Annotated in this window: 109 protein-coding genes and 4 pseudogenes (1 of these 113 only partly in view); 47 read left to right on the plus strand and 66 right to left on the minus strand. The window is 45.2% G+C overall.

What is annotated here, in order from left to right; translation table 11 throughout:
• Together uhpT and AB6E54_RS04855 are read right to left on the minus strand one after the other, a co-directional pair.
• Positions 1–277, minus strand: partial view of a hexose-6-phosphate:phosphate antiporter gene (uhpT, locus tag AB6E54_RS04850; protein WP_102398465.1) — the 5' end (the start) only. Its footprint begins 1118 nt before the window's first position; 277 of the gene's 1395 nt are visible here — the first part of the coding sequence; the start codon lies at positions 275–277; its stop codon lies off the left edge, out of view.
• Between the two features lie 406 nt (positions 278–683).
• Positions 684–1022, minus strand: coding sequence for a DUF1840 domain-containing protein (locus tag AB6E54_RS04855; protein WP_017061543.1), 339 nt, complete (start codon positions 1020–1022; stop codon positions 684–686).
• Positions 1023–1337: 315 nt separating this feature from the next.
• On the opposite strand from AB6E54_RS04855, the gene AB6E54_RS04860 reads away from it, so the two are divergent.
• Entirely contained in the window at positions 1338–2528 is a 1191-nt protein-coding gene (locus AB6E54_RS04860) for a GGDEF domain-containing protein (protein WP_017065061.1), read from the plus strand.
• A gap of 25 nt (positions 2529–2553) precedes the next feature.
• On the opposite strand, the gene AB6E54_RS04865 is transcribed toward AB6E54_RS04860, so the two are convergent.
• Positions 2554–2838, minus strand: coding sequence for a hypothetical protein (locus tag AB6E54_RS04865; protein ID WP_048614058.1), 285 nt, complete (start codon positions 2836–2838; stop codon positions 2554–2556).
• A 158-nt stretch (positions 2839–2996) separates the two neighbouring features.
• Here AB6E54_RS04865 and AB6E54_RS04870 point away from each other — a divergent pair, with 158 nt between their 5' ends.
• A complete protein-coding gene (locus tag AB6E54_RS04870; RefSeq protein ID WP_372106726.1) occupies positions 2997–3869 on the plus strand; it encodes a pirin family protein in 873 nt (290 codons plus the stop codon).
• A gap of 215 nt (positions 3870–4084) precedes the next feature.
• Here the strand turns inward: AB6E54_RS04870 and AB6E54_RS04875 are convergent, their stop codons facing one another.
• Positions 4085–4366, minus strand: coding sequence for a pyrimidine/purine nucleoside phosphorylase (locus AB6E54_RS04875; RefSeq protein ID WP_017057600.1), 282 nt, complete (start codon positions 4364–4366; stop codon positions 4085–4087).
• A gap of 307 nt (positions 4367–4673) precedes the next feature.
• On the opposite strand from AB6E54_RS04875, the gene AB6E54_RS04880 reads away from it, so the two are divergent.
• Positions 4674–5138 carry a DUF2850 domain-containing protein gene (locus AB6E54_RS04880; RefSeq protein ID WP_017065063.1) on the plus strand — a complete coding sequence of 155 codons (465 nt, stop codon included), beginning with the start codon at positions 4674–4676 and terminating at the stop codon, positions 5136–5138.
• Between the two features lie 398 nt (positions 5139–5536).
• Complete coding sequence (locus tag AB6E54_RS04885; RefSeq protein WP_372106724.1) at positions 5537–8071, plus strand: glycosyl hydrolase family 18 protein; 2535 nt, start codon at positions 5537–5539, stop codon at positions 8069–8071.
• A gap of 136 nt (positions 8072–8207) precedes the next feature.
• Here AB6E54_RS04885 and AB6E54_RS04890 read toward each other — a convergent pair whose 3' ends face one another.
• Entirely contained in the window at positions 8208–9056 is an 849-nt protein-coding gene (locus AB6E54_RS04890) for an alpha/beta hydrolase (protein ID WP_017067239.1), read from the minus strand.
• A 193-nt stretch (positions 9057–9249) separates the two neighbouring features.
• Positions 9250–9843 carry a TetR/AcrR family transcriptional regulator gene (locus AB6E54_RS04895; protein WP_004732750.1) on the minus strand — a complete coding sequence of 198 codons (594 nt, stop codon included), beginning with the start codon at positions 9841–9843 and terminating at the stop codon, positions 9250–9252.
• Positions 9844–10003: 160 nt separating this feature from the next.
• Here AB6E54_RS04895 and AB6E54_RS04900 point away from each other — a divergent pair, with 160 nt between their 5' ends.
• Both AB6E54_RS04900 and AB6E54_RS04905 read left to right on the plus strand, forming a co-directional pair.
• Positions 10004–10960, plus strand: coding sequence for an AEC family transporter (locus tag AB6E54_RS04900; RefSeq protein ID WP_048610304.1), 957 nt, complete (start codon positions 10004–10006; stop codon positions 10958–10960).
• Between the two features lie 122 nt (positions 10961–11082).
• A complete protein-coding gene (locus AB6E54_RS04905) occupies positions 11083–12123 on the plus strand; it encodes an acyltransferase (protein WP_372106723.1) in 1041 nt (346 codons plus the stop codon).
• Positions 12124–12248: 125 nt separating this feature from the next.
• On the opposite strand, the gene AB6E54_RS04910 is transcribed toward AB6E54_RS04905, so the two are convergent.
• Both AB6E54_RS04910 and AB6E54_RS04915 read right to left on the minus strand, forming a co-directional pair.
• Positions 12249–13127 carry a 6-carboxytetrahydropterin synthase gene (locus AB6E54_RS04910; protein ID WP_104216219.1) on the minus strand — a complete coding sequence of 293 codons (879 nt, stop codon included), beginning with the start codon at positions 13125–13127 and terminating at the stop codon, positions 12249–12251.
• 230 nt (positions 13128–13357) lie between these two features.
• Positions 13358–13812, minus strand: a pseudogene (locus AB6E54_RS04915) (AraC family transcriptional regulator).
• A 110-nt stretch (positions 13813–13922) separates the two neighbouring features.
• Between AB6E54_RS04915 and AB6E54_RS04920 the strand changes: the two are divergent.
• Together AB6E54_RS04920 and AB6E54_RS04925 are read left to right on the plus strand one after the other, a co-directional pair.
• A complete protein-coding gene (locus AB6E54_RS04920; RefSeq protein ID WP_017077045.1) occupies positions 13923–14399 on the plus strand; it encodes a YHS domain-containing (seleno)protein in 477 nt (158 codons plus the stop codon).
• Between the two features lie 259 nt (positions 14400–14658).
• A complete protein-coding gene (locus tag AB6E54_RS04925; RefSeq protein WP_108202315.1) occupies positions 14659–15294 on the plus strand; it encodes an START domain-containing protein in 636 nt (211 codons plus the stop codon).
• Between the two features lie 33 nt (positions 15295–15327).
• Here the strand turns inward: AB6E54_RS04925 and AB6E54_RS04930 are convergent, their stop codons facing one another.
• The 3 genes and pseudogenes from AB6E54_RS04930 to AB6E54_RS04940 form a co-directional block, all read right to left on the minus strand.
• Complete coding sequence (locus AB6E54_RS04930; protein ID WP_054541961.1) at positions 15328–15858, minus strand: hypothetical protein; 531 nt, start codon at positions 15856–15858, stop codon at positions 15328–15330.
• 8 nt (positions 15859–15866) lie between these two features.
• Entirely contained in the window at positions 15867–16253 is a 387-nt protein-coding gene (locus tag AB6E54_RS04935) for an MAPEG family protein (protein ID WP_004732742.1), read from the minus strand.
• 744 nt (positions 16254–16997) lie between these two features.
• A pseudogene (locus tag AB6E54_RS04940) lies at positions 16998–17224 on the minus strand (YjiH family protein); the annotation flags it as partial.
• A gap of 109 nt (positions 17225–17333) precedes the next feature.
• On the opposite strand from AB6E54_RS04940, the gene nhaD reads away from it, so the two are divergent.
• The gene (gene nhaD / locus AB6E54_RS04945) at positions 17334–18773 is read left to right on the plus strand and encodes a sodium:proton antiporter NhaD (protein WP_372106720.1); all 1440 of its coding nucleotides are present in this window, start codon (positions 17334–17336) and stop codon (positions 18771–18773) included.
• A 14-nt stretch (positions 18774–18787) separates the two neighbouring features.
• Here nhaD and AB6E54_RS04950 read toward each other — a convergent pair whose 3' ends face one another.
• The 3 genes from AB6E54_RS04950 to AB6E54_RS04960 form a co-directional block, all read right to left on the minus strand.
• A complete protein-coding gene (locus tag AB6E54_RS04950) occupies positions 18788–19174 on the minus strand; it encodes a hypothetical protein (protein WP_017061522.1) in 387 nt (128 codons plus the stop codon).
• Between the two features lie 171 nt (positions 19175–19345).
• The gene (locus tag AB6E54_RS04955; RefSeq protein ID WP_017061521.1) at positions 19346–19828 is read right to left on the minus strand and encodes a methylated-DNA--[protein]-cysteine S-methyltransferase; all 483 of its coding nucleotides are present in this window, start codon (positions 19826–19828) and stop codon (positions 19346–19348) included.
• Between the two features lie 25 nt (positions 19829–19853).
• Positions 19854–21302 (minus strand): DNA-3-methyladenine glycosylase 2 family protein, encoded by a 1449-nt coding sequence (locus tag AB6E54_RS04960; RefSeq protein WP_372106719.1) that lies wholly within the window; start codon positions 21300–21302, stop codon positions 19854–19856.
• 236 nt (positions 21303–21538) lie between these two features.
• Between AB6E54_RS04960 and AB6E54_RS04965 the strand changes: the two genes are divergently transcribed.
• A complete protein-coding gene (locus AB6E54_RS04965) occupies positions 21539–21742 on the plus strand; it encodes a hypothetical protein (RefSeq protein WP_017061519.1) in 204 nt (67 codons plus the stop codon).
• Positions 21743–21925: 183 nt separating this feature from the next.
• Here AB6E54_RS04965 and AB6E54_RS04970 read toward each other — a convergent pair whose 3' ends face one another.
• Positions 21926–22816: a LysR family transcriptional regulator gene (locus tag AB6E54_RS04970; RefSeq protein WP_017061518.1), complete on the minus strand. Its 891-nt coding sequence runs from the start codon at positions 22814–22816 to the stop codon at positions 21926–21928.
• A gap of 154 nt (positions 22817–22970) precedes the next feature.
• Here AB6E54_RS04970 and AB6E54_RS04975 point away from each other — a divergent pair, with 154 nt between their 5' ends.
• Both AB6E54_RS04975 and nagB read left to right on the plus strand, forming a co-directional pair.
• On the plus strand, positions 22971–23324 hold the full coding sequence (locus AB6E54_RS04975; RefSeq protein ID WP_017061517.1) for a DUF413 domain-containing protein: 354 nt from the start codon (positions 22971–22973) through the stop codon (positions 23322–23324).
• Positions 23325–23930: 606 nt separating this feature from the next.
• The gene (gene nagB / locus AB6E54_RS04980; RefSeq protein ID WP_017057618.1) at positions 23931–24731 is read left to right on the plus strand and encodes a glucosamine-6-phosphate deaminase; all 801 of its coding nucleotides are present in this window, start codon (positions 23931–23933) and stop codon (positions 24729–24731) included.
• 286 nt (positions 24732–25017) lie between these two features.
• Here the strand turns inward: nagB and AB6E54_RS04985 are convergent, their stop codons facing one another.
• From AB6E54_RS04985 to AB6E54_RS04995, 3 genes are all read right to left on the minus strand, one after another.
• On the minus strand, positions 25018–25554 hold the full coding sequence (locus tag AB6E54_RS04985; protein WP_022571110.1) for an MltR family transcriptional regulator: 537 nt from the start codon (positions 25552–25554) through the stop codon (positions 25018–25020).
• Positions 25555–25604: 50 nt separating this feature from the next.
• A complete protein-coding gene (locus tag AB6E54_RS04990; RefSeq protein WP_372057717.1) occupies positions 25605–26753 on the minus strand; it encodes a mannitol-1-phosphate 5-dehydrogenase in 1149 nt (382 codons plus the stop codon).
• A 183-nt stretch (positions 26754–26936) separates the two neighbouring features.
• On the minus strand, positions 26937–28829 hold the full coding sequence (locus AB6E54_RS04995) for a PTS mannitol transporter subunit IICBA (RefSeq protein ID WP_017066361.1): 1893 nt from the start codon (positions 28827–28829) through the stop codon (positions 26937–26939).
• Between the two features lie 571 nt (positions 28830–29400).
• On the opposite strand from AB6E54_RS04995, the gene AB6E54_RS05000 reads away from it, so the two are divergent.
• Positions 29401–30267, plus strand: a complete 867-nt coding sequence (locus AB6E54_RS05000) for a hypothetical protein (protein ID WP_017070219.1) — start codon at positions 29401–29403, stop codon at positions 30265–30267.
• 291 nt (positions 30268–30558) lie between these two features.
• Positions 30559–31215, plus strand: a complete 657-nt coding sequence (locus AB6E54_RS05005; protein ID WP_017061511.1) for an NAD(P)H-dependent oxidoreductase — start codon at positions 30559–30561, stop codon at positions 31213–31215.
• A 437-nt stretch (positions 31216–31652) separates the two neighbouring features.
• On the opposite strand, the gene gltS is transcribed toward AB6E54_RS05005, so the two are convergent.
• Positions 31653–32879 carry a sodium/glutamate symporter gene (gene gltS / locus AB6E54_RS05010; protein WP_017060972.1) on the minus strand — a complete coding sequence of 409 codons (1227 nt, stop codon included), beginning with the start codon at positions 32877–32879 and terminating at the stop codon, positions 31653–31655.
• Positions 32880–33195: 316 nt separating this feature from the next.
• Positions 33196–33552: a YibL family ribosome-associated protein gene (locus AB6E54_RS05015; RefSeq protein ID WP_017060971.1), complete on the minus strand. Its 357-nt coding sequence runs from the start codon at positions 33550–33552 to the stop codon at positions 33196–33198.
• Between the two features lie 326 nt (positions 33553–33878).
• Here AB6E54_RS05015 and AB6E54_RS05020 point away from each other — a divergent pair, with 326 nt between their 5' ends.
• A complete protein-coding gene (locus AB6E54_RS05020) occupies positions 33879–34676 on the plus strand; it encodes a DUF4344 domain-containing metallopeptidase (RefSeq protein ID WP_017060970.1) in 798 nt (265 codons plus the stop codon).
• Between the two features lie 126 nt (positions 34677–34802).
• Here the strand turns inward: AB6E54_RS05020 and AB6E54_RS05025 are convergent, their stop codons facing one another.
• A complete protein-coding gene (locus AB6E54_RS05025) occupies positions 34803–35189 on the minus strand; it encodes a tautomerase family protein (RefSeq protein WP_017072356.1) in 387 nt (128 codons plus the stop codon).
• Between the two features lie 252 nt (positions 35190–35441).
• Between AB6E54_RS05025 and AB6E54_RS05030 the strand changes: the two genes are divergently transcribed.
• The 16 genes from AB6E54_RS05030 (at position 35442) to AB6E54_RS05105 (ending at position 48097) form a co-directional block, all read left to right on the plus strand.
• Positions 35442–36062, plus strand: a complete 621-nt coding sequence (locus AB6E54_RS05030; RefSeq protein WP_017065084.1) for an LON peptidase substrate-binding domain-containing protein — start codon at positions 35442–35444, stop codon at positions 36060–36062.
• A 110-nt stretch (positions 36063–36172) separates the two neighbouring features.
• Complete coding sequence (locus AB6E54_RS05035; protein ID WP_017060967.1) at positions 36173–36820, plus strand: sigma-70 family RNA polymerase sigma factor; 648 nt, start codon at positions 36173–36175, stop codon at positions 36818–36820.
• Positions 36813–37493 (plus strand): ChrR family anti-sigma-E factor, encoded by a 681-nt coding sequence (locus AB6E54_RS05040; protein ID WP_017060966.1) that lies wholly within the window; start codon positions 36813–36815, stop codon positions 37491–37493. Before AB6E54_RS05035 ends, AB6E54_RS05040 begins: the two co-directional genes overlap by 8 nt.
• A gap of 174 nt (positions 37494–37667) precedes the next feature.
• The gene (locus AB6E54_RS05045; RefSeq protein ID WP_017060965.1) at positions 37668–38615 is read left to right on the plus strand and encodes a DUF523 and DUF1722 domain-containing protein; all 948 of its coding nucleotides are present in this window, start codon (positions 37668–37670) and stop codon (positions 38613–38615) included.
• The gene (gene phrB / locus AB6E54_RS05050; RefSeq protein ID WP_065583940.1) at positions 38612–40027 is read left to right on the plus strand and encodes a deoxyribodipyrimidine photo-lyase; all 1416 of its coding nucleotides are present in this window, start codon (positions 38612–38614) and stop codon (positions 40025–40027) included. Before AB6E54_RS05045 ends, phrB begins: the two co-directional genes overlap by 4 nt.
• 14 nt (positions 40028–40041) lie before the next feature.
• Positions 40042–40473 carry a nuclear transport factor 2 family protein gene (locus AB6E54_RS05055; protein ID WP_017061283.1) on the plus strand — a complete coding sequence of 144 codons (432 nt, stop codon included), beginning with the start codon at positions 40042–40044 and terminating at the stop codon, positions 40471–40473.
• Positions 40473–41204: an SDR family NAD(P)-dependent oxidoreductase gene (locus tag AB6E54_RS05060; protein WP_017061282.1), complete on the plus strand. Its 732-nt coding sequence runs from the start codon at positions 40473–40475 to the stop codon at positions 41202–41204. Before AB6E54_RS05055 ends, AB6E54_RS05060 begins: the two co-directional genes overlap by 1 nt.
• A 2-nt stretch (positions 41205–41206) precedes the next feature.
• A complete protein-coding gene (locus AB6E54_RS05065) occupies positions 41207–42478 on the plus strand; it encodes an NAD(P)/FAD-dependent oxidoreductase (protein WP_102428126.1) in 1272 nt (423 codons plus the stop codon).
• A complete protein-coding gene (locus tag AB6E54_RS05070) occupies positions 42475–43281 on the plus strand; it encodes a DUF1365 domain-containing protein (RefSeq protein WP_017061280.1) in 807 nt (268 codons plus the stop codon). Before AB6E54_RS05065 ends, AB6E54_RS05070 begins: the two co-directional genes overlap by 4 nt.
• A 105-nt stretch (positions 43282–43386) precedes the next feature.
• Entirely contained in the window at positions 43387–44667 is a 1281-nt protein-coding gene (locus AB6E54_RS05075) for a cyclopropane-fatty-acyl-phospholipid synthase family protein (protein WP_017061279.1), read from the plus strand.
• Positions 44645–45166 (plus strand): DUF2878 domain-containing protein, encoded by a 522-nt coding sequence (locus tag AB6E54_RS05080; RefSeq protein ID WP_017061278.1) that lies wholly within the window; start codon positions 44645–44647, stop codon positions 45164–45166. The genes AB6E54_RS05075 and AB6E54_RS05080 overlap by 23 nt, the downstream gene beginning before the upstream one ends.
• Before the next feature lie 3 nt (positions 45167–45169).
• Entirely contained in the window at positions 45170–45745 is a 576-nt protein-coding gene (locus AB6E54_RS05085; protein WP_017061277.1) for a chalcone isomerase family protein, read from the plus strand.
• A complete protein-coding gene (locus tag AB6E54_RS05090; protein WP_017061276.1) occupies positions 45742–46284 on the plus strand; it encodes a DUF3833 domain-containing protein in 543 nt (180 codons plus the stop codon). The genes AB6E54_RS05085 and AB6E54_RS05090 overlap by 4 nt, the downstream gene beginning before the upstream one ends.
• Before the next feature lie 246 nt (positions 46285–46530).
• A complete protein-coding gene (locus AB6E54_RS05095; protein WP_017061275.1) occupies positions 46531–46794 on the plus strand; it encodes a hypothetical protein in 264 nt (87 codons plus the stop codon).
• A 263-nt stretch (positions 46795–47057) separates the two neighbouring features.
• On the plus strand, positions 47058–47726 hold the full coding sequence (locus AB6E54_RS05100) for an SDR family NAD(P)-dependent oxidoreductase (protein WP_372106717.1): 669 nt from the start codon (positions 47058–47060) through the stop codon (positions 47724–47726).
• A gap of 131 nt (positions 47727–47857) precedes the next feature.
• Complete coding sequence (locus AB6E54_RS05105; RefSeq protein ID WP_017061273.1) at positions 47858–48097, plus strand: RNA-binding protein; 240 nt, start codon at positions 47858–47860, stop codon at positions 48095–48097.
• A 144-nt stretch (positions 48098–48241) separates the two neighbouring features.
• Here the strand turns inward: AB6E54_RS05105 and AB6E54_RS05110 are convergent, their stop codons facing one another.
• The 4 genes from AB6E54_RS05110 to AB6E54_RS05125 all read right to left on the minus strand — a co-directional run bounded on the left by AB6E54_RS05110 (position 48242) and on the right by AB6E54_RS05125 (position 50687).
• On the minus strand, positions 48242–48586 hold the full coding sequence (locus tag AB6E54_RS05110; RefSeq protein ID WP_017061272.1) for a ribosome recycling factor family protein: 345 nt from the start codon (positions 48584–48586) through the stop codon (positions 48242–48244).
• Between the two features lie 169 nt (positions 48587–48755).
• Positions 48756–49223, minus strand: a complete 468-nt coding sequence (locus AB6E54_RS05115; RefSeq protein WP_017065091.1) for an OsmC family protein — start codon at positions 49221–49223, stop codon at positions 48756–48758.
• 28 nt (positions 49224–49251) lie between these two features.
• Positions 49252–49644 (minus strand): GFA family protein, encoded by a 393-nt coding sequence (locus AB6E54_RS05120; protein WP_102320400.1) that lies wholly within the window; start codon positions 49642–49644, stop codon positions 49252–49254.
• 113 nt (positions 49645–49757) lie between these two features.
• On the minus strand, positions 49758–50687 hold the full coding sequence (locus AB6E54_RS05125; protein ID WP_372103032.1) for a LysR family transcriptional regulator: 930 nt from the start codon (positions 50685–50687) through the stop codon (positions 49758–49760).
• Between the two features lie 173 nt (positions 50688–50860).
• Here AB6E54_RS05125 and AB6E54_RS05130 point away from each other — a divergent pair, with 173 nt between their 5' ends.
• The 3 genes from AB6E54_RS05130 to AB6E54_RS05140 all read left to right on the plus strand — a co-directional run bounded on the left by AB6E54_RS05130 (position 50861) and on the right by AB6E54_RS05140 (position 54032).
• Entirely contained in the window at positions 50861–51544 is a 684-nt protein-coding gene (locus AB6E54_RS05130) for an SDR family oxidoreductase (RefSeq protein WP_065583949.1), read from the plus strand.
• Positions 51545–51650: 106 nt separating this feature from the next.
• Positions 51651–52859: an MFS transporter gene (locus AB6E54_RS05135; RefSeq protein WP_372106715.1), complete on the plus strand. Its 1209-nt coding sequence runs from the start codon at positions 51651–51653 to the stop codon at positions 52857–52859.
• 84 nt (positions 52860–52943) lie between these two features.
• Positions 52944–54032 carry an alkene reductase gene (locus AB6E54_RS05140; RefSeq protein ID WP_136974008.1) on the plus strand — a complete coding sequence of 363 codons (1089 nt, stop codon included), beginning with the start codon at positions 52944–52946 and terminating at the stop codon, positions 54030–54032.
• A gap of 298 nt (positions 54033–54330) precedes the next feature.
• Here the strand turns inward: AB6E54_RS05140 and rlmJ are convergent, their stop codons facing one another.
• From rlmJ to phhA, 21 genes and pseudogenes are all read right to left on the minus strand, one after another.
• Positions 54331–55197 (minus strand): 23S rRNA (adenine(2030)-N(6))-methyltransferase RlmJ, encoded by an 867-nt coding sequence (rlmJ, locus tag AB6E54_RS05145; RefSeq protein WP_372106713.1) that lies wholly within the window; start codon positions 55195–55197, stop codon positions 54331–54333.
• Positions 55198–55433: 236 nt separating this feature from the next.
• Entirely contained in the window at positions 55434–56387 is a 954-nt protein-coding gene (gene secF / locus AB6E54_RS05150; RefSeq protein WP_372106711.1) for a protein translocase subunit SecF, read from the minus strand.
• A gap of 2 nt (positions 56388–56389) precedes the next feature.
• Entirely contained in the window at positions 56390–58189 is a 1800-nt protein-coding gene (gene secD / locus AB6E54_RS05155; RefSeq protein ID WP_372106710.1) for a protein translocase subunit SecD, read from the minus strand.
• Positions 58190–58464: 275 nt separating this feature from the next.
• Positions 58465–58947, minus strand: a complete 483-nt coding sequence (locus AB6E54_RS05160; RefSeq protein WP_372106805.1) for a hypothetical protein — start codon at positions 58945–58947, stop codon at positions 58465–58467.
• A 313-nt stretch (positions 58948–59260) separates the two neighbouring features.
• Complete coding sequence (locus tag AB6E54_RS05165; protein ID WP_372106708.1) at positions 59261–62029, minus strand: M16 family metallopeptidase; 2769 nt, start codon at positions 62027–62029, stop codon at positions 59261–59263.
• A gap of 297 nt (positions 62030–62326) precedes the next feature.
• Entirely contained in the window at positions 62327–65089 is a 2763-nt protein-coding gene (locus tag AB6E54_RS05170) for a pitrilysin family protein (protein WP_017066906.1), read from the minus strand.
• A gap of 175 nt (positions 65090–65264) precedes the next feature.
• Positions 65265–66113: a LytTR family DNA-binding domain-containing protein gene (locus AB6E54_RS05175; RefSeq protein ID WP_017066907.1), complete on the minus strand. Its 849-nt coding sequence runs from the start codon at positions 66111–66113 to the stop codon at positions 65265–65267.
• A gap of 72 nt (positions 66114–66185) precedes the next feature.
• Positions 66186–67220: a sensor histidine kinase gene (locus AB6E54_RS05180; RefSeq protein WP_372106706.1), complete on the minus strand. Its 1035-nt coding sequence runs from the start codon at positions 67218–67220 to the stop codon at positions 66186–66188.
• Positions 67220–68512, minus strand: coding sequence for a hypothetical protein (locus AB6E54_RS05185; RefSeq protein WP_372106705.1), 1293 nt, complete (start codon positions 68510–68512; stop codon positions 67220–67222). Before AB6E54_RS05185 ends, AB6E54_RS05180 begins: the two co-directional genes overlap by 1 nt.
• Before the next feature lie 9 nt (positions 68513–68521).
• Complete coding sequence (locus tag AB6E54_RS05190) at positions 68522–69304, minus strand: outer membrane lipoprotein-sorting protein (protein ID WP_017065102.1); 783 nt, start codon at positions 69302–69304, stop codon at positions 68522–68524.
• Complete coding sequence (locus AB6E54_RS05195) at positions 69297–70595, minus strand: ABC transporter permease (RefSeq protein ID WP_372106704.1); 1299 nt, start codon at positions 70593–70595, stop codon at positions 69297–69299. Before AB6E54_RS05195 ends, AB6E54_RS05190 begins: the two co-directional genes overlap by 8 nt.
• The gene (locus AB6E54_RS05200) at positions 70583–71281 is read right to left on the minus strand and encodes an ABC transporter ATP-binding protein (protein ID WP_372106702.1); all 699 of its coding nucleotides are present in this window, start codon (positions 71279–71281) and stop codon (positions 70583–70585) included. The genes AB6E54_RS05195 and AB6E54_RS05200 overlap by 13 nt, the downstream gene beginning before the upstream one ends.
• A 66-nt stretch (positions 71282–71347) precedes the next feature.
• Positions 71348–72028 (minus strand): hypothetical protein, encoded by a 681-nt coding sequence (locus tag AB6E54_RS05205; RefSeq protein WP_372106701.1) that lies wholly within the window; start codon positions 72026–72028, stop codon positions 71348–71350.
• Positions 72029–72488: 460 nt separating this feature from the next.
• Positions 72489–73364, minus strand: coding sequence for an NAD(P)-dependent oxidoreductase (locus AB6E54_RS05210; RefSeq protein ID WP_102428112.1), 876 nt, complete (start codon positions 73362–73364; stop codon positions 72489–72491).
• Positions 73365–73376: 12 nt separating this feature from the next.
• Positions 73377–73541, minus strand: a pseudogene (locus AB6E54_RS05215) (LysR family transcriptional regulator); the annotation flags it as partial.
• A gap of 187 nt (positions 73542–73728) precedes the next feature.
• Complete coding sequence (locus AB6E54_RS05220) at positions 73729–74445, minus strand: YebC/PmpR family DNA-binding transcriptional regulator (protein WP_010432326.1); 717 nt, start codon at positions 74443–74445, stop codon at positions 73729–73731.
• Positions 74446–74541: 96 nt separating this feature from the next.
• The gene (locus AB6E54_RS05225) at positions 74542–74751 is read right to left on the minus strand and encodes a DUF3283 family protein (protein ID WP_004732615.1); all 210 of its coding nucleotides are present in this window, start codon (positions 74749–74751) and stop codon (positions 74542–74544) included.
• Between the two features lie 216 nt (positions 74752–74967).
• Positions 74968–75474 (minus strand): hypothetical protein, encoded by a 507-nt coding sequence (locus AB6E54_RS05230; protein WP_017066729.1) that lies wholly within the window; start codon positions 75472–75474, stop codon positions 74968–74970.
• A 135-nt stretch (positions 75475–75609) separates the two neighbouring features.
• Positions 75610–76710, minus strand: a complete 1101-nt coding sequence (locus AB6E54_RS05235) for a Fic family protein (RefSeq protein WP_372106699.1) — start codon at positions 76708–76710, stop codon at positions 75610–75612.
• A 141-nt stretch (positions 76711–76851) separates the two neighbouring features.
• Positions 76852–77190: a 4a-hydroxytetrahydrobiopterin dehydratase gene (locus AB6E54_RS05240; RefSeq protein ID WP_017065112.1), complete on the minus strand. Its 339-nt coding sequence runs from the start codon at positions 77188–77190 to the stop codon at positions 76852–76854.
• Positions 77180–77974, minus strand: coding sequence for a phenylalanine 4-monooxygenase (phhA, locus tag AB6E54_RS05245; protein WP_372106698.1), 795 nt, complete (start codon positions 77972–77974; stop codon positions 77180–77182). The genes AB6E54_RS05240 and phhA overlap by 11 nt, the downstream gene beginning before the upstream one ends.
• Positions 77975–78172: 198 nt before the next feature.
• Here phhA and AB6E54_RS05250 point away from each other — a divergent pair, with 198 nt between their 5' ends.
• Together AB6E54_RS05250 and AB6E54_RS05255 are read left to right on the plus strand one after the other, a co-directional pair.
• A complete protein-coding gene (locus tag AB6E54_RS05250; RefSeq protein ID WP_372106696.1) occupies positions 78173–80212 on the plus strand; it encodes an acetoacetate--CoA ligase in 2040 nt (679 codons plus the stop codon).
• 529 nt (positions 80213–80741) lie between these two features.
• Positions 80742–81668, plus strand: a complete 927-nt coding sequence (locus AB6E54_RS05255; protein WP_372106695.1) for a carbamate kinase — start codon at positions 80742–80744, stop codon at positions 81666–81668.
• A 211-nt stretch (positions 81669–81879) separates the two neighbouring features.
• On the opposite strand, the gene maiA is transcribed toward AB6E54_RS05255, so the two are convergent.
• The 4 genes from maiA to hppD are packed head-to-tail and all read right to left on the minus strand — an operon-like array spanning position 81880 to position 85852.
• Positions 81880–82584, minus strand: a complete 705-nt coding sequence (maiA, locus tag AB6E54_RS05260; RefSeq protein ID WP_372106694.1) for a maleylacetoacetate isomerase — start codon at positions 82582–82584, stop codon at positions 81880–81882.
• 21 nt (positions 82585–82605) lie between these two features.
• The gene (locus tag AB6E54_RS05265; protein WP_372168775.1) at positions 82606–83643 is read right to left on the minus strand and encodes a fumarylacetoacetate hydrolase family protein; all 1038 of its coding nucleotides are present in this window, start codon (positions 83641–83643) and stop codon (positions 82606–82608) included.
• A gap of 12 nt (positions 83644–83655) precedes the next feature.
• A complete protein-coding gene (locus AB6E54_RS05270; RefSeq protein WP_372168777.1) occupies positions 83656–84786 on the minus strand; it encodes a homogentisate 1,2-dioxygenase in 1131 nt (376 codons plus the stop codon).
• On the minus strand, positions 84779–85852 hold the full coding sequence (gene hppD / locus AB6E54_RS05275; protein ID WP_372168779.1) for a 4-hydroxyphenylpyruvate dioxygenase: 1074 nt from the start codon (positions 85850–85852) through the stop codon (positions 84779–84781). The genes AB6E54_RS05270 and hppD overlap by 8 nt, the downstream gene beginning before the upstream one ends.
• Positions 85853–85935: 83 nt before the next feature.
• On the opposite strand from hppD, the gene AB6E54_RS05280 reads away from it, so the two are divergent.
• Complete coding sequence (locus tag AB6E54_RS05280) at positions 85936–86166, plus strand: hypothetical protein (protein ID WP_229647578.1); 231 nt, start codon at positions 85936–85938, stop codon at positions 86164–86166.
• A 123-nt stretch (positions 86167–86289) separates the two neighbouring features.
• Here AB6E54_RS05280 and AB6E54_RS05285 read toward each other — a convergent pair whose 3' ends face one another.
• Entirely contained in the window at positions 86290–88338 is a 2049-nt protein-coding gene (locus AB6E54_RS05285) for a DUF3466 family protein (protein WP_065584491.1), read from the minus strand.
• Between the two features lie 301 nt (positions 88339–88639).
• Between AB6E54_RS05285 and AB6E54_RS05290 the strand changes: the two genes are divergently transcribed.
• The 3 genes from AB6E54_RS05290 (at position 88640) to AB6E54_RS05300 (ending at position 91206) form a co-directional block, all read left to right on the plus strand.
• On the plus strand, positions 88640–88885 hold the full coding sequence (locus AB6E54_RS05290; RefSeq protein WP_017072318.1) for a hypothetical protein: 246 nt from the start codon (positions 88640–88642) through the stop codon (positions 88883–88885).
• Positions 88886–89173: 288 nt separating this feature from the next.
• Entirely contained in the window at positions 89174–90544 is a 1371-nt protein-coding gene (locus tag AB6E54_RS05295) for an ATP-binding protein (protein WP_372168797.1), read from the plus strand.
• Positions 90541–91206, plus strand: coding sequence for a response regulator (locus AB6E54_RS05300; RefSeq protein WP_136974564.1), 666 nt, complete (start codon positions 90541–90543; stop codon positions 91204–91206). Before AB6E54_RS05295 ends, AB6E54_RS05300 begins: the two co-directional genes overlap by 4 nt.
• 75 nt (positions 91207–91281) lie before the next feature.
• On the opposite strand, the gene AB6E54_RS05305 is transcribed toward AB6E54_RS05300, so the two are convergent.
• From AB6E54_RS05305 to AB6E54_RS05330, 6 genes are all read right to left on the minus strand, one after another.
• Positions 91282–91941 carry an HAD family hydrolase gene (locus AB6E54_RS05305; RefSeq protein WP_372168781.1) on the minus strand — a complete coding sequence of 220 codons (660 nt, stop codon included), beginning with the start codon at positions 91939–91941 and terminating at the stop codon, positions 91282–91284.
• 1 nt (position 91942) lies between these two features.
• Entirely contained in the window at positions 91943–92962 is a 1020-nt protein-coding gene (locus tag AB6E54_RS05310; RefSeq protein ID WP_372168782.1) for an ABC transporter ATP-binding protein, read from the minus strand.
• Positions 92962–93747 carry an ABC transporter permease gene (locus AB6E54_RS05315; RefSeq protein ID WP_004732591.1) on the minus strand — a complete coding sequence of 262 codons (786 nt, stop codon included), beginning with the start codon at positions 93745–93747 and terminating at the stop codon, positions 92962–92964. The genes AB6E54_RS05310 and AB6E54_RS05315 overlap by 1 nt, the downstream gene beginning before the upstream one ends.
• Positions 93747–94640, minus strand: coding sequence for an ABC transporter permease (locus tag AB6E54_RS05320; RefSeq protein WP_372168784.1), 894 nt, complete (start codon positions 94638–94640; stop codon positions 93747–93749). Before AB6E54_RS05320 ends, AB6E54_RS05315 begins: the two co-directional genes overlap by 1 nt.
• Positions 94637–95515 (minus strand): alkaline phosphatase family protein, encoded by an 879-nt coding sequence (locus AB6E54_RS05325; RefSeq protein WP_372168786.1) that lies wholly within the window; start codon positions 95513–95515, stop codon positions 94637–94639. The genes AB6E54_RS05320 and AB6E54_RS05325 overlap by 4 nt, the downstream gene beginning before the upstream one ends.
• Before the next feature lie 61 nt (positions 95516–95576).
• On the minus strand, positions 95577–96701 hold the full coding sequence (locus AB6E54_RS05330; protein ID WP_372168788.1) for an ABC transporter substrate-binding protein: 1125 nt from the start codon (positions 96699–96701) through the stop codon (positions 95577–95579).
• Between the two features lie 211 nt (positions 96702–96912).
• On the opposite strand from AB6E54_RS05330, the gene AB6E54_RS05335 reads away from it, so the two are divergent.
• On the plus strand, positions 96913–97641 hold the full coding sequence (locus tag AB6E54_RS05335) for a UTRA domain-containing protein (RefSeq protein ID WP_004732583.1): 729 nt from the start codon (positions 96913–96915) through the stop codon (positions 97639–97641).
• 103 nt (positions 97642–97744) lie between these two features.
• Here the strand turns inward: AB6E54_RS05335 and AB6E54_RS05340 are convergent, their stop codons facing one another.
• From AB6E54_RS05340 to AB6E54_RS05355, 4 genes are all read right to left on the minus strand, one after another.
• Complete coding sequence (locus tag AB6E54_RS05340) at positions 97745–98599, minus strand: amino acid ABC transporter ATP-binding protein (protein WP_372168790.1); 855 nt, start codon at positions 98597–98599, stop codon at positions 97745–97747.
• Entirely contained in the window at positions 98592–99257 is a 666-nt protein-coding gene (locus AB6E54_RS05345; RefSeq protein ID WP_017071256.1) for an amino acid ABC transporter permease, read from the minus strand. The genes AB6E54_RS05340 and AB6E54_RS05345 overlap by 8 nt, the downstream gene beginning before the upstream one ends.
• 115 nt (positions 99258–99372) lie before the next feature.
• A complete protein-coding gene (locus AB6E54_RS05350; RefSeq protein WP_372157887.1) occupies positions 99373–100014 on the minus strand; it encodes an amino acid ABC transporter permease in 642 nt (213 codons plus the stop codon).
• 131 nt (positions 100015–100145) lie between these two features.
• Positions 100146–101012 (minus strand): transporter substrate-binding domain-containing protein, encoded by an 867-nt coding sequence (locus AB6E54_RS05355; RefSeq protein WP_102332332.1) that lies wholly within the window; start codon positions 101010–101012, stop codon positions 100146–100148.
• 239 nt (positions 101013–101251) lie between these two features.
• On the opposite strand from AB6E54_RS05355, the gene AB6E54_RS05360 reads away from it, so the two are divergent.
• Positions 101252–102766, plus strand: a complete 1515-nt coding sequence (locus tag AB6E54_RS05360) for a PLP-dependent aminotransferase family protein (protein ID WP_372051396.1) — start codon at positions 101252–101254, stop codon at positions 102764–102766.
• A 204-nt stretch (positions 102767–102970) separates the two neighbouring features.
• On the opposite strand, the gene AB6E54_RS05365 is transcribed toward AB6E54_RS05360, so the two are convergent.
• Positions 102971–104287 carry an aspartate aminotransferase family protein gene (locus tag AB6E54_RS05365; protein ID WP_017065135.1) on the minus strand — a complete coding sequence of 439 codons (1317 nt, stop codon included), beginning with the start codon at positions 104285–104287 and terminating at the stop codon, positions 102971–102973.
• A 362-nt stretch (positions 104288–104649) separates the two neighbouring features.
• Between AB6E54_RS05365 and AB6E54_RS05370 the strand changes: the two genes are divergently transcribed.
• Complete coding sequence (locus tag AB6E54_RS05370) at positions 104650–105345, plus strand: sulfite exporter TauE/SafE family protein (RefSeq protein WP_017066352.1); 696 nt, start codon at positions 104650–104652, stop codon at positions 105343–105345.
• A 12-nt stretch (positions 105346–105357) separates the two neighbouring features.
• Entirely contained in the window at positions 105358–106110 is a 753-nt protein-coding gene (locus tag AB6E54_RS05375) for an SDR family NAD(P)-dependent oxidoreductase (RefSeq protein ID WP_017061222.1), read from the plus strand.
• Positions 106111–106261: 151 nt separating this feature from the next.
• Here AB6E54_RS05375 and AB6E54_RS05380 read toward each other — a convergent pair whose 3' ends face one another.
• Positions 106262–108694, minus strand: coding sequence for a response regulator (locus AB6E54_RS05380; RefSeq protein WP_372106686.1), 2433 nt, complete (start codon positions 108692–108694; stop codon positions 106262–106264).
• A gap of 88 nt (positions 108695–108782) precedes the next feature.
• On the opposite strand from AB6E54_RS05380, the gene AB6E54_RS05385 reads away from it, so the two are divergent.
• Entirely contained in the window at positions 108783–109541 is a 759-nt protein-coding gene (locus AB6E54_RS05385; RefSeq protein WP_065584480.1) for an ABC transporter substrate-binding protein, read from the plus strand.
• A 174-nt stretch (positions 109542–109715) separates the two neighbouring features.
• Here AB6E54_RS05385 and AB6E54_RS05390 read toward each other — a convergent pair whose 3' ends face one another.
• Complete coding sequence (locus AB6E54_RS05390) at positions 109716–110276, minus strand: NADAR family protein (RefSeq protein ID WP_050643559.1); 561 nt, start codon at positions 110274–110276, stop codon at positions 109716–109718.
• Positions 110277–110465: 189 nt separating this feature from the next.
• Positions 110466–110660, minus strand: coding sequence for a hypothetical protein (locus AB6E54_RS05395; protein ID WP_017061218.1), 195 nt, complete (start codon positions 110658–110660; stop codon positions 110466–110468).
• Positions 110661–110944: 284 nt separating this feature from the next.
• On the opposite strand from AB6E54_RS05395, the pseudogene AB6E54_RS05400 reads away from it, so the two are divergent.
• Positions 110945–111733: pseudogene (locus AB6E54_RS05400) on the plus strand (ABC transporter ATP-binding protein); the annotation flags it as partial.
• Entirely contained in the window at positions 111730–112248 is a 519-nt protein-coding gene (locus AB6E54_RS05405) for a transcriptional regulator (RefSeq protein ID WP_102320933.1), read from the plus strand. The pseudogene AB6E54_RS05400 and the gene AB6E54_RS05405, both read left to right, overlap by 4 nt.
• 380 nt (positions 112249–112628) lie before the next feature.
• On the opposite strand, the gene AB6E54_RS05410 is transcribed toward AB6E54_RS05405, so the two are convergent.
• A complete protein-coding gene (locus AB6E54_RS05410; RefSeq protein ID WP_017061215.1) occupies positions 112629–114608 on the minus strand; it encodes a replication initiator protein RctB domain-containing protein in 1980 nt (659 codons plus the stop codon).
• Positions 114609–115013: the final 405 nt, after the last annotated feature.

Consider the following 115013-nt stretch of genomic DNA (forward strand, 5'->3'; position numbering starts at 1 on the left):
TTTTACCATCGGCATAATAGGAAACGACGGTTTTACCGATACCGTAAGTGATAGAGAAACCCAGACCGATAAGACCTAGATCCGTCATCGATAATCCATAAGTAGAAATCATGTCGTTTTGCGCGACATTGAAGTTCTTACGGATCAAATACATGGTTAGATAACCAATGAACACGACGAGGTAAGATTGTAGGAATGGTTTAAACCACATTTTTCTTCTAGTTTCGACCGGAAGATCCAGCGTCGGTTTTCGAACCTGATCTAGGAACTTTAACATTGTGAACTCTCTTATTTTTTGTGAGGTCTGCACGGCATAATTGCGGCCATACATTGTTTGTTAGTTGACCGTGAAATAATAAGGAGTCTAAAAATCGACCGCATGAGAGAGGGTCTTAGAATAACTAGGAAAAATTCTTAGTTCAGAATTGGGAGTCAAGAAAGCGTGAACAGCATCACTTTGTTTACGGTCTGTTATGGATTGATATTACGATAACAAAAGTCACTCATTTCAGGGCTGACGAACCTTGTAAATAAACAGAAACGAGTGGATTACTTCACTAAAAAAACACCAGTATCGGTTCATCACCATAAAACTCCATGGTCATGGTGTGTCCGATACTGGTTCAGCATTCATTCTGATTAAAATAGATTCAATAGGCTTGTTACGTTTCGCGTGAATCGTACTACAGTCGCTTGCCGCTACCGTCTTCCCACATTACTTCACATTCATCTTTGATGGCAGCTTTTAATAATTCAACCAGTGGGAACGCTCGACTACCGATATTAACAGGCGCTTCAACCACCTCTTCTTCATTGTCGTCATCAGTATTTTCATGCTCTACGGACTTGCTCTGCTCTGCTGCAATAGCAGCACGTAGATTATCCAGAGCTTGAGGAACCTCTGAAGCATCCATAGCACCTGGGATGGAGCCGCTATGCCCAAGCATCTTGATGAACTGGAGGCCGACTTCACCAAACATCGTGACACTAGCATGAGCTTTACAACTAAAGGTAATTAACATAATGAGCCTTTCTTAATTTTGGTCGTTTACAAACTATGTGGAGTAACTCTCTGGAAAGCAAGTAGATAAACATCAAACAACGGTTACAAGTTTGATGCTTAAATCTAATCTTCTAGAGATGACCAGCACCATCGGTGATATACATCACTATTTGGAATTGATTGAACAGCCTTTCATATGAAACCTTGATAGTAGTCACACTAAATAGACATCTAAGCCTCTGCATAGCTTGTTATTTAATCTACTATTAACACCATTATCAAAAACTTTGGCACAGATCACATGAAAAGGCTCGTCGGCAGGCACCTAGAAGAAATGGCGGACATACGATCCACCCGCAAGCAAAAAATTGTCCACTCCTTTTCACTGACTGCCGCTGCGTTATTCATTTTCTACACTTGGGCTTACTTCCAAGGCCAACATTACACACTGTCGGTTTTCGAATTGTGTTTTGCACTGATCGCTATCTCCAATGCATTTTACGTAAGAAAAGTCATTAACCCTGAATATTCCGAATTGATCCTGAGCGGTGTTTTACTGGTTCAAGGGGTCATCCTATTTTTGTACAGTCACGCCATTCCTGACCGAATTCTTTGGCTCTACCCTATTCTGGCGGCGGTGATTTTTATCAATGACTTCAGAATTGGAATCATCTTTAGCACCTCATTTTGTTTGTTTATCAGCACCTTGATTACGGCAATGCCCAATAACTTTTCTCTGCCATTTAACAGCACACATCGGTTTATTCTTAGCCTGTTTACTATGAGCTTGGTGTGTCACACATCCGCTTATTACTACACAAAAGCCGTCAGTTATATCCAACGCCTTTATAAAGAAGGCATTGAAGATCTCGCCTACAGAGACCAACTTACCGGATTGGCCAACCGTTGGAGCTTTGAGCGCTGGGCTGTAGAAAAGCTTGCGACAGTGGATAGTGAGCGATCACTTACGGCATTGGTCTTTTTGGATATAGATGACTTTAAAGGCATTAACGACAGCTACGGGCACGATGTGGGAGACAGTGTCTTACAGCATTTTGCCAATCGCTTGAGCAACAACATTCGAACCAGAGACAGAAAAAGCCATGAATACGATTATTCCATCGCGCGCTTTGCTGGAGACGAGTTTGTTCTGATGCTCTACGATGTGCCAACTCGTAAAGATCTAGACGGCATTCTAGATAGGATCTGCGGGCTGTTCGAAAGCGGCTGCCAAACAAACGAGAGAATCAAGGAATTGACGTTAAGTGTTGGGGTTGCTTTGTATCCGCAAGATGCCCAAGAATTACATGAGCTGACGAGATGTGCTGATAAAGCGATGTATGTTGCCAAGCATTCAGGAAAAAACCGATATGCTTATTATCACGACAACCCAGTATCGACCCTGATAGAAGAACTACCAACGAGCCTTGTTAGCTCAGCACCGGATTCATCTGAACTTGAAGATTGCTTTGAAGCGAAGATCGAAGGGAACAATGTTACGCTATTAAAAACGCGCCAACGCTAGCCATTCCTATAACGGAGCGGCGCTGCTAACCTGCAAGGTACATAAGCCAAAGACTCACTAACCCGATCATAATAATCCATATGACTTGACGTGTTCGGTTTGGGTTATTCCCTTTAGGTCGCCTCACCACGGTTTTAAAAGCGGCTTGCTTAGCTGACTGAATAAACGGTGCTTCAATCTCACGTTTTTTGACGCGGCGTTTAACCGCGCTGTTTGCAACTTCTGTAAAACGCTGACTTTGCTCCGTTGTAAAGTCGTTATCAAAACCCATCCGACCATGCCTTTCGCCATGTTTTTGCTGAACTGCCATAGCGGCCTCCTTGGCGGTCTACTCTCTATTCAAGTATAGACATAATTTCATATTGTTACCTGTTCAAGATTTTCGAATAAGTCACTCAACGCTGTGCCATCTTCTTTTTCAATCAAATTACATAAACTACAGCTATTCAAGTATATGAGGGTTTCAAAATGACGAATGTAAGAGCAGTAGATCATGTGATTGCAGCGCATGCCACCTCAGACGGTGATGGTGTCAAAATCCAACGACTCACGGGTTTTAATAACACGCGCTTCTCTCCATTTTTGATGATTGATGAACTTAAATCGGATGAAAGCAAAGACTATGTTGGCGGCTTTCCTCCACATCCTCACCGTGGGATAGAAACGCTCACTTACATGCTCCAAGGTCACTTCCAACACAAAGACCATATGGGGAATGTTGGAGAGCTACGCAGCGGTGGCGCTCAATGGATGGCCGCAGGCCGTGGTGTCATTCACAGCGAAATGCCAATGATGGAAGAAGGTGCGCTGCATGGTTTTCAGATTTGGATAAACCAACCTGCGACACACAAAATGCAGCCAGCTCAGTATCACGATTTCCAAAGTGAAAGCATCGCGGAGCATCAAAGTGAACAAAGTGGTTTGTTAAGAGTGATTGCCGGAGGGTTTGAACTGCACAACCAAACTGACAAGGATTCAGAGGCTTTACGAGCGCAGGGTCCATTACAGAAAACAGGTGTGCCATTAAGCGTTGCGGATTGGCGCTCTCATTCTGGGCAAAAAGTCACGTTAGGGACTAATGTTAATCACAATGCCATGACTTACGTGTACCGAGGCAGTATTAAGATCGGCGACAAAGTCATCAACCAAGGTCAACTTGCCCAACTCACCAAAGCTGACTTGCTGTCTTTGGGTAGCTTAGAAGATTCAGGGGTACTGATTTTTTCTGGTGAACCGATTAATGAACCTGTTGTGCACTATGGTCCGTTTGTCATGAACTCGATGGAAGAGATTGAACAAACAATTCAAGACTACAACAACGGTGTGTTTGAGACTTACTGATGTCTTGGCTTTGAGTTGAGCTTTGAAGATTGAAGATTGAAGATTGAAGATACTTTGCAACGAACAACGATTTGGTCATCCATTTGATGACTACAAAAACAAGTGACACTATCCACTGCCGGTTACTATCACTTATTTAACCACGCTCCTAGAGCGTGGTTTTTTTCTATTAAATCAGAGACAAACGATGCCTGATTGAACAAATTTAGACCTGATTACAAGTACTCACATAGGTAAGCAGTCGCTTCTTTTACCTGTAGGTCGAATGAAGAGTCACCCGCAACGTCAAAAGACTCACCAGATTGGTATGTCGTCCAGTCATCATCACCAACACGCTTTACAATCAAAGCACCTTTAACAACGGTCATCTTTTCTGGAGCCGCAGTACCGAACGTGTACTCACCAGCCGCCATTACACCAACACTCACATCAGCACCAGACTGGTTAAACGCTAACGACTTAACGCCGCCTTCAAAGTATGTGTTTTCTTTAATCATTGTACTTCCTTGTTATCTTCAAATTGCAATTATTGAGCTCACCGAGTAAGCCTATGCGTAAATTTAGGTGATAATTGTTTTAACCAATTCGAGACTTTCCTACAAGAAATAAATACGCATAGCTTAAGCATTTCTGGAGTTCGCTTTCATTGATAGCGTAAATACTGAGGAGCAAGGCTAAAAACCACTAACGCAACCACATTTATTAGAACATTCGATCCTGCTTCTAACTCTTAGAACAATTTTTGCAAACTAAGGTTTTAATTAATAGAATCTAAAACAATATCAGTCGAAAAATGAAGAGATAATGGCAAAAAAGCCGACTAAAAGCAGAGATCTATTTGCCAACTCGTTACTCTACGGCTTCCTATTAGCTGGCTTTATGGTTGCCCTCACCGCCGGCTATTTTGCTTACCAAGCCCACCAGCAATCTGTCAGCCCAAGCAACGTCTATGGCACATGGATAGAGATTGCGGCGCCACCTTACAACACCGACATCCTGACACTTTCAGAAAACGGTGTGATGATGAATCATCGTCTTATCACTACCTCATTCGATTTTGACGGGAAGATCGTCACGATCAACACTGGCTCTGGAACCACCGTTTACACCATCAGTGGTACTTACGATTCGCCTCGCTTAAAGCGATTAGAGCCAAGCGTACCATCTCAGCAATTTATTAAAGAAGGCTACGAAGATACTGCGACTGGTGATACCCATAGTGTCATGCAACAACGACGCGCTTCCTTAGCTGAGCAATTCAAAAGATAACCCTCTTATCCATACTGCCATAAGCATTCGTCTTCAAGTTTACCCGTCGATCGCCCCCGCTCGCTCAACATACTTCACTTTGTGATTCAGCTTCAATCCACAGTATTTTCTTATAGTTTGTCGCACCTTTTCATAACTTCATGTCGTGAATTTTCACTTGTGAGATTTTCCTACTGAAGTATGTTTTATTTTATAAAACATGGACTCAGCCTCTCATTCATTAAGCAACAGAATTGTAACAAGATACAATTTTTTAGTTGTCCATCGAAAACGGATTTATTTTCAGTTATGAAATTAAAACTCCCTCGAATACTGACTGGGAAGCTCCTTCAAAACTGATTGGAGCCGTTTATGGGGCCATTGGGTTCTCGTAATCTTCAAGGAATGAGAGAAATAGTATGATTCGTATAAATACCTGTGCTGCAAGCATTGCTCTAGCGCTATCTGGTACAGCATTAGCTGCTCCAACAGCACCTAGCATCGACATGTACGGTTCCAACAACCTGCAATTTTCTAAAATTGAACTCGCGATGGAAACCACCTCTGGCTACAACCAGATGGTGAAATATCACGACCAAGCGAAGGTCGACGTTAAGTTCAACCAATGGAGCGGAACGTCAGGAAACACGTACAACATCTACTTTGATGGCGTTAAAGTGGCCACCGGCCCAATCACTGGCAGCCAAACCACAGCTTCATTCGAATATGGCCAAGGCGGCTTATTTGAGATGGAAATCGAAGCGTGTGATGAAACAGGTTGTAGCAAGAGCGCACCTGCTCAAATCACGATCGCTGATACCGATGGCTCACACTTAGCGCCACTTGCGATGAATGTGGATCCGAACAACAAGTCATACAACACAGATCCAAATACGGTAGTCGGTACTTACTTTGTAGAGTGGGGTATTTACGGCCGTGATTACACCGTTGATAACCTACCCGCTGACAACTTAACCCATATCCTTTATGGCTTCATCCCAATTTGTGGTCCGAACGAATCAGTTAAATCAGTAGGCGGTAACAGCTACAACGCACTCATGACAGCTTGTCAGGGTGTTAACGATTACGAAGTGGTGATTCATGACCCTTGGGCGGCTTTCCAGAAAAGCTTCCCTCAAGCGGGACACGAATACAGCTCACCGATCAAGGGTAACTACGCAATGATGATGGCGCTCAAACAGCGTAATCCTGATTTGAAGATCATCCCATCGATTGGTGGCTGGACGCTGTCTGACCCGTTCTTTGATTTCACAACTAAAGCCAACCGTGACACCTTTGTAGCGTCTGTTAAGAAATTCCTTAACACATGGAAATTCTACGACGGTGTGGATATCGATTGGGAATTCCCTGGTGGTGGCGGTGCTGCTCCAGACCTTGGTGATCCTGTAAATGACGGCCCAGCTTACATTGCACTGATGGCAGAACTTCGCGTGATGCTAGATGAGCTAGAAGCGGAAAACGGTCGTACTTACGAGCTCACTTCTGCGATCGGTGTTGGTCACGATAAGATTGAAGACGTGAACTACGGCGATGCTATCCAATACATGGATTACATCTTCGCAATGACTTACGACTTCTACGGCGGTTGGAACAACGTGTTAGGTCACCAAACAGCACTAAACTGCGGTAACTTCATGCGTCCTGGTCAATGTGATGGCACAGGCCTTGATGAAAATGGCGAACAATACACAGGCCCAGCTTACACCACAGACAACGGCATCCAACTGTTGCTTGAGCAAGGTGTTCCAGCGAACAAGCTTGTGGTTGGTACAGCGATGTACGGTCGTGGTTGGGAAGGCGTATTACCATCATCACTCACCGATCCGAGCGACCCTATGACAGGCGTTGGTAACGGCAAACTGAAAGGCAGCTCTGCGCAAGGCGTATGGGAAGATGGCGTTATTGATTACAAAGGCATTAAAGCAAACATGCTTGGCGCGAATAACCAAGGCATCAACGGCTTCGAATATGGCTATGACGAAATGGCAGAAGCGCCTTACGTTTGGAACCGCACTTCAGGTCAGCTAATCACATTTGATGATGATCGCTCTGTAAAAGCAAAAGGCGCGTACGTTCGTAGCCTTGGCCTTGCGGGTCTATTCTCTTGGGAAATTGATGCAGATAACGGCGACATCCTGAATGCAATGCATGAAGGCCTAGCGGGCGGTACAACTGATCCTGTCAACCGCAAACCAACGGCAGCTGCAGGTACAGACCAATCGGTTGAAGGCCCAGCTTCTGTTTCTCTAGATGGCAGCGCTTCAAAAGACAGCGACGGTACAATCGCGAGCTACGCTTGGTCTCAAGTCGGCGGTACAGCAGTAACACTGGCGAACGCTAATGCTGCGGTTGCGAGCTTCGATGTTGTTGAAGTCGCTCAGCAAGAAACACTAACCTTCAGCCTAACGGTAACGGACAACGAAGGTGCTACTTCTACTGACACCGTTGTTGTAACAGTAAGCCCTAAAGATACAGGCCCAGTAAACACAGCACCAGTAGCAGTGGTTACGGCTCCGGCTGAAGTGAATGCAGGTGATGTAGTCGTGGTTGATGCTTCGGCTTCAAGCGATTCAGACCAAGACACATTGACCTTCACGTGGGATGTACCTGCTGGTATCGATGCAACGGTTCAAGGTGCTTCAGTGAGCTTTGTCGCGGCGGAATACACGCAAGATACAACGCTGAACTTCTCTGTAACGGTCAGCGATGGCACAGAGACATCGGTAGCAGCTACTTCAGTGAAAGTTCTTAAGAAAACCACAGGCGGCGGTACGTGTACTAACGCTTGGGATTCAAGCGCGGTTTACACTGGTGGCGACCAAGTGACTCAAGGCGGTAAGATTTGGGAAGCGAAATGGTGGACAACCGGTGAAGATCCAACAACGACAGGCCAATGGGGCGTGTGGAAAGAGATTGGTCCTGCAAGCTGTTAACTAAAAATAGGGTTGAGCTAAACACCAACTAAGCATCAACTAAATCCCTAAAACAAAGGCCAACCAGATAATGTCTGGTTGGCCTTTTTAGTGTTTGTTTTCTTAACCTGCGTTTTACTGGCTTGATTAGTTAAAGTTAACCAATCAAGTTATCAAAGCTCTCAAATACTTGTGGGCACTTCATTACTCGCCCGTGGCCCTGTCCTTGAGTCGCAATTAAAGTAACGCGACCCATTTCATTAGCAGCACGCTGAGACACATCAAACTTAGTAAACTTGTCTTGCTCATCATGAACGATGATCGTTTGAGACTCACGAAGCGCTAACTTTCCATAGGGATCAACAGACTGAATTGGATAGTTAAACTGCTCTTCTACTTCTCCGACTACCGCTTCAAACAGTTTCATTGAGTAACCAGAACGTGCGACGCTGCCAAATAGGTTTTCTAGATAATCCAGTACAGGTGCAATCAGCAATAGTGGCTTGTTTTCCAATTTAACGTGCTTACATTCCAACGCAGAAGCGGTACCCATACTGTGACCGACCAAACCTGCCACTTCCCCCACCGAATCTAGAACAGCTTCCAAACCATTCACAAACGCTGGGATATGACCATGTACGCCATCACTGCCACCATGAGCAGGATGATCGTAAGCCAAGGCCGTAAAACCATTAGCAGCAATATGCTCCATCAGAGGGAAAAACTGACTCGCGGTGCCAGACCAACCATGGGTCAGCACCCAAACGGGGCCCGTACCCAGAGAGTATGTCTTCAATACACCGTCACGACCTTTGATTTCACTTTTAATCAAACCTTTTGGATCGGCATTCTTTTGCTCGGTACGCATCGGAGTGAGCAGCAGTTTACGTGCCGTTTTCTTTGCGTGGCTCGGCGCTAAAATGTAGTGCAGATTGGTTGTAGCGCCAATCAAGCTACGCTTGAAGCTGAATTTGTTCGATGTATTGAAATAGATTTTGTCACTCATGACCGTTCCTTGTATCGCCATCATTCTTGGCGGATCGAGCTCGGCCCTAAAAATCGAACGACCGTGCTATTTGTTGATATAAAAAATGGCGCTACTGCGATTTATCATCGCTTACCACCACTTCTCTAAAATTTTGTTGTAAACCTTACCTCAGCAAGACTCACATGATTTGCGAGTTAACCTGCTGTATGTATTAAACCGCTTTCCAACTGGCTACCAAGCGCTCTACACCACTCCAAAAATGAGTGTGGCTGGCTTGTTGGCCTCGTAATGAGTAGAACAAGTTCGCACTTAAGTAGAGACCGTACAACTCGAAGGTTGCCTGTTTCGGGTCTAAATCGGCTCTGAATTGTTTACTCTCAACCGCTTTTGCTACCTGAATCGTCAAGTAGTCAATCCACACTGAAATGGTTTTCTGCAGTGCCTTCTGAATCACAGAGGTTTCGCTGCCTGCATCTTTCCAAGCGTCAATAAACATGCAGCTGCCTTGGAACGAATGGTTCCAGCCCAGCCAGTTATCGAGCAGTTGTTTCAGCTTGGCTTCAATATCACCGTCGCCCAACTCTCTCGCCGGAATGATGACTCTTTCAGTGAATATGGCGTTGGAATATTCGAGTACAGAGAGTTGCAGGTTCTCTTTAGAGTTGAAGTGCGCAAACAATCCACTCTTAGACATACCACACTGCTTGGCTAATTCGCCAATCGTCAAACTCTCAAGACCATTCTCACTCGCAAGTGCAAATGCATGGCTCAAAATATACTCTTTGGTTATCTTTCCTTTGCTCATTATTCACCAATAATAAATCTGATGCTTTATTTTTAGCACGTTCGTACTTTTTTTCAACTTTTTTACTTAACCCTTGGTATTCATTTTGTATTATCAAAGAATTGTGGAAAAATGCGACAGTATTCAAAGGAAATTGAAATCGACTAACAAAGGAAAAAGAATGAACACACTTTGGGAACAGTTTGCGTTTTCGGCGTCAGTAACAGGCCCTATCTGTTTAATGCTGTTTCTTGGTGTGATGCTCAAGCGAATCGGCTTAATCAATGACAATTTCATTGATGTCGCATCTAAGGTGGTATTTCAAGTCACCCTGCCCGCGATGCTATTTCTGAGTATTGTTCAATCGAATCACAACTTTTCAGCCAGTAGCGCGTTAGTTGCGTTTGGCGTCATCGCTAACTTTGTCTTTTTCTTGTTCACGATTTTCTCAACCAAATTAGTATTTAAAGGTTCGAAAGATCAAGGTGTGATTGTCCAAGGTGGATTCCGCGCCAATACCGCGATCATCGGCCTCGCCTATGTGGCTAATATCTATGGCAACCAAGGCGTGGCATTGGCGGCTATCTATGTCGCATCTCTAACCGTGTTGTATAACATTCAAGCCGTGATTGCACTGACACCCAAAGGCGAAGACACTGGTGCGAAAGCGATTAAAGTGATCGCTAAGTCGATTACCAAGAACCCATTGATCATCGCTATTTTCTTAGCGGTCGTCTTCTATGCGCTTTCGATTCCTATCCCAAAAATGGTCACTGATGCTGGTCAGTACTTTGCCAACATGACGTTACCTTTGGCACTGCTGTGTACCGGTGGGTCGCTGGACATCAGCTCGCTCAAACAAGAAAAGTTATCGACGTGGTTCGCCTCTAGCTACAAGTTAATTGCCTCACCGTTACTGATTACACTGGCGGCTGGGTACTTAGGATTTGAAGGGCTCGATCTCGGGCTTATCTTCTTGATGAGCGCAGCACCAACAGCAGCGGCAAGCTACGTTATGGCTCGTGCGATGGGAGGAAACTCAACACTGGCGGCTAACATCATCGCGCTTACTACTGTTGTTTCTCTTATCACTTGTACTCTCGGTATTTTTGTACTTACTGCAATGGATTTAATATAGCTGCGACAGGCTTCAAATAATCAATACAAGCCTTAAAACAAAGGTCGCAACCCTTGATTTAGCGCTAACTGATTCAATAAAAAGGCTGTTAGATTCTACGAAAATTTTCTTAGAGATCTGATATGTCTTCCGTTCAACATACGCCTTCACAACACATCGTCAGTATTGAGTTGGGTCGAGTGATTGCTATCTTGGCGATCATTGGCTTACATGGCCAAGTGGCACTTACTTATTGGCAAATCGATGAAGTGCCTTGGATTGGCTATGTGCTTAACCAAGCCGCTCGCTTCGCTGTGCCTCTTTTCTTCCTTATCTCAGGTTATCTGATTCAACCTAAGCTCACTGCCTTACCTTGGACAACCGTGGTCAACTACTCGAAACCACTGCTTAAGGTTTGGGTGGTTTGGAGCATCATTTGCCTAGTCATGCCATTCAACCTCGCGAAGGTGGAAGAGTTCGGTTACTTAGGCGAACGCCAAGACTATTGGGGCTTTTTAATGAACACCCCGCTCAACTCTTTCTTAGAGGGTGGATTGGTTCATTTATGGTTTATTCCCGCTCTGGTTTGTGCCGTTTTGATCATCGCTTTGATAGTCGAAATGAAACTCGAAAAACTACTATTACCAACGGCAATTGCACTTTACGTCTATGGTGTTTTAGCGGGCAGCTACGCGAACTTGACCGAACTCTGCGCACCTTTCTTTACTCGTAACGGCCCGTTCTTTAGCACGTTAATGGTGACCTTAGGTTTCCTCATTCGTCAGAATCAATGGAAGGTGTCATCCGCTAAAGCGCTGGCGTTATTAGCGTTAGGCATGTTGATTCACTTTGCTGAGGCGGCGTGGCTCACCACGTTCGACGTCGGATTCAACATGAATGATTTCTTGTTTGGTACGGCACTATGGGGAATGGGCGTATTTATGTGGCTTTTGGCTAATCCAAACATCGGCGACTATGCGTGGGTTCGCGCGATCTCGAATCGTATGTTAGGCATCTACGTTTGCCATTTGCTGATCATTATCGTGCTGTTCAATGTCTGTGGAGTCTTAGGCATTACGGAATTGACAAAAGACGTTACGGTATTTTTTGGCACCGTATTGTTGAGCTTCGGGTTGGTTGTTGGAATCGAAAAAACACCACTGCGACGTGTGCTGCTTCGTTAGTGTTTGTGCCTAACATCATCAGCTAAATCAGTTTTAAAGAGTCACAAAAAATAAAGGCAAGATAACGGATTATCTTGCCTTTATTTCATCATGTCAGTAATGAGACTGTGTCACTCGCTGGAGTGTTATCGGAACGCCATTGCGCCCTTGCCAACACCTTCATAAGCGACGATTTGTAGTGATTGGTTCTCTGCTAGGCTCGGTTCAACTTGATCCGCGATATAGCCAGCAAGTAATTCCACCGTGGTATCTGTCGGTAAAATTTCCGTCTCACTCTTAGCAATCGCTAGCTCAAATTCGCCTTGTGGCGCGGTGTAGCGGAAGCCATAGTGACTTTCATCATTAACACTGTTCGCGTTTTCACTCAGGTTAAGTGATGAAACTGAAACTTGGTCTTCTTTAGAACCTAAATAAATGTCTTCCCAACGCTGAGCAAATGCTTGTTCACGTTGCCCGTCACGCTGACCATCGACCACGATTTCTACTGGAGAACGGTGACCATGCGCGATGCGTTGGCAGTTGCCATCATGCTTTTTTAAACCATGGGTGTAGTGGTAGAACGCGCCATTAATGTTCTCATGACGTAGGGTGATCTCTAACCCTGTGACGTTACTTGGTAGGTTATCGCGAAGAATATTGTAAACGTGTGCGGTCACACTCTCGATGGTGATCGCTTCTGCATCAATGAGGCAATATGCTTCATCAGGGCAATGTAGATGAAGACTCTTGTCACCACGCAACACATCAACCTTAGAGTAGCCCGCTTTGCTCGCTTGAAGAACAATTGCAGCGCTCTGCATTGGCAGCAGCAAACGGTGATCAACATGCTCATCGACAAGCTGTTTGATCTGCTTTTTGACCTTGCTAAAATCCAGCACCATGCTCATTTCATTAAGTTCACCAGACATGGTGACATCTAAAATCCAACTATCTCCTACGACCCCTCTGTGTTCACAGATGTATGAAGAATCGATAACGGTAAGGTCTCTTACAAATAGGTTCAAGTTGAACTCCTTAATACTTTAATGAGATACGGGAGGCTGAATAATGCTCAGCAGGCACTTCGTCTCATTGATGTCTGATAAAATAGGACGGGCAGGATGTTACAACGAGCTAATAAAGTCCACCTTTTTACACCGTCATTCGAGAAATGAACAAACTACGCTCAATTTCCGCTAAAACATAGGCCAGCCTGATGCCAATAGCCATATCTTGGGTAAGGTTGCCGAGCGTTTCACGATACATTTTGCTTTAGCCAAAGGCGCGGTGACACCCCAGCAACATGCTGAAAAGCGCGCGAAAATCCCGAATAGCTGCTGTAACCCACTTCATCAGCGACCCAATTGATCGGCTTATTTTGCAATAACAGAGATTGAGCAACAGAGACTCGCCACTTTTGCACATAATCTCCCGGCGTTTCACCCACTTCCCGTTTGAACGCTTCAATAAACTGAGTACGAGACATCGCGGCCAGTGACGCCATTTCGGCAAATAAACAATGCAGGGCTGTGACAGTTGCCTGTACTCCGTGTGCGCACTAGACAAGGTCAACTCACCCGCGCTCAATACATGAAGATGCCCTTCTTTACCCTGCTGCGGCTTAAATGACGACACTCCGCACAAATTGCCAGAATAGAAAACACCGGTACGTATCGAGAAGTGTTCCATTAGTTGTGAAAGCAGATCCATGCATCCTCCGAACGATTCGCTTACTTTTAAGTTCTTTTGTCCCTCTATAGACCGGACGAGTGGGCTAAATTACTTCAAACAAGATAACCAACACTGACAAGGAACTTGATATGTCACACATGAAATCGACCAGTCAAAAAATCACTCTATTGGCCGCGTTACTAGGAACCAGCTTTTCACTGATGGCAGCAGACATCGACATGAGCGTTGATAGCAATGACATCGCGATCAAAGGCTATGACCCAGTGGCTTACTTTACTGATGCTGGTGCCGTTCAAGGTTCATCAGAATTCACTGCTACTTATAAGAACGCTATTTATCAGTTCGCAAACAGTGACAACCGAGATCAGTTCCGCACCAATCCTGAAGCTTATGCGCCTCAATACGGTGGCTATTGTGCCTTTGGTGTGGCTATGGGTAAGAAATTTGAGACCGACCCTAACGCATGGAAAGTCGAAGATGGAAAGCTGTATCTGAACTTAGACAAATCAGTACAAAAACGATGGTTGGAAGATACGCAAGAGTTCATCCAAGACGCCAACAGCAACTGGACGACGATCAAAACCGTAGAAGCCTATAAGCTTTAGTCTATAAGCTTTAACCTACAAGCTTTAGCTTAGTAACTTTAACCTTTATCCATTGCCCATTAATAAAAACGGAAGCGACCGAACGCTTCCGTTTTCATTTCGACGTTCCAAATCTTAATAAGCCTCCAGCTATTGGTATCACCACAATAAATGGCGATGCGCTGCTCAAATCAGGAAAACCCGTCAGCCTTTAGCACGAATCAAACCCATTTCTATTCTATACTCCTAGAAGATAAGCTTTTCTTTTTATGGAAGAATAATGATATTACCTAGGATTTTTGCACTTGGGCTCTGCGCCTTATCAACACTGACTTATGCAGCTCCATGGCAGTTCGTCAAAAGTGAAAACGGCATCATCATTGATAAGAGACCTCACAGTGAAGGCTTAGTAGAGATACGAGCACAAATGCAAACGCCCACCACTTACTCCGGTTTTTTACTGTTGCTGGAAGACAGCGAGAACGTGCCAAACTGGATAGACAATGTGTCGCAAAGCCGTGTCTTGATGCAGATATCTGAGGCAGAAAACATCGTCTATACCCAATTCAAAGCGCCTTGGCCTGCTAGAGATCGCGATATGGTGACCTACTCAAAATACAGCATTGAGGATGAGCAGTTTGTCTTGTCGATTAAAGATGCCTCTAACTATTTGGCGAAAGAGTCGGGGTATATTCGAATTTACGATGTGGACGCACTTTGGACGCTGCAACCGCTGACTAATGGCAATACTTACATCACCTACACCGCATATGCGAACGCAGGTGGCATCTTGCCCAATTGGTTGATGAATAAGTTATCGATAAGCAGTGCGCTGAGCACGTTTAAGGGGCTGAAAGAACAGCTACCAAAATACCAAGGCCAGCAGCACCCCAACCTGCCAAGTGAGTCTCGTTAGCGGTACAAGTAAATAGGTCAATAAGGTTAAAGACTAAGGTCTTCTTGCTAGGTCGCGAGCTAAGATAAGCGCTAAGCCAAACACCTGAAGAAACAGGGCGATGTTCTTATAGAAAGCCATTTTCTCATCAAGCCTTTGGATTAACTCAACCAAGGTCAGGTTATCCAAATAGTAGTCATCAATTCGGGTTCGTTGCGATTCTTGGGCATTGTTTATCAGCATCATAAGCTTAGGTAAGTTAGCCAACGAGATGGCTGGCACCTCGTCACTCACCCAACTCCGAAGTTGTCCGCGAAGCGCTTCATCAAGAACAGTGGCAGGTTGAGCGATTTCTGGGGATAGCTTATCAAGGTGAATCAGAATCGCTTCACGCTTGCGCTCTAAGGTTTCGATCGTATTCCAGGACAGTTGTATAGAGTACACATTACCGTATTTACGATCGTTGTATTCCGATTTCTCCGCTTCAATTTTGTCCAACACCAAGCTCGACATGACAATCGCCATGATGTTGAGTATTAGCCCTGCAAGGACAATCGCCCAAGCAGGAGGAAGGCGCAATGCCATAATGCTCCCTAGAACATTTTATCAAAAGGTAGGTAAGCCAAGTTTAGGACAATCAAAGAGATCATGCAGATAAGCGTTAACACCATACCCACTTTTCTGCCTTTGAAATTTTTCGCTAAGATCCCTTTAGCATGAATCACTCGTCCCAGAATAAACGCTACACCAATGACATGAATAAGCCACACACCAGCCCCATTCATCTCTAGCAACCCCATCAAAATCACCGTGATTGGGATGTAATCCATCGCGTTACTTTGTGCCGAACGTGCTATCTGTAACGACTCAACACCGCCATCGGCATGAGCAACAAGATTGATTCGTCTTTGCTTAATAACTTCAATCGCCAACCAAATCATTACTACCGTCAGCAGAGCTGCGTAAAGTGCTGTAACCATCATATTTCCCTATTGTTTTGTCTTAACTCAGTGTTCTTTTCTATCTTTTCGACATTAACCGCCAAGATAAAATGATAATCACGCCCGAGCACTTGTAAGAGATCTCTCACACCGAACGTAAGAGATCACAATCAAGCTTCGCAGAAAATTCCTAAAATACAAACCCAACCCCTTGTTTTGTATGAATCCACGCATATTTCTTTCAGTTAGTGAGTACATTTATTTCTTGAGGTGGATTGTGAGTAAAGCCTCTGCAGTGTTTAATACACATGTCGACAGGGAGTTGGCAGGAACAGGAAAAAGCCTAACGGATTAGGTATCTTCAGGATGAAGATTTGATGACTTAGGATGAGTTATCAGCAAGGAAGTTTTGCTCTAGGATAGAGTCGCTTGTCAGGATGATGAGTTAGCAAGGACACCGCTAGGAAGGCGATGAATTGGATAGGTTAAAGGATTTAGCCACGTCAAGGAACGATGCAGGGAGCACCAGTTACCTATTGAAAGATAAGTAACGCGCAGTAGCAGGATGGCTACGAAAAGAATAGACCCCGTTTGGTGAAAGCCAAACGGGGTTTCCTTTTTTGTAACGTCTAAAAGCTGTTCGCAGCTAACCGTTCAAAGTCACGTTACAAAATAATGTTCATCAAGAACATTGCACCAAACGCATTCAATACCGAAATCGCGATCATCACCGGGATGTAGCGACCTTCAGTACCAATTGGTCCCATAATACGTCCCATGTATTGCACCAACAAACTTGAAGATAAACATCACAGCAACCGCTAGGCCAATTGACGAAGTTACCGCCAAAGAACCATCCATAACTGGAAGGGTGAACAGTACTGTACCTGAAGAGAAGAAGTTAACGATCGCCCCGCGCCAGCATCAGTACTTTGAAGCGACGCAATCAATGCTAAGCCTGAGTTGCCAGGAGTATCCATCAAAGCTAATACTTTCGCCACCGTCTTTCTTTTTCACTATAATCTATTGAATTATTAAGATATCTATCACACTGCACATGGTTATTTAGGTCTACTCTTTTACCCGTGTTAATAACTTATTAACTTCGGAGCGTAATCCATGTTAGGTATCCAGCTTTCTGCTGTTCTCTCTTTGTTACTCTTTTCTTCGGTAGCAGGTGCTGCCACTTCTCAGTTGGGAGAACCACTCAAGCTCACCAACTCATTCGCTGGCTACCTATCCCTGACCATTTTCGTTGTCGCCTACATCGTGGTGATGATGGAAGAGTACCTAAAGCTCCGAAAATCTAAGCCAGTGTTACTTGCAGCAGGACTGATCTGGATAATCATTGGTTTTATCTACCAAGAACACAACCTTGTTGAAGTCGCTAAGCAAGCACTCGAACACAACTTACTAGAATACGCTGAACTACTGCTGTTCCTACTCGTCGCCATGACGTACATCAGTGCCATGGAAGAGAGGAGGTTATTTGATGCATTGCAAGCGTGGATGGTAGGCAAAGGGTTCAATTTCCGGTCTCTATTTTGGTTAACAGGTATTCTTGCATTCTTCATTTCCCCCATTGCCGATAACCTCACCACGGCTCTATTGATGTGTGCTGTGGTTCTTAAGGTCGCAGGCTCTAATCCAAAATTCGTTAACCTCGCGTGTGTGAATATCGTGATAGCTGCCAATGCCGGCGGCGCATTCAGTCCGTTTGGGGATATCACGACACTAATGGTTTGGCAGGCTGGACATGTCAGTTTTACCGAATTCATTCCGTTATTTATTCCTTCAGTGATGAACTACTTGGTTCCAGCACTGATCATGTCTTACTTTGTTCCAACCACTCAGCCCGATACTGTGCACCAACACATCGAGTTAAAACGTGGCGCAAGGCGAATCGTCTTCTTGTTCATCATGACAATCGGTACCGCGGTCGCTTTCCACGCCGTGCTTCACTTCCCTCCTGTAATGGGCATGATGATGGGGCTCGCCTACCTCCAGTTCTTTGGGTATTACCTACGCCAGACCTTGCCCAATTCGCTAGCTAAGAAAAAAGCGGTGGCGATTGCTAACAAAGACGAAGGCGCGCTTAAGAGATTAGGTTCAGTCGTGCCCTTTGATGTATTTCGAAGAGTGTCCCATGCCGAATGGGACACTCTGCTGTTCTTCTACGGCGTGGTAATGTGTGTCGGTGGCTTGAGTCTACTGGGATACTTGGAGCTTGCCTCTGGCGTGATGTATAGCCAATGGGATCCAATTTGGGCCAACATCATGGTGGGGATCTTATCTGCGATTGTCGATAACATTCCGGTGATGTTTGCCGTGTTATCGATGGAACCTCAAATGTCGATGGGTAACTGGCTACTGATCACCTTAACCGCAGGCGTTGGCGGCAGCTTGTTATCTATTGGTAGTGCGGCAGGTGTGGCGTTAATGGGCGCGGCGCATGGCAAATACACCTTCTTTGGCCACTTGAAATGGATGCCAGTGATCATGATTGGCTATGCCGTCAGTATCGCTGCACACCTATGGCTTAATGGCGATCTTTTCTAATTCGGAGATCTTTTCTAGTTCGAACTGTCTTTCACAGGCTTATCTACAAGTGTCCAGACGTTACTCAATTGTATCGCTGGACATTGGTTGCAAGTTAGCATCTCGCCCTTCTGTTGAATGCGCATCACTAGTCTAGAGTCAGTTCGGCTGCTTCCAGAATTGAATTCAATGGTGATCAAGTCATCATCAACACGATAGGTTCGAGTCACGGAATTATCCGTTGTTTGATAAGTCACTTGCCCGGATTCAAAAAGTAGATAACTGTCATTATCTGCGTTCTCATACATACCTTTGAACAGAGCAAGCTGTGGAACCTCGAAAGGTCGGCTGGTATCAGTTAAACAACCTGTCAGCAATAATGCAGAGCTGCAGCCAGATATTAGTAAGGGGAATCTATTCATTTGGGCATCCTTGCCTAGAGAACATAGTCAAAGAATATGCAACCAAATCGATATTTCCCAGAAAGCGTTGATTTTAATTCAAAGTCATATTTTAAGAACCACTCGCCTTCACCATTAAGTAGTACGAGATATTCAGCCAGCATCTCGACAGGCTCATGGCTAAATCGCTTGCTAGTCTTGCTCTCTTCCCTCTATCACCAATAAGTGCTGTTTACGTTCTACGCCACCTGCATAACCCGTCAGTTTGCCGTTTTTACCAATCACACGGTGACACGGCACAATCACTGAAACCGGATTTTTGCCATTCGCCAAACCCACAGCACGAACGGCTTTCGGATTGCCTATCGCATCGGCCAGTTGTGCATAGCTCCAAGTCTCTCCATAAGGAATGGTCGTCAGCGCCTGCCAAACCGACTGCTGAAATGGCGTGCCCTTGGCTGCAATCGGCACAGAAAACTGAATAGCTTCGCCCGAGAAATAGCGATTAAGCTGCTCGATAGCCAATGCAAAGATCGGAAAGCTATCATCTTGAACACCCAACGGTTCCGGCTTGGTGGTATGTGTCTCGAACCAAAGGCCGAGCAAGCCTTCATCGTTCGCCTGTAACGTCACGGTTCCCAATGGGCTCTCATAGTAAGTAAAACGGTTGTCCATGATATCTCCTAGCTTAGTATTCCGATTAAGACTGATTCCAACAGTGGAACGTGGCGTAACTACCCCAAGGCGAAACACTCTCCGTGTTGATGGCGGGGCGATGCTCAATAAACTTCTTCACCACCAAGTCACCAACCAACAGATGATTAGGTTCGCTTAACCCGCGAAGCAGTGCATATTGAATAGTCCAAGGCCCAATGCCCTTTAGGTCAATCCACTTAGAAGGGTGTTCGGCTTCGTTGTCGACCATGTATTCGGCAAAACGCTTTAAAGTTTCCTTACGACTTCCCGGCATTCTTAAAAAGCTCACATCAGCATCAGCTATTTGTTTAGGTGTTGGGAAATACGCTTTCTCAGATGCATAAGCAATTTGTTGTAAGTCAGAGCACTCTTGGGAATTAGCCAACTCTTGTAAAACAGAAGCTTGATGCGTACCAGAAATCTCTCGCACCAGTAAGTTGAGTTGGCCGATCGCTGCTGTTACTGAGACTTGCTGCCCTAGAATCGCTCTTACACCAGCCTCCCAAGCACTCCAAACGCCAGGAATACGGATACCACTCTTGGCAACCAAGTTAGGATCAATGGTCATAAAAAAAGCCTCAACCTTGGCAATATCGACATCAAGGTCGAACATACGTCGAATGTTAGCAATCAAGCTTCTTAATTGGCTTATATCGTCCAACTCAAATTCAATATCTAAGCGGTTTTCTTTTACTAAGGTGGCCTTGAACCAGCCTTTAGAACCATTCACATTCACCGTGCGTTGATAATAGTTTTCACCGATGCCCTCCAGACCTTCAATCATTCTTCGTCGATAAAAACCCAACAGGTGCTCCCAATCTAAAGGGCCATGAAAACCAAGTTGGATATGGTTACTCAGGTAGTTGCTGGGTTTAGAGCGTCGGATTTGGCTTGGTGAGAGCTTCAGCTCTTTTAAAAAGGCATCATTAAAACGGCGCGTACTATTGAAGCCACTAGCAAAGCCGACATCAGTAATGCTCATGCTACTGGTGTGCAGCAACTGCTTGGCAAACATCAATTGACTGTACAGACTATATTGCTTGGGTGACACGCCGATGTAATTGTCGAATAAGGTTCGTAAATAACGATCTGAAATACCTAACCGCGTTGCAAGGTCGACGATAGATCCTGAATTCAGAGCGCCATTATCAATCAACTGCATCGCACGTAAGAAAGTGGTTTCGACGCCCTTCCAAGCCGGCGAAAAAGGTGCGCTGTCTGGTCGACAACGTAAACAAGGACGATATCCCGCTTTCAATGCTTGAGCTTGATGGGAAAAATATTCGACGTTTTCTTCTTTGGGTGGTGTGGCTGGGCAAATCGGGCGACAAAAAATTCCTGTCGTTTTCACCGCTGTAAAAAACATCCCATCAAAGCGAGCATCTCGTGCATATCGAGCCAAATGGCACTGCTCACTGGTTAAGCTGCTGTTGTGATTGATCTTTTTCGACATGCCGTACTCTTCCCACTTACCATAGCGTTTGATCCGATACCTAAAAGTTTACCGTGAACCACCATTGTCGCTAGCCACTTTCGGAAGCGAAGGTCAGATAAATCACAAAAAAGGGTTTTAATTTTATTCAATTCGACTAAATTTAACCTAGAGAGGACATTCTTCTCACAACGTCAACGATCGGTACTTAGCACGCCAAGATGCAGAGACCTATCGAATATAAAAAGGAAAAGGCTATGGTTCTACACACATGTCGTATTGTTTTATCAAATCAACAGGTTCTCACCAGTCAATCAGTCGAGCAGTCTCTAAGCTTTCTTGAAGACAAAGCGGACAACGGGATTTCTATGATCGAGATTGACGCAACGGATGGCAATCAAATCCATTCGTACATGTCACACTCTCTTGAAGAGTCTATTGAGAATCTAATGAACCTATAGGGCTTTTAATAAAGGCTACACATACCAGGCCTAAACGATATTTATGGAATTAGAAACGATCTCTAGTTCCGAAAAGAAGTACATTTCTGGTTTAAAACAAAAATGGCTCCCAACTATACAATTAGTTGGGAGCCATTTTTTATTGAATCTAATCAGCAAAGCCACTGCTTACCGCGAATGCCGTTACTCAGGTGCTTGTTCAGCGGCTTGCTGCAATGTGTAAGCCGTCGATGGGTCAATCTCATTAACCAACTTCTCAACCTGCATGATCGCATCAACCGAGGTACTGCTTTTACGGTAGCTCAGATAAATTGGGAGATACCAGTCTTCAACCCCTTTCACCTTGTGCAGCTGACCCGAATCGATAAAAGGTTCGACTAGAGACACCGGAAGATACGCACTGCCGCCTTTCTCTAAAATGAAATCGAGGGCGATACGGGCTGTAGAGGTACGTAGGTACGGTGCTGGCACTTTAGGGTGACGTTCTGCGTGTTCAGAACCAAAGCGCGTTCCCCAATCCACATAAACATACTTATGTTGAAATACAGATTCCAGATCATCTTGCTGCGTTGATACCAACACCAAAACCAAGTCAGCGACTTTTTTACAGTTCAGCTCTTCTGCTTTGATCTGATCGAACGCGAAAGCCATATCTAAGGTTCGTTCTAACAAATTACGGTTCAGTTGCTCGCGCCCCATCACCTCTGCCATAAAGCCGTAACCACCAAAAGAGTCGGTTACCACACTTAAACAGTTTTGCAGATACGCATCCCAAATATTCGGCGTGCCGCCCAGCGTTAACTGCAAGGCTTTACCACTCTCTAACGACAGCTCAAATTTGGCTTGTTGTAGGGTGGACACCATCACTTCGGCATAACCAATCAAACGTTCACCGGAAGATGTGAGTTTGATGTTATTGCGGTCACGAATGAAGAGCTGAGTATCAAAATAGCCTTCAAGCTGTTTGATCCGCGCACTCACCGCCGCTTGTGTTAAATACAAGTTTTCAGCTGCACGCCCAAAATGGCGCACCCTTGCAACCTCAAGAAAGGTTCTAAATACTTTCACATCCATCAAATACATCTCTGTAATAAATCTGCTAACTAGCCGATCTAGGATTGTTTATCGTAAAGGCAAAAACATTTTGTTTCCTATTTTAGCCTTTTAACAATATTTTCGCGTGAGCAATAAACACTAATTTCTATCTAACCACATTACTGAGGCTGATATGTCTGAGACCGAATTCCGACACGGAAAAAAACGTTTTTATGACACCATTAAATTCCCGAGAGGGTTCGCTAAGTCGGGTGATTTTACTCTTTCAGAAGAGGAAATCCTAACCTTGTTTGGTGACACTATGCTTGCACTTGAAACTGGTGAACTAGCACCAATCAATGCAGAAGAAAAACACTTCATTAAAGTGTTGTCTCACCCTCATAAGGCAAAGTCCAAGTTAGAGCGTGTTTGGTTGAAGTACATTCAACTGGCTCGTGGACGCCGTCGCTTTCACACCCTAAACGGCTGCAAACGCGGCGACGTATCTAGGGAAGAATACGAAAGTGAGTTAGTGTTAGAAGATTAGTAAAATCGCTCAAAGTGATACCTCATCACTTTGGGCTTTTTTTTGCCTTCAAACACACATCTTCTTTGTAATTGGTAAGTTTAGCCAACCTATCCATTTTTACCAATATTTATATACAATTCATAGCGATAGCGTGACTAAAACACAGCTCTCGTTCAATCTTATGGGTATTCATCCCACTGAGATTCATCGTTCTTCATCCTGCCCCTGTCTTTTATCACGATAGCGCTCCATTGCCATCATTATTTTTCTAGTTTCAACTATACGCTCAACGCTTGTTTATACTCGAAACACGTTAATGCACCAAAATTCGTCAATGGTTCGAGCGATGCCATTATTGCAATAATCGTATCAAGGCATAGAAACACACCAACCCTTTCAGGTGCTGAATTAGATCAACATTGCTGTATATGACAAACGTATTAATCTTGTTTAACGCCACCAAATATCCATACAATAATTGTGCAATTTTGAGAGTTCCAGTCACAGTTACGACGAAAAAAGCAAAAACTTGACCTAAAACAATAGCGGAACTGGATAACTTATTTTATAATGCGAATTAATGTTTCAGAACACTATAAAATTTTATTTCTAGGGGCAAAATCAATGAGACTTATTCCATTAAGCAACAAAGCTAAAGTAGGTAAATGGGCTGCTCGTCATATCGCAGATTCAATCAACAAGTTCGCTCCAACGGCTGAGCGTCCATTTGTACTAGGTCTTCCTACTGGTAGCACACCTCTAACTACTTACGCTGAGCTAATTGAACTTTACAAAGCTGGCGAAGTTAGCTTCAAGCACGTTGTAACATTCAACATGGATGAGTACGTTGGCATCGACCCTAACCACCCAGAGTCTTACCGCACATTCATGCACGAGAACTTCTTCAACCACGTTGATATCCAAGCAGAAAACATCAACCTGCTAGACGGCAAAGCTGAAGATATCGATGCTCACTGTGCAGCATACGAAGAGAAAATCCGTTCATACGGCAAAATCAACCTGTTCATGGGCGGCGTAGGCATCGACGGTCACATCGCATTCAACGAACCAGGTTCTTCTCTATCTTCACGCACTCGTATCAAAACGTTGACTGAAGACACTCGTATCGCGAACTCTCGTTTCTTCGATGGCGACATCAACCAAGTTCCTAAATACGCACTAACTATCGGTGTTGCTACTCTTCTAGATGCTGAAGAAGTGATGATCCTTTCTCTAGGCCACAACAAAGCTCAAGCGCTTCAAATGGCTATCGAAGGTTCTGTAAACCACATGTGGACTGTTACAGCTCTACAGATGCACCGTAAAGCTATCATCGTTGCTGATGAGCCAGCTCAACAAGAGCTAAAAGTTAAGACTCTACGCTACTTCCAAGAGCTAGAAGCTGAGAACATCCAAGACCTATAATTCCTATAGTCTTGAATAGCAGGGCGTTTTTATAAAGAGAGCGTCTTGAATAGAAAAAGCCACTGAATGTGGCTTTTTTTGTGCCTGCTGCTTTTGTATTTAATGGGAAGATATTTCGGATATTTTTTAGAAGCACAAAAACAAAAAAGCGATTTCTCAAACAAGAGAAACCGCAATGACGGTATATTCTAAGATGGATAAAACGAATTAAAGCTAGATAAGCTAAATAAACACTTTAGGTGTAAGCTCAAGCGAAAGCTTCAAGCTATGAACTCAATAGCAAAAACTAAGAACTCAGCGCGTTATCTCGGCACAAGGTGTTAATGATGTCTGTAATAGCCAAAACGATCGTGGATTTCACTTTCTGGTTATGTCGACCCAAGAACATTTCTAACATTGGACCAGACATGGTTTTCACCATCTCAGGGTCGTATTCAATAGGCATAATACGCTGAATAGCATGTACTTTGTTTAGCTCAAAGATGATATCCACTTCAGTAAAACTGGTGTCATCACCCTGTATTTTCGCCCATTCTTTTAAGGTCACGAAAATCTCTAAGTCGTCATAAAGCTCTTTACTGATCACGCCAAGCCCCAGAAGCAACTTTCCGCGTATCATTATTTCCCCTAGCGGCCCGCCACTATTGAGAAGAGGTTCTACAACGAACTTAATCGCAGTATCGTCTTTCTTGAAAATATTTTTTAAAACCGAATCTACCGTATCATCCAATGCATCATAAGCGGCCATCAGGCAAGCGCCAGCACTCTCAGCCTCGGAAAGTGCTTCGAGTAATTCTGTTTCATGATTAGTTTGTATTGGCATAACGGCTCGGCAATAAGAAAGTGCCACAGGAGTGGCACTTTGGTGGTTTATCATTTCAATGCTAGATAAGCTTGTTCCGCTAGTTTAACAACTTCTGAGTCACTATTCAGCTCAGAATAATATGCTAATGTCTCTGCAAAGCCTTTTTCTGCAAACATTGCTTGAAGTTCAACCGCTTGTGGGTCGTCTTCGTTCTTGTAATGGAACGCAGCAGCGATTGCTTTTACTAGGTGAGCATTCGGTAGGCCGTACTCTAATGTACCGTTTAGAGGCTTAACTAGGCGGTCTTGCGGGCTCAGTTTACGAATTGGCTGACGACCAACGCGGTCTACTTCATCACGTAAGAACGGGTTAGCAAAACGACCTAGAATCTTTTGGATGTAGGCAGCGTGTGCTTCTGGATCAAAGCCGTAACGCTTAATCAGAACCGCACCACTCTCTTCCATCGTCGCTGTTACTTCAGCGCGGATTACGTCATCTTCGATAGAGTCTTTAATAGTCTCATGACCTGCAAGCACACCAAGGTATGCCGTTACCAAGTGACCTGTGTTTAGCGTGAACAGTTTACGCTCAACGAAAGCCATTAGGTTATCAGTGCATTCCATTCCTGGGATGTTTGGAATCTCACCTTTGAATTGTGTTTGATCTACGATCCACTCGCTGAACGTTTCAACCGTTACCGCTAGAGGATCTGTTTCGCCCGCTTCTGCCGGTGGAACAATACGGTCAACCGCAGAATCAACAAAGCCAATGTGCTCTTCAGTGAACGCTTTCATTTCATCAGAAAGGTGCTCTAACACGGCTGCTTTTAATTGGCTAGTACCGCGAACCATGTTCTCTGCCGCGATGATGTTCATTGGTGCAGTGTTGTTTGCTGCTGCACGCTTTTCAATGCCTTGAGCGATAGACTTAGAGATGATTTTAAGAACCGTAGGGCCCACTGCAGTCGTCACAAGATCAGACTCAGCAATGCAATCTACTACTGCGCTTGTCGCTGAGTTTACTGCTGTCACGTTCTTAACAACTTCGACAACACACTCTTCGCCAACAATCTTAACTGGGTATTCTTGGCGTTCAATTAACGCATTTACAACCGTTTCATTTACGTCAGCAAACGTAACCTTCATACCAGCATCAGAAAGAAGCTTACCAATGAAACCACGACCGATATTACCTGCACCAAAATGTAACGCTTTCATAATTTTGACCTTATAAATATTTGAATCTAGATAGCTAACTGCTCAACAACATGCCTTGACGATGTGCCCTAGGCATTAAGCAGTAAGCTATTCAGACTGAATCTTGTTAGAAAGATTAAGACCGAAAATGAGGCCAGTAGGGGGATACCGACCTCCTTCACTCAGGAGCTTGACTAGAGCTTTTTAGTTTCCGTTGAGAATACGTAGAACATCAGCAGGGTTTGTTGTGTTCTGTAGGCATTCCACAGCTTCTTCATCATCGAGTGAATTGGTAATCGCCATCAGCACCATGTTGTGCTCATCGCCTTGTGCGGCAATACCGATAACCATCTTCGCGATATCATCTTCATCTTCGCCCCACTGAATACCTTCAGGGTACTGACAGAAAACGATGCCGGTTTTTTGTACGTACTGTTTCGCTTCGATTGTGCCGTGTGGTACTGCGATAGACTCACCTAGGTAAGTAGACACAAGCTCTTCACGAGCAAACATGCCATCTACGTATTCTGGTGATACGTTGCCAAGTTTTACTAATTGTTCGCCAGCAAACTTGATTGCGTCTTCTTTTTGAGTCGCTTTAAGGCCAAGGAAGATGCTGTCGTCAGTGAGTGCAAGCTTGTTGCCTTCTTGCGCTGGAGCTGCTGCAGGAGCCGGAGCTTCTACTTTCGCTTCACCACTTTGAGCATCGACAAGCTCGGCAACTAGTTGGTCGTATACGCCGCCGTCTAGGAAGTTGCTTAGAGACATATGCATCGCACCTGGCACAGTGCTACGAGCACGGTCTGTTAGGTCTTTATGCGTAATAACGATTTGCGAATCAGCCGGTAGGTTGTTGATTGCGTAGTTGGTTACTTCAATGTCTAGGCCAGCTGTTGCTACTTTCTTACGTAGTAGACCTGCACCCATTGCACTTGAACCCATACCCGCATCACACGCTACATAAACTGCTTTTACATCCGCTAGGTTTACGTTTGCTTCTGCTGCTGCACCTTTAGAAGACGCTTTCATGTCTTTCATTTGTGCAGAAGCTTTCTCTAGTGAATCTTCCTCATCATCTTGCGCTGATGTTTTAAGAAGGATTGACGCTACAACAAACGATACTGCCGTTGCTGCGATAACAGATAGAATCACGCCGATGTAAGAGCCTTTTGGCGTCATCAGTAAGACTGCGAAGATAGAACCTGGAGATGCTGGAGAGATAAGGCCAGAATCGAACATTACGTTAGTGAATACACCCGCCATACCACCTGCGATTACCGCAAGAATTAGACGTGGGTTCATTAGAACGTAAGGGAAGTAAATTTCGTGGATACCCCCTAGGAAGTGGATGATAGATGCACCAGCAGCAGATTGCTTCGCGCTACCTTTACCAAACACCATGTAAGCAAGTAGAAGACCAAAACCAGGACCTGGGTTTGCTTCGATTAGGAAGAAGATAGAGCGACCCATCTCTTCAGATTGCTGGATACCTAGTGGAGAGAAGATACCGTGGTTGATTGCGTTATTTAGGAATAGAATTTTCGCAGGTTCAACAAAAATAGATGCTAGAGGTAGTGCACCCGCTTCTACCATTGCGTTTACGCCAGCCGCAAGTCCGCCAGACAGAATCTTAACCGCAGGACCAATCACGATGAACGCGATGATCGCACAGATCATGCCGATGATACCCGCAGAGAAGTTGTTCACTAGCATTTCGAAACCACTCTTCACTTTACCGTGAACAGCTTCATCGAATTTCTTAATTGCGATACCACCTAGTGGACCCACAATCATTGCACCCATGAACATTGGGATATCAGTACCAACGATAACACCCATGGTCGTGATGGCACCCACTACCGCACCGCGGTCACCACCAACCATTTTACCACCGGTGTAACCAATCAATAGTGGCAGTAGGTATGTAATCATAGGGCCAACCATTGATGCTAACGTTTCGTTAGGCCACCAACCGGTTGGGATGAATAGTGCAGTAATGAAACCCCACGCAATAAATGCGCCGATGTTTGGCATTACCATATTGGATAAGAAACGACCAAAGTTTTGAACCTTAATCTTTGCTTCTGGTGATAACATAGGTAGAACCCCGTAATGTATTGGTTGGTCAAATGACCGAAAGTGTGTACTCAAAAGTCGATTAAAATGTATCACAACATTTCCAAAATGCACCTTAGCCCAACTTTCGTGATAGCCATCACACACGAAAAACACTTTCGGGTTAACAAGCACACCTTAGATCACAAAAACACCATGAATTTAAATTACAAAGCCAAATTAATGAGAATAGATATCATCAATACACGATCTAGATCACATTTTATTTTGTAATACTTAAAAATAAAATGTGATCAAAGTCACATTTAATAAAATATAGCATCTAAGATCTATATAAACCGTATAAAAGAACATCGTGTCACGTATATAAAATATGCACCCAGATGAGCAAAATCGCGATTCCTGTAATTTAATTACAGGTTGAGCTACATTTTGCTAAACATACAAAACGAGACCTAACGCTCTACTAAAAACATAGACCACTGAACTGCAGTTAGCATTGATAGATGTGATATGGTATTTACCAACGCTATCGCATCATATATATCTCCAACACCCATCAGCTGATCACTCCGCTATTTGAGAAAAGACTATGTCAGACAAAATTTCCACATCCGCACTCGCTAAACAAAAAGGCATAGAAGCTAAAGCTTTATTTAGCGATCTAAAAACAGCGGGCTATATAGTGCGTTCACAAGAGCGTTGGATTCTCACAGAACGGGGAGAAAGCTTTGGTGGGGAATATGTCGAACACAAGAAGTTTGGTGTCTTTATTGTCTGGCCAGAGAAACTGCTTATCGATTTGGACTCATTCTCAGGAAAAACACTCACCGCCACCCAGCTTGGCAGTGCCTTTCAACTCAGCGCAAAGAAAATCAACTTACTGCTCAACGAGCTTGGTTGGATAACAAAAGAAGAAGACGGTTGGCATGTCACCTCTACAGGCTTAAAAGCCGGAGGTGAACAAAGAGAAGACAAAGCGACTCAAAACTTATTCGTGGTATGGCACGACTCATTGGTTCGCAATAAACGTTTAAAGCAGTCTGTTGTTGAATTCCTAGGGCATGATGCTGAAAGCCACTCGACCGATGTGTCATTCTCCAGTTTTCGTCAGAAATTTGAGGCGAAGCACCGAAGCTTAGACGGGCATTATGTTCGATCAAAGGGAGAGCTGATCATTGATAACTGGCTTTATATGGCAGGAGTGGTCCATGCGTACGAGCGTCCGCTTCCGATATCAAAAGAAGTGATCAGCGATTTTTATCTACCAAGTGGCAAAGTATACATCCAGTTCTGGGGAACTGATTCTGCGCCAATCGCCGAAAATAAACGTGAAGCTACGAGAAAAATCTATGAAGAGCATGGTTTTGGTTTAATCGAAATCACGCCAGAAGATATCCCCAACCTAGACAGCGTACTTCCGCCATTATTGCGCCAATATGGTATCAAAGCGTACTAAGCTACTGAATCTAGAGATTCCACCTCCATTAAGATCACACTTATTGAATCATTATGGACATTATTAACCATAGTGATTTGATATGTTCGCTATTTTTCCCGAGTCATTCTTCTATTATCTTACACCCATCGACTTGAGCTACCGCAGATACTCGATTTATTGGGGCATGTTCGATAACTATTTAGACGTTCAATCTATTGAGATTCGTTTAAATTGGTTATCCGTTTATTGTTGACGTAACTGAACATAAAACCCTACAACATTTATTATTGATAGATATTAGGATTCAACATGACTCATCCAATCATTACTGATCTAAACACTCGTTACACAGCTAAAAAATACGATGCAGAAAAGCGCATCTCTGCGGAAGACATGGAAGTAATCAAAGAAGCACTTCGCTTGTCAGCTTCTTCTATCAACTCTCAGCCTTGGAAATTCATCATCATTGAGAGTGACGCAGCAAAACAACGCTTCCACAATACTTTCGAAAACATGTTCCAGTTTAACCAACCACATGCGAAAGAAGCGTCACACACGATCCTGTTTGCTCACGATCCTAAGTACACTAAAGAGAAATTCGCGAAGCGTGCTGATACAGAAGTAAGCTCTGGTCACTTACCAGCTGAAATGTACGAGCAATTCTTAGGTGCTTACGCATTCGCAGAAATGAACACAGACGAAACAGGTTTCAACGGTAACTGGACTAAGTCTCAAGTTTACATCGCACTAGGTAACACACTGCACACACTAGCTCGTCTAGGTATCGCTTCAACACCTATGGAAGGTGTAGATGCAGCTATGATCAGCGAAGAGTTTGCTGACGAACTAGAAGGTCACGTTGTTGATGTAGCGCTAGCTATCGGCTACCACAAAGACGGCGAAGACTACAACTACGGCAAACCAAAAGCGCGCCTAGCTCTTGATGAAGTCGTTACAACACTTTAGGGCGTGTTGACCTTTCGTGGTTAAATTTTGTTCGGATGGGGACGCCTAGTCAAAAGCGTTTTAATCGCGGTGAGGGAGAAGTAGCCTAGTCATTCTAAGCAAACCTCCCTCAACAAAGAGTAAAACGCTTTTTGCGGGGGCGCCCAGCTCGAACCCTTCGGGCAGCGTTTGCTGGTCATTTCTACTGCGTTATCGGCTTCTCATGTAGGCTAGCTACACATCGATGCCTCTGCCTTGTATAAATACCCTGCAACTCACTGCAAAAATCAGCTCGAAAGATCAACACGCACTAGTTATTGATGTGACAGAGCCCTAACCGCAGGGGTATCAGGCAAGAAAACCTCGATAAACAAGAACAAAAAAAGCCAGTCAACAGACTGGCTTTCTTGTATTCATCTTAGTGCGATAAGCACATTGCGTTTAAGTAAAGGCGAACATTAACCGATAAACGAGATGTAACCCTGAAGGATAATCAGGTTAACGATATCGATAAAGAAGGCACCAACAATTGGCACCACCATGAACGCCTGTGGTGAAGGACCAAAACGGTTCACCAAAGAGCCCATGTTCATTACCGCTGTTGGTGTTGCACCTAGGCCGAAACCACAGTGACCACCTGCCATAACCGCTGCGTCGTAGTTAGAACCCATTACTTTGAACGTCACAAAGTAAGAGAAGATACCTAACACAACCGCCTGAACCGCCAGGATAACCAAGAACGGAATCGCAAGGTCAAATATGTTCCAAAGCTTAAGGCTCATTAGCGCCATTGCTAGGAACAGTGACAATGACACCGTACCAAGAATATCGACCGTTTCGCTGTCAGTCTTATGCAGCTTAGTCACTTCAAACACGTTAGTGATGAACACACCGATAAACAACGCGTAAACGAAGTCAGGAATCATCAACCAAGAAATTTCAAAAGTCGCCACCCACTGCTCTAGGTACTTCGCACCCGTGATACAGATAAGAAGGATGAACAACACTTCAATCACCTTCTTCGCCGTCACTTTGTCTTCTTCATACTCGTTGTAAGTAACAAGTTCAGGGAAGCGTTCATGTGTTTGCGTGCCAGTGCCGTACTCAGATTCAAGCTGGTTTTTATCAATCAGCTTTTGCGCCACTGGGCTACCGATAATACCACCGATGATCAAACCAAAGGTCGCTGAAGCCATCGCGATTTCTAGCGTATTTGCAATGCCAAACGTGTCTGCAAAAGTTTGAGACCAAGCCGCGCCTGTGCCGTGACCGCCCGAAAGGGTGATAGAGCCAGCAATCAAACCCATCAAGGGTTCAAGGCCTAGTGCCGTAGCTAAGGTTACGCCTACACCGTTTTGGATAATGATGTAAACCGACGCTACCCCTAAGAATAGGAATACCTTAGCACCACCTTTTATCAGCTGCGTGTAGTTCGCCGCAAGACCGACCGTTGCAAAGAACATCAACATAAACGTGTTCTGCAGGGGCAAGGAAAACTCAAGATCAAGGCCGTTAAAGTGCAGGGCTGTAATAGCAAAAGCGACAATCAATCCGCCGACAATGGGCTCTGGAATGTTGTACTTTTTGAGAATCGGAAGCTTTGCATTGACGAAATGACCTAGAAACAAAACACTAATCGCGATTAGGAAGGATTCTAGTGGTCCAATTGAAATTAATTGATTCATATAACCTCTATTTTTTTACGTTCTCATCTTCCCTAATGAGTCTAGTTTTATCTGTAATTATTTGTGCTGCTCTACCTATATTTATACAAACTGGAGAGAAAGTGTGGATTCGAAAAGCGAACACATTACTGCGATCGCTTAGTACCATGTTAGTAGCACGTTAACTTTTATAGGAGATAAAAGGATTTGTGACAACAATCACCTCCTAAAAGTTGAAAACGGCGTGAGTATCTATGCCGCTGACTCTGCTTTCTTAATACCTAAAAAAGCAAAAAGGAGCTATTTCTAGCTCCTCTTTCATCACCATCGCTGGTAATTAGAATTTTTTCGGTGCGTAACCAGTCATAACCTCAATGCGAAGTTCTTTACCGATCTTCGTCATTGGGTGAACAATTACGAGTCCTTTAACAGACTTTTTAAGTTTACCCATATCCGCTTGCTCAGCCTTAGTGATCTCACGGCTAAATGGCATATCAACCAGAGACTTACGCTCTTGGTTCACATCATAGCTTTCTTTGTGTTTAAGCTGGGCAATTTTCTTAGTTAGCTTCTTAATCTCTTCCTCGAACTGACGAACAACAGGACGATCATTACGAGTTTTAGCAGCATCTAACTTGTGGCGACACTTGTCTAGACGGTTGTTAATTTGTTGAAGTTCGTTTTTAACACTCATAATAATTTCCTAAGATTAAACAAGCCAATTCGGATTGGGGCGCGGAGTATAGCACAAGGGTTGTGTTGAACCGAAATTTATCTGTTAATTACCAATAGAAACGAATCACATCGACACCGCTCATTCAGCTTACTTATTCTTTGTGGCGAATCTCTAAGCGGATTATTCATTGATAGGATAGCGCCTACTTCAAAAATTGCAGTCCTCGATGCATCAAAATTCCGTCTAAACTTATACTCTAACGCAATAACTAAATCAGGGTACACAGCTTGGAGTTGTTACCCCCAGCACGACTCTGAATCGCAACGTAATCACAAGGATAGCCGATGACATTATTGAAACGAACATTGACCTGCAGCCTAGCCCTGAGTGCAATGTTTGCCACAACTTATGCATCTAGTGAACAAGCCACCCAAAGTAACCTAATCGTCGAGTACTCTACACCGCAAAATACCGAAGAAGAGCAGCTCAAACGAGAGATTCAAAGCAGTGGCGTTAATGACACCGTGGTCGACCTATCAAACCAACTCTTCATGTTTGAGAAGCCATTAACCATTCAATATGGCGGGGAAGAAGGACCACTCTACGATCCACAAACCCATCAAGTACTGATCCCTTACAGTTTTTACGCTGAGTCACTCAATTACTTTGAGAAGAACCAATACGAAAAAGAGTATGGGAAATCTGCGCAAACCGGCGCTATTGATACCTTGCTGCACACCCTGCTACACGAGACTGGGCATGCGTATATCGAAGATCAGAACATTGCCATATTGGGTAAAGAAGAAGATGCGGTTGATAACCTAGCAACCGTGCTACTGCTTAACTACGTAGAGCATGGGGCCGACGCTGCTATCAGCGCTGCAGACATGTTCGCTTTCGAGTCAGAAGACCGCCCAGAGTATTACGACTTGGGGGAATACATCGACGAGCACAGTTTCGACCTGCAGCGTTACTTCTCCACGTTATGCTTGGTGTATGGCAGCGATCCCGATGCCTATAAGAACTTGCTCGATGAAGTGGAAAACGACTATTTGAAAGACAGAAAAGAGTTCTGCGTTGAGCACTTTGACGTGATCAATGAAAATTGGCATCAGTATTTAAAAAAGAGTGACGATGCTTAAAGGTTAGTGTCGAGAACTAGGAAAACGGCTTTGGCATCAAATTCCAAAGCCGTCACTCGATAGATTGGCTTAAGTCTTACGTGTTAAGAGTTAAGAGTTAAGAGTTAAGAGTTAAGAGCTTAAACCCTAGACGTTCACTTTGTACTTCAGATCTTGAGCTTCATCGCCGGTCATCCCTCGAAATCCCCAGCAATGCGATGGCTGTTCCTTAATGGAAATTTCAATATCAATTGGAGAGATAGCTAACTGCTTCTCTATTTCAGAAAATATCTTCTTAATTAAGCGCTTTTTGGTGTTTACCGCTCGACCTTCCATCATATTTATCTCAATGACGGTATAGGCTTCTGTTCTTCCTTCCGGGTAAAAGAAGTCATCTCGTTCCAATGGCACAAACCGATGTGCTCGCTTGTCATCGGGTAAACCCATTTCACTGTTCAAGCACTGCTGCAACACATTAGAGAGCTGCAACTTAATTGGATTTAAGCACTCTTTGATACCATAAATAACAATCATGACCATTCCTTTGATGCGATGTTAGGTATAGAAGAACGTCAGATAGAAGCATCGTCTGGCAACTACCCATTCGCTTACTATTTGTTCATATATTACCTAATGACGCGTATGAGAAAAGGTAAAAACAATGAATTTATGAACAGGTGCAACAAAATATCTATCCCTTTGCGAACATAAGCCGAAGCGAATTGATCGAACACCACCCTCCCCGCGTATATCTTCTCGAATCACATCTGAACTAAGGAGTACTATGTGCCGAATTCACCTAGGAAGACCACGCGGACAGACGCCGAACCAGAAACACCCGTAGAGTCTTCTCTGGAGCTCGCTGTGTTTCCCCTCCCCATCTTCCTTTTACCGGGAGGCAGACAAAGACTGCGCATTTTTGAGCCAAAGTATCTCGCGATGGTCGCTCACGCAGCGCAGGGCGATGGTTTCATTATCGCCACTCAAGACAAATCTAACTCTGATCATCTCAGCTCTTGGGGAACAAAGGTGACCATCGTCGACTTCAATATGTCGGACGACCAGATATTAGAAATTGATGTCGAAGGCGAAAAGTTGGTGCAATTGCATGGGTCGTTTCGAGACGATGATGACCTGATTAAAAGTAAGTTCAGCTTGTTGCCTCACTGGCCTACCGATGAATATAAAGTGCCTAACGTGTTTACCGCTTTTTTGGTTCAGTTGTTTCGCGACCACGATTCGATAAGAACACTCTATCCCACTCCTGATTTTGAGAGCCCACAATGGATCTGTGCGCGATTGCTCGAAATGATGCCTATCCCACTGGAAAAGAAAACAGAATTTACTGAGCCAGCCAGTTTTCCGTCTCTAGTTCCTTTTTTGAATCAAATCATTACGGGGCAATAAGCACTTTTCTTCACTATAATTTTGTATAGTAGAAATTAATTTAAATTAAAGTGATCCTGACTTTCTCCTTTCACGTAGTGCCCATCAAATTCGCATGATGGTTAGTTACTATGCAAGTGGAAAGCAGAAGTTCAGGGAACGGCAAGGAGCATGTCATTATTCCCGATAACAAAGTACCTACAGACAACAAAGTACCTACAGAGCTCTCGAGCTGGCTGGTGTTGGTTGGTACAGACCGAGACAAGCAGGCGTTCACCTGTTTGTTCAAGTTCTTCGCTCCTAAGATCAAGCGTTTTGGTATCAGTAAGTTGGGTGGCGAAGCTGCTGCAAACGAGCTAGTTCAAGACACGATGACTAATGTTTGGAAGAAAGCACATCTCTACAATGTAGATAAAGGCGCTGCGACCACTTGGGTCTACACGGTAATGCGTAATGCAGCATTCGACATGTTGCGCAAAGTGAAAGCGAAAGCCGAACAAACGATAGCCGACGATATCTGGCCAATCGATGCGATGGTAGCCGAGTCTCAAAGCGAAGATTTGCCATTCGGTGACCATTTGATGAGCCGACACGTAATGACTCAAATAGAAAAGTTGCCTCTCGCTCAGAAAACCATCGTCAAAGGCGTTTACTTTCAAGAGCTCTCTCAAGAGCAACTCGCTCAGCAACTTGGCGTCCCACTTGGAACAGTGAAATCACGTCTGAGACTCGCTTTAGCCAAATTAAAAGTTCACATGGGGGAACAAGACCATGATTAAACATCACCCAAACGCGGCAATCTTGAAAGACTTCGTCGATGGCACGTTGGCTGATTCAGTTTCTTTGATTGTTTCTAGCCATGTAGAGCTGTGTGAACACTGCCAACAACAAGTCAAGCAGCTTACAGCTGTAGCAGCGAATAATGCTTTTGACGCAGAGCCAGTATTCTCAAATGAAGATCTAGACAGCTTCTCAATGGACGACATGGACTTTGATTTTGACGCGATAGAGCAAATCACAGCTGATACTTCTCAGTCTGTTGAAGTGACTCCAGAGGTTCAGAAAGTAACTGTTGCTGACACGACATTCACAATCCCTCGCGCTCTAAACTCAGTAGCGAGAAAGGACTGGATGAACCTAGGCAAAATTTCACGAGCAAGACTCGATTTTGCTGACGAAGCACACCACACCAGCTTGTTGCACATCGACAAAGATGGACAAGTGCCTTGCCACACCCACAAAGGCTTCGAGATCACGCTTCTTCTAGAGGGCAGTTTCGAAGACGAAATGGGCGTTTACAACAAAGGTGACTTCATCTGGTTGGATGGCAATCACACTCATCAACCGGCAACAAAAGAAGGTTGTGTCTGTTTAACCGTTTCAAGTGATGCGCTTTACTTCACAAAAGGTGTGAGCCAACTATTCAATCCACTTGGAAAATATATCTATTAACCCAGTTGCAGGCTATAAATATACAGGATGGCATAAAGCTATCCTGTATATCGTCACTACATCTGAATAAAAACAACTACGGTGTCAAAGTAAAAACACACCCAGCTCTGTAAATACGATTAGCAATGTTGAACTATAAGAAAAAGCTCAGAGCAAGAGCAAAGGAGTTGGCCAATGGAAAAGAAAATCAAAATCGGTATCAGTGCATGTGTTGCTGGACATAAAGTACGTTTCGACACAGGTCATAAACGCTCTCGTTTTTGTACAGACGACCTAGCAGACTACGTGGAATTGGAACCTGTTTGCCCAGAGATGGCTGTTGGTCTTCCAACCCCTCGTCCAACCATTCGTCAAACAAGAATGCTAGATGACATCATCCATGTTTCTCGCCCTGATGGCTCAGGTGATGTGACCAACGAACTGATCGAGTTCGGTCAAAACTACTCAAAGAAAAACCAACACATTGCTGGCTTTATTGTGTGTCAAAAAAGCCCAACCTGCGGCATGGAGCGCGTGAAGGTGTACCACCACCATGGTCGCGGCTCTGAATCGACAGGCATAGGCATGTTCACCCAACAAATTATGGACGGCAACCCGTTACTTCCCGTTGAAGAAAACGGCCGCCTTAACGATCCCATTTTGCGTGAAAACTTCATGACTCGAGTGTTCACTTACCAAAAATGGCTCGATCTTGTGGATGAAGGTGTGACCAAGCACAAACTGATTCAGTTCCACAGCGCCCACAAATATCTAGTCATGTGTCACCACGTTGAGGGTTACAAAAGCTTAGGCAAACTGCTAGCGGGTAATGATTTAGATATCGACGAACTAGCGGCTCAATACATCGAAGGCTTGATGACGGCGTTGTCTCATCACGCGAATCGAGGCAGTCACGCCAATACGCTGCATCATTTGCAGGGTTACTTTAAAAAACAACTGAGTAGCGCTCACAAGCAAGAGCTGACCAACCAGATCGCATCATTCAGAGAGGGCGTTGTTCCACTGCTAGTGCCACTGACACTGATCAATCACTACCTGATGGAATACCCGAACGAATACCTAGAATCACAGGTTTACCTAAACCCGCACCCTCAAGAACTTAAACTGAGATACGGATATTGAGCGACATACTATGGATACGACGAGACCTGCGGATTCACGATAACCCAGCGCTCGTCGCGGCAGTTGAAAACGGCGTAACGACCGCCGTTTTCATTTCAACGCCTCAAACGTGGCGGCAACACCACCTTGCGCCGATCAAAGCTGATTTCATCTATCGTCATCTAAAACAACTCGATTCCCAGCTCGCTGAATTCGGGATAACGTTGCTTCACCTGAAAGCTAGCGACTTTGACGACCAATCCAAACAGCTCATCGATTTGTGCCAGCAGCTTGATGCCAAGTGCGTCTACGCTAACTCTGAACCAGAGGTCGATGAACAAGCTCGCGATAAAAAGCTGATTTCAAGCGGCCTAAACCTGAAGATCAGCGATTGTGACGTTATGCTGCCACTCGGTAGCGTTCTCAACAAACAAGGCGAGATGTTCAAAGTCTTTACGCCCTTTAAGAACGCTTGGTTAAAAGAAGTTCAGGTGAAAGGCATCATCTGCAGTCCAGCTCCTGTCGAGTCAGCTGAACGTTCACAAACACAGCTTCCTGACGACTTACAAGCCTTAACCATCTCTGCTGACTATGATTTCGATTTTCCGCGTGTTGATTCGAGTCGCTGGCCATTAAGCCAAGATGTATTGGGCAATGTGATCCCCAATTTCTTAGGCAATAAAGTCAACGACTACGCACGTCTGAGAGATATTCCCTCAGTTAAAGGAACATCGGGGCTATCACCTTATTTAGCGATTGGCGCCGTGAGCCCACGTTGGTTAGCGATTCAATTGATTCAGCAGCAACCCGATCTGTTATTTGATACGCAATTACCGGCCTTTTGTTGGCTCAATGAATTGATTTGGCGAGATTTTTATAAGCATTTGATGTTCCACCACCCTAAACTGGTCAAAGGTGCTAACTTTCAGCAAAAATACAATGGTTTAGATTGGTATCACGATCATCCTAGCTTCAAAGCTTGGTGCGAAGGAAAAACAGGATATCCATTGGTTGATGCCGCAATGCGTCAACTGGTTGAAACGGGCTGGATGCACAACAGACTAAGAATGGTGGTGGCAAGCTTCCTAACCAAGCACCTGCTTATTGACTGGCGTTGGGGCGAGCGTTTCTTTATGTCGCACCTTATCGACGGAGACTTTAGTGCCAACAATGGTGGCTGGCAGTGGGCTTCAAGTACTGGCTGTGATGCTCAACCTTACTTCCGAATTTTCAATCCAATCACTCAGAGTGAAAAGTTTGATCCAAAAGGAATTTTTATTCGTAAGTACATACCAGAGCTGCAAAATATCCCAGATAAGCATGTACATTTCCCACATGACTTTATCGCTAAAAACGGAATAGACAGCGAATACTGGCAACCCATCGTTGAGCATAAAGAAGCACGATTGAGAGCCTTAGCCTTCTTCAAATAATTAGAGTGAATATTATGGATAACTCTCTATGGCTTGATAACTTTCTCAACATGTATCGAGAACTCGGAACCGACAATTTCGACGTGCTTAAGACGGTTTATCACCCTGATATTGAATTCCAAGATCCGCTGCATCATGTCAGCGGTATTTCGGCGCTTACGCACTACTTCGAGAACCTCTACACCCAAGTAACCAGCTGTTACTTTCATATCGAACACACTTTCGAAGCGAACGACGAAGCTTCCGTTTACTGGACGATGCAGTTTGCTCACAAGCAATTAAATGGGCAAAAGCCAATCGAAGTACAAGGGCACAGCCACCTTAAGATGCTCGACGGTCAAGTGGTCTACCACAGAGACTACCTCGACGTCGGCTCTATGTTGTACGAACACATTCCAGTACTGGGCTGCGCGATCAAATCCATCAAAAAGAGGGCGAGCCGATAATGCGTATTATGATTACAGGCGCGACCTCTGGTATCGGCCAATCCCTAGCTAAAGATTACGCTCAGCAAGGGCATCAGGTGATTGCTTGTGGCCGCAACTCAGACAAGCTGCAAGCCTTAGTTGACTCGCACGAGACAGACGTCGCGCATTCATCAATTTCACCGCTCTGTTTCGACTTGACTGATTACCACAACTTCCCAGAACTCGACCAAGACAAGCCGCTCGATCTGCTGATTTTAAATGCGGGTGATTGTGAGTACATCGACGACCCAGTGAATTTTGATGCCGAGCTTTTTGAGCGCGTCATCAACATAAACCTAATTTCAATTGGCTACGCCCTTAAAGCTTGGTTAAAAAACATCAAGCCCGGCGGCCGTTTGGTTTTAGTCAGCTCCAGCGCCAGCTTTTTACCTTTGCCAAGAGCCGAGGCTTATGGCGCTTCAAAGGCAGCCCTCACCTACTTAGGCAGAACACTTTCGGTTGATCTGGCAACGCACAACATTCATGTCTCAATTGTGCACCCTGGCTTTGTTGAAACGCCATTAACCGAGCGAAATACGTTCTCTATGCCTATGATTATTAGTAGTGAGGCCGCAACTCAGCGAATCGTAAATGGTATCGCTCAAGGAAAGAGTGAAATCGATTTCCCAAGACGATTCATCATGTTGATGAAGCTACTAAGAATGCTCCCAACTCCAGTTTGGCAAAAACTCGCTTCAAGGATGGTATAACAATGAAGAAAATCGCCATTATTGGTTCAGGTATCTCTGGACTCACTTGCGCGCATATATTAGATAAGCACCACGACGTAACAGTATTCGAAAAGAATGATTACGTTGGGGGGCACACCGCGACCGTTGATATTGAACATCAAGGCTCGGCGTTTTCGATAGATACAGGTTTCATCGTATTCAACGATCGAACCTACCCGAATTTCAATCAGCTTCTAGAACAACTCGATGTCGAAAGGCAACCGACTGAGATGAGCTTCAGCGTCCACAACACGACGACCAAGTTTGAATACAACGGCCACAGCATTAATTCGTTATTCGCGCAGAGGAGCAACATCTTCAAACCTCAGTTCTGGTCTTTAGTGTCTGACATTCTCAAGTTCAACAAGCTGTGTAAGGCTCAGTTTGAAAGCAATGAATTCACACCAGACGTTACCCTTGGCAGTTTCCTACGAGATAATCAATTTTCCGACTTTTTCAGCCAGCACTACATCTTACCGATGGGCGCGGCGATTTGGTCGACAAGCTTGGAAGAAATGGAAGAGTTTGAGCTCAAGTTCTTCATTCAGTTTTTCTACAACCATGGATTGCTCGATATCGCGAACCGTCCTCAGTGGTATGTGATACCAAAGGGATCGCGTTCTTATGTTGAAATCATCCTTTCACGCCTAAGTAAGACTGTTGCACTGAATACATCGATTAAACAAGTGACTCGCCAAGAAACAGGCGTCACGATTGAATTTGAAGATGGCAGCGCACAAGGTTTCGACGAAGTAATCTTTGCTTGCCACTCAGACCAAGCCTTACGCTTGCTTGGTGATGCAACAGAACAAGAGCAACAGGTACTGGGCGAAATCCCATACAGCCGCAATGAAGTGGTTCTGCACACCGATACTCGCTTGTTACCAGACAGGAAACTGGCTTGGGCAAGCTGGAACTACATGTTGGATGGCGACAGTAAACGACCTGCTTGTGTCACGTACAACATGAACATTCTGCAAGGCATCGAAAGCCAAGACACCTTCTGTGTCACCTTGAATCAAAGCGAAGCCATCGACCCAGAAAAAATTATTCGCAGCTTTGTTTATCATCACCCGGTACTTAATTCGAACACGGTCGAAGCTCAGCACAAGCGTGAGCAAATCTGTGGCAAAAACCAGACGCACTTTGCTGGCGCTTATTGGTATAACGGCTTCCATGAAGACGGTGTCCACAGTGCACTCGATGTGACCAAACGCTTCGGTTTAGATTTGAGTACGAGTTCCGCGCTATGAACAGTCAAACCCTGACACCCGAGATGGGGATCGCATCCGAAAAGAGTGAAGAGCTCAGCGGTATCTATTGGGGTAACGTCAGACATCGCCGCTTTGGCGACATCACTCATGAGTTCAGCTATCAGCTGTATATGATGGGGTTAGATCTTGATGAGCTGCCCCAAACCACAGCGCGCAGTGCGCTGTTCGGAACTCGTTGGTACAACCCGATTCGCTTTGTCGAATCGGATTATCTCGCTGAAAAAAAAGAAAATGTCACCACGGATGAACCAAAATCACTTAAGCAACGTATAGCTTCCAAAGTGCAACAACTTGGTGGGGTTTGGTCTGATTCAAACCGTGTGACGATGCTGGCTCAGTGCCGCTGTTTAGGCATCTACTTCAGCCCAATCAACTGTTTCTTCTGTTATGACGAGACTGGAGATTGTAAGTACATGTTGGCTGAGGTGAGTAACACGCCTTGGCGAGAAAGACACTACTATCTCATCGACATGCACCAAGAATTGAAGGTAAAAAAAGAGTTTCACGTTTCGCCGTTCATGGATTTGAACATGACTTATTTTTGGAAGATTAAGCCACCAGCGAAACGCACGTTAGTTCACATCGAAAGCCGCCGAGACGACAAGCTTTTCGATGCGACACTGGCTCTGACGAAGCAGTCAGTAACCAAGACAAACATTAGACGAACGGTATTCAAGATTCCGGCGATGACGATAAAAGTCGTGATGGGAATTTATTATCAGGCTCTCAAATTATTCCTGAAAAAAGTACCGTTTGTGGCGCATCCAGACTCAACGTCTTAAGCGCACATGAAAGAACTCAATTGAAGCTTGGGTTCGCTCCAATCAAGGAGCAGAACTCAGCTTAGTTGGCACAAAATATTAGAATGAGTTATCAGCGAGGTTTACATGGAACAGCTTGCCAAACAAAACAACAATATTGAACAACAAGCTAAAGCCGTTGCTGTTTCAAGCAACTGTAAATATCGAGCTTTAATCTTCAAGGTGTTAGAAAGCCTGCAATTCGCGACGCTCGAGATCATTGAGCGCGACCAGCATTCGGTGTTCGGTGATCGAGAAGCAGACTTGAAAGGTCGAATCGTGATTCATGATGCGACCTTTTTTAGAGATGTGGTCATCAACGGCAGTATCGGCGCATCTGAAGCGTACATCGATGGTAAATGGACCAGCCCAAATCTAACGCGTGTGATTCAAATCATGGCTCGTAACCAAGCCCAATTGGATGAGCTTGATGACAAGACACAATGGATTTCTCGCATCAAAAACCTATTGCTGCGTCGTAAGAATGCCAACACCGAGCAAGGCTCTAAGCGAAATATTCTCGCCCACTACGATATTGGCAACGAGCTGTATGAGCGCTTCTTAGATAGCTCGATGCAGTACTCTTCCGCAATCTACAGCGAAGACGCAGAAACCTTGTCGAAGGCTCAACAAAACAAAATGAAAACCATCTGTGAGCGACTAGAACTGTCTGAGAAAGATAGCGTGGTCGAGATAGGCACAGGGTGGGGCGGCTTAGCCATCTTCATGGCGCAACACTACGGTTGCCACGTCACCACTACCACGATCTCAGATGCCCAACATGCACTTGCTGAACAGAGAGTAAAAGCGCTTGGTTTAACCGACAAAATCACCCTGCTCAAAGAGGATTATCGCAATCTCACTGGTGAGTATGACAAGTTGGTTTCGATCGAGATGATAGAGGCGGTCGGACATGAGTATCTACAAACCTTCTTTGAAAAATGTTCCTCGCTACTTAAGCCCTCAGGCAAGATGCTGATTCAAGCAATTACTATTGCTGACAGCCGTTACGACAAATACCGCAAAGGTGTCGACTTTATTCAGAAGTACATCTTCCCCGGCGGTTGCCTACCTTCTGTTTCAGTGATGACCCAACACCTTGCGACCAGCACCGACCTTGTGGTTCAAGAAATTGATGACATTGGCCTGCACTACGCTCGAACGCTGAATGATTGGAATATCGCCTTTGAAAATAGTTGGGAAGAGCTAGAGTCTCTCGGCTATTCAGAAGAGTTTAAACGCTTATGGACCTTCTACTTCTGCTACTGTGAAGGCGCATTCAAAGAGCGCGTGATCAGCACTCACCATGTAGTCGCAAGAAAACCTCGTTACTTTGGAGAAAAAGATGAAGCGGTTTTGGATTATTAATCTCGTACTGTTTCAAGCGACCTGGGTTTGCAGTGCTTTCTTTACCGCGCAAGCCCCGTTCGTCACACCACTGATTGTAGTGGTTCACTTCCTTCTATCACCGACTCGCAGTAGCGATTTGAAGATACTCATTTTATTACCATTGGGGCTATTGCTTGATAGCCTCTTACTCCACTTCGGCGTGTTTGCCGTCGACTCTGAAATTGCGAATCAATCGTGGTTCCCGGTGTGGCTTGTCTGCCTGTGGATCATGTTCTTAATCAGTTTTAACCACAGCCTAAATTGGCTTTTAAAATGCTCGAAAGTGATCTTGTTTGTCATAGGGTTCGTAGCAGGTACTAGTAGTTATTGGGGAGGCATCAAAGCAGGTGCTCTTCTTACTACTTGGCCAGATGCATCGGTAGTTGCTGCCCTTGCAATAAGTTGGGGGATTTTGTTGCCCTTACTGGTGGCCGCCTACTCCAACTTAATACAACCTAAAATGGCAATAACGAGGTGACTTATGGCTTATCCACGCAACCCGACACAAACGTTCAAACCTGAGCGAGGTATTGTTCGCGCTCATCAGCAAGCAAAAAACACACTTCTAAGCTTTATTACTCTCCCGTTAATCTTTGCTGCGCTGTTATTTGCCGGACACGCTAGAGCCTCTGCTGTCGATGATCTGAACAAACGTGGTGAGGGTGAAATGAGTTACCTGTTTTGGACTCTCTACTCGGCAGAATTCTACGCAACTCCAACCAACTCCGAACGAGCTTTGAAGCTTGAGTATTACCGCTCTATCGATAGCAAAGACCTCGTAGACGCTACCGAAGATCAGTGGAACAAGCTTGGCTACTCTGACAGCAACATTCAACGATGGTTGAAACCCTTGTACGCGATGTGGCCGAACGTGGAAGAAGGAAGCACACTCACGATTCGTGTCGCTGAAGATAACGTAAGTCGTTTTTATTTCGATGAACAACCGATCGGCACCATCCAAGACAAGCAATTTGGTGAAGCCTTTCTAGCGATTTGGTTGTCTGAAAACACCTCTGAACCCGGTCTTCGTAAACAACTTTTAGGTTTGAACAAATGAATCCAAAAACAACAATAATAAAATTTGCTCTGGCATTTTTTTCACTCACTTGGCTAGTGGGCTGTGGCTCTGCAAGTTTAGAAGACCATGTCGACACTACGCCAGAGCTCAAGCTTGAAACCTTTTTTAATGGCGAGCTAATGGCCTACGGCATGGTGCTAGACCGCTCTGGTAACTTACTGCGCCGCTTTGATGCCAAACTGATCGCGACTTGGGACGGTGACAACGGAGAAATAAAAGAGTGGTTCTCTTTTGCTGATGGCGAGCGCTCAACTCGCGTTTGGAATCTGATCAAAACGGGCGAAAACACCTATTCTGGGACTGCCAACGATGTCGTTGGAACCGCTTATGGTGAAACCCAAGGTTCTGCGCTGTATTGGAAATATGACTTAGAGATTGAAGTAGACGGCAGCACCTATGAAGTGGTGCTCGATGATTGGATGTTCTTAATGGACGATAAACGCTTGTTCAACAAGACTGAGATGTCTAAGTTTGGCTTTAAAGTCGGAGAGGTCATCTTATACATCGAGAAGATTTGATGTAACTGCCGTTTCTGATTCTTAGTTTTAAAACGATGACTACATCTACAGTAAGTAACAAAACAGCCCACAACGAAAATTGTGGGCTGTTTTGTTTGATCCCTCGAATAGCATACCTGCATGCTCAAGCCATTGTGCTAAGATGCGCCACCAGCATACAAATGGACTAGACTGACACTAAGCAGTCCCCATTTGTTTCGCTAAGCGTAGATTCCCTACCATGAATAATTGAAAAGGCTTTAAAGCATGAGCAAGTTGACCTCAGCGGAGCGTAAAGCTCGCGACAATGAACGTTTCTCACAACGCGTAAACGACCGCAGAGAAAAAGGTGAAGACGTAGTTGCTTACGCACTGACCAACAAAAAAGCTGTAAAATTCCTGACTAAGTCAGAGAAAAAACGTTTCAACGAAACGAGAGCGACTCTGCAAGAAGAGAAGCGAGTGAAAGAACAAGAAGAGCTTAACCGAATCGAAGACGCGTTCACGATCAAACAGTTCGACGACGAATAATCACTTATGATTACTCAAAAGCGCTGGCTCTATGCCGGCGCTTTTACTTGTTAGTTCGTTGTTTTTTAACGCTGTTATTTCTTGCTAAGCCCGTCGATTCTTAACGGCTTTCCCCCACTTTCTTAGCTCAGCCTTACCGCTCGACCGATCACCCAAGCTATTAACCTATCAACCAGGCTATCGATCAACTTTAGCCATAGATCTCAGAAAATCTTAGCCTAGCCCCTTACTATCTCGAATCAACTCTACAAATTGAAGACAGTATGATTTTAATTACCGGATCAAGCAGCGGTTTAGGCGCAGCTCTCGCGAAACAATATGCTAACGCCGACGCTCAGCGCGTAGCCATTACAGGTCGCAATGCACAACGTTTAGCAGAAGTGGCGCAAGGCCTACCTGCGAATACCATTAGCCAAGCGTGTGATCTCTGTGACCCGCACTCAGTGAGCGAGTTATTGGATGCGTTACCTGAAATGCCGAAGCTGGTGATCCACAGCGCTGGCAGTGGGTACTTCGGTAAGATAGAACAGCAAGATCCAACCATCATCAGCGACATGCTGAAGAACAATATTGAGTCTTCGATCTTTTTGATTCGCGAGCTTGTACAGCGCTACAAAGATCAATCGGTCACCATCGCTGTGGTGATGTCGACGGCGGCACAAGGTGCTAAAGCTGAAGAGTCCACCTACTGCGCGGCAAAATGGGCCGTGAAAGGCTTTATCGAATCGGTAAGGTTAGAGCTAAAAGGTCACCCGATGAAAATCGTGGCGGTTTACCCTGGAGGAATGGCGACCGAGTTTTGGAATACAAGCGGTAAAGGCAGGGATACCTCGAGCTTTATGACCGCGCAAGAAGCCGCTCAGATGCTACAACAGGCGTTGACCAGCACAGAGCATGGATTCGTGTCAGATATCACGATAAACCGCGGCTAGCAGGTAAACAGCTCGCTTAATCGGCAAATAGAGCGACACATTACCAAAGAAATGATTAGAGTAATTATTTGTGAGGGTGAGCATGAAAGTGTGCGACAATGCTCGGCGTAAATTCATATTCAAGGTTTATTATGAAACTTCTAGTTCGTAACCTATCGCGCTCTACCTCTGAGCAAGACATCCGTGTGCTATTTTCTGAGTTTGGCTCAGTAAAAGAGTGCAGCCTAGTTTTAGACCAAGAAACTGGCGACTCAAAAGGCTTCGCTTTTGTTGAAATGCCAGAGCAAGAAGAAGCTAAAGCGGCACTAAACAAGCTGAACTTGTCAAAGCTTGGCAAAAACACGATTCGTGTAAAAGTAGCGAACTCTTAATCGATTCAATGCTTCATAAGCCGCATGGCTTAGCTTAACAGCAGCACAGATGATAAAGCCCGTAACGATATGACGTTTTCCAGCGCAATATCGTTACGGGCTTTTTGCTGCTCGCAATTCTCTTTTCACACGATTTGAATACGCCTACAGACCTTCATGTTCATCAATAGCACGTCTTGCTTCGGCCATTGAACATCCAGATTCCATCACCAGCTGAGCCACAGTCATTGAAGGTGTAGCGGCCAACAGAGATGCCAAACACACCACGGGTTTAGGCAGCACTTTGTCGATTGCAATTGCTATCCAACCGTCTTTTTCATGGGTTAACATCGTTTTAAATTCAACGAGTTGATACTCTTGAGCGACCAACAGCCAATTACGCGAACGACGAACTCGTTTCAACTGACATCCACATTCCGCAGCATTCACCATCACTTGGCTTTTATCACTCACACGATGTACAAAACTATTCAATGGGACGCTAAACATAACTCTCTGCTAATCAATCTATTCCTACCATTCAAGAGCTCTCTACCTATCTCTCAAAACTTTCTAACTGTCACTCAATTAAAACCGTACGTAGGATTACACAGACACAAAAAAACCGCCAGTGATGCACTAAGCAACCTCGCGGTTTTTGGATGTTAACGTGTGTGGTTTACGCTTTAGTTTCTACCACAATGTCCGTTTTTACCGAGTTCGCGATAAAGCAGTTTTTGTGCGCCAAGTGGTGCAGTTTGTCGAGCTGCTTGGCGGTGGGCTTTTTGGTACCTAAAAACACAATTTTAGGGCGCAGAGTCACCTTAGTGACCGATGAGCGGCCAGATTCATCTTCTTCCAGCACACCAATCGCATCATCGACATAGGAGTCGATCACGTACTTCTGCTTTGCGGCAATGCCCAAAAACGTCAGCATATGGCAGCTAGAAAGTGCCGCGATAAACGCTTCTTCTGGATCAACATTCGCTTCCACCGAAAACGGCAGTGGCACAACATGTGGAGAGGACGAAGCAGGCACAGTGACACCACCATCGAACTCCCACGTATGACCTCGACTGTATTGATTGTCGCTAAAGACTTCATCTTCTGCTTTTTTCCAGCGAATGATCGCTCCGTATTCAGACATAATTCCTTCCTTTTTTATGCTCAATAAATTAACGATCAGCTGGATGATTGACACCATCGTTGGTCACCACATCACCAATATCAAAAGGGTTCACCCCTTCCAAACAACCAATATTGAACCCGTATTCATTTGGGCTAGAGCGACGTTGATGGTGGGTATAGATACCGCAGTTTGAGCAAAAGTAGTGCTTCGCGGTGTTGGTATTGAATTGATATAACTTGAGATGCTCGGCACCTTTGAGGATCTTGATACCATCCAACGCAACAGAACCAACAATCGCGCCTTTTCGACGACAGATAGAGCAATCGCAGCGACGTGGTTTTTCTATCCCGTTAGGTAAGCTGAACTCTAGTTCAACCGCACCGCAATGGCAGGTTGCCTTGTGAAAAGGTTGGATAACCGTATCTCCGACGACTTTCATTTTTCTCTCCAATCACATCCTTATGTTGGTCGTATCATAACCAGTTCAATGTTCTCTGTCCGTACCCGGGTGTTGAGTTCGAGAGATCTGTCATGCGCTGCTTCTCGGCTAATCTAACTAGACTTTTCAACCAAATCGCCAAACCGCTCAAACAAGAAATCAAGAAACAACCGGATACGCTTGGGCTGATATTTCTTGCTGATGTACACCACATTCAAATCGGCGCTCGACACCGACATCGCGGTATTGAAGTTTTTCATGTAGCCATTAAGCAGAGTCACAAGGCGTTGGTTATTGATGTCGTCTTGCACATCCAGCACCGATTTAAGCGCAATGCCCTCACCTTTTAATGCCCAGTACCGAATCACTTCACCATCATCTGAAAATCGCTTCGGCACAACCGTCACAGCCTTCTTCATATCATGATCTTGGAAGTGCCATGTCTTGAGCTCTTCATTACTCCGCAGCATCGCCAAACAGTCGTGTTCAACCAAGTCTTGCGGCGTCAACGGCGTCCCGTGTTTAGCGAGGTATTCAGGAGAAGCGCACAGCACACGTCGGCTTGGCGATAAGCGTCTGGATATCAAACTGCTGTCGACCAGTTCACCATAACGGACCACGATATCCATGCCAGATTCAGCAATGTTCGAGAGGTTATCGTTCAAATACAGGTAAGGAATAACGTCCGGATACTGCTGGCAAAACTCCGACAAAATAGGAAGAATGTACTGCTTTCCGATGTCTTTTGGCGCGGCGATTTTTAGCGAGCCTTTGACTTCTTTTACGCCATTTTGAATCAGGTTTTCGGCCTCACTGACGTTGTCTAAAATCTCCAAACATGCCTTGTGATACAGATCTCCAGAGTCGGTCAAAGACACATGACGCGTACTTCGATTCAACAACTTCACACCATATCGTTCTTCAAGCGCCTGCAGCCTTGCTGTCATGGTCGCAGGCGATAAACCCAGTTCGCGCCCCGCCGCCGCTAACCCGTGATGCTTAACAATACTGACGAACATCGCCATATCTGAAAACTTATCCATACGATTCTCGCTTCCACCTCTTCGTCTTACTTCTCGATCTTAATGCTCGATTTGAATACTCAGTCACACTATTCAGCTTAACCGAATAATGAATTTATATTTTAACCAATTATCAAATTTAGTCGAATAAATATAATGGCAAACATCAACAGAACAACGCAGGAATTCAGAGAATGACTAACGAATCGACTAAACAAGAGCAACGCACTTTCGTCATCATTGGTGGCACATCAGGTATCGGCAAAGCACTAGCGATGCAACTAAGAAACGAGAACAACACGGTACATATTGCCAGCCGACACACAGGCGTTGATATCACCGATGAAAAGTCGATTTGTGAATACTTCGAATCGATTGGCGTGTTTGACCACTTAATCGTAACGGCTGGCTCATCCGCTCCCGCAGGAAAAGTAACAGACGTAGCAACCGCAAACGCTAAGACAGCTTTTGACACTAAGTTTTGGGGCAGCTTAAACGTAGCCAAACATGCCGCACGCTACATGACGCCAAACGGCTCTATCACCTTCACAACTGGTATGTTGTCACGCAAAGTTGTTGCTGGTACTTACGTAAAAACCGCCATCAACGCCGCACTAGAAAGCGTAACCAAAATACTGGCGAAAGAGCTATCACCCATTCGAGTCAATGCCGTTAGCCCGGGTTTAACCATGACGGAAGCCTACAAAAACATGGACGATTCCGCTCGTGCAAACATGTACGACAACGCCAAAAACAACCTACCCGCAGGTAAGGTTGGCGAGCCTTCAGAGATAGCCATGGGTTACCTGTTCGCAATTAATAACCCATACGTCACTGGGTCAATCATCGATATCGATGGCGGCGCTCTACTCGGCTAACACTCCGCAAAGAAGCAAAGAAGCAAAGAAGCAAAGACATAAAGAACAATCGTTAGGGCGTGTATCTCACGTCCTAACAAACAAGAATTAACACAGGTACTTCACTATGAAATCAGAAGCGATCCATAAAGAAAAGATCCCATTCCAAGTTTGGATACTGACACTCGCAGCTTTTGCCATCGGCACCGCTGAGTTTGTTATTGCAGGCATCCTTCCACAAATTGCCACATCCCTTTCGATCACCGAAGGTCAAGCCGGATACCTAATCAGTGCTTACGCATTGGCTATCGTTATTGGTGGCCCGATCTTAACCATCTACCTCGCACGTTTTAACAAGAAGATGGTACTGATTGGCTTAATGGCACTGTTCATCATCGGTAATGTCTTATCAGCCCTTGCTCCTAGCTACCCACTTCTACTTGCCAGCCGTGTTATCGCAGGCTTAGTGCAAGGCCCTTTTTATGGTATCGGTGCGGTTGTTGCAACCAACTTAGTGTCTGAAAAAATGGCAGGTCGTGCCGTTGGCCAAATGTTCGCAGGCTTAACACTCGCTAACGTTCTTGGCGTTCCAGCTGGTACATGGGTCAGCTTGCAATTCGGCTGGCACACTACTTTCTTTACCGTGGCAGCACTTGGCACTATCGCGATGCTTGCCATTTTGATATCGATTAAATCGACAGGTCACAGTGAAGCGAAAGACATCAAAACTCAGCTTCTAGCGTTCAAAAACCCAATGCTGCTGATCAGCTTGGCAATCACTGCTTTTGCTTGGTCTGGCTTCATGACGCTATACGGATACCTTGCGCCAATCGCTATGCACATCACCGGCTACGGTCAAGAGTCTGTTACTTGGATCTTAGTGATTGTGGGTGTCGGCTTAATCATCGGTAACACCTTGGGCGGACGCTCTTCAGATAAAAACCTAGGCAAAGCTTCAATGTTTTGGGCTGTCGCAATGATCGTGTCATTGGTGGTGGTTGGCCTTGTGGTAGACAACAAAATCCTCTTCGTTGCAGCTGCATTTGTCTTTGGTATTGCATCATTTGCGAACGTCCCTGCCATGCAACTTCGAGTAATGAACCACGGTGGCGAAGGGCAAGAGCTAGCAGCAACTGCGAATATCTCAGCGTTTAACTTAGCCAATGCCTTTGGTGGATTCCTTGGCGGCATGGTACTCGACAGCCAACTAGGCGCAGGCATGATTCCGTTCGCAGCCGTTGTGGTTCCTATCGTCGGATTGTTCTTAATCGCTAAAGCTAACCGAAACGAGAAACCACAAAGCAACTCAATATTTGCACCAACAGAAGCTAAATAATTTAAGAACTCCGTAACTTCAAAGTGCCAATTCATTATCAAACTGGAATTGGCACAGCACTAAAAATTCATAAAGGTAGAGACCATGAACAAGTTATTCGAAGCATCAGAACTGAAAGGCCTAGCACTACAAAACCGCGTGGTTATGGCACCCATGACACGCGCTCGTACTAGCCAACCTGGAAACGTGCCAAACGACATGATGGCAACCTATTACCAACAACGCGCAAGTGCAGGGCTGATCATCACGGAAGCAACGCAGATCTCTGATGACTCTCAAGGTTACTCATTCACACCCGGCGTTTATACCGATGCACAAATCGAAGGTTGGAAGTCAGTAACAACAGCAGCAAAAGCACAAGGTGCCGCGATATTCTGCCAGCTATGGCATGTAGGCCGAGTATCACACCCTACCTTTCAAAAAGGCGAGTTACCGATTGCACCTTCTGCATTAGCTCCAATAGAAACGCAGGTTTGGATCTCTGATGAGAATGGTAACGGCAACATGGTGGATTGCATCCAACCAAGAGAGATGACCCAAGCCGATATCGATCGTGTTGTTCAAGATTTTGCTAACTCAGCGAAAAAAGCAGTCGAGGCAGGGTTCAACGGAGTGGAAATACACGGTGGCAATGGCTACCTGATTGATCAGTTCCTAAGAACCAACTCAAACAAACGCACCGACAACTACGGCGGTAGCCGCGAGAACCGACTTCGCTTCCTAATCGAAGTGGTTGATGCTGTGATTGAAGAGATAGGTGCCGATAAAGTAGGTGTGCGCTTGGCGCCGTTCATCACCTTCAAAGACATGAACTGCCCAGATATCGTACCAACGATTTTAGAGGCATCGAAGGCACTTCAAGATCGAGACATCGCTTACCTGCACCTATCAGAAGCCGACTGGGATGATGCTCCAGTTATCCCTGAAAGCTTCCGTGTCGAACTAAGAGCCTTGTTCTCTAACACCATCATCGTTGCCGGCAGCTACACACCACAACGCGCCGAAGAAGTACTAAGCAAAGGCTACGCCGATCTCGTCGCATTTGGTCGCCCATTCGTTGCTAACCCAGATCTAGTTTCACGCCTACAAAACGGCAGCGAACTATCAGAGCTCGACGGCGCCACCCTGTTCGGTGGCAACGAAAAAGGCTATATCGATTATCCAGTGTTGTAGTGAATCTTAAATTGATAGAACTGCCTTAGATTTTCCTTCAGGCAAAAGAAAGGCTCGCATGACTAGTGCGAGCCTAATGCAGTTTAGGGGGTAAACCACAATCTGATATTAATCTGGGACTAATTATTTAACTTATGAGCCATTATGCACTTGTGCGCATTGATATTCTATTTTTAAATGATTCACTGCAATTAATCAATCGATAAAAGTTAGCGTTTGGTCAATTTAAACCACATAAATAACAGTGATTTAGTGAACAGCGTCTAGAAATTCATCATAAACCCCATATAAATCAGATTTATAGACTTCTCATTTGCCAATAACCCTCACCATTGGTTGCGAGCTGACTATGTAAGTAATCCAGAGTATCAGCCACTGTTCCAGCAATGCCTTGTGGTGGATTGAACAACAGTAAACCACTGCCGATCAGACGATCGTCACCCTTGGGATCTCTTAGTCGCAATTCAGATTTAATTGGACTTGGTAGTAAACCATCTTTCACCGCTGTCACACAGTGGTTCAGAATCAGTGAGCTCTTGTCATCCGTATAAAGTGGATACCAAATCAAGGCAGATACTTTCTCAGACTGTTGATAAGCCTTAACCAAGGCATCAATCACCGCGAGATATTCTGAATCGGTTTCATAGGGTGGGTCGATAACAATCAGATGGTGGTTGTCATGTTTAGCAACGTCATCAGGTAACGCTTTAAGCCCATCACCTGCGCTAATCGTAAGCTTGCTTGAAATATCTAGGTTACATTGTAACTTCTCAATATTGGTTTGCAGTAAATCAGCTTCATCTTGCTGAATGTCTGAAAAATAGAAGCTATCTTGGCTGCGACCTTGTTGGTAAGTGATGGCGGCAGAACCCGGATACAAAGAGATAAGTTGATTCGGATTATAGTACTCCAGTACCGACATAAAAGAAGCGAATGCCGGAGGAAGAGAAGCCTTATTGCGCCACAAGTACCCGACCCCTTCAGCAAACTCACCGGCGTGATTACTTGGTGCGGTAGTGAGGTCATAACACCCTGTACCTGAGTGCGTGTCGATAACATTGAGGCGTGAATGCTGCTGCATTAATGACTGAACAAGTGCACTCAATACTGGATGCTTCAGTGCATCACCGTGGTCGCCTACATGACATTGATGTCGATATTCCATTCCCTTGCCTCATTTCTACTAACGTCATCTAAACATACTTCATATCATGAGGGCTTGCCTGCTCAATCCATCGTTTTTTGAAATAGGCTCACTTTTCTCTAACCAATTGACTCTTATATAAAAATAAAGCCCCTGAACTTACTTAGGGGGCTAAGTGAGTTCAAGGGCTTTCATTATTGGTTTAGGTTAATAGCGTAAGTAAATCGGCCTAGCGTGCATAAGCTAGCTTAGCTTGACTAAGGGTACTCACCCTCAACTTCCACTGGCGCTTTCACTTGGTAGTGAAAAGGCTGTAGGCCAAGTAACTTGGGCAGTGTGATACCGACCGAAACGGAAGACCACGTACCGCTGACAATACCTACAACCAGTGCAATCGCGAAACCTTGCAGCGCGGCGCCACCAAGTAGCCAAAGCGCAGATACGGTAATTAGCGTTGTTCCTGAAGTCACCATGGTGCGTGAGAAGGTCGCTTTAACCGATTCATTGAGCAGGTTATCAGTATCACCGTTTGGATTGCCGCGCAGCATTTCGCGCACACGGTCGGCGATGATGATCGAGTCATTCAATGAGTAACCGAGAATCGCTAGCACGGCCGCCAATACGGTCAGGTTGAACTCAAACTGAGTAAAAGCGAATAGACCCAAGATGAGCGTCACGTCATAGATGATCGCGGCAAGCGCACCCAGAGCCAAACGCCATTCAAACCGTACACTCAGATACAGCATGATCATTAGGAAACACACCAATACCGCCAAGCCACCTTGGTCAACCATGTCTTGACCCACTTGAGGCCCAACCACGCTGCTGTTAAGCACTTTTACTTGGTCACTTACCGATGACAAAGCATCCACTAAGTTTGGTTGTGGAGCGTCTGTCAGTTGGCTGTAACGAATAGTCCAGCGATCCTGCTCTGCCATGCCGACCACTTGAACGTCTTGTTGAAAAGCCGTGTCGAGCTTGGTTTTTAACGCATCTTTGGTGACTTGATCAGAGAGCTGAACCTCAGCAACCACACCACCTGTGAAGTCCAAGCCCCAGTTAAAACCTTTCACCGCCACCAGCATCACAGAGCTCATGAACAGCACAATAGATATCGCAGACATCACCTTACGAAGGCGAGTCATATTCTTATCCGAAATATAGCTATTTGAAAAATAGCGGTCTGAAATAGTCATTTTTGAAGTACTCATGCTTAAATCCTTACATCGTGGCGTTGGTCACGCCCCCAAACCAAATTGATGATCGCTCGTGAAGCAAAAATGCCCGTGAACATACTGGTTAGAAGACCTAAGCCCAGTGTCAGAGCGAAGCCCTGAATCGGTCCATTACCGATTGTGTATAGAGCCACAGCAACGATCATGGTGGTGACGTTAGCATCGAAAATTGACGAGAATGCGCTATCGAAACCACGATCGATAGAGCTAGCAAAGCTGCGCCCTTCTTTCATCTTGTCTCGAATACGCTCGAAGATAAGCACGTTAGTGTCTACCGCCATACCAACGGTCAGTACCAAGCCCGCAATACCCGGCAGAGTTAATACCGCACCCGGTAGCAAGGCAATCAAACCAAACAACGTGGTCATGTTAACCACCAATGCACAGTTCGCGACCCAGCCAAGACGGCGGTACCATAGCGCCATAAACGTTAGAGTAAGACCAAGGCCAAGAGCCAAAGCAGCAAAGCCGTTGGTTACATTTTCAGCACCCAAAGATGGGCCAATAGTACGTTCTTCAATGATGGTCACAGGCGCAGTCAATGACCCCGCACGCAACAGTAACGCAAGCTCTTGTGCGTCTGCCAAACTGCCTGCGCCAGTGATTCTGAAGCGGCTACCCAGTTGAGATTGGATGTTTGCCACACTAATCACTTCACTGTCTTGCTTGCTGTTGCCCGCTCTATCACGGCTGTATTCGCTGTACACCGTTGCCATTGGCTTACCGATGTTATGACGTGAGAACTCGGACATTTTCTTACCACCAGAAGAATCCAGCGTAATGTTGACTTCTGCACTGCCCATCTCACCAATGCCACTGCGAGCATCGATAATGTGTTCACCGCTCAGCACTGCTTTGCGAGCAACCACTACGCGATTACCATCTGAATCTTTCAGAGTTTGAGTATTGCGCGTTGCGTTGTCGTACACAGAGTAGAACGCTAATGAAGCCGTAGCACCAATCACGTCTTTCGCAGCTGCAGGGTCTTGTACACCCGGTAATTCGATACGGATACGGCTTTCACCTTGGCGTTGAATCGATGCCTCAGTGATGCCTAGCTCTTCAATACGGCTGCGCATGATCTGCAGGTTTTGTTGAACCGTTAGATTACGTAGCGTTCTTTGCTCTTCTTCAGACTGAGTTAACGTTAGCGATTTATCTGAACGGTCACGTTGCCATTGTGGGAACTCTTCGCGAATCAGTTTCTGTGCTTTCTCGAAATCGGCATCAGTACGGAAGTTAAACTCAACTTGGTTGTTCACCACTTTACCGCGTGCATAACGCACTTGGCTGGTGATTTCATCGACTACAGATTGCGCTTGTGCGTGGTAAACCGGTTCCATGTCTACTTCTAACAGGAACTGCACACCACCACGTAAATCAAGGCCTAGCTGAATCGGTGCGAAGCCCATGTCAGTCAGCCATTTCGGAGCTGCTGGCTCCATCGCTAGCGCAACCGTCGCGTTATCCAATAGGCGCTCATTCAGCACCTCTTTGGCTTTCGCTTGTTGTTCAGCATCTTCTAAGATCACGACTAAACGTTTGTCTTTTTGAAATGCAGATTTGGCTTGGATGCCTTCGCTCGCAAGGTATTGAGTAATTTGAGTCGCATCGATTGTCTGCTCAGAGCGATTGCTGATTTGAACCGATGCATTCTCGCCATACCAAGAAGGTAAAGCACTCAGAACCATGATGATGATAGTGGCGATAAGCACCACGTATTTCCACTTTGAGTAGTGGTTTATTTGTTTTCTTTGAATGCGTTTTTTCACAGTCAAGATCTCTTCTTTCTACCAATCACCGTAAATACGTGCTCAAAAATAGCACCAGAAAAAAGCAGTGATCGAGCATTTTAACCAGCTAGGGTGACCAGTTATTTACTACGATTGGTATGTCTAATATTTTGCGAACACGAGCGATGGCTAATCACGACCAGAACAAGCTGATTGAAAGATAGTGATGCTAAAGCTGATGTCGCTATGCTTGTTTTGATTAACTGGCGAGTTCAACGGGCACAAGTGACCATCGATACGACCAATTTAGGGTCAAACGATTAGCTAAGAAGTTCTCGGAAATGCGAGTATTGGATGTTGCCCTCTTTCCACCCAGCAAGCCGGGAGGACGGAGAACTCACAATGCTGGTCCAGTGCTGCTTGGAATCCAACAATGGTGTGTTGAAAAGCAGAGAAGCCAGTAATGAAGGGGGAGAGAAGTCGATCAGTAGGTGATAAGCAGGCTCAAGATCGGCCACGCTTTCTTGCTCATTACTGAGCATACGTCTGAAGTTTGCTGCTTGAAGGCTTGATTCGGTGTCGTGATAGTTAGAACTGTCACCAGAAGGCACGGTGCCAAACTGAGCTTTGTTGCACTCGAAGTAGCTCGACGGTTTATCCGTAGCGGCTTGTTTACACTGTTTTATCGAGGAAGATTGCTCATTCTGTGAAGATTGCTCTTGAGCCGAGTATATTTGAAATGGCTTAGAAGGAAACGAATAGCCGTTAGAATTCACTAAGCCAAAGCTCAGTAAAAACAACATTAAGACTAATCGGGTACCCAGTTTAAGCAATCTAATATCCAAACAACATTCTCGTAGATCGTCAATCTACAATACAAATGAAACGCTGTCTTGATTTAAAACATTTTTTTAGAAAATGATACGATGCAACCGATTAAGCGATCTCAAAATTTAGATTTACATAGATCTAAAACGGCTTAACAACAGGTGAGGCATAGACGTTATGAATGGTGGGAAAACAAGAAAGCCAAGCGGTGCTCGCTTGGCTTTGAGTTGTCTCTTTCTGTTGGTTTCAAGCTTTAGGCTTTAGGCTTTAGGCTTTAGGCTTTAGGCTTTAGGCTTTAGGACGCATGATGTTCTTAACCTTACGGCTATTTTCACCAAAGATGCGTTGGACAAGTTGATTCATGTCTTCCGCAGTAATCGACCTCGCCACTCGCTCAACTTGAGACAAAGCTTCGATATCGTAACCATGAAGTAAATAACGAGACAGGTACCATGCTTGGTCAATAGAGCTCATCTCGAGAGGCGTGAAGTCCGCTTCAAACTGTTTCACGACTGCGTGCATTTCCTTTTCAGAGACGCCTTGTAAAAGGTCTGCAATCACTTTATCGATCGCCACTTCGACTTGGTCAACGTTCTCCGGCGCTACCATCGCCCCGATAACCCACTCACCACTCAGCTCACTATCTGCGGATGCTGAATACGCATATGGCGAGTAATCTAAGCTCAACTCTTCACGAATATAGGTATCTAAACGAGTCGCCAGCAAGCGCTGCAGCAAGTCTTCCATGAAAACATCTTTTGCCGACATTTTAACTTCAACGCTAGGCTCAGAGATAACTCGTAGGATGTACTCTGCACTATTCACATTGTTGATCGCTAAATCAATGCGTGATTCAGATGGCTGCTTGTAAGCCACCTTAAATTCAGGAACCTCAGCTTTTTCTAATGGAATCGAAGCCAAGTATTGCTCAACCAAAGGCTTTAATTCACTTGGGTCGATGTCACCCACGATCACCAATTGGTTATGCCTCATTTGACCAAACAATTGCTGATGAAGATTAGCGACGTCTTCCACAGAAACCGCTTCAACACGTTCTTTATCAACAAAGAGGTGGCCACTGTCTTGACGATAGATATTCTGGTTTCTTGCGCGCTCAAACTGACCGACAGGGCTGCTCAAGAAAGATTCTTGACCTTGTGCAAACTCCTGCTTCACTGCCTCTAACTGATCGGGAACAATTTTAGGCGCAGTTATGAAGGTATAAAGCGCAGCAAACGTGTCTTCAAGCCCGTCTTTATTGATATTAAATTCAATACCATGACGAGTATTACCAATGAAGGAATCGGCGCGAATATTTTCACGATCAAAGTACGCTAAAAGCTCAGAGCCCGTAAACTCACCGGCACCGCTTCGAGCGAAAGTAGGTAATGCGACCTCAACCGCTGGGTACAAGCTCGGATCCAAAGCGGCTTTTCCGCCGAGGCTCATGTACATCACCCCAACATCATCACCTGCAAGATAATCGCGCAAGTACCACATGTCGATACCATTGCTTAGCGTCCACTTTTGGATGTATGGGTCTACGGACATTTGTTCAGCAAGCACAACCTCGCCTTGCGAACTAGGTACAGCAAAGGCACTGGCTGTTCCAATAGTAAGCGGTGGAATTCCCGCCTCGCTATACGTGGCTTTTAAACTATCTAGAGAGTTGATGATCGCTGTTCTGTCTTCGGAGTCATCCATACCAATAACAAGGAAGTAATCATCAGAAAGTAGATTTTTGATGTTGTCGTTAATCACTTCAAGGCTCAAGTTAGCAATGAAAGCTTCCAAGCTGACTTGATAGTCTTTCTGTGATTGGACAATTCGATCAGTGACTAACCTGCTCACTTTGTAATTCGCGTGTTCAACGCTGTCCATTTTATCCCAGTCATGCTCAATGTTATCCAGCAAGTCTTGGTAGTAGTGCAGTTCACCAACAATATCCGTTTCCGAAACACCAAAATCACGCAGTGATGCCAATGTAGAAAGCAGATCTTTTTGGATAACTTCGCGGCCTCCAGTCGGAAACCCAACACTTATTGACGAATAGTACAGAGAACCCATTCGATAGCTATCAGACGCTATCCATTGAGTCGGCAGCGCGGCATCATTGAACACCGCTTCTAATCGCTGTCGAATCAATTGTTGAGAGGTTTCATCTAACCTGCGTTGGTTCTGCTGAGCATGATTTTCAACTCTATTTAAACCTCGGTTAAACGTCAGAGTGATGCTTGGCGCTTCTCTTCCTGCGTACTCAACATAATCATCTTCATTGAATGAGGTCACTTTCTGTTTCTCTGGTCTCGGCGTGTCGCCACGTTCCCAGCTAGAAAACTTTTCTTCAATGAGTGGAATCACGGTTTTGATGTCCACATCACCAGAAACGACCAACTCAACTATTTGAGGTTGATACCAAGTCTGATAAAAGTTGGTGATACCTTGAGGAGTGGCATTCACAATAGACGATTTAGTCCCTAGTGCATCTTGCGATTCGTAAGGGCCGCCTTCAATGAAGTGATCATAATATATATCTCCGAATGACTTATCATCGAGGCGAGCCATACGAAACTCACCAAGAACCACGCCTTTTTCTTTTTCGACTTCTGAACTTGATAGATCCAGGCCATCACCAATGTCACGCATCCACGTCAAAGCAGACTGCAATTGGATGTTATCTGGCAAATCTAACTGGTAGACCGTCTCTTCATAAGAAGTGTAGGCATTAATATCAGCACCAAAGCTAGCGCCTGCGTCTTCGAATAGACGAATCACATCGTTCTGAGAGAAGTTTTTACTGCCATTGAATGCCATGTGTTCCAAGAAGTGCGCGTAGCCTTCTTGTTGAGAAGTCTCTTGAATCGAACCGGCGTGCACGACTAAACGAACAGATACGGATTCTTCATGATCTGGATAAACATGATAAGTAAGGCCATTTTCTAGTTGGCCTGAAGTCCATGCCGGATCCGGCTGGATTGGCGTTTCGGTAGTTTTTGATGTTGAGCTACAGCCAACTAAGGTGAGGCATAGAGCCGTCGCTAAATAATATGTTTTCATAACAACCTCTTAATGTCATTCATCGACAATATACAGATTGAGCTAACGATTATTATTTAATATTGAACCTGATGAGTATCTTTGTGATCTAGATCTTTATTTTATAAATCATAAATCGTTATGTAAGATCGCTGTGCTCATTTAAAGTGGTGTTTTGATAAGAGCCTAATACATCGATTTTAGACTCGCTTGTCAGTGCAATAAAAAAAAGCCAAATGCTTGAACATTTGGCTTGTAAGTGAATCCACATATAAAAAGTAGAAGCGGCTTTCAAGAAAACCACTCACCTAACTAGACCTAACCTTGTGGGCTTAACAAATTCTTCAGCTGATAGCTGTTATCACCAAAAATTTCTTTCGCATACTCTGTCATGTCTTGACTAGAAATTGAGTCTGCCGTCCCCTGCAGGTCGAACAACACCTCAAAACCATAGTCATGAATCAAATAACGAGAAATAAACCAAGCTTGTTCGGTAGGCTTATATTTAAGTGGAGTAAGGTCCGCTACAAGCTGCTTAGCGGCCGTCCGAGTCTCATCTTCAGAAATCCCTTTTGCCGCTTCAGCAATGACCTTATCAATCGCCTGTTCAATTTTATCTGAGTTTTCTGGAGCCGTTAAAGAGCCGATTAACCAGTCATGACTCGGCTCACTGTCTTGTGCAACCGAGTACACATAAGGCGCATAATCCAAACCTAACTCTTCACGAACATAAGCCGTTAAACGGCTCGACAACACGCGCTGAAGCATATCGTCCATAAACACATCTTTTGCGGTTTGATCCCGAGCTTGCTGGGAAATCACACGCAATAAATACTGACTGCTGTCTTCATTATTGACGGATATATCCATTCGTTCTTTCGAATCAGGACTATAAGCCACCTGATAATCAGGAGACACAGCGGCTTCTAATGGCAACGATGCAACGTATTGACGCACAAGAGGCTTAATTTCAGCGGGGTTAATATCAGCAACAATAACCAATGTATTGTCTCTTAATTTTTGAAAGAGTTGATGCTGTACGTCTAGTATATCTTGCGACGTGACAGCTTTAATATCGTCACTTTCAAGCATCATGTGACGGCTGCTTGTTTGATAGCTATTGCGATTAACCATCTGAATAAACTGACCAACTGGTGTTTCTAAATATGCTGTACGATCTTGAGCAAATTCAGACTTCACAGCCTCAAGCTGGGCACTGTCTATTTTAGGTTCGGTTACAATGGTATGGAGCGCAGCTAAACCCTCTGCAAGCGTCTTTTTCTTGGCGCTTATTTCTAAACCATGATGAGTAAAGTTGATAAAGGGGTAGATTTCAATGTCTTCGCGTCTCAAGTGAGCGGTGAACTCCGAACCACTAAATTTACCAACACCACTACGAATCGAAGCTGGCAGAGCAATCTCTACAGCAGGAAACAGCGAAGGACTCAGCGCCGCTTTTCCCCCCTCACTTGCATAGTAAACCCCAACACTATTACCAGCCTCAGAGTTACGGAGATACAAAACTTCAATGCCGTTGCTTAGTGTCCATTGCTTCAAATTAGGATCGTCACTCACCTGAACTTGTTTTACAATTTCACCTTGAGACGCTGGTACACTAAACGCCGAGCTTGCAGTAACGAGCAATGGTCTGTTACCTGTCTTTTTATAGGCTTTTCTGACATCTTTTAGCTCGTTATTCATTGCCTGCAAGTCTTCTTTAGACGATAAACCTAATCCCAAAATATATGGACTAGAAAGTAAATCATCTAAATTATCATTTACGGCTTCTAGATCCGTACTCGAAAGAAACTCTTTCAAGCTCGACTTATAATCAAGCTGTGATTGAACCGTTTGGTTAATCACCAGCGCCGTCGACTTACCGTCAGCATGAGCTACTGCGTCCATTCTCTCCCAGTTAGCTTGAATGTCATCAAGGTTAGCTTGGTATTGCTGTATCACACTCGTGAATTCATATTCGCTCACACCATAATCACGCAATGAGGCGAGAGTAGAAATAAACTGCTGCTGGCTTTGCTCTCGACTATCGATAGGAAAGCCAACCGTAGTAATGGAATACCTTTGGTACTCTAAGAAATAGGGAGTCGAAGCAACCCATTGCACTGGCAATGCAGCGTCAACAAAATCTGAATTCAACCTTTGTTGGATGAGTTGTTGAGCAATATCATCTAGCCAAAGCTGATGTTGTTGCTCATGGCTCTGTGTCACTCTTTGCCCACGCTCAATCACTATCCCGATGCTCGGTGGCTCGCTCCCAGCTCCATACGCCACAAAATCTTGAGTATTGTAATCCGCTGACGTGTTCTTCACGGGAACCGGTGTTGTGCCTCTTTGCCAATCAGAGAAAGTTTCTTCAATCAAAGGGATCACTTCTGCCAGAGTGATATCACCAGAGACAATCACCTCGGCTAACTGAGGTTGATACCAGGTTTGGTAATAGTTATTTAACTCTTGAACATTCGCATTAGAAACGGATTCTTTATTGCCAATGGGATCGTTGGTTTGGTAATTCGTGCCTTCAACCATATGATCGTAGAATTTAAATGAGAGAGGCTTATTTTCAACTCGTGTGTGTCGAAATTCTCCTAATATCACCCCTTTCTCTTTTTCGATCTCAGCGCCGGACAGCAGTAAACCATCGCCAATATCTCTAAACCATGCCAACGCTTTATCTAGATTCTTGTTGTCGGGTAGATCTAACTTATAGAGGGTTTCTTGATAAGAGGTATAAGCATTTAAGTCAGCGCCAAAGCTAGCACCAGATTGCTCAAATAACTCTACTACATCATTCCCTGAAAAATTGTTGCTGCCATTAAACGCCATGTGCTCAACAAAATGGGCATAACCTTTTTGTTGATCGCTCTCTTGAAAAGAGCCGGCATGCACAAGTAAGCGTACCGATACTGGTTGTTCTCGGTCAGGGTAAACGTGGTAGGTTAAACCGTTATCTAATTCACCTGTGACCCAATATGGATCGGATTTCAATAACGTTTGTTGATGAGGAGTAGAACTGCAACCTAGCAATGTGGAGCTCAATACGACGACTAAATAGTATGCTTTCATAACGATCTCTTTGAAGGGCTTTGCTTCAATATATCCGATCGCCAAAGTGTAATAATTCGCCATTAAATCAAACGACTAAAATTTTAGAGTCACTCGATATAAATATGAAAGTGTTTAATTTATAAATTACATGAATCAATTATAAAGGTGATATGTCGCGCCTTTTGCTCGTACGCTACATACCCTTAAACAACGCTTGCGAGGCACGGCTGATCGGTAGCTTTTCCCCTGACACATACGCCGACATCTGACCTGAGAGCCCTTTCTTCACCTTATCAATGGCGGAAACTTTCACTACCACTGAACGGTGGATTTGCCAAAACTCATCAGGATTGAGTTGCGCTATCAACTCTTTTAGTGACACGCGAAGAATATACTCCTCTAGCGATCCCCCTTGACCCTTCTTAAATATAGACACGTACTTGTCTTCTGCTTTGAAGTAAGCGACATCATCGACGGCGATTAGGTGAATGTCTTCCCCTACACTGGCTTTGAGCCATGTGAGATACTTTTTCTCCGATAGATAAGGAGGCTGCGTTTGCTGTGACGTCGACTGGGATAGTTGTTGAAGCTGAGCCATTAACGCCGTGATATCGGGCTGTTCTGGCGTGGTACCTGTTTGTGTTTGATTGCTCGACAGACGCGCTTGCACTTTCTGACATGTGGCCAGTAAACGCTCTTCATTGATTGGCTTAAGCAGGTAGTCCATCGCATTGTGATCAAAAGCTTTGACCGCGTATTCGTCATAAGCCGTGATAAACACAATCAATGGCGGTGAATCTAACTTGTTGAGTTGTTTCGCCAGAGAGATACCATCCAGTTCCGGCATACGAATATCGAGAAAAGCCACGTCGGGCTTAAGCTGCTGAATACTCTCCATCGCCTCCAAACCGTTTTGTGCTTTACTGACGATTTCTAACTCCGGCCAAACCTCAGCAAGGCTCTTGTCTAAGTGGTGCCTTAACAGTGCTTCATCGTCTGCGATTATCGCCGTTACGCTCGGCTGTACTGTTGGGTTGTTCATGGTTAGTCCTTTAAATTCACACTGTAAATCGTCTATTTTGCGTCACTGTTCGGTGTTTTCTGATCTGTAATTCTAGGCGGCTGCCTCAGTCAACGGTAACAAGATCGTCGAGACTACCCCGCCTTCAGCGTGTTCAGTAATCGTTAGGCTCGCCTTATCACCATACAGGGTTTCGATTCTTTGACGAATATTGCTTAACCCAACACCGTGACCCGTATTCGCAGAAGGCGTTTTCAACCCAGCGCCATTATCAGCCACTTCAATTTTTAGCTGCTGTGCTTGTTGAGTAATACGAATATTCACTTGGCCACCAGCGGCTTTGGGCTCGATGCCGTGCGTGAGTGCATTCTCGACCAAAGGTTGAATCAAGAACGGTGGAATCACCTGCAAATCGCTAATCTCGTGTGTTTCAATCGAGAACGTTAAGCGCTCACCCAAGCGTATCTTTTGGATATTAAGATAAGCGTCTAACAAGTCGACCTCTTGTGCGATGGTCGATTGTTCAGTGCGGCTGTTTTTCAGAGTTACACGCAATAAGTCAGTCAGTTTTTCGAGCATCAACTTGGCTTTCGCGCTGTCACTCTCAATCAATACATTGATGGTCGCAAGCGTGTTGAACAGGAAGTGCGGCTCAATTTGGCTTTGCAGCTGTTTTAACTGGCTAAGTACAACGACCTTTTCTTGATCAGATTGGCGACGCTTCGCCACCTCTAATTCATTATCGGCACGTAGCTGCTGCTCTCTTGTGTAGAAATAGTAATAACAAACGGAACAAAAGATCACACCAAGCAGAATCACAGACTTAAGATCGGAAAGGTTAGAGCCGAAAAAGCCGTTCAACCAATAGTATGCATTCAAGGTACCAAGGGTCATTGCAATCACCATTGATACCCCTACATCAAATGCCTTTGATTTCCTTTTGAATAGTTCAACCAACACAAACGAAGAGCCAACTGCGCTGTAGCCAAAGCCGAAGCTGATGGCCAAGTTAAGCGTAAACCCGCCTCCCCAAATCGTATTGGTTGTAATTGCAATAAGAACGCAAAATAGCGTAGTGAACGCGAAGCTTTTAATCCATGAAAAGCGACTGTTTGAAGAAGTGTCCATTAAAATCGTCCTTTGATATTTAAAAGAATCATATGACTATCCGGTAAGTTGGCGTAAGCAGAATCACTTTTACCGCCTAGAAAGCGTGCAGCAAGTTCCAATTCCAACGATGAATCGCCATTATCGAAAGCCTGATAATTGAGCCACTGCGTAGCAATAAAGCCACCGTCTTGTGGAGACAGCATGACATCAAATGTTGGCGTGATATCTTCAAGCCAGCCATGTGTCGAGTCCAAAGACCAGTGAAACATGAGGTTGTGTTGAACCAAATTGGCGTGTTGATAGCCTTGCGCATAAGAACCTACCAACGAAGATGTCATCGGATTAACCGACAAAGACTCTGCACTTTCTATCGCGCTTTGCCACTCAGAATGACTCCAAGCACGGCTATCAAACCAGTATTCCAGCACCACATTATGGCCCGTGTCATTGGCCCATGTTAATCCTGCTAACGCTTGATAAGCCTCGCCCTGCTCTTCAAGATAAACCGGTTTAAGCATTGAATCCGGCTGACTGTAGCCAAGGCTTTGTCGCTGATAAACCACCGAGCCATGAAACTCCCAAGCGAGATTCAACACCGACACTAAACTCGCCCCAAGTAAGCCATGGCGTACATCGTCGTAATAAGCGACCCACTGATATTCGTGGTCGCCAACCAGATTGTAACGACGTATCCCAAAGCCTTGTTGCTGATTCTGCTTTTCGAATTCATTTACGTCTTGGGAAGTCCATGACGAATCGCTGTAAAGCAGTGTCCATTCGCCCGTCATATCGAACAGTGACGCCGAGGCAACACCTGCGCCCTCTTCTGCGACAATGCCCACTGGGTTTTGTCGATAAGGTTTGATGATGTCTAACGGTCGATAGCCATAACCAACACCCCAATCTAGGCGAACCTTACCGAGTGTCACATCAAGGTAGTGATCACCGAACGCTGAATTAGACAGTTCAACACCACCTTGCCAAAACAGCTCGCGCGCAATGAATTCCGATTCAAAGCTCGCGTCTTGGTCTTGAGGAGTATTAGTCAAAATATCATTGGCTTTCACGGCAAACAGGCCAAGCCAATTGCCATATCCAACTTCAAGATCCAACAAACCATTGAGTGACTGACGATTATCAGATGCAAAAGGGCTAAATGGCGACTCTCGCGATTCAACGGCTTCAGCACTCAGTTGCCAGTCCCACGCTAGGCTCAGATCGTCCGCTTGAGTCGTGTTACTCACACAAGACAATGCAAGAAAGCTAGCGATTAAAGGCTTAATGTGGAATCGACGACTAGAAGCTTTCATGGCACCCACCTAAAGCCCAGACACGCTATTACGTGATAAGTAAGCAGGGTTGTAGTATTTGTCCGCTAAAGCTTGTTCGCTTACCTCGCGGTACTCAATCACGGTTTTCTTACTTGGTTGAATCTTATCGAGCAAAGTCATCGAAACTACACTTGGCAAGCCATCTCGCACGCCTTCAGTAAACCAAGCTTGCTTGGCCAGTTTTCCAGAACGCAGATACAGATCCGCTTTAACAGGAAACGCTCGGTCTGCCGTTAACCACAGATCAATCGATTGATAGCTGGCACCCTTGGTTTTCGCCGTTAGCTTTAGATGATAAGTATCGAGTGTCTCGCCAGTCGACCTCTCAACCTGTTGCTCGGCAACCCACTTACCTTGGTAATCTTCGCTCCAAGTGAGCGTCGAAATGTCCCCTACCGAAGCTTCACCCAAGAGTTTCTGCATTGGTGTGATTCGGATAGGTCGGCGCGATTTCGGCATCAGTAACCAATAGTTGTCCTCTATCATCAGCATCTTTTGACCCGCCTCGACCGCCGACTTGAACACGACCAGCGACTCTCGGTTTGGTCTTGTGTAGACGTTGTATTCGCGGGTTTTGTCCAGTTGCTCGTCTTGATATAGCGCGACCAGAGAAACCACTTTAGACGCCTGTTCGCTGTTCAAGCGATAGCTATCCGCCTTGGCGATCATCTCTGTGACTTGTTGTGAATCGACTGCCCAGCTTGGTGTCGATGCTAGAACCAAAACCAATACAGAACCTAAAACAGTGAGTGAACGAGTAAATTTATACATAAACCAGCGCCTCCGTGATTGGCTTATTTACGCCTTTGCGAGCAGAGAAATAAGCGGCTAGCAAACATATCGTCAACACACCTAAAGTGGCGTAACCAACTAATTCCAATGAGAAGTAAATGTTGAGTGGGTAACCCTCGGTTCTGCCGGGAGGTGGTGGCATTTGGATATCCACCACCAGCAATAACACCGACACGAAGCCACTCACTAACGCGCCGATCGCGCTGCCAATCACAGCCAACAATCCCGCCTCTTTTAAGAAACCTGCGACGATTTCAGACGGGTAACTGCCTAGTGCCGACAAGGTGCCAATTTCACGAGTACGCTCGGTCACCGACATGGTCATGGTGTTAAACAACGACACAAACACTACCAATGCCATCACCGCGCCCATGATGCCGAAGATACGGTCGTAAAGATCTTTCACCTTGGTGTAGAAGAACGCGCGATCTTGCCACGGGGTGATCTCGATCTCTGTGCCTTGATCGCTTTGGCTCGCACTATTTCGATCTAAAGCTGTTTGGATACGCTGTTGAACGGTCGAGGTCTTGCTTGTCTCAAATAAGAACACCGACAAGGTACTGACTTTGTCTGAAGCCAAAAGCTCTTGAGCGGTCGTGATATGAACGTAAAGCTGACGCTTATCCAGCTCAGGCACTCCTGTCGAGTAAATACCCTGCACCTTAAAATCAAAAGCGTTCAATGCGCCGTCACTGGTAGTCGCGAGCAGTGTCACCCAATCACCAACCGCAACTTTGAGGTTGCGAGCAAGGTCAGTTCCCAGCATCACTTGTGGCTCTTGGCTGTCGTATCTGGGAGATTTCACATCTGAGAGAGTTTGACCGCTGCGCACGTCAAGGAAAGGTCCTTTCATGTCGAACTCGCGCTCATTAACGCCTGTTCCCATAAAGATGCTCGACTTGCTTCCGTTAGACACCAAACCACTAAAATAGACTCGCGGCTGCACCCCACGCACATTGCTGTCGCCAATAATGCTCTTGGTTAGGGCTTGAACATTGTCTAGACCATTGCTCAGCGGCATGTCTTCATCTTGCTCAAAATATCCCGGCGTACTCAAAGTAAGATGACCAGTATCGCGCGCGGTCGATTCACGCAGAGATTCATAGGTATAAAGCCCATAACCTCCAGCCGAGGTCAGCGCAAATACGGCAATTGCGATGATCAATACCGAAAGCAGACTACGGCGACCGTTTCTCAATAAATTAAGCCACGCCAAACGCACCGAGGTAGGAAGCAAAAAAGTGCTCATTCTTTGTGTTAACTTGCCCATGAGATTGCCTCCATTGCTGTGGCTTGTAGTGCCAGTTGACCATCGATAAGTTCAATGACTCGGTCACAACGCTGCGCCATTCTTGGGTCATGCGTTGCGACGATAAAGGTGGTGCCCATTTCATGGCCGAACTCTTTCATAATGTCGATCACAAGGTTGGCGGTGTGACTATCTAGGCTTGCGGTCGGCTCATCGGCAATCACTAAGCTTGGGTTGTGGATCAGCGCTCTGGCTATCGCGACACGTTGCTGCTGGCCACCTGAAAGGTTGTCTGGTCGATGATGAACGTAATCCCCTAGCCCAACACGCTCTAACATGTCTTGCGCTCTGCTCTGCTGTTCTTGCTTAGAGTATTGGTTCAACATCAATGGGTAAGCGACGTTTTCTAACGCTGTCATTACAGGAACCAGATTGAAGCGCTGAAACACAAAACCCAACGACTGACGACGAAAGCGTGCAGCGGCGATTTGCTCTGTCGGATACGGTTGGCCATCAATATTGATCTCGCCTCGGTAATCCATATCCAACAAACCAAGAATATTCAAAAGTGTGCTTTTCCCAGAACCCGACGGGCCACATAACGCTACCATTTCACCGCGCTGGATATGGCCATCGACCCCGCTTAATGCATCAACACGTTGACCGCCCGTGACATACGCTTTGCCGATATCTTTAAATTCAATCATTCCTTTGTCCTCCACTGACCCATCATTCTTAAGCGTTCGCAGTTGTTAATGAGCTTTAGTAAACCGCTATTTGGCTTTCGCTATTAGGGCTTTCGCCGTCATGGTCTCGATGTTGCCAGCATCGGTGTTTTCCATTTTTTCAAGCCACACCTGTGCTTGCTCGAAGTCTTCAGCACGAATCGATGCGGTAATGGCGTAACGGTAAATCCACGAGGTCGCAGCGAAATGTTGTTGTTGGAAATCATCTTCCGCGAGTAACGAGAGGAACAGGTCGTAACCACGGTCAAAGTGGTTAAACATGTCTGGCAGAGAGGTGTAAGTCACCGCAGCCATTGCGCGAGTTAGGTAAGAATCTGGCAGCCCTTGAACACGAGGTTGCTCATGAATGGGTTGGTCTTCGCCTTTAAGCAGCACCAGTGATTTATCAATGGTTGATAAGCCTTTCTCCACATACTTCATCTTATTCCAAGGCAAGAACGCATCACGCCCCATCAGGGTTTCTGTGCTACCTAGGTAAACCAAAGTCAGTGGTGTCGCACCTTCTTGTTGTAGCGTGTCGTTAAGGCGTTCATAAGCCACCTCAACCAAGTCTTCATTGCCTTGCGCCGCTTGGTTGTAGATATCGAGCACGTCTGAACTCGGGTTCGCTAAAGCTAACGACGGTGCAAACGAAACAAGAGCAATCAGCAATGAACGCTTATGCACAGAAGTTGTAGAGCCTGAATTAAATGAGTGTGAAGTAGTCATGATTTCTAATCCCTTTCAAATGTTGACGTTGAAAGGTTAACTAGAATTTGTCGTGCAGTTTTACCAATGCGACGAATGGTAATTATAAGGAGTGAATGGTTGAGAGGCGGTGTGAGTGGGGTCTCAACCTTATAGGAACTAGACGAACACTATTCGCATAATTAGCCATAGTTACCTCCCCCTCTAACTCCCCCTCAATCTGGGTTCATCAATATCTCTAGATCTTTAGCAGAGGGGGAGAACTTTCTTTAGCACTGAACATACATCGACACTTTTAACGATCGATGTTCTATTCCTCCCCTCTCCACGATCAGCAAGGGATCTACATATGAATCAAGGGGAGGCTAGGAGGGGATTTATTTTGGATTAACGCACTCGGCAGAGCTCAAACCAAAAAAATAGCCGCTAATCCGCGGCTATTTTTAGTTATCTAAACGAAGTTCCTATTACTTCGATCTTTCTACTTCTTTGTCTCTTCAACCACGGCTTTCATCAATACTGATGTATCCATGCGGCCTTGTCCTTCGGCAGACAGTGCCTTGTAGGCGTTGTTGGTCTTTTCAGTCAGTGGAAGCTGGATGCCTTGGCGCTCAGCTTCATCTAGACAGAAACCTAAGTCTTTGATCATCCAATCAATTGCAAAGCCAAAATCGAACTTGTCTTGTGCCATTGTGGTAGCACGGTTTTCCATCTGCCATGAGCCAGCAGCGCCGTTTTTAAGGCAATCAACCAGAGTTGGGATATCCAAACCTGATTTTTCAGCAAGCACTAAGCCTTCAGATAAGCCATTCAACACTCCTGCAATGCAGATCTGGTTAACCATTTTCGCGCGTTGGCCTTGGCCGACTTTACCCATAAGAACTGACGACTTACCGTAAGCTTCGAACACAGGTTGAAGGTCGTTGAAAAGCGCTTGTTCGCCACCACACATGATGGTTAGCACGCCATTTTCTGCGCCCGCTTGGCCACCAGATACAGGTGCATCCATAAAGCGAATACCGGCTTGCTTCGCTGCCACTTCAAGCTCTTCAGACAGAACTGCAGACGTTGTAGTGTGATCGACAAGAATCGCGTTTGGCTTCATCGCTGCCAATGCGCCTGTTTCGCTGGTTGTCATGCTGCGTACGTCGTCATCGTTACCCACACAAACCAATACCACGTCAGCTTCCGCTACACACTCAGCCACAGATTCAGCCGCTTTACCTTGGTGTTTATCAGCCCAGCCTAGCGCTTTGCTGTGAGTGCGGTTAAATACCGTTACTTCAAAACCGGCTTTGACTAGATGGCCTGCCATTGGGAAACCCATAACGCCTAGCCCGATAAAACTTACTTTCATTTCTTTCTCCTTTTATTTGACCAAACCATCGCTATGAAAAGATCGAACACTCTCAATCAATGCATCAATAAGCAGGGTCAAAGCCTTTGGCTGATATTTTCTTTCTTTGTACACTAAATACGCTTGGCGATCACCCCGATGATACTCAGGGAGTACTTAAATCAGATTCATGTCGGGATAAGACGAACAATATAATGAAGTTCAGCGATAAATCGCGACCAGAGAACGCTTTGTCAGCCGTACATTATGGAACGATGATCAAGGAAAATCAGGTATAACGTTCATAAAAAAACCGAGCACTAGGCTCGGTTTTTTGTATTCTACATTTACTCACAAGAGCAAAGCTATCAATTATAGATTGATATTACAGCTCAGCGTTGTGGTAAACCTGCTGAACGTCATCACAGTCGTCAAGCATGTCTAAGAACTTCTGGAATTTCTCAGAATCTTCTTCAGCTACTGGCGTAGTTGTTTGAGGAACGAAAGTGATTTCCTCAACGTCTAGCGTTAGCTCTGGGAACGCAGTGTTTAGTGCAGTCTTCGTTTTGAAGAACTCAGTCGTTGGAGCGAATACAGTGATTACACCGTCTTCTAGCTCAACGTCAGTCACGTCTACGTCTTCCATCATAAGCGTTTCTAGGATGATCTCGTCATCTTCGCCTTTGAACTGGAATACAGCTTGGTGAGCGAACATGTGAGAAACAGTACCTTCAACACCGATTTTCGCGCCAGTCTTAACGAAACATTGGCGAACGTCTTGGAAAGTACGGTTGCCGTTGTCAGTTAGACAGTCAACGATTACGCTTGTGCCACCTGGGCCAAAACCTTCGTAGCGAGCTGGTTGGAAGTCTTCACCGCCGCCGCCGTTCGCTTTATCGATCGCTTTTTCGATAACGTGTGCTGGTACTTGGTCTTTCTTCGCTTTAGCAATCAGGTGCTTAAGAGGTAGGTTCATGTCTGGGTCAGAGCTGCCGTTCTTAGCCAGTACGTAAATCTCTTTACCGTATTTAGAATAAACTTTAATTTTTGCGCCTGCAGTTTTCGCCATTGAGGCCTTGCGCACTTCAAAACTTCTTCCCATCGGGATCTTCTCTCTGATTCAATTAACGGTGCAAATTCTAGCAAATTACTGTGTCATTTCAATTCTACAGCACTGCTGGGCAAGGTTTGTCTGCGTTTATGCAACACCCATTACCCGTTTGTATTTTTCTACAGACTGATCAAACCAAGCCTTTTCTTCTGGGTCACCTAGCTTCATTGCTTCTTCAACAATGGCTTCAGGGCCACATTTCGCTTGCTTCAGTTTCCATACAAGAAACGATGCTTGCTTATCCAGTTCGATTTTATTTTTCTCGCTGGGTGGAAGGAGTGAAAGGTTGATAGACATTGCTAGCCTTCGTCTGTAATACACTTGGCCGAGAAATATATCATAGAGCAGCCTCATAAAACCAATACTATGAGTAGTAGAAAGGATTTATGAGACAAGAAACCAAGCAAGTGCTGATGTAGGTCAAGCTAGTTTGGGAAAGTGCGTTTGGTGAAGAGCAACTAAAAAGTGAAAAGCAGAGTTTTGAAAGTTAGCTTACTAAACAACAAAAAGGCGTTAAGGATCGATCGATAATGATTGATAGAATAAAATTGGACCCTTAGATATCTTCTGATTTAGTTCAATAGCTCTTTTTATATCTAACCGCTTTCCATAAGCTAGCACTTCTCTTGTAGCCTCAACATACCCTTCTAATAACTCTAACGATGCTTCCATTCCGAGAATATGGAGATTCATTCTAGCCTTACGCAAAGTTAGATTACTATTGAATGAATTTAGGTAAGCTGTTTTCAAAGAGCCGTCATCGACTTGATCTCTTAGATAATTCGCTAATGTAGTCGTATAAATCGCCATTAAATGCTCAAATTCTGCTACATCATTTGCAGTTTTCATTAACAGATCATTCCGCAGCTTTTGAGCGTCTTTCTTTTCGTCATTGTCGTTATTCAACTTTGTTAAAAGATAAGTTGATGCTGCACCAACTAAACCACCACATAATGTCCCTAATACAGGAAACCCAGATTTAACTATATCGTTATATAATTGTATTTCTTCATTTGTCATTGTATTTGCACATTTTAATAGTAGTAAAAAGAAGGAGCGAGATTTAACCTATAAGTTGGCTCGTTTAACAACCTTCTGTGGCTAAAGAACTGCCAACATTCTCAGCACCTTTAAGTATATAAATTGAAGTGAGCCCTACTCCGGCAACAGATAGCGCGTGCTTCTGCCACCAGAACCAGATTTAACTAAGCAGCCATGCTCAATCAAAGCGTTCAAATGACGTGTTGCTGTGGCGCTGCTCACCTTTGCTACTTTCTGATATTGACTGGCATTGATACCTTCTGAAAAATCACCATCGAGCATCCTATTCAGCACTTTTACTTGTTCTGCCGTAAGCTTGGTTTGATCGATGCTGCGCCAATAGTTAGTCTTATATACAGTTTGGTCGACCTCAGCGAAAACGCCTGTAAACGTCTCGTCTAACGTATCTAAGAACCACATCAACCATTCGCTAATATCGAGTTCCCCTTTCTGGGTTCGCTCCAATATCTCGTAGTAATGCTTGCGGTTAGCGAGAATCCCCACCGACATCGCATAGAAACGTACCGACTGCTGCTCGGCCTGTGCTAATGCCAAGTCGGTCAACAATCGAGTAATACGACCATTACTATCATCTAACGGGTGTAAGGTGATAAACCAAAGGTGAGTTATCGCAGCTCTAAGTAAGGGATCGAGTGTAGCGTCGGTAAGTGAATCATTAAACCATGTGATAAATGTATCTAGCTCAGCATCAAGAATGTATCGGCTAGGTGCTTCAAAGTGCACGGTTGGACGATCAATTCTTCCTGATACCACTTGCATCGGAGCTTCACCTCGTAGCTGACCTCCGACTACAGGATTAAACATGGTGTAGCCTTGAGGAAACAGTCTATCGTGCCAATGTAAGATCCTATCAAGCGCTAGTGGCTCTGTTAGGTTCTGCACCGCATCCAACATAATTTCAGCTAGGCCATCGGTTTGTTCTGTCGTTGGAAAAGGTCGATCTTCACTGACACCGAGTTTATTGGCTAAAGAAGACCGGACCGAGAAAGCATTAAGCTTTTCTCCCTCAATCGCACTGGAATGGACTATGTTCGCTAATAAGGTGTCGAGCATGGTTTGGGATTGATCTGCCGACTGTGAGGTAATCTTGCCCAATAGAATGCCCTGATTAAGCCGTACTTCTCTTAACCTCACGCCTATTTTCTGATTATCCCAAACAAAGTTTGGCCAATTATCTTGCTGCCAAATCCACATATTACACCCCATGATGCGAAAGTATCACTTATTCAACTCATACTATGAGCTGTTTAAGGCAATTATTCAACTCACATTATGAGCCGAATAATGAGTTAATCGCATCACAGAGGTTGCAAGAGTAACTCCTAACCTACAAAACTATTCACTCACCGCGAACACATCGCAGCGTGAGGCGCAGATGAAGTCATTTTTGTGCAGGCCTTTGATTGAGTGGCTCCACCAAGTGACGGTGACTTTGCCCCACTCCAATAAGATCGAAGGATGGTGGAACTCTTCTTCTGCCAGTTCTGACACTATGTTGCTGAATGCCCATGCTTGCTTGTAGTTCTTAAACTTGAACACCTTCTCAAGCTGCGGGATGCCGTCTCTTTCGATGATCTGCCAGTCTGACAACTCCAACAGTAAAGATTGTTGTTCATCTTCACTTAGGGCAATCGCGTCGATACTGCAGGCTTCGCATTTTTGTTCATTCAACATGTGTTGGTTCCTTGGGTTCAAAAAGTGGTGGTAGTAACCCCGCATCGATGGCGAGATCAGCTTGCTGTAATAGGTTTTCCTGACTGATTTTAAAGAGCTCAGATAGCTCGTCGATCACGTAATATTTCGGCTGCATGATGTCGATACGATAAGGCGTTCTTAAAACCGTTTGCAGATCGAACCGCTCGCGAACGGCCAAATCCCCTCCCAACGCATACATAGTTTCCGCTGGAGACGAAAGAATGCCACCGCCATAGATTTTCAGTTGTTGGCCTTCTTTTACTAAACCGAACTCAACCGTAAACCAATACAAACGGGCAAGATAAGCGCGCTGTTTAGATGTGGCGGCTTGGCCTAGTTTTCCATAATGCTCAGTGAAAGCCGCGAAATCGGCATTAGTGAGCATGGCACAATGGCCGAAAATTTCATGAAAGAAATCAGGTTCTTGTAAGTAATCGAACTCGTCTCGCGTTCTCAGAAATGTCGCAACTGGGAATTTCTTATTGGCGAGCAAATCAAAGAATCGGTCGAAATCGATCAATGCAGGCACAGGCTGAACTTGCCAACCGGTTGTTTCCATTAGCACTTTATTTATCTCTGGCAGCTGGGGAACTCTGTCTAATGGTAGATCCAGCAAGGTCAGACCGTGCAAATAAGCATCGCATGCGCGGTCATTAATGACGTCCTGTTGCCTTTTCACTAAGTCGTGCCAAATGGCGTCTTCTTCGAGGCTCCACTCAACCCATCCCTCTTGGCTCACGGGCTTAGAATGATATTGAGTCATACACACCTCCTTTCGAATGTCTCACTTCAAGCCTATCTCCACTCCTTATATCCGCCAATTTGCACGATTTTTCGAAACGGGCGATCGTGTAACATTTTATTTACACAATTACGACAAACCCTTATTTTTCTGATCTTTTGACTTTGTAAAACCTAAATACCAGACTGAAATCGTTAACTTTTTGTTAAAGGTAAAGGAATGCACGAGAGCAATAAGCCAATTTGGCACCCTAGCGAGCAGCGTATCGCCGATGCCAACTTAACCCGATTTATCGATAACCTTGAACAGTCTGGGTTAAACCTAGATAGGGACGTAAAAAGCTACACCGAACTCCATCAATGGTCTGTGGAACATCCGGAATCATTTTGGCAAAACGTATGGCAGTTTTGTGGAGTAGTCGGCTCACAAGACTCTATTAACAAGGCAGAAAGCGAGACCATCAAAGCTCAAGGTGGGAGCCGCTGGCAGCAGCCGAAATCGAATCGCGATGCGGTGTGGTTTCCGAATGCTCGAGTTAACTACGCCGAAAACTTACTGCATTCAGCAAAAACGTTGCCAAACGAGCTTGCGATTTGGTTTGAGAACGAACGTGGCGAACAACAGAGTTATACATGGGAAACCCTGTGTGAAGCTGTCTCTAGTGTTCAGCAATGGCTTGTCGATAGCGGAGTGAAACAAGGTGATATAGTTGCTGCGTATACTCCCTATCTGCCACAAACCGTGATAGCCATGCTAGCCGCCACCAGCTTAGGCGCGATTTGGACATCGACCTCGCCTGATTTTGGAGTAGAGAGTGTGATTGAGCGATTCGGACAGGTGAAACCTAAGGTGCTGTTCACCTGTGACGGTTACACCTTCAATGGCAAAACGTTCGATATGGCGGGCAAGAACCGTGAAATCATCGAACACTTAAACGAATTAAAACAGGTGTGTGAGATCGGTTATTTGAAACCGAGTAATGACTTAGAGAAGAGCGATTTAGAGAAGAAAAAAGTTGAACATGATGTGTCGATTCTAAGCTGGCACAGCATCATTAATCACTATCAGACAAAACCTCTTCGATTTACTCGTGTCGGCTTCAATGAACCGTTGTTCGTGCTCTATTCCTCCGGTACCACCGGAAAGCCAAAGTGTATTGTTCACTCGGTTGGTGGCACTACCATCAACCACCTAAAAGAGCATCAGCTTCATTGCGATATTAAACCGAGAGATCGCGTGTTCTACTACACCACTTGTGGTTGGATGATGTGGAACTGGCACGTATCTGCGCTCGCGAGCGGTGCTTGTTTGGTGATCTTTGATGGTAGCCCGGTTTATCCGCAACCCAATGTACTGTGGGACTTGGCACAGCGTGCAGACGTATCGACATTTGGCACCTCAGCCAAGTATCTAGAAGCGATTGAGAAGGCAGAACTCTCGCCGATCGACAGTCACTCTCTTCCTCACTTAAGAACACTGTGCTCGACCGGTTCTGTGCTTTATCCAGAACAGTTCGATTACGTCTACAAACACATCAAGCAAGACCTGCATTTAGCCTCAATTTCTGGAGGGACAGATATTTGTGGCTGCTTTGTTTTAGGTAATCCCATCTCGCCAGTGTATCGCGGTGAGTGCCAACAGGCCGGGCTCGGCGTCGACATCAAAGTGTTCAATTCGTCTGGCCACAAGGTTAATCATGAACGTGGCGAACTGGTGTGTACAAACTCCCTACCCAACTTCCCCGCTGGCTTTTGGAATGACACCGGAGAGCGCTATCACAGCACCTATTGGGATAGGTTCGACAATGTGTGGCATCACGGTGATGAAGTCGCACAGAGCGAACATGGCGGCTACCTGTTCTACGGGCGAGGCGACACCACACTCAACCCCGGTGGCGTGCGAATTGGTACGGCCGAAATCTATCAGCAAGTGAACACCATTGACGGCATCATCGATTCGATAGCAGTCGGTAAAAACATCGACCGCAATGAACAGGTATGGCTGTTTGTTCAGCTGCAGCAAGGTGTGAGTTTAGATGAAAAGTTACTGACAGCCATCAAAAGCAAACTCAAATCCTCTTGTTCGCCAAGACACGTGCCAAGCCAGATATTTGCGATCAGCGACGTGCCAAAAACACGCTCTGGCAAACTGGTGGAGTTGGCTGTGAAACAGGTGATCAATGGCAAAAATGTAGAAAACCTCGGGGCTATCGCTAACGCCGAGGTTTTGGAAGAGATAAAGCGCGTTGTTTCGCTTTAGCGATTAGGCCTAGAACGTAGCAAGCTATCTCCACTTTTCACTTGGCTGTCAGATAACATCTGGAGTAAAGGCAGCCGACTGAAAACCGAATCAAAGCCACTATTTAAGCTAGTGTCCTCCCCGCTTCAATTTGGCTCCGTATCTTTTCTAAAGTTCTTAATGAGATCTGAACGTCATATTTAAAACAAAAATGTTAAATTATTCATTTTTTGGGCTGAGATAATATTCACTAAAGACGAATCATTTATACAAAAAAAGAGTCCACCACTGGATTGTATCCCAGCTTATGGATATTTAATCGAATTATAATAATTCCCGCTCCCACAGCTCTATTTCTAGTGAAATGATAATTTGATAGCTATCACATTTAGAACAGTTATTTTCCCATACTATCTCGGCATGTTAATTACTTAAGAGTAATTAAAAAACCTAGTCATTGTTATTAATAATCTTGAATTTAATTAGAAACAAGCGGTTAATCCCTACGTAAAATAAATAAAATCATTATTAAATGATCGGAGACATTATCATGCGCATAGTATTAGCTTTAGGCGGTAACGCTCTTTTAGCAAGAGGCCAAGCATTAACGGCTGAGAACCAACGTGAAAATATAATCAAATCAGCGGCGAGTATTGCTGCAATCGCACGCGAGCATGAGATTGTTATCGTTCATGGTAATGGCCCACAAGTAGGTTTGTTGATGGAACAAAACGCGGCTTATAGCGAATATTCGCCAGAGACTACCCCATACCCAATGGATGTACTCGGCTCTCAAACCTGTGGCATGGTGGGCTACATGTTACAACAAGAGCTAAGAAACATTGACCCTGAATTAGACGTAGCGACGCTAGTCACGCAAACTGAAGTATGCAAAAAAGACCCTGCGTTTGCTAACCCGACTAAATTTGTTGGCCCTGTATATACAGAGCAACGAGCTAAAGAGTTAATGGCTCAAAGCACAATGCAATTTAAAGCTGATGGCGAGTACTACCGTCGCGTTGTGCCTTCTCCTATGCCAAAAAGCATTGTTGAAATTCAGCAAATTGAAACTCTTCTAGATACAGAAAACCTTGTTATTGCTTGTGGCGGCGGCGTTCCCGTGAGTATTGAACAGGGTAAGAGTACTGGCGTAGAGTGCGTAATTGACAAAGATCTTACGGCTGAATTACTGGCTGAAAAAATCCATGCCGACTTGTTTATTATCTTAACCGATGGTTCGATTTTCCGTAACTATGGTAAAGAAGACCAAGCAGAAATGAAGCAAGCAACGCCTGCTGGTTTAGCAGAGTTTTCATTCCCTGCTGGTTCTATGGGGCCAAAAATTGATGCCGTTTGTAAATTCGTTGAAGCTGGCTTGGGTAATGCGGCGATTGGTTCATTATTTGATTTAGATAAAATAATCACCAATGAAGCTGGCACTCTGATAACGAAAGGCGAAGGTGTTGTTTATTACTAATATTATCGAGTGATAAAAACCACTAATATAAAACCTTGGGGTAAAGCCTTTTAATTAATAACAAGGCTTTTTATTAAATCCATATTAGTTCTAAACGAGATAAATATTCACACACTAACTGTATTTAATATATTTAATGTTGGAAACCGCTTCTTTCAAGAAGCGGTTTTGGCAGCGCAAGGGAAAAGTATTTGCGTTTACATCAGTGAATCTACATGGAATCATTCGCATCCGCTTGATTCTCTGGCATCGCCTCAATAAAAGCAGGTAACTGATTAGACGCTTCGACAATTGAGTTAATCAGCGGATAAGGCGACATATCAACGCCAAAGCGCAGCGCATTATACACCTGTGGCACCAAGCAAATATCGACAATGCATGGTGAATCGGTGAGGCTATAAACTGAATCAGCGTATGTTTGACGATGCTTAGAAAGCTTCTCTTCTAATGCCGAAAAACCTTGGCTCATCCAATAGTGAAGCCAGTCTATTTTCGCCTCTTGCTCACACGACAACTCTCGCTCCAAATACTGCAACACACGCAGGTTATTCAGAGGGTGAATTTCTATCGCAATATCCTGAGCCATTGCCAACGCTTGATAGCGCAATGGTGTTTGCTCTGGAATCAACAAGGAGTCTGGGCTGCTCTCACACAAATAGTTTTCGTCCAAGTATTGCAAGATCGTCAGCGACTGATTGAGTTGAACTTCACCATCCACCAGCACCGGCACTAATTCACTGGCATTGAGTTCGCGATATTGTGGATCATGCTGCTCGCCGCCATTACGCACCAAATGGACCGATTTAGACTCATAGTTGAGTTGCTTTAGGTTTAATCCAATACGCACCCGATAGGCAGCCGAAGAGCGCCAGTAACCGTAAAGTATAATGTTCTTGTTCACGATGCTCTCGCTCATACTGAAACCCTATTACGTGGATTATAGCGCTCGATACTGGCTCACTTTTTGGTCTATCGCGCCAAAAATGGAATCACCCGCCGCATCAAGCATCTCAAGCTTGATCGAGTCACCAAACGACATGAATTGAGTCGACGGTTTACCATCACGAATCGTCTCTATCATGCGTACTTCAGCAATACATGAATATCCCACACCACCTTCAGAAATCGAGGTGCCATGGTCAGTGCCTTGTTTATTAGAAACCGTGCCTGAACCTATGATCGCGCCCGCCGATAATGGTCGAGTTTTCGCAGCATGGACAATCAGCTCCGCAAAATTGAAGGTCATATCGACGCCGGCATTCGGACAACCAAAAGGCTGGTCGTTGTAGGTCGATATCAACGGTAAATGCACCTTACTGCCTTTCCATTGCTCGCCAAGCTCATCAGGTGTGACTGCGACCGGAGAGAACGCCGAAGACGGTTTAGATTGGAAGAAGCCAAAGCCTTTCGCTAGCTCTGCCGGAATCAAGCCGCGCAGCGACACATCGTTCACCAACATTAGTAAGCGAATAGACTCGTGCGCTTGCTTAGCACTAGCACCCATTGGCACATCTCCGGTGACAACCGCGACTTCACCCTCGAAATCGATACCCCATTCGTCACTGGCAAACTCAATATTGTCACGCGGACCAATAAAGGTATCTGAGCCGCCTTGATACATAAGCGGGTCGACCCAAAAGCTTTCTGGCATTTCAGCACCACGAGCCTTACGCACCAGCTCAACGTGGTTTACATACGCGCTGCCATCTGCCCATTGATAAGCGCGTGGCAGAGGCGATTCACAATATTGAGGCGCAAAGACTTCACTGCCTATCACATGCCCAGTATTAAGCGAGGTGTATAATTCTTCTAACTGAGGCGCAACACTGTCCCAGTTATCCAAAGCTACCTGCATGGTTGGCGCCAAATGCATCGCGTGAAAAATCTCCGTCGCTGGCACACACTGTTTAAGATCTCTACTCACGACCATCAACAGACCATCGCGAGTACCATTTTTCTTGGTTGCTAATTTCATCCTTGTTGCCCCTTACTTCTCTTGCCAACTGTAGACATATTCTTTGTTCTCAACGCTATCGAGTTCATCAGAGAACTGCAGCGCGTGGCGAGTATCGATCATCACCGCGACTTCATCAGTGAACTTTTTCTTATACGCTTGCCCTGCCTTAAAGGCTTTAGGGTGAGGCCCATGCGTAAACCCAGCCGGATGGAAGGTCACCATGCCCGCCTCAATGTTATCGCGACTGAAGAAGTCACCTGCGTGATAGAACAGCACTTCGTCGTAATCATCGTTGTTGTGGTAGAACGGCACTTTTAACGCCCCAGGATCGCTCTCAATCGGGCGTGGCACAAAGGTGCACACCACAAAGCCTGCGCCAACAAACGTTGTATGCGCAGAGGGTGGCAAGTGGTAGCGATGTGACATCAGCGGTCTGATATCGCGCCAATTTACTTTCACCACAGCTAGGTCGCCATGCCAACCAATTGCATCCAATGGATTGAACGGATAAGTAATAACGCTGACTTTGTCGTGGCGTTTTACCTGAACCTGAGTTTGATTTTCTGAGTACTGAACGCGGAATTGATCATTGATAGAAGGGATGTCGAGCACAGCAGGATCAAACACCGCGTGATTACCGACCATGCCTTTCTCTGGCAAGGAGTAAGCCGCGTCTGTGTTCTCAATCATCAAGATAAACATCGGCTCGCTTGGCTCTAAACGCCAGTTGGTCGAGCGCGGGATCATCACGTAATCCCCTTCACTCACCTCTAGATGACCATAGTCACAATAGAGATCGGCGCTGCCTTGATGAATGAACAGCAGCTCATCACCGTCGGAATTACGCACCAAGAAATCCATCTTCTCGTCCATGCGCCACACACGAATTTTGCAGTCCGCATTGTGCAAAAGATGAGGCACAGCCCAAGGGGTTATCTGGCTGGCTTTTTCCACCAGCGTAAAATCAAAAGCGCGAGGGCGCAGATCGCCCTCCCACTCCGACCAACCTGTTGGGGCATGTTGGTGATGAAAATGAGCGGCAGGGCCGAAGAATCCACTTCGGCCCGCCTCTCGCTCATAAATTGCCTCTTCGGGGAAGTCGGCATGCGCTTGTTTAGAGCACACCCCCTCCCGATGAGGAAACGAGATCCATTTATGCATCGTCTAATACTCCTCGACGAATCTGGTCCTCTTCAATCGATTCAAACAGCGCCTTGAAGTTGCCTTCGCCAAAGCCTTCGTTGCCTTTACGCTGAATGATTTCAAAGAACACAGGCCCGATTACTGTCTGCGTGAAAATTTGCAGCAAGATGCCGTCTTTGGTCGGCGCGCCATCAATCAGAACGCGTAGGTCACGCAACAGATCGGTATCTTCCCGGTGGCCTTTTACACGATCGTCAACTTTCTCATAGTAGGTATCTGGGGTTGGCATAAAGTCCATGCCGCGATCACGCAGGGTTTTCACCGTTTTGTAGATGTCATCCGTAGCAAGCGCGATGTGTTGGATACCTTCGCCGTTGTATTCACGAATAAACTCTTCAATTTGTGATTTGTCATCTGAAGACTCATTGATTGGAATACGGATCTTGCCACATGGTGAGGTCATGGCACGGCTCACAAGGCCTGTCAGCTTACCTTCAATGTCGAAGTAGCGAATCTCACGAAAGTTACCGATACGCTCATAAAAACTAGACCACAGATCCATATTGCCTTGTTTCACGTTGTGCGTGAGGTGATCGATCTCATAAAGGCCTACGTCGGCTTTCGCCATGCGCTCTTGCGCGTCATCATAGAATCGGAAATCAACGTCGTAGATGCTCTGCTTGCCGTAACGGTCTACGAAATAAAGCAAACTTTCACCAATACCGTAAATAGCAGGAATGCTCAGCTCCATTGGCCCGATTTCTGTCTTGTACTCTTCACCACCACCGCTAGACGCCTGCGTCATTGCCGTGGTTGCATCGTTAACACGAAACGCCATGCCACACACCGATGGGCCGTGAACTTTAGCGAACGCTTCCGCTTGGCTGTGTGGTTGTTCATTGACGATAAAATTGATATCACCTTGTCGATACAGCCAAGCTTCTTTTGAGCGGTGCTTGGCTATCTCAGCAAAACCAAGTGACACAAACAGCGCTTTAAGTTGCTCTATTCCCTTGTGGTCAACGGCCGTGTATTCAACAAACTCGAATCCATCCGTGCCAAGCGGGTTGTATGTATCCACCATGAACTTTCTCCTTGTACCTATTGGTTTTGTATTACGTGTTTTTTGTCCTTAATTAAATTTGGCCCACAAGCGGAAAGATTGGAATGCATCGAAGGAAATGGGCAATAACGCTAAAAACCCGTCAAATTGTAAAATATTTGTTACACACAAAACCTCACAACAACAAAGTGAGTGCTATCAAGGGATTGAAAGAGGGTGGTTTGATTTACAGCAGAGCAAGAGATGTTATTGAATTGTTACATGTGATTTTTTTGGCTAAAGCAGAAAGAGATAAGTGTATGTTGAACGTAAAAAGAGCATCACAAAACAGGTGATGCTCTTTTAAAAAGCTTCATATCCCAGCGGTATTCTTATGGGACGAAGTATCAAACCTAACCCATTACTTTAATGGTTGACGGTCAAATAGAGGTTGTTTCTCTCGTGAGCACGTCATCAATTTAGGCAATCACAGAACGAGATTTTTTCAAGCGAACTGAAAGCACGGACATCAAACTGATAAGCACCAATAACCCGGTACCGGCACCACTACGTTCAACATCTTCAGCGCTATCATCACTTCTTTCAGCAATGTCTTCACTTGTTGCTCCAGATATCGGGATAAGTTTCACAGCCACCACCCTCTCGTCACCTACTCCATCATTACAATATGCAAAGTGCGCGGTTGAATCATAAGCCATAGAAGAGGAGCTACTTTCACTCGCAAAACATTGTATTGCCGTCCCTGAGATAACACCCGCGTCATTAATGTCGGTTGCGTCCAATATTCTAAAGTGGTTGTTGGCATCACTGTCGTCACCACCGTTAGTTAGGTCGTCTAACCACCAAGCTTGATCATTATATCTTGCACGTCTATCAGCATCGGTACCAGTGTCGTTATAAGGGAAAATGAAGCCGCGATGCCTTCTTTCATGTCCGTCTACTTCAGCGTGAGTTTCGGCGTCAACATAGCCAACGATTTCATTGTAGCTGTTGATCTCACTTGCTTTTCCCTCTGCACTGTCAAAGAAAATGTCTTCACCTAAACTTGCGAAGAATGTGGCTGTTGGCGTTGTGTCATTCGCATCAGCGACGAACATACGATTATCAGACACACGATCCGACGGATAATCACCATCTCTTTTTGCATAACCAATAACCATCATGTTTTCATTAATGTCTGTTGCGACAGAATTACTGTGAATGTATGAATCACTCACTTCTACCGTCGCATTAGCGATAAATGTAGTCGTCCAAGCATTTTCCGAAACGCTGAAATTTGACGTACTGCTTGGCCTAAACACAGCAGCCTGCATAAGAAAGTTATCTGAATCATCTAGTTCCGTATTGTAACCAACTAAAACAGGATAAGAGCTATATGTCCCTCTAGACGAAATCGTTGCAGCCCTCACACTCGCTTGTGCTGAAGCTTCATCATCGTTGTAAGAGTAATAGGTCGAACTGGTTTCCCAATCGGATACTGCAAAACGGTTTCCATCATCATTGGGACCATTCGCATCGGTTATATTCCAGACAAAAGCTCGATTAGCAAAAGCAAAGTTCTGACACTCTGGATATAAAGCAGGCTCAATATCTTCATCGATACAATTATCTAGATCCTCAGCATCACTGTCGGATGTGTACGGAGAGTCATAATCTTTGTATCCATCACTGTAATAAAAAGTTGCAACGGACGCGCTTCCGACCACATAGCTTTCCCCTCCATAACTGAAAGAGTCAAAAGCCATCGTTCTTCCCATTTGGGAGATTATATTCGCTTCGCCGTCAGCATCGCTGATCGTAATGCTGGTATCGGCTTCAGGTTGGAGAACCGTAAATTCAGTGCCTGTATCGTAGTAACCACGCTGCCTATACAACTGAATATATTGGTTGTTATAACTGTAGTAACCACTGCTGGTGTTACCAAGAACAAAACCATTCTCGTCAACTTTAGTGATGACCTTCTCCTCTGTTCCATCAACAAAGGAATAACTATAACTGCTCACATCAGGTGGGTTGCTGCCAACATCTGGGATCTCGCTTAGCGAAGAAGAATCATAAAAAGCCGTGGAATTGGTCTGATAGCTCAGCCCGTAATACGCATCACGCTCATTTTTCAAGCCTCCAATGCCCGCATCATCATCGCCATACCACAATAAAGAACTCCAAGCTTCACAAGTCGCGTAGCCAAGTTCGCTCGTGCAGTAGCTATAGATATCGTCATAATCCAAATAGTAGAACGTGTTATCGATACCAAAGGGGACCTCCTCTTTAAAGGAAAAACCTGGTTCTGCATTTTGAGCTTCCCCTGCGAATGCGTAGTCGGTGTCACCACAACTGGTACTAAAGCAATCCGTTGTACCAAGCTCTGGTTCAACTGCGACCCCATACACCGATTCCGTTTCTACTGGTGATTCCTCCAAAACCACCCTATAAAGCGCAGCGTTACTATAAGAAGCAACCAACAACGTAGAAGAGACAACGACTGATTTTTTTACCATTGCCTTCATTCTACGGCTCCTAAAAAATAATCCATTTCAATACCAACGATAGCTTTCTGCCTTTATTGCTAAAGGCATTAAATTCATGAGTTCAATAGTGGACTAGGATAAAAATAGAAAATGTGGAAACTATGTAGAAACAATGGAGGTTTAAACAACCTGACTTGATGGGCTGATGACCTGATGCCCTATTAAAGTTAAACGCTAACTTTCATCTCCTAGATTTATCCATTTTCTCTGCTAATTTGATCGCTAACCTATTTGCGTCAAAGAAATACACTTATATTTGGTTACGAATAGGAATTAAATTATGAACAAAATCACGACAGCATTACTTTTACTGACATCGACATTCGCGCTTCAAGCGTGTGCTGAAAGCCGTGAAGGCCCAAGAGAAATGCCAAGCTTTGAAGAAATGGATGCAAACGGTGATGGCGAGTTACAATTAGAAGAGCTCAGAGGTCCACTCGCCGATGACTTTGATAAACTAGACGCAGATGGAAGCGGTGGTCTATCGGAAGAGGAAGTTCCGCCACCACCACCAAGACGTCAATAATGGTTAGAGGGTTATCCTAAAATAGTGATAATTCAATGCGAGCTGATGGGGTATAGCACCCTGTCAGCTCGCTATTCATTTCTAACAAAAGAGTGCTTATACATGGCCTAAGATGAATAAAGAAATCAATGTCCATATTTCCCACACGATCGAGGGCTAATATTGGTTTATCTCATTTTATTGTCTTAACTCACTCTATCGTCTTAATTCACTTTAATTTCTGGAGAGAACGTGCGCATATCAATTTTCACCAAACTGTTTGTTTCAATACTAATGGTGTGCGTGACCATGCTCTTTGTACTGACCTATTTTATTAACTCCAGTTTTCAAAGAGGGCTCCAAGATTTCACAAATAATAATGAGATTGCCCTAGCTCAAGAACTCGCCAATAACTTAAAGCAATATTACTCACCTTCCGAAAAGTGGAGGCGGCTAGAGCGTGAACCACATTTAATCGCCAGTAGCATTAGCGGCCCCTCACGACCACATCCTCGTGACAGACACCCATCGCCACCACCATTAAGAGAGCCGGAAGCGCCAGGCCTTCAACCTATTTGGCAACGACTCAACATTTTAGATCAAGACGGGCGAGCCATAATTGGACCGCCTGAAAACCTACATCACCTTGAAGATGGTCAGCATCAAGCACTAGTCGAAATAACACGGGATGATCAAGTGATTGGGTATATCTCCATCGTCCAGATGGATGAAATATCAGGGCCTTTGGCAGAAAGCTTTTTCAAACAACAAACGACGCATGTAAGCACTATCGCTTCGATTACCGTGTTGCTTTCATTCCTTATCGCTTTATTTCTTGTTAGGCGATTTTTGAAACCATTGCGTGCTTTGTCGAAAGGTGCCAAATCTATCGAAAATGGCGATCTCGATTTCTACATTGAAAAAAGCGGCAATGATGAATTGTCCGATCTCATCGGAATATTCAACGGTGTTGTCGAGACACTAAGAAAACAGAAAACACTTAGAGAACAGTGGTTATCGGATATTTCACATGAACTTAGAACGCCGATCACCGTGCTAAGAAGTGAACTAGAAGCGCTACAAGACGGTATCCGATCTCCTGAGCCAAAATACATCGACTCGTTACATCAACAAATCATCACACTGGGTCAACTCGTTGAGGATCTTCATCAACTCTCCCTGTATGACATCGGATTTAACCTCAATGTTAAAAACAACGTTGATATACATAAACTGATTGATTCTGTGATCGTTCAAAACTCGATCCGTTTAGAACAGAAAAGAATCACATTAACAAAGCACTATGACCATTCAGCCCCACTGTTTACCTCGTGTGATGAGAGATTACTGACACAACTGTTTGTGAATCTGTTGGAAAATAGCGCACGATACACTAGCGATAATGGGCATGTATCGATAGATGTTACCGACATTAGTGATAGTATTATTATCAACGTTGAAGACAGTGATCCAGGTGTACCTGATGCATCACTTCCGCGTTTGTTTGAGAGGCTTTACCGCGTTGATAAATCGCGCAGTCGCTCAAGTGGCGGTTCTGGGCTTGGCTTATCTATCTGTAAAAATATCGTTGAAGCGCACCAAGGACACATTACTGCCGACCACTCAGAATTGGGTGGACTACGAATCATCATAGCGTTACCAAAGGAAATAAAATCGTGATTTTAGTCGTCGAAGATGAGCCTGCATTAGCAAGTGTACTGTGTGAGTACTTAGAGCACTCTGGCCTTGAAAGTCATCATATTATCGATGGTAACCTTGTCATTGACTGGGTAAAGCAAGCATCGCCTAAACTCATTATTCTCGACCTCATGCTACCCAATCGAGACGGGTTGGATATTTATCGAGAGCTGAGAACGTTCAGTGACATCCCAGTGGTTATGGCGACAGCCAAGGTCGAAGAGATTGATCGACTCGTTGGGCTTGAACTGGGTGCAGATGATTATATATGTAAGCCGTACAGCCCGAGAGAAGTGGTTGTGAGGGTGAAAAATATTTTGCGCCGTTCCAACAAGCCCCAAGCCACGTCACCAACGAACGCCATTGATATTGATGAATTGAGTATGACCGCTGTCCTATGTGGTATTAAGCTAAGTTTAACGCCAGCTGAGTTTCGGCTTTTGCACCTTCTCTATCAAAATGTTGGCCGCATTTATAGTCGCGATCAATTGATTGATAAAATCTACGACGATAGAAGAGTGGTCAGTGATCGCACTATCGATAGCCATATCAAAAACTTACGCAAAAAAATGGTCTCGATAAATGAAAAATGTGACTACATCAAATCCATTTACGGGATAGGTTACAAACTAGAAATAGAATAATACGAATCATAAAGCCGCTTTCATCAGCGGCTTTTTTCGTTCTAAAGCGAACATAATTCAAAGATGGGATCAGCGTTAATCCCAGTTGAGAATCGACCAGTTCAGTTGATCAGCTAACGCTTTTAAACGCGGACACGGGTTCACCAAATAAGCAAAATCGGCGTGTTCACACAAAGGTAAGTCGTTGATTGAATCGGTATAAAAGTGGATATCTGAATAGTTGGTTTCTTGATTGTCTAACCACTCTTTTAAACGCGTCACTTTGCCTTCACGGTAGCTTGGTACACCTGAGATCTGAGACGTAAAGCGGCCTTGGTTTTCAATCAAATTGATACCAAGTGCATTCTCGATGCCAATCTTACGCCCCACAGCTTCCACTAAGAAGGTCACGCTGGCAGAGATGATCAGCATATCGATGTCGTCATTTTCTAGCTGTTCAATCAAAGGTTTCGACTGCTTGAACTGTTTAGGCAAAATATGCTGCTCGACACACTCTTCCACCAAAGCGCTGACTTGCTCTGTTGGCATATCGGCTAAAGGCTGCATGGAAAACGTGAGGTAATCTTCCATGTTCAATTTGCCTTCCGAATACAAGCCCATTAAGCGCTTATCTTCTTCAATAAAGTTGGGCGCTGTGGCAATGCCCTTTTCAACCAAGAACTCATTCCAGAGCATCGCTGCATCGGCATTGATCAGCGTTTCGTCCATATCAAATACATACAAAGGTTTGAACATCTTAGGCTCTCACAGGTTGAATTTCGTTAAGGTTAAACAGGAGTTCAAGTTGGCTGCCGTTTGCCAACAGTCGTTCAGAGGAGCGGTTGAGTAGGTCGACCGTTAATTCACACTCATCAACGTCCACTTGGTAGCGAATCACGTTACCCAAGAGCTGGTGGTTACGAATGGTGCCCGTTTTCGGCGCGGAGATATGCTCGCCATATTGTCGACCTTGCTCTTTCACGTAGATAGATTCCGGTCGAATCGCTACTTTCCATTCCGTTTCAATGTTGAAAAGTTGCTTAGCTTGGTTTGCTTGCACCAAATTATAGTGCCCCATGAACCCCGCCACGAATTCATTGGCAGGTTGAGTGTAGATCTCTTCGGGTGTACCCGTTTGTACGATCTCGCCTTTATTCATCAAGAAGATACGGTCAGACATGATCATCGCCTCTTCTTGATCGTGGGTCACGAAGATCGTGGTCAGGTTCATCTCTTTTTGAATATCTCGGATCTGTTGGCGAAGGTGTTTACGGATCTTAGCATCCAGTGCAGAAAGCGGTTCATCAAGTAGCAGAATACGCGGCTTGACCACCAAAGCTCTTGCCAAAGCCACACGCTGACGCTGACCGCCTGATAGCTGATGCGGGTAGAATTTCTCTTTGCCCGTTAAATCCACCAGCCCAATCACTTTCGCGACTTCGTGCTTAATCTCGTCAGCAGCAAGCTTTTTCATCTTGAGGCCAAACGCAATGTTGCCTTCAACCGTCATGTTCGGGAACAGCGCATAAGATTGAAACACCATGCCGATGCCACGCTGTTGTGGCACTTGGTGAGTAATCTCTTCACCGTTCACCCAGATCTCGCCACCATCAACAGGATTCAGGCCAGCCAAGCTGCGCAGTAGAGTCGATTTACCACAGCCACTTGGGCCAAGCAGAGTAATGAATTCGCCCTTCTCAATTGAAAATTGAATGTCTTCAAACACCGTGTTGTCACCAAAGCTTTTGGTAAGGTTTTTCGCATTTACATAGCTCATTATTTTGTTCCCTGGCTGAAACGACTTGCCAACCAAGTCAGTAAGAAAATAAACAGGAAGTACGTCATCACTAGGGCTGACGTGAAGTGGCCGCTGGTTTGACGCATGTTGTATAGGTAGATTTGCAGTGTCTCGTAACGTGTACCCACCAAGATGTTGGCGAACACGAACTCGCCCAATAGGAACGAGAACGACAAGAACAGCGACGCCATTAAGCCTTTCTTAAGGTTTGGCAGAATAATCAACAAGAACGCCTTGGTGGTGCTTGCACCGAGCAGGTGTGCCGCGTCCATCAAATCGTGCAGGTTAATCGCTTCAAAGCTGTTGGCAATCGCGCGGTACATGAATGGCAACGCGATGGTGAAGTAAGTACCAATCAAGATCCACGGTGTGCCTATCAAGGAAATTTCACTATCGGCATATAGCTGAAGCAAGCCAACCGACGACACCACGGGTGGCACAGCGAATGGCAATAAGATCAGGATATTCATCACCTTGTCGAGTTTCGGGAAATAGTAAAACACCACGAAAATCGCAGGCAAGACCAACACCACACTCAATGACAGTGCTGCCACACAGATAAACAGTGAACGACCAAAAGCTTGTAAGAAGCGAGGATCGGTCAGCAGGTTGATATACCAATCTAACGTGAAGCCATCCGGCAGGATCGTTGCGCCCCAACGAGAAGAGATCGAGTAAATAAAGGTCGCTAAGATCGGGATCATCATGATGCCGACAATCGAATAGACAACCGTTTTATGAAAACGAGTATTGACGGTGTTCATTACTTTCTCTTCCCTGCGTAGCTTTTGCTGATCAGCCATTGGTTAATCACGGTGATGAAGGCCAGCATCGCCATCAGAATCACTGAAATTGCCGCAGCTAGGTTTGGTTCTAAGAACAAGTCGCCCGATACCAAGCTCGCGATACGAATCGTAATCACGTTGTAGTTGCCCGAGGTCAACGCATACACACTCGCATAGGCGCCAATCGCATTAGCAATCAAGATGATGAAGGTGCCGAACAAGGCAGGCGACAACACAGGCAGTGCTATTTTGGTCCAGTATTGCCAAGTTTTCGCGCCAAGCAGTGCCGAAGCGGCTTGCCAGTCGTCACTCAGAGCATCAAACGCTGGATACAGCAACAACACCGCCAATGGGATCTGGAAGTAGATGTAAATCGCCAGCAAGCCCCACTTGCCGTAAAGGTCGAAATCACCCAGCAATCCATACTGCTTGAGCAATAAGGTAATCGCACCATTGGTGCCCAAGATGATGATGAATGCGAACGACAGAGGCACACCAGAGAAGTTGCTGCTCATATTGGTAAACGCGATCACCGCATCGCGGATTTTAGAATCAACACGGCGCAATGAAGAGACCAACAGAGTTGCAATCGCCAAGCCAACAATGCTCGACCAAATCGACAACCATAAACTGTTGCCAAAAGCCTGCATCATGAAAGCAGAATCGAATATTTCAGAATAGTTTTCGAGAGAGAGCTCATCGTCGTAGAAGAAGCTGTTGATCAGCACCCAAACCATAGGTGCCAGTTGGAACAGATAGAAAAACAGCGCGAAAGGCGCAAGCCACGAAGCGGGCTTGAAGCGTTGAAACAAAGATTTGGTTTTGGGTTGAAGCGCAGAGCCATCGCTCTGCGTAATTACAGAACTGCTCATAAGGCCAACAATTCCTGAGTGTAAGATTTATCGTGTTCAAGGTTGAGTAACTGACAGACGCTGCCGCAGATATCGGTCTGTTTCACTGAACAGGCTTGGTGTGTGAACTTATCGCCAATCACAAAGAATGGCACTTCACGCTCTTCAGGCAGAATGCCACCGTGAGACAAGTCATTGTTCATGCCGTGGTCACTGGTGATGATCACTTGATAACCATCGTCTACCCATTTCTCAAGATAGTTTGATAGGTAAATATCCGCGCCACGAGCACTATTACGGTACTGGCGAGAATCCAGCCCATGCTTGTGTCCCATGTCGTCAATGTTCATTGGGTGAATCAGTAAAAAATCAGGCTGATGAGTCACGCGCAAGTGCTCTGCATCCAAGAACAAGGCTTCATCTGGGTAGTGGTCCCAATGGTAGAAACAGCCGTGTTGAATGTTCATGCTTTCATCGTTGGTAAAACGGTCACGCACAGCGTCAAACGGCGCTCGGTTATACAGCTCACTCACCCAATGATATGCCGCAGCAGCCGTCACTTTGCCCTGCGATTTAGCCAAGCTAAAGATCGACTCGTGATTCGATAAACGCACGATTTGGTTGTTAACGATGCCACTTTCGACAGGGCGAACCCCAGTTAAAATGCACTCATACAGCGGGCGTGACATAGATGGCAGCTCACATTGCACAGGGTAAAGCGTGGCGCGCAGCTTGTTTTTTTGCGTGCTCTGCGAAGTGCTCTGTTTATTGTACGAATCGCTCTGTTTTATCTGCATATCACTTAGTTCTAGAAGACCGTTCAGGTAGCCCATGCAATCACGGGCTACCTGATAGTTCAGTCCATCTAGAACAACAAGGATAACCTTATTGCTCATGGTCTAATCTCTATTGCTTGTTTCTATAAGCCACCCGTTACAGGTGGTGTGTTAAGCGGGGTTATTGCTGGTGAATCAATACGCTTTCTTGCCATTGACGTGGCAGGCGACGTGCTGATTTTTCCCATGCTGAGAAGTCATTCACTGGGTGAACATTGCTGTATTCATCGTTTGAGATCAGCTTGTCTTGTACTGATTGAGGTAGCGTAATGTTGCTGCGGATTGGGCGTGCGTAACCTTCTGCTAGGTTGATTTGGCCTTGGTCGCTGAAGATGTATTCACGAGCCAACTTCGCCGCGTTCGGGTTTTGTGCGTATTTGTTAATGATGGTGGTGTAACCAGAAATCACTGAGCCATCTTGTGGAATGCTTACCGTAAAGCGCTCACGGTCGATCTTGTCGCGGTAGTTCAATGCGTTGAAGTCCCACATGATCGCGACTTCCACTTCGCCTTTTTCAAGGTTCGCAATGCTTGGATCTGTGTAAGATAGACGGCCTTGCTTCGCTAGTTCACCAAAGAATTTAATCGCTGGTTTTAGGTTCGACTCATCACCACCGTTAGCAAATGCAGCCGCTAGAATCGCGTTGTTTGCTTGCGCGGCTACGCCGACATCGCCCACTGTGACTTTGTAGTCGCCTTCTAGTAGGTCACTCCAAGTTTTCGGCGCATCTTCAACAAGGTTGTTGTTTGAAATGAACGAGATAGTACCTGTGTAAGCCAGAGCCCAGTGACCATCTTTGTCTTTTGCCCAGTCTGGAATGTCATTCCAAGTGGTTGGTTTGTATGGCTGAGTGACGTTTTTCTTTACGGCCACACGTGCGAATGCGAAACCCACATCACCAATATCAGCGGTTGCGTTTTTCTTCTCTGCTTCAAATTTCGAGATCTCTTGCGCCGAGCTCATATCGGTATCCTGATGCTTCAAACCGTAGTTTGCTTTCAGGTCAGTCCATGTGCCTTTCCAGTTTGCCCAACTGTCTGGCATACCCACACTGTAAACTGCACCCTCTTTTTGAGCGGCTTCAATCAGTGACTCAAGATCAGCATCCTTCGCCATCGCTGGCATTGAAAGTGTTGCCGTAAGTCCTGTTACACCAATCAATTTAGCGGTTGTGCCTATCAATTTTGCAGGTGAACCGATTAATTTAGCTGGCGATACAGTTGAACGGCTAAGCAAAGTTTTCATTGTCTCTATCCTTCTGGACTAGGTCAGTAAGTTCGTTTTGTATGCTATAGCCGGAATGTGACGGTTTGCCGTAAGTTATTTGACAGTTCGAGTGCATTTACGTGGCAGTTATATTTCACTCATATGACAATAAGCCATTGTTTACTGTCACATTCCTGTTAACTCCATGGTTTACCTTATTAAGCACACGAACTTATGGACTAGATCAGTAATGAGAACATTGGGCACCGGGCAATCAGGGACACAGTTAGGAAGAATTAAGGCGAGTATTCGAGAGCAGCTTCAATCAGGTATCTTCATTGAAGGGCAAAAACTGCCATCAGAAAGAAACCTTAGCGAACTGTTTTCCACCACACGAATCACGCTCAAAGATGCATTGGTGTCATTAGAAACCGAAGGTCTGATATACAGAGAAGAGCGTCGAGGCTGGTATGTGTCACCCGAACGAATTCGCTACAACCCGCTGTCTCGCTCTCACTTTCATCAAATGATTCGCGAACAACATCGTATTGCAGAAACAAGGCTGCTGAGCACCCGCACAGAGATGGCCGCGGGCGATTACGCCAAAGCATTAGAGATAGAACAGATAACGCCGATACACGTGATTGAGCGACTACGCTTTATTGATGGCCGAGCGGTGCTGTTTGTTGAAAACGTCTTAAAAGCGCCGTTGTTTGAGAAGGTGTTGTCAGAAAACCTCACCATGTCGCTGACAGGCATCTACCGAGAAAAATACGGCTACGAGACCCAACGCTCGCGCTTTGATGTGATACCCACCTCTGCCCCTGCGCATGTCGCCAAGGCGCTGAATTTGGCAGAGGGCCAGCCTGTTCTTAAGATCTGCCGAGTGAACTACAAACAGGACGGTGAACTAATGGATTGCGAGTTGGAATACTGGCGACCAGACTCAGTAGTGATCCACATTGATAGCATTGGCTAGTACCACATCCTCTTAATGCGGTAGCAACACAAATACAAAAACTCCGACTGATTCAGTCGGAGTTTTTTAACAATCAAACATTAAGGTGCGCGAATCATCTAGCTCATGAATCAAGCTTGAGGAACTTCCTTACCCTTGTTGAATCTGGGTTAGTGAAGAACTTCTCAGGGTTGGATTTCTCAATCAAGATGCCCTTCTCAAGGAATACCACCTGATCCGACACCTGACGCGCGAATTCCATCTCATGAGTCACCACCACCATGGTGTAACCCTCTTGCGATAGCTTCTTCATTACCAGTAACACCTCTTCGACCAATTCAGGGTCGAGCGCGGAGGTTGGCTCATCAAACAGCAATACATCCGGTTCCATCGCGAGAGCTCTGGCAATCGCGACACGTTGCTTTTGCCCACCCGATAACATGCTTGGGTAACTCTCTAGTTTGTGTGACATCCCAACCTTGTCGAGTTGCTTACGAGCCATCTCCTCGGCGTCTGATTTCGCTATCTTCTTAACATGAACCAGCGCTTCCATGACGTTTTGCAACACGGTGAGATGCGGCCATAAGTTGAAGCTTTGGAAAACCATTCCAAGACGCTCTCGAAGTTTCGCCAACTCTTTGTATTTGAGTGGCTTACCCGTTTCAGAGTTGATACCAATACGCTCATCACCCATAAAAATCGTGCCGCGCTCTGGCTGCTCTAACCAGTTCATGCAACGCAGTAGCGTCGATTTCCCCGAACCTGACGAGCCGAGAATACTCACCACATCGCCTTTGTTGATGTTGAGGTTGATGTCTCGCAGTACTTCGATGCCATGAAACTGTTTCGACAGGTTTTCAACCTTGATGATCGTCTCTCGTTCTTCCAATAGTGGCTCGCACTCAATCACTTCCAAATTCACGCCCAAAGAAGGGTTAATCGGTGCTTCCGTTTCAATAATCTCTGATTGTTTAAGCATGGCTAAGTCCTCTAAGTTCAACTTTGGTTTGGATTCGTTTGGTGATGCTTTCAAGTGCAATACTCACAACCCAGTAGAGCGCGATAGCAATGATGAACGCATTCAATGGGATGAAGTAGGTCGATTGAATGCTGTTGGCGGCCGCGGTAATTTCTGCGACGGTGATGATGCTAAGAAACGCAGTGTCTTTTAAGCAGATGATGAGTTGGTTAGTGATCAGAGGAACCGACTTACACAACACGTTGGGTGTGATGACTCGTGTGAAGGTTTTGAGTTTAGAAAAGCCATAAGCGTGCGCCGCTTCGATGTAACCAGGCTCTAACCCCTTACGAACACCTCGGAAAATCTCACAGAAATAGGTACCATGATAGAGGCTGAGTGCGATGATTCCCGCAGTCACTGCATCTAGTCGAATGCCAACCTGAGGCAAACCGTAATAGAGCAGATAGGCTAAAATCAGAAACGGTAAGGTGCGCATCATGCCTATCAAACTGTTGATGGTGTACTTAACACCGAGTCTCGAGTTTTCGAGACAGTACAACAAACCAATGCCTATGACGAAACTCAAGATTGAAGACGAAACAAAAAGATAAAACGTGGTCACAAAACCAGAAGCAAACAGCTCTTTTTGTTGCCAGATAATATTCCATTCTTCCATATTTACTCCTTAAATTTACCCACTCAATGACGCTTCACAAGCAGGTAAATGGTGTAGCTGACCAAGTAGTGATGACGGCCAAACTGTTGCTGCTACTGTAAACAGATGTATGCACTTATTGCTGCAGATAAGTGGCTCGGTTTTCAGCCACAGCTTGCAACTTCACCAACACGCCAATAATCAACATGTAAATGGCACCGGCACATAGAATCGGCCCAAGTGGTTCATAGGTAACCGCAGAGATTCGATTGGTGACACGAGTTAGGTCGACGATGCCGATCACCGCAATCGCTGGGCTGCCTTTGATTAAGAACGACATCTCATTGACTAGCGCTGGTAGGCTCATGATCACCATTTGCGGGAACATGATGCGGCGAAAATAAGTGATACGTCTCATACCAATGGCTTCTGCCGCTTCCATTTGTCCTTTTGAAAAGTTAAGAAAGGCATTGCGCCAAATCTCTGCATTGAATGCCGATGTATTGAGTGTGAGAGCTAAAATAGCAGAAACGTGTTTATCTAAATTGATGCCAAATGACGGAAAAGAAAGGAAAATAAACAGAGCCAGTGTCACCAAAGGCGTTGCTCGTGCCCAGCTGACATAGATACCCAGCATTTGATCCACAAACGGGATTTTCATCATTCGAATTAAAGCAATGACTAGCCCGATGACGACACCTAATACAATCGATACTGCCGATATCCATGCCGTTGCCCACGCGCCCTGTAGCAACTGTTCCCAAGCGTAATAATCCATAAACGACCTCTTTGATAAGCGACTTCTTTCGATAGGTTTTGCGCAAATGACTCATGGGTTAAACCGCTTTGAACCCATTGGCATGGACACAAACAGCCGTTAACTGTTTGTGTCAGCGCATGCTTATCCATCTATTGGACTGCTGTTAGCTTGTGATACTGCTCAACGGAAGTGATGGCCTCTGAAGGCAGTTGGTCGAACGACTCACCGAACCACTTCTTCTGCAACTCCGCCATTTTTCCTGTTTGCTCTAGGTGCAGGAAAAATTCCGTTAAATAAGCCAAAAGCTCAGGGTTCTCTTTAGGAACAGGCCAGCTCACGAAACCAGGACCAGACACCGCCTCGCCTTTTTTGAACACCTTCGCTTTGGATTTCACTACCTCGTTAACTGAAACCACACTGTTGATCACATAGTCTATTCGGCCGATTGCCAAGTCGGAATACGCTTCTGGGTAGGATTGATACTGCACCACTTTACCCAAAGATTTGCCTTGTGCTTCGAGCATCACTTCGAGCTCTGGAAGCCTTTCTAGCAAAGCACTGCCCGCTTGTAAGCCCACTGTTTTTCCATCTAAATCGGCTACCGTATTAATATCTTCCGCGTCAGCTCTGGTTAAGAAGTAATGCTGCGCTGAAGCGATAGGTGGAGTGAAATCAAAGGCCTTCAAGCGAGCATCGGTAATGATCGCGCCAGTTAACGCCACATCATATTGACCCGCAGATACCGAAGCGAGTAGTCCTGTCCAAGGTAAGATCTCTTGTTCGATATCGAACTTCGAATATTCACGTAACTCATCAAGCAAATCTTTGTTAATCCCCGCAGGCTTACCGCGGTCGATATAGTTGAATGGAGAGTAGTTGTCTTCTGTCGCCACTTTCATGAAGCCTTGCTTTTCGATGGCTGCAAGCTCCGATGCTTGTGCGACTCCAAAACAACCCAGTACAACTGTCGCTGCCGCTGTTGAAACCCATGCCTTCATCGTCATTCCCTGTTTCATACGCTTTCCTTATCGAGATTATTTGCCTGCCTTTACTTTATGAACGGAATGCATCGGAGACGTAGAGCCAATTTAATTTTCAGGTTGGGACAGAACGATTTTCTAGTTTGGGACAACGTAATTTTCGGGGTTGAGAGAGAGCAAAACACACTCTTAAAACATCAATATGAACTCTGGCGCATTTCTTGCTCTTTTATACAAATTGGACTGAGGTTCACTGAGAATAAGGACTGTATCTCATGGCGATAAATCACAATTGTTTCATCGAGTTTGATTCCAAAAGAAGCCTGCAAGAACAAGTACGTAGCTATTTGGTGACGGCGATATTGAATGGTATTTTTCCGGCTGAACAAGCGCTTCCGTCTTGTCGTAAGCTGTCTAGCCAATTGGGTGTTTCACGCAATACTGTCTCGTTGGTGTACGACAGTTTGCTCGACGATGGCTACCTCATCAGTAAGCCTCGCAGTGGTTATTACCTTTCAGAAAAGTATGAAAACCCGAGTGATACTATCGACGCGAGTTTGGATCATTTTGAATCAGCCGACAGCGACAATGCACCGGATTGGAGCAAACGCGTTAAGCTGCAATTGGGCCAATACCCACGCATCGTCAAACCCTCGCATTGGAGTTGTTACCAATACCCATTTATTTTTGGCCAACCCTCTATCAATGACTTCCCATTAGCTCAATGGCGAGAAGCGACAAGAAAGGTCACCTCAGACCCACATGATCACCGCTGGCTTTGCGACAAGGTCGATAAAGACGTCGACATGCTGGTCGAACAGATACGCACAAGGGTGCTCCCACAGCGCGGTATTCATGCCCAAAGTGATGAGATCCTCATAACCTTAGGTTCGCAGAATGCGCTGTATTTGATTTCGACTTTGCTCATGAACCATCAGAGTCGAGTCGGAGTCGAGAACCCCGGCTACAAAGAAGCGAATCACATCTTCAATCTCTCTGGCGCGCAGTTACACCCGCATCAAGTGGATGAACAAGGATTGAGATTCAATGAGCACTCTTCACTGTGTGATCACTTCTATGTCACGCCTAGCCATCAAGCTCCAACCGGCGTCACCATGAGTGATGAGCGTCGAACTCAGTTACTTGAAATGGCCAAAGCCAATGACGCGGTAATTATCGAAGATGACTATGACGCCGAGTGCAACGTGGAGTGGAATCCTAAACCCGCGCTAAAAGCCAATGACAAGGAAGGGAGAGTCATCTACGTCAGCAGCTTCTCTAAGCTACTGGCACCCGGCTTGAGGTTAGGTTACATCGTGGCACCTGAAGAGTTAATCTACGACCTTAGAATACTGCGTCGCTTGATGTACCGACATGCGCCAAGCCGTGTTCAGATGGAAGTAGCGCACTTTATTGAACAAGGCTACTACGACAGCTTTGTGAGGCGCTTTAGGGAAAACACACGCCAGCGCTGGAAGCTGATCAACGATGCGGTCTTGAAGTACCTACCTGACTGCAAGCGACTGGCTCAAAGCGAGCAGGCCAACTCTCTGTGGCTACAAACGCCCAGCCACATCAATAGCCAGCGTTTAGCTTCACGAGCCGCCCAAAAGGGCATATTGATTGAGACAGGCTATTCACACTTTATGACGAATACCGAAACGGAATCGGGCTGTGAAGCATTGTCAGAATATGACCCCAATTCCTATTTTCGATTGGGCTTTCACGCCATCGACAAAGACTTGATCGCCCCCGGCATCAAAGAGCTGTCAGAGGTAATGAAGAGCTAGCATCACAAAGGGTTATGTAGACGTTGTTATTCAAGACAATGACGTAAAAAAGAGCATCAATCGATGCTCTTTTTCGACTATACCTAACCAATTGGAAGCTAGACACTCAAAAGCCAAGCACTCAGGAAAAATAAGCACTTTGAAAAGGACGGGGAATCCTTTACCAAAGTGCCTGTGTTTCTGTGTCAGCTATATTTTGAAGAATTAAGAAGCAAGTTCAAACAACACTTCATCAATGATCTTAACGCCTTTCTTTATCTCGCTTGGCTGAATAACCAAAGGTGGCGCAACGTGAATGCGGTTATTCACAATGAAGGTCAACAGGCCTCGCTTGGTCAATTGCGCTTTCAATTGCCCCATTTTTTCATTGCTCAAAGGTGTTTTACTTTCACGATCTTCCACCAGCTCTACAGCCCAGAACATCCCTTTGCCGCGCACATCACCAATCATAGGGTGCAACTCTTGAAGGCTCAGTAGAAGCGGCCCTAAAACGCTGTTACCGACGTTATCAGCGTGTGTGACAATGCCCTCTTGCTCCATCACATCGAGCGTTGCAACGATAGAAGCCATCGCCAAAGGGTGACCTGAGTACGTTAAGCCGCCCATAAAGAAGTTTGACTTAAAGTACTCAACGATCGGTTCGCTGACCACCACGCCACCAGCCGGCACATAACCCGAGTTCACCCCTTTCGCAAAAGTAATCAGATCTGGCACTACATTGAAGTGTTCAAACGCAAACCACTTGCCCGTGCGGCCAAAGCCGACCATCACCTCATCAAAGATCAGCTGAATACCATGTTTGGTTGCCAGCTCACGCACGCCGATAAGGTAATCTTTGGGCGGAATGAGAAAGCCAGCGGTTCCCGGAATGGTCTCTAGAATAATCGCTGCAATCGCTGTTGGCCCTTCGCATTCAATCACTCGCTCTAAATGCTGCAGGGCACGCTCACTCTCTTCTGCCTCAGTCGCCGCATTGAACTCGCTTCGATAGAGAAATGGATTGAAGAAGTGAACGTGCCCACGGCTATACTCGTTTGGAATTCGACGAAAGTCCCCCGTCGCAGCAATCGCAGTACCTGTATTGCCATGGTAAGAACGGTAAGCAGATAGCACCTTGTCGCGCCCTGTGAATTGTCGCGCCATGCGAATCGCGTTTTCGTTGGCGTCTGCGCCTGCATTGGTAAAGAACACCTTCTTAAACGAGCTTGGCGCTTTCGACAAGATGCGCTTGGCCGCCAAACCGCGAGTGAGGTTGGCGGTCGCAGGGGCAACGGTTACCAATGAGTCCGCTTGATCTTTAATCGCTTTGATCACTTGTGGATGCTGATGACCAATGTTGGTGTTAACCAGTTGGCTACTAAAATCAAGGTACTCTTTACCTTCGTAGTCCCACATTTTGCATCCTTGCCCACCCGCAATGGCGATAGGCTCCGCTGCTTCTTGAATCGACCAAGAATGAAATACGCTCTTGTCGAGGTCGATAATATCTTGGTTCACAAGCTGTTCTGTTGATACTTCCATTTCATCGTCTCCATTAACAACACTAGATTCACAGCCGCTCGTGCTTGGCTCGTCTTCGAGAATGAAAGACACAAAACACGACATTGAAAAGGCTGCGCTATCGGATGGAATAATCTTCATCCCAAACAGGGCGGAGGTCATAGTGTCAGTTTCAACAAAACATTGGGCCAGTACATCAGCCCAAGTCTCATCCCCGATCCAACAAACAGCCTGACCCAATCCAATCGTCGATCTGGCTCTATTCAAAACTCTTAGGTGTGAATAGATTGAAAGGCAGACGAGACAGGTCTCATCGAACGCTAATTAACGCAGCAGCAATATCAAAAGCAAAGAGGTGAGCAAGAGTGGAATTAGGATTAGCGATGACATTGATTCTGTTTGCAGGAGTAGTTCGAGGCTATTCAGGATTTGGGTTTGCGATTATCGTAGCGCTTTCCCTCAGCTTTATTGTTCCACCATTGCAAGCGGTAACCATCGCTATCTTGTTGGACTTTTTAAGTGCCTTTCCTCTGCTCAAGCGAAGTAAAACCACCATCAATATCCGGCTTATTGCGCCGCTGTGTATTGGCATGTTGGTTGCGGTGCCTTTCTCGCTGTATTTCATTAGCACGATATCGGAATCAGGCTTGAAGGCCTTTATCGCGATGATGTCTTTGGTCGCTAGCACGCTGATTATTTTGGACTTACGCCTCACTTGGTTGCACCAACGACACGCGTTTTGGGCGGGAGCCATTTCGGGGTTTAGCATGACCACCGCTTCTTCAGGAGGTCCGCCATTAGTGACGTATTTGATGAACCTGACCATTAAAACCAGTGAACAGAGAGCCACCGCGATTGTGTTTTTTCTGCTGAGTTCAGCGATTTCACTGATCGGCTTCATATGGATTGGCGCATTTAACCAAGAATCGTTCATCACAGGTTTATGGCTATTACCGGCAGCTTTGATTGGCAATGTACTGGGGCAAAAACTGTATCTATCAGTACCGAACTTGTCTGCAAAAACAACGACCGCGCCGATTTTGATCGGCATGGCACTACTTATGTTAATTTCAAATTAGAAGGATGTATTTATGGATAAGATAGCGTTCATTACAGGGGCAACCTCTGGTTTCGGCAAAGCGGCAGCAAAACGTTTCGCAGAAGATAACTGGTCGTTAGTGCTGTCTGGTCGTCGAATCGAAAGGCTACTCGACCTAAAGGAAGAATTAACGGTGCCTGTGCATGTAATTCAACTCGACGTTCGAGACGCAGACGCCGTAAAACAAGCCATTGATTCATTACCCGCTGAATTTTCATCGATTACCGCATTGGTCAATAATGCTGGGTTAGCTTTGGCACCAGAAGGCGCGCCTGATGTGGACTTGAAAGACTGGCATACTATGATCGATACCAATGTCACAGGCTTGGTTAATGTTACTCATGCGCTGTTGCCTACGTTAATTAAAAAAGGCGCAGGAAGCTCAATCATCAATGTTGGGTCAATCGCCGGACAGTGGCCTTACCCAGGAAGCCATGTGTATGGTGCCAGCAAAGCGTTCGTAAAGCAGTTCAGTTACAACCTACGTTGTGACTTACAAGGCACAGGGGTACGAGTGACTGACCTCTCCCCTGGTATTGCAGAAACGGAATTTACTCTTGTAAGAACTAAAGGTAACCAGACGGCTTCAGACAACCTTTACCAAGGCACTACACCGTTGTCAGCAGAGGATATTGCCGAGCAGATGTTTTATATCGCAACCTTGCCAGATCACATCAACATTAACCGAGTCGAAGTGATGCCGACACGTCAAGCATGGTCTGCGTTCGCAATCGATAGAGATTAAGTTCAAACCGACACATACAAAAAAGGTGGTCTTTTCAGGCCACCTTTATCATTTCTTTCACACGATACTTCAAATATAACCAACGGCATAAAAGACTATGTCTAATTCGCCTCATTACTCTTTTAATGAAAGTAAGATTAGAGATACTCAACTAAACAATGTGCTGCTCATGTTCTTTGTTTGATTCCGTCTCTTTCGACAAGAAACTCGCTACGATCTCTCTCAGTTTGCCTTGGTTAACCGGTTTAGGTAAAAACTCATCCATGCCTACATCGAAGCACAAATGCTTGTCTCGCTGCACGACGTTGGCCGTCAGCGCAATGATTGGAATATGCTTTGCAGCCCCTTCTTCGAGCGCTCGGATCTGCTTGGTCGCTTCGAAGCCATCGAGAACCGGCATCTGACAATCCATAAAAATCATCTCGTATTCGTTGGCTTTGAATTTCTCGACACCAATTTCACCGTTGTCGGCAATATCAACCTCAAAGCCAAGCTTCTTGAGCATCATCTTGGCGACTTGTTGGTTTACTCGCGAGTCTTCAACAACTAAAACTGTACCACTAAATTCTCCGGCAACTGCGACAGGTTTTGACTCTGCTTGAATTGGAGCTTGTTTATCGGCTGGTGTGGCGTTTACAGAGACAATGGGAGCATCTTTAACAACCGCTGCAGGTTTACTTAACGGCACAGGTTCATTGTCTTTAAACGCAACCTCTCCTCTGTTCGGATAGGTAAAGACTGAAGTATCAGCCGCTCTCGCGAGTACCTCACTGATGGTCCATTTAAGCTGATTATCTTGGTAAGGACGCGCAATGTAGGCAACAAAACCGACTTGTTTAGCACGAGCTTCATCTTGCTTTCTAGGGTCAGCAGAGATCATCACTAACTTGGGACACTCGCTACCAAAGCGTTCAACTAAGCTTCTCGCCAGTTGAAAGCCATCAACGGACGGCATTACTTTGTCTATCAGAACGAGATCATAAGGTGATGACTTAGCCACAGACTCTGAAACCAACTCTAACGCTTGGTTTGCCGTTTCACAGCACTCAGACTTAACGCCAAAGGATTGAAGCTGTGTAGACGTTATACGCATGTTCAGCTGGCTATCATCCACAAGCAGAACCGAAACCTTATTGAAATCGATATTGCTTTCATCGGCTTCTAAACACAGGTCAAAGTCAGCCGTAAAATAGAAGGTACTGCCTTTACCTTCAACACTGGTGAGTTCAAGCTTGCTGCCCATCAATGTCACTATCTTCTCGCATATTGTTAGACCAAGCCCTGTGCCTCCATAAATACGTGTGGTACTGCCGTCGGCTTGTTGAAACTTATCGAACACCGATTTCTGTTTGTCTTCTGCAATACCGATACCGCTGTCGACAACCTCGAACCTCACTCTGAGTTTTTGCTCAGGCTCAACCACCTCTTCCAAACGAAGCGAGAGCGTGACGTGGCCATGCTCGGTAAATTTAATCGCGTTACCTACTAAGTTATTTAGGACTTGTCTTAGTTGTATACCGTCGCCAATCACCATGGTTGGGATCTTAGGGTCGATCGCTAATTGGAATCGAAGCCCTTTCTGTTCGGCTTTCACTCGAAAGGTTGATTCAACGTCGGCCGCAATGCCCATCATTTTCATCGGCTCTTGCTGAAGCTCTAGTCGCCCCGCTTCGATCTTCGAGTAATCGAGAATGTCGTTGATTAAGTCGAGCAACGTAAGAGAAGAGGTGTTGAGCATGTTGATGTACTCTTTTTGCTCTTTCGGCATATCCATTTCAGAGAGCAAAGACGACAACCCGATAATCCCATTCATTGGTGTACGGATTTCGTGACTCATATTGGCAAGGAATTCACTTTTATTGCGGTTGGCCACCTCAGCAACATCTTTGGCTTTTTCCAGCTCTTGATATTGTTGACGAATACGTTCTACCGATCGGTTATAGCTACTCTCTAGAGTCGATATCTCATCTTTGTAAGTAGAGTGAGTTGGCGTTATAAAGCGCGGTTTGTTGTCTTCGACCTGTTGTTGGTTGATTTGGGAAGACATAGTCATCAAACGTTTTACGACAAGACGATAGACGATGGTTAAACATACGAGAGACAACAAGAAGATTTTAACGGCTTCGAAGGCGAGCAACAATAACACTCGTTCTTCAAAGTCATCTAGGATCATGCTCAAGTCTGATTGCACCGTGAGCGTCGCCAACGGGAAGTCTGTGCCGCCCATCTGGTGCACCATTTCCCAAGACTGAGAATAAGATTGGCCTTCGGTCTTTTGACCTAACTCTAGAATTTTTTCATCGGGACTTTCGATAAGAAGGTAACTGACCGAAGGGAGGCGAGAGATGCCTTCGGCTTGCACAAACAATTGCTCTCGATCTTCAACCCACAAACTTGCCGTTAAACCAGAAAGGTAGCCAGCCTTGACCTGCTCGATCTGAGAGCTGATAAAAGAAACTCGACTTTGGTACTCTACATACAACCCGAGACCTGTCACTATAACTGTGAATAAGGTACTGATCGCTATTATCATCCCGATCAACTGTCGGGAGAGTCCAACGTAGCGTTTTCCTTTTGTCACCATACACAAATTACCATTATTGTTATCCTAGCAAACTACAATTACTCAACTAGTATAATAGTAGTCATTCATCAAATAACTAGGGAAGGTTATGAAAAAACATCTTATCGTTGCATCCATAGTCAGTTTGTTTTCAAGCAGTTATGCTTCTGCAAGCGAACCTCTTCACTACTACATTATTGCGAGCCAAGCGCAACCTTTTCAAATCGAAACTGACGGGTCATCTCACAGAGGAATTGTTTCAGATATTGTGGAAGCCGTGTTTGATGACAGCCAATATGAGATCAACTACCACACCTACCCTTTTAATCGAATGATCGACAAGCTCGATGCGAGAGAGAATCCAAACTGGGTTACCTATGGCAGCCCTAGTTGGGGGAATATTCAATCTGCGAACCTATCTGAAGACCCGATTTACAATGTAAAACACGTATTACTCAGCAGCGGTAAAAAGCCATTTGAGTTCAATACAATCGATGATCTCGATGGGAAAGCCGTGGTATTGCTGAAAGGATTTGAGTATCCGAACTTGGAATCTTATATCCAACAGGGCAAGCTCAACGAGATTCGAGTAAAAGATTACACTGCTGCGTTTCGTGTCCTGAACCGAGCACCTGGCGACACCGTGTTTGTGGAAATGGAATCACGAATCAAATACAACCTAAACGAGCAAAAACTGAGTATTGATGATTACCAGATGCATGAGTTTGGTTCTGTCATCAATAACTACCCTATCCATTTGGCGTTTGACCCTGAGATGGATCCTAAGCTGCAAAGCTTCATCAACCAACGCCTAGACCAAATGAAAGACGATGGACAGCTTGACGACATCGTACAGAGTTACTTATAGCACCAGCGTAACGTAGAACTTATCAACGGATAGCTTAGTCACGTACGTTAACTCTCGTTGATGCCTGACTCTCTAAAACCGAAAAGGCCGCCCTGCTTCATACTAGATAGCAGGGCGGCCTTTTAAATGCGTCTAAGGAGTAATGATAAGCATGCCGCTATCTGAATCGACGAATCAGTGCGAAGCAATTAAATGCAGTTGCTGAGTGCGAAGCTGGTGACGCACTGCCATCAGAATCTTACCCAAATGGTTCTCGCCGGTTCCATCGCCGCCATCGCCCCAGAAGTGGTCTTTGTGCGAATGTTCTTTGATCACCGAATCTCCGGTATTGGTAAGAAACAGCGCAAACTGTGGATTCTGTCTGAACTTCTCCGTCACAATAAACTGCATCACTTCAACACGAATGTCATACCAATCTTCGCGAACTTGGTCTTCGTAGTCACGACTTAAAGAGAACGCTTCAGCAGGTGTACTGGCTTCCAAAATGGTATTACGTAGCGCTTCGGAGGCAAACTTCATCGCTTGATAATAATGTTCGCTGGTTGCCCAAACTTGATCACCCACCTTGATAGGACAAGCGGCAAAATTTGACAGGTATCCGTTCGGATCTTCGGGTTCGTAAAACAGCACTTCTTTAGCTTGAGCCACAGAATTAGACATAGCCTTCTCCTTACCAACGACATCGCATATTTTTGCTTTAACTTTAAAATTAGTGGCGTTGAATATGACTGTCAAACAACTTAGCTCAAGAGTATGCCATGTGCGTGTTTTTCATCTGAAAAGCGTAATATCACAAGGGATAGGCTAAACGGAACAGTGAGCCAAAGAATCAAGGAGTTGATTAAATCTGGATAGGGAACATGAAAAAATACTTATAAATCAAAGGGTGGCGTTGTGCCACCCTTCTAAATGCAATGGGGATTGTTAGTGAATAAGACCTAGCTCCCTCGCTTCTTCCAGACTCAAACCGCTTTCTCTAATTTCTCTTAGAGTCTCGATACGACGACGAGCTTCAGCAGACTTCATTTTCTTTTCTGGTTTGAAAGATACTTCTTCTTCAGCATCCCACTTGTTTGCAATATTTGTCATTTCATCATGGTTGATAGAATTAATGGACATGTTTTCCTCCGAAAAGCACCATGTAATGGACAGGTAATCTGTAGCAAATGCTTTTTCGCTTGTTAAGAAATTCTGTACTGAAGTGTGATGATTCCGACGCTTCACAAAGCTAATTAATAAATGCCTCATTTAAACTTTGCCAAAGCCATTTTCTGCAATTATATTTAAAAGATTCCCCATAAGAAATGTGGTTTGATCCAACTCTCATTTTCCCCTCTTTCAATGCAATCAAATCCGTTAGCTTTCACATAGGCTAAGGCGAGATTTTCGGCTTAGCCGGATAATCTGGCTGCGGGAAAAGCACCTGCGCACGATTGATGACCAAGGTTTACCCTGCGACAGAGGGAGAGATACTGTTCAAAGGCAGAGACATCTCTACGCTGAAAAGCCGTAAAGATATCTTGGATTATCGCAGCCGTGTGCAAATGGTGTTTCAAGACCCCTTTGGTTCACTTAATCCCACTCACACCATTGAGCACCATTTAACGCGCCCACTTAAGATCCATAAACAGGTAGCCACTAAACAGGCTCTCACAGAACGCCTCAAAGAGTTATTAACGCTGGTGGAGTTACCCATCGAAACGCTCGCCAAATACCCGCACGAGCTCAGTGGAGGCCAAAGACAGAGGGTTAACCTAGCGAGAGCACTGGCCGTTGGCGCTGAGGTTATTCTTGCTGACGAACCCACCTCGATGTTGGACGTTTCGATTCGACTTGGCGTGTTGAACCTGATGCAAAAAATGAAGCAAGAGTTGGGGATTGGCTTTTTGTACATAACCCACGATCTTGCCACAGCACATTACATCGCAGAAGAGACAGCGGTTATGTACAAAGGACAGATCGTCGAATGGGGATCAACCCAGTCGATCTTAACCAATCCACGACACCCGTACACTAAGTTGTTGATCTCTGCGGTACCAGATCCCGATCTGCCATTTGGCGAACTCGTCAAAAATGAGCCAAACTATTCAATAGACGCTGATCGTATTCGAGAGCAGAGCAGTGAAATACAGCATGAAATCAAACAAGTTTCTGATAATCACTTTGTAAAACAGTGGGATAACGTTGCATGAATGAACTAGACACTTGGTTAGAGCGGATCGGAGATTGGTACAAAGACCGAAAGCATGATCAAGTGGACCGGTTAGAACCTTTGATCTTAACGCCTCCAGATGCGCTCTGGGGGCCATTGATCACGGATGAGCAGAGCAAAGGCATCGCATGTTGGCTAGACGGATGCCTGAGAATCTTTACTTTCTATCGCCACCTCGCGGATTCATCGAATCCGGACTTGGCTTCGCAGGAGGCCAACAGCTCAAGCCATCAAGATAAAGCCTACCAATACCTAATGTTTGCCTACAGTAAGCTGCAAGCGGTGTCATGTGACCCAAAATCAGAAGCAGGATTGCAAGAGTGGTGTACACAGCGGCTACAACACTTGTGTGTATTGGCTTTGGAGTTTACGAACCAACAGCAAGAACCACGTTGGAAAGCAGAGTCTGAAAAATTGATCGAGTCGCATGTACGCTTTATGGCAACCCATCCCCGAAACGATGATCAAGGAATTATTCAACGCCATCTCCACTGATCAAGCCCTTCTCGATCAAGCATCAAATCAGAATCTCACCAGAGCTAGATCCGTAGAAAGCATGATCGAGCCTTGATCATGCTTCGACGTTTAACTCTGTAAGCTATTGAATTTTAATGATTGACTGAATTTTAGGCAAAAAAAAGCGAGTCCCTTGGGAACTCGCAAAAATCTATTCAGTATGATGTAACAAAATATGAGCCAATCTATTAATCACAAGAAAGGACAAAGGTTGTCTATTCGGGATAAATAATAATCAACTAGATGCGCTACTTTGTCATCACTTTGTCAGCGTTAGGTGCGATTTTAATCAGCACCTAATGTGTTCAAAACTATCCATTCAGCGACGGTAAAACAGGCTTATCGCGATAGGATAATGACTAGTGGCCAATCGCCATTTCATCGAGCGCAAGGAACACGTTTTCGTCTAAATGACCTTCATGAACTTGTTTACACACTTTACGACGCACCGCTAAACCAGAGATCAAACGTTCAATGGACAGATGTCGATTGCTGGTGCTATCTCGGTCGTTATATAGCTCAATCAAGCGACTCAGTGTTTCGTATGGGATAACGTCCTCCCCTACTCTCAACCAATCAAGCTTCTCAATGAGCTCTGAGCACTCTTCTTTGATTGAGGCATGTGAGTGCCCTGTCATAGCAGATAAAGCCGTTATGCTGCGTTCTAGGGCCTCTGCAGAGGTATATTTAGAGAGAGTAATCATGATCTCGTCAGCGTTGATCTCAACAGAGTGTTTACGCTGCTTAACTCGACGTCCCAATTTACCTCTTGGCGACGGTGCTTTACGCTGAATTGGCTCAAACTCACCGTCGATAATCTCAGACAGCTCTTCCAGTTTCTGCTTAGACACCATCTCGTTACGAAGTGGGTTCGGCAACGTTGGTGCCATATTACGCTTACCTGCGTTAGTGGTACGCGCTCTTGAGTAACGTAATACTTCTTCCACATTACATTTGATATCTACCTGATAATCGGTCGTTTTCCCTTTTTCGATCAACGCGGTGATCGTCAAGTGATAACCCCATAGATTAACCAGGAAGGTATCTTCTTGATCCCCGACTTCACCCAATTTTCTGAGCTCGCGGATCAGATCCATCGAGAAGCGACGCCAATCGATGTTACGCGCCAATTTCTGGTTGAGCTCACTGAGCAACATGCTATCTGAATGGCGACGTGCCATGCGGCTTCTAAAGTACGAATACACTTGGAAAACCAAGGTATGTTGCTTCAGGATTTCTGGCGGAAATAGGAAGAAATAGTCACGCGTCAGCAGCTCTTCGTAGAACGAAGGCTCCCAAACCAGGATGTATAGGTTCGGTTTAATGCGAATTTCGCCGTCAGAGCCTTCTGTAGGCGCTTCTTCCGATGCGGTAATGGTTCTAGCTAAGAATCGGAAACGATCACTCTTAAAGCCTTCTGGCATGTTCTCACTAAGCCAACGACCTGTAAGCTCGTGCAGTTGGAAATCCGTGAATTCGATACGATCAATACTGTCGCGGATAGAATCACGTGCAGGGCCGCTGTCTTTCTTGCCACGTAAAGACAAAATATCAGTGATGTAGAGTGGTGTTTTGTTTGGCGTGTGTTTCGCGTCTAGATGGTAATCATCTTGGTGATGATCATGATATTGAACGGTGAGAGTGAATAACGCGAATAGCGTCATCAGATCGTCAACGGTCATGATATTTTTAGAAGATCGTGTCTCGATCACAGCGCGAGTGCCAGAGATCGAAACCATGGATTTCTGGTAGCTCTTACGAGTTCTAGGTGGCGCTAACGCTTGATCAATAATCCCCGCCCAATTGGTTGGCGAAACAATGAATTGATCCGCTTCATCTTTCATCGTTGGTGGGGTATTCAACCCATGTTCATTCAGTAAGCGCTTGTTTACTTTGGTTTGAGCTAGGGCTTTAGAGCGCTTTTGCTTTTCATTTTGCTTCACGCTTTCTGTCACTAAGCTGGTGGCACCCAGCACCGATATCAATTGGTTTGGGTTCACAAAGCGATGCAACATGGTTTTACCAGCAAGGCCTTCTTCAAAGCGAACGGGGATTTGTTTGAACAATCCGATATTAACTGCAGCTCTCAGCCTTTGCTGTAAGGCTGCGCGAGTGACTTGACCATCGGTTGATTCAATAATCTCAGTGGTGGAAACGTACCCGTCTTTACTGCTAAACCCACGAAGTGAAATTAGGTTAAGAAGCTCAACTATGCTTTTGGTGACACCTTTGAAGTGTTGATATTGTTCTATCCATTCAACGGCTGTTTCAGATACCTCAAATAAATGACCATCTTTGTGGCTTCGTGCCTTAATTAACAATTTCTCTTCTGGTTTCATTTTTGAGCCGTATCACACTAACCGTAATTTCACTATAGTTCCTGAATGATAAAGAAAGAATGATCATAAATAAAGAGAATTTATTGGCTTTTAAATAACTGATCTTTTTGATTAATATGATCTTAAATGATTAAGTGATCTAATGATCTGGACGTAACCTTGCTTATAAGTGGCTGAATTTAAAGCATTAAAATAAATCGCCTTGGAAAGCATGATCATAAAGGTTCCGAAACTATGATCATTAAACTTAAGAAAGCATGATCACAGAACATCAGAACGATGATCATTAAGTCATTGTAAGCATGATCATTATTGGTTCGAAAGCATGATCATTATACTTATACAGCTTATCCACAGATCGGAATTCAACATCGGTTTCTAAGTCGCTTTTGAGTTGTCTAAGTG

Origin of the sequence: Vibrio sp. 10N.247.311.49 (genome assembly GCF_041467655.1) — a bacterium.
GTDB lineage: Bacteria > Pseudomonadota > Gammaproteobacteria > Enterobacterales > Vibrionaceae > Vibrio > Vibrio crassostreae_C.

What these genes read in the sequence shown, in the direction of transcription:
- AB6E54_RS04855 (WP_017061543.1), bottom strand. Translation starts at nt 1,022, where the DNA reads ATGTTAATTACCTTTAGTTGTAAAGCTCATGCTAGTGTCACGATGTTT.
- AB6E54_RS04860 (WP_017065061.1), top strand. Translation starts at nt 1,338, where the DNA reads ATGGCGGACATACGATCCACCCGCAAGCAAAAAATTGTCCACTCCTTT.
- AB6E54_RS04865 (WP_048614058.1), bottom strand. Translation starts at nt 2,838, where the DNA reads ATGGCAGTTCAGCAAAAACATGGCGAAAGGCATGGTCGGATGGGTTTT.
- AB6E54_RS04870 (WP_372106726.1), top strand. Translation starts at nt 2,997, where the DNA reads ATGACGAATGTAAGAGCAGTAGATCATGTGATTGCAGCGCATGCCACC.
- AB6E54_RS04875 (WP_017057600.1), bottom strand. Translation starts at nt 4,366, where the DNA reads ATGATTAAAGAAAACACATACTTTGAAGGCGGCGTTAAGTCGTTAGCG.
- AB6E54_RS04880 (WP_017065063.1), top strand. Translation starts at nt 4,674, where the DNA reads ATGGCAAAAAAGCCGACTAAAAGCAGAGATCTATTTGCCAACTCGTTA.
- AB6E54_RS04885 (WP_372106724.1), top strand. Translation starts at nt 5,537, where the DNA reads ATGATTCGTATAAATACCTGTGCTGCAAGCATTGCTCTAGCGCTATCT.
- AB6E54_RS04890 (WP_017067239.1), bottom strand. Translation starts at nt 9,056, where the DNA reads ATGAGTGACAAAATCTATTTCAATACATCGAACAAATTCAGCTTCAAG.
- AB6E54_RS04895 (WP_004732750.1), bottom strand. Translation starts at nt 9,843, where the DNA reads ATGAGCAAAGGAAAGATAACCAAAGAGTATATTTTGAGCCATGCATTT.
- AB6E54_RS04900 (WP_048610304.1), top strand. Translation starts at nt 10,004, where the DNA reads ATGAACACACTTTGGGAACAGTTTGCGTTTTCGGCGTCAGTAACAGGC.
- AB6E54_RS04905 (WP_372106723.1), top strand. Translation starts at nt 11,083, where the DNA reads ATGTCTTCCGTTCAACATACGCCTTCACAACACATCGTCAGTATTGAG.
- AB6E54_RS04920 (WP_017077045.1), top strand. Translation starts at nt 13,923, where the DNA reads ATGTCACACATGAAATCGACCAGTCAAAAAATCACTCTATTGGCCGCG.
- AB6E54_RS04925 (WP_108202315.1), top strand. Translation starts at nt 14,659, where the DNA reads ATGATATTACCTAGGATTTTTGCACTTGGGCTCTGCGCCTTATCAACA.
- AB6E54_RS04930 (WP_054541961.1), bottom strand. Translation starts at nt 15,858, where the DNA reads ATGGCATTGCGCCTTCCTCCTGCTTGGGCGATTGTCCTTGCAGGGCTA.
- AB6E54_RS04935 (WP_004732742.1), bottom strand. Translation starts at nt 16,253, where the DNA reads ATGGTTACAGCACTTTACGCAGCTCTGCTGACGGTAGTAATGATTTGG.
- nhaD (WP_372106720.1), top strand. Translation starts at nt 17,334, where the DNA reads ATGTTAGGTATCCAGCTTTCTGCTGTTCTCTCTTTGTTACTCTTTTCT.
- AB6E54_RS04950 (WP_017061522.1), bottom strand. Translation starts at nt 19,174, where the DNA reads ATGAATAGATTCCCCTTACTAATATCTGGCTGCAGCTCTGCATTATTG.
- AB6E54_RS04955 (WP_017061521.1), bottom strand. Translation starts at nt 19,828, where the DNA reads ATGGACAACCGTTTTACTTACTATGAGAGCCCATTGGGAACCGTGACG.
- AB6E54_RS04960 (WP_372106719.1), bottom strand. Translation starts at nt 21,302, where the DNA reads ATGTCGAAAAAGATCAATCACAACAGCAGCTTAACCAGTGAGCAGTGC.
- AB6E54_RS04965 (WP_017061519.1), top strand. Translation starts at nt 21,539, where the DNA reads ATGGTTCTACACACATGTCGTATTGTTTTATCAAATCAACAGGTTCTC.
- AB6E54_RS04970 (WP_017061518.1), bottom strand. Translation starts at nt 22,816, where the DNA reads ATGGATGTGAAAGTATTTAGAACCTTTCTTGAGGTTGCAAGGGTGCGC.
- AB6E54_RS04975 (WP_017061517.1), top strand. Translation starts at nt 22,971, where the DNA reads ATGTCTGAGACCGAATTCCGACACGGAAAAAAACGTTTTTATGACACC.
- nagB (WP_017057618.1), top strand. Translation starts at nt 23,931, where the DNA reads ATGAGACTTATTCCATTAAGCAACAAAGCTAAAGTAGGTAAATGGGCT.
- AB6E54_RS04985 (WP_022571110.1), bottom strand. Translation starts at nt 25,554, where the DNA reads ATGCCAATACAAACTAATCATGAAACAGAATTACTCGAAGCACTTTCC.
- AB6E54_RS04990 (WP_372057717.1), bottom strand. Translation starts at nt 26,753, where the DNA reads ATGAAAGCGTTACATTTTGGTGCAGGTAATATCGGTCGTGGTTTCATT.
- AB6E54_RS04995 (WP_017066361.1), bottom strand. Translation starts at nt 28,829, where the DNA reads ATGTTATCACCAGAAGCAAAGATTAAGGTTCAAAACTTTGGTCGTTTC.
- AB6E54_RS05000 (WP_017070219.1), top strand. Translation starts at nt 29,401, where the DNA reads ATGTCAGACAAAATTTCCACATCCGCACTCGCTAAACAAAAAGGCATA.
- AB6E54_RS05005 (WP_017061511.1), top strand. Translation starts at nt 30,559, where the DNA reads ATGACTCATCCAATCATTACTGATCTAAACACTCGTTACACAGCTAAA.
- gltS (WP_017060972.1), bottom strand. Translation starts at nt 32,879, where the DNA reads ATGAATCAATTAATTTCAATTGGACCACTAGAATCCTTCCTAATCGCG.
- AB6E54_RS05015 (WP_017060971.1), bottom strand. Translation starts at nt 33,552, where the DNA reads ATGAGTGTTAAAAACGAACTTCAACAAATTAACAACCGTCTAGACAAG.
- AB6E54_RS05020 (WP_017060970.1), top strand. Translation starts at nt 33,879, where the DNA reads ATGACATTATTGAAACGAACATTGACCTGCAGCCTAGCCCTGAGTGCA.
- AB6E54_RS05025 (WP_017072356.1), bottom strand. Translation starts at nt 35,189, where the DNA reads ATGATTGTTATTTATGGTATCAAAGAGTGCTTAAATCCAATTAAGTTG.
- AB6E54_RS05035 (WP_017060967.1), top strand. Translation starts at nt 36,173, where the DNA reads ATGCAAGTGGAAAGCAGAAGTTCAGGGAACGGCAAGGAGCATGTCATT.
- AB6E54_RS05040 (WP_017060966.1), top strand. Translation starts at nt 36,813, where the DNA reads ATGATTAAACATCACCCAAACGCGGCAATCTTGAAAGACTTCGTCGAT.
- AB6E54_RS05045 (WP_017060965.1), top strand. Translation starts at nt 37,668, where the DNA reads ATGGAAAAGAAAATCAAAATCGGTATCAGTGCATGTGTTGCTGGACAT.
- AB6E54_RS05055 (WP_017061283.1), top strand. Translation starts at nt 40,042, where the DNA reads ATGGATAACTCTCTATGGCTTGATAACTTTCTCAACATGTATCGAGAA.
- AB6E54_RS05060 (WP_017061282.1), top strand. Translation starts at nt 40,473, where the DNA reads ATGCGTATTATGATTACAGGCGCGACCTCTGGTATCGGCCAATCCCTA.
- AB6E54_RS05065 (WP_102428126.1), top strand. Translation starts at nt 41,207, where the DNA reads ATGAAGAAAATCGCCATTATTGGTTCAGGTATCTCTGGACTCACTTGC.
- AB6E54_RS05070 (WP_017061280.1), top strand. Translation starts at nt 42,475, where the DNA reads ATGAACAGTCAAACCCTGACACCCGAGATGGGGATCGCATCCGAAAAG.
- AB6E54_RS05075 (WP_017061279.1), top strand. Translation starts at nt 43,387, where the DNA reads ATGGAACAGCTTGCCAAACAAAACAACAATATTGAACAACAAGCTAAA.
- AB6E54_RS05080 (WP_017061278.1), top strand. Translation starts at nt 44,645, where the DNA reads ATGAAGCGGTTTTGGATTATTAATCTCGTACTGTTTCAAGCGACCTGG.
- AB6E54_RS05085 (WP_017061277.1), top strand. Translation starts at nt 45,170, where the DNA reads ATGGCTTATCCACGCAACCCGACACAAACGTTCAAACCTGAGCGAGGT.
- AB6E54_RS05090 (WP_017061276.1), top strand. Translation starts at nt 45,742, where the DNA reads ATGAATCCAAAAACAACAATAATAAAATTTGCTCTGGCATTTTTTTCA.
- AB6E54_RS05095 (WP_017061275.1), top strand. Translation starts at nt 46,531, where the DNA reads ATGAGCAAGTTGACCTCAGCGGAGCGTAAAGCTCGCGACAATGAACGT.
- AB6E54_RS05100 (WP_372106717.1), top strand. Translation starts at nt 47,058, where the DNA reads ATGATTTTAATTACCGGATCAAGCAGCGGTTTAGGCGCAGCTCTCGCG.
- AB6E54_RS05105 (WP_017061273.1), top strand. Translation starts at nt 47,858, where the DNA reads ATGAAACTTCTAGTTCGTAACCTATCGCGCTCTACCTCTGAGCAAGAC.
- AB6E54_RS05110 (WP_017061272.1), bottom strand. Translation starts at nt 48,586, where the DNA reads ATGTTTAGCGTCCCATTGAATAGTTTTGTACATCGTGTGAGTGATAAA.
- AB6E54_RS05115 (WP_017065091.1), bottom strand. Translation starts at nt 49,223, where the DNA reads ATGTCTGAATACGGAGCGATCATTCGCTGGAAAAAAGCAGAAGATGAA.
- AB6E54_RS05120 (WP_102320400.1), bottom strand. Translation starts at nt 49,644, where the DNA reads ATGAAAGTCGTCGGAGATACGGTTATCCAACCTTTTCACAAGGCAACC.
- AB6E54_RS05125 (WP_372103032.1), bottom strand. Translation starts at nt 50,687, where the DNA reads ATGGATAAGTTTTCAGATATGGCGATGTTCGTCAGTATTGTTAAGCAT.
- AB6E54_RS05130 (WP_065583949.1), top strand. Translation starts at nt 50,861, where the DNA reads ATGACTAACGAATCGACTAAACAAGAGCAACGCACTTTCGTCATCATT.
- AB6E54_RS05135 (WP_372106715.1), top strand. Translation starts at nt 51,651, where the DNA reads ATGAAATCAGAAGCGATCCATAAAGAAAAGATCCCATTCCAAGTTTGG.
- AB6E54_RS05140 (WP_136974008.1), top strand. Translation starts at nt 52,944, where the DNA reads ATGAACAAGTTATTCGAAGCATCAGAACTGAAAGGCCTAGCACTACAA.
- rlmJ (WP_372106713.1), bottom strand. Translation starts at nt 55,197, where the DNA reads ATGGAATATCGACATCAATGTCATGTAGGCGACCACGGTGATGCACTG.
- secF (WP_372106711.1), bottom strand. Translation starts at nt 56,387, where the DNA reads ATGAGTACTTCAAAAATGACTATTTCAGACCGCTATTTTTCAAATAGC.
- AB6E54_RS05160 (WP_372106805.1), bottom strand. Translation starts at nt 58,947, where the DNA reads ATGTTGTTTTTACTGAGCTTTGGCTTAGTGAATTCTAACGGCTATTCG.
- AB6E54_RS05165 (WP_372106708.1), bottom strand. Translation starts at nt 62,029, where the DNA reads ATGAAAACATATTATTTAGCGACGGCTCTATGCCTCACCTTAGTTGGC.
- AB6E54_RS05170 (WP_017066906.1), bottom strand. Translation starts at nt 65,089, where the DNA reads ATGAAAGCATACTATTTAGTCGTCGTATTGAGCTCCACATTGCTAGGT.
- AB6E54_RS05175 (WP_017066907.1), bottom strand. Translation starts at nt 66,113, where the DNA reads ATGAACAACCCAACAGTACAGCCGAGCGTAACGGCGATAATCGCAGAC.
- AB6E54_RS05180 (WP_372106706.1), bottom strand. Translation starts at nt 67,220, where the DNA reads ATGGACACTTCTTCAAACAGTCGCTTTTCATGGATTAAAAGCTTCGCG.
- AB6E54_RS05185 (WP_372106705.1), bottom strand. Translation starts at nt 68,512, where the DNA reads ATGAAAGCTTCTAGTCGTCGATTCCACATTAAGCCTTTAATCGCTAGC.
- AB6E54_RS05190 (WP_017065102.1), bottom strand. Translation starts at nt 69,304, where the DNA reads ATGTATAAATTTACTCGTTCACTCACTGTTTTAGGTTCTGTATTGGTT.
- AB6E54_RS05195 (WP_372106704.1), bottom strand. Translation starts at nt 70,595, where the DNA reads ATGGGCAAGTTAACACAAAGAATGAGCACTTTTTTGCTTCCTACCTCG.
- AB6E54_RS05200 (WP_372106702.1), bottom strand. Translation starts at nt 71,281, where the DNA reads ATGATTGAATTTAAAGATATCGGCAAAGCGTATGTCACGGGCGGTCAA.
- AB6E54_RS05205 (WP_372106701.1), bottom strand. Translation starts at nt 72,028, where the DNA reads ATGACTACTTCACACTCATTTAATTCAGGCTCTACAACTTCTGTGCAT.
- AB6E54_RS05210 (WP_102428112.1), bottom strand. Translation starts at nt 73,364, where the DNA reads ATGAAAGTAAGTTTTATCGGGCTAGGCGTTATGGGTTTCCCAATGGCA.
- AB6E54_RS05220 (WP_010432326.1), bottom strand. Translation starts at nt 74,445, where the DNA reads ATGGGAAGAAGTTTTGAAGTGCGCAAGGCCTCAATGGCGAAAACTGCA.
- AB6E54_RS05225 (WP_004732615.1), bottom strand. Translation starts at nt 74,751, where the DNA reads ATGTCTATCAACCTTTCACTCCTTCCACCCAGCGAGAAAAATAAAATC.
- AB6E54_RS05230 (WP_017066729.1), bottom strand. Translation starts at nt 75,474, where the DNA reads ATGACAAATGAAGAAATACAATTATATAACGATATAGTTAAATCTGGG.
- AB6E54_RS05235 (WP_372106699.1), bottom strand. Translation starts at nt 76,710, where the DNA reads ATGTGGATTTGGCAGCAAGATAATTGGCCAAACTTTGTTTGGGATAAT.
- AB6E54_RS05240 (WP_017065112.1), bottom strand. Translation starts at nt 77,190, where the DNA reads ATGTTGAATGAACAAAAATGCGAAGCCTGCAGTATCGACGCGATTGCC.
- phhA (WP_372106698.1), bottom strand. Translation starts at nt 77,974, where the DNA reads ATGACTCAATATCATTCTAAGCCCGTGAGCCAAGAGGGATGGGTTGAG.
- AB6E54_RS05250 (WP_372106696.1), top strand. Translation starts at nt 78,173, where the DNA reads ATGCACGAGAGCAATAAGCCAATTTGGCACCCTAGCGAGCAGCGTATC.
- AB6E54_RS05255 (WP_372106695.1), top strand. Translation starts at nt 80,742, where the DNA reads ATGCGCATAGTATTAGCTTTAGGCGGTAACGCTCTTTTAGCAAGAGGC.
- maiA (WP_372106694.1), bottom strand. Translation starts at nt 82,584, where the DNA reads ATGAGCGAGAGCATCGTGAACAAGAACATTATACTTTACGGTTACTGG.
- AB6E54_RS05265 (WP_372168775.1), bottom strand. Translation starts at nt 83,643, where the DNA reads ATGAAATTAGCAACCAAGAAAAATGGTACTCGCGATGGTCTGTTGATG.
- AB6E54_RS05270 (WP_372168777.1), bottom strand. Translation starts at nt 84,786, where the DNA reads ATGCATAAATGGATCTCGTTTCCTCATCGGGAGGGGGTGTGCTCTAAA.
- hppD (WP_372168779.1), bottom strand. Translation starts at nt 85,852, where the DNA reads ATGGTGGATACATACAACCCGCTTGGCACGGATGGATTCGAGTTTGTT.
- AB6E54_RS05280 (WP_229647578.1), top strand. Translation starts at nt 85,936, where the DNA reads ATGCATCGAAGGAAATGGGCAATAACGCTAAAAACCCGTCAAATTGTA.
- AB6E54_RS05285 (WP_065584491.1), bottom strand. Translation starts at nt 88,338, where the DNA reads ATGAAGGCAATGGTAAAAAAATCAGTCGTTGTCTCTTCTACGTTGTTG.
- AB6E54_RS05290 (WP_017072318.1), top strand. Translation starts at nt 88,640, where the DNA reads ATGAACAAAATCACGACAGCATTACTTTTACTGACATCGACATTCGCG.
- AB6E54_RS05295 (WP_372168797.1), top strand. Translation starts at nt 89,174, where the DNA reads ATGCTCTTTGTACTGACCTATTTTATTAACTCCAGTTTTCAAAGAGGG.
- AB6E54_RS05305 (WP_372168781.1), bottom strand. Translation starts at nt 91,941, where the DNA reads ATGTTCAAACCTTTGTATGTATTTGATATGGACGAAACGCTGATCAAT.
- AB6E54_RS05310 (WP_372168782.1), bottom strand. Translation starts at nt 92,962, where the DNA reads ATGAGCTATGTAAATGCGAAAAACCTTACCAAAAGCTTTGGTGACAAC.
- AB6E54_RS05315 (WP_004732591.1), bottom strand. Translation starts at nt 93,747, where the DNA reads ATGAACACCGTCAATACTCGTTTTCATAAAACGGTTGTCTATTCGATT.
- AB6E54_RS05320 (WP_372168784.1), bottom strand. Translation starts at nt 94,640, where the DNA reads ATGAGCAGTTCTGTAATTACGCAGAGCGATGGCTCTGCGCTTCAACCC.
- AB6E54_RS05325 (WP_372168786.1), bottom strand. Translation starts at nt 95,515, where the DNA reads ATGAGCAATAAGGTTATCCTTGTTGTTCTAGATGGACTGAACTATCAG.
- AB6E54_RS05330 (WP_372168788.1), bottom strand. Translation starts at nt 96,701, where the DNA reads ATGAAAACTTTGCTTAGCCGTTCAACTGTATCGCCAGCTAAATTAATC.
- AB6E54_RS05335 (WP_004732583.1), top strand. Translation starts at nt 96,913, where the DNA reads ATGAGAACATTGGGCACCGGGCAATCAGGGACACAGTTAGGAAGAATT.
- AB6E54_RS05340 (WP_372168790.1), bottom strand. Translation starts at nt 98,599, where the DNA reads ATGCTTAAACAATCAGAGATTATTGAAACGGAAGCACCGATTAACCCT.
- AB6E54_RS05345 (WP_017071256.1), bottom strand. Translation starts at nt 99,257, where the DNA reads ATGGAAGAATGGAATATTATCTGGCAACAAAAAGAGCTGTTTGCTTCT.
- AB6E54_RS05350 (WP_372157887.1), bottom strand. Translation starts at nt 100,014, where the DNA reads ATGGATTATTACGCTTGGGAACAGTTGCTACAGGGCGCGTGGGCAACG.
- AB6E54_RS05355 (WP_102332332.1), bottom strand. Translation starts at nt 101,012, where the DNA reads ATGAAACAGGGAATGACGATGAAGGCATGGGTTTCAACAGCGGCAGCG.
- AB6E54_RS05360 (WP_372051396.1), top strand. Translation starts at nt 101,252, where the DNA reads ATGGCGATAAATCACAATTGTTTCATCGAGTTTGATTCCAAAAGAAGC.
- AB6E54_RS05365 (WP_017065135.1), bottom strand. Translation starts at nt 104,287, where the DNA reads ATGGAAGTATCAACAGAACAGCTTGTGAACCAAGATATTATCGACCTC.
- AB6E54_RS05370 (WP_017066352.1), top strand. Translation starts at nt 104,650, where the DNA reads ATGACATTGATTCTGTTTGCAGGAGTAGTTCGAGGCTATTCAGGATTT.
- AB6E54_RS05375 (WP_017061222.1), top strand. Translation starts at nt 105,358, where the DNA reads ATGGATAAGATAGCGTTCATTACAGGGGCAACCTCTGGTTTCGGCAAA.
- AB6E54_RS05380 (WP_372106686.1), bottom strand. Translation starts at nt 108,694, where the DNA reads ATGGTGACAAAAGGAAAACGCTACGTTGGACTCTCCCGACAGTTGATC.
- AB6E54_RS05385 (WP_065584480.1), top strand. Translation starts at nt 108,783, where the DNA reads ATGAAAAAACATCTTATCGTTGCATCCATAGTCAGTTTGTTTTCAAGC.
- AB6E54_RS05395 (WP_017061218.1), bottom strand. Translation starts at nt 110,660, where the DNA reads ATGTCCATTAATTCTATCAACCATGATGAAATGACAAATATTGCAAAC.
- AB6E54_RS05405 (WP_102320933.1), top strand. Translation starts at nt 111,730, where the DNA reads ATGAATGAACTAGACACTTGGTTAGAGCGGATCGGAGATTGGTACAAA.
- AB6E54_RS05410 (WP_017061215.1), bottom strand. Translation starts at nt 114,608, where the DNA reads ATGAAACCAGAAGAGAAATTGTTAATTAAGGCACGAAGCCACAAAGAT.